Source organism: Streptomyces sp. Ru73 (genome assembly GCF_002920575.1).
Classification (GTDB): Bacteria; Actinomycetota; Actinomycetes; order Streptomycetales; family Streptomycetaceae; genus Streptomyces.
This window is the reverse complement of record NZ_PQSQ01000003.1, coordinates 1-114,598: the sequence shown is the minus strand read 5'-3', so window position 1 is coordinate 114,598 and position 114,598 is coordinate 1. Positions and strand designations below refer to the sequence as shown.

Genomic DNA, 114,598 nt, shown 5'->3' with positions numbered 1-114,598 from the left:
CGACGACCTCGGCGACCCGGTCGTGCTGCCCGACGATCCTGCCGTGCATCAGCAAACGGTCGCCTTCCTTGGCCTCCATCAGAGGTGACCTCCATCCGGATGGTCGGGGTGCGCCCGGACGTGCCGGCCGCAGTCGTCGTGGGCACGGTGCCGGTGCCGCCGGGAACCGCGCCCGTACGGCCAGTCTAGGCCCGGTGGCCGCTCCGGGCGCCGTTCGTGACCGGCCAACGGGCGGCCCCGGCGTCCTCAGCGCGGCGGCCGCACCCGCGACCGGTAGTGGTCGGCCACCACCCGGGCCATCGCCCCGGTCCGGTCCGTGGCCACCTCCTTCGCCGAGAAGTAGACGTTGCCGCGCACCTGCTTGTAGCGCTGGTCGAAGGTCAGGTGGCGGGAGAGCTCCGCCGGGTCCTGCCAGGCGGCCGGCTGGGCCGGGTCGCCGGCCTTGTAGAGCGCCTCGCCGATGTACAGGTGCACCCGGGTGCCGTCCACGGTCCTGGCCCACCACGGCACGAGCTTGGCGTAGTCGGCGGCCGCGAAGCCGATGTTCCAGTACACCTGCGGAAGGATGTAGTCGAGCCAGCCCTCGCGGACCCACTTGCGGGTGTCGGCGTACAGATCGTCGTAGGTCTGTACGCCCGCCCGGGTGTCGGAGCCGGCCGGGTCGGTGGCCTTGTTGCGCCAGACGGCGAACGGGCTGACGCCGAAGCGGGCGGTGCGCCGGGTCGCCCGGACCCGCTCCCCCAGCTCGCGCACCAGCTGGTCGACGTTGTCCCGCCGCCAGCTCGCCCGGTCCGGGAAGGCGCCGCCGTACCGCGCGTAGGCGGCGTCGTCGTCCAGCGTCCGGCCCGCCACCGGATAGGGGTAGAAGTAGTCGTCGAAGTGGACGCCGTCCACGGGGTAGCGGCGCACCGCGTCCATGATCGCGTCGAGGACGAAGGCGCGGACCTCGGGCAGGCCGGGGTTGTAGTAGAGCTTGCCGCCGTAGGCCAGGACCCAGTCGGGGTGCAGCCGGGCCGGGTGGGTGGGGACGAGCTTGCCCGGGTCGGCGTGGTTGGCGATGCGGTACGGGTTGAACCAGGCGTGCAGCTCCAGGCCGCGCGCGTGCGCCTCCCTGATGGCGAAGTCCAGCGGGTCCCAGCCGGGGTCGCGGCCCTGGACGCCGGTGAGGTACTGCGACCACGGTTCGTAGGGCGAGGGCCAGAGCGCGTCGGCCGTGGGGCGGACCTGGAAGAGCACCGCGTTCAGCCGGGCGGCAGCGGCCTTGTCGAGGTAGGCGGTCAGCTCGGCCTGCTGCTGCGCCGCGGTCAGGCCCGGCTTCGACGGCCAGTCGCGGTTGGCCACGGTCGCCAGCCACATCCCCCGGAACTCCGGCCGGCGCCCGTTCGCGTCCCCCGGCCCCCGCCCGCGTCCCGCGGTCCCGACGGCCTCGCCGGACCCGCCCGGGGTGCTCGCCGCCGCCCCCGGTGTCCACAGCGCCGAGGACGCCAGCCCCAGCGCGGTCACGGCGAAGCCTCTTCGGGTGATTCTTCCTATTCGTCGCATGCCATCACCCCAATCCGTCCGGTACGTCCGGCTCTCCACGCTCAGAATGCCCGCCCCGCCCGCCCCTGCGCACCAGCGCGCGGAGTAACGTCGGGGCCGAGGCGGGCGTCGGACCCTTACGGCCCCGCCGGTCCCGAAGATCAGCGAAAGGCACGATGTGACCGACATCGAACGCGTCGGAGTGGTCGGCTGCGGCCAAATGGGCGCTGGTATCGCGGAGGTATGTGCCCGGTCCGGCCTGGAGGTCAAGGTCGCCGAGACCACCGGCGAGGCCCTGGAGATCGGCCGCACCCGCCTCATCAACTCGCTCGACAAGGCCGCCGAACGCGGCAAGCTCACCCCCGCCGAGCGCGACGCGACACTCGACCGCCTGAGCTTCACGACCGACCTGGGCGAGTTCGCCGACCGCGATCTGGTCATCGAGGCGGTCGTGGAGAACGAGCAGGTCAAGACGGAGATCTTCCAGGTTCTCGACCAGGTCGTGACCCGGCCTGACGCGATCCTCGCCTCGAACACCTCCTCGATCCCGCTGGTGAAGCTGGCCGTCGCCACCTCCCGCCCCGAGCGGGTCCTCGGCATCCACTTCTTCAACCCGGCCCCGGTGCAGAAGCTCGTCGAGATCATCCCGGCGCTGACCACCGGCGAGGACACCATCAAGCGCGCCGAGGCGCTCGTCGAGAACCACCTCGGCAAGCACGCCATCCGCGCCCAGGACCGGTCCGGCTTCGTGGTGAACGCGCTGCTGATCCCGTACCTGCTGTCCGCCATCCGGATGTTCGAGTCGGGCATCGCCAGCCGCGAGGACATCGACAACGGCATGGAGCTCGGCTGCGCCCACCCGATGGGCCCGCTGAAGCTGTCGGACCTGATCGGCCTGGACACCGTCGCCTCGGTCGCCGACTCGATGTACGAGGAGTTCAAGGAGCCGCTGTACGCCGCTCCCCCGCTGCTGCAGCGGATGGTCGACGCGGGCCGGCTGGGCCGCAAGACCGGCTCCGGCTTCTACCCGTACTAGGGATGCGGCGGCGCCACCAAGTGGCGCCGTTCAGGGGCCACTTCACCCAGGTCAGTACCGACAGTGGCGCTGACCTGGGTGGTTCTCACTGTCCTCCACCGGGTCCTCATCCATGCAGCCGCGACCGGCCAACTCAATCCGCACCGGGACATGCCCCGGTGAGCGTCACCGCCCGACAGAAAACCGGCCTTGACCTGGGGCTTTGCGTCTTTCGGAGCTGTCAGGGCCTTTCCCGCTTACTCAGCGGAAAATCCCTGGAAAGTCCCTGGGACAGAGCTGAAAGTCCCTGAAAAATCCCTGGTGAGCACCGGTTCGGAGCGACCCGACCAGAGTCGTGGGGCCCCATCGGCAGTGCGGGCGAGCGGGAGCTGAACCGGTTGCATCCTGGGAAGTCGTGTACGGGTTCGACCCGATCCGGGGGTTGCTCCGACATTGGGTGCGCCCGCAAAGACGAACGGCCACCGGCTGATCTTTCAAGACGACCAAGTCTTCGCAGGACTTCCCCATCAGGTCCGGGGCGGCCTTGGAGTCGTGCACGTCGGTCGGGGTGACGCTCACTTCCAGCAGCAGGCCCAGGCTGTCGGTGAGCACGTGGCGCTTGCGCCCGTCGCGCAGCTTGCCTGACGCGGGGCGTTCTATCTGCTGAGGACTACCTAAACGTGATCCTGGTCAACGCCCGGCACGCGAAGGCGGTGGCCGGCCGCAAGACGGATTTCACCGACGCCGCGTGGCTGGTGCCAGCTGGCCGAGTGCGGGCTCCTGCGGACCTCATTCGTGCCGCCGGAGCCGATCCGCCACCTGCACGAACTCACCCGGCTGCGGACTCTGCTGTCGATGGAGCGGCCCCGGACCGTCCAGCGGCTGGAGAAGCTCTGGAGGACGCGAGCATCAAGCTGTCCCGCGTGGCTACCGACATCATGGGCGTCTCGGGCCGGGCGATGCTGGGGGCCCTGATCGAAGGGGACGCAACTCCGAGGTGCTGGCCGTGATGGCCAAGGCCCGGATGCGCCCTCGAATCCGGGACCTCATCGAGGCGCTGACCGGCCGGTTCAGCGAGCACCACGCCTTCGTCTGGCGGATGCACCTAGACCTCTACGACCACCTCACCGCGCAGAACGCGCAGGTCACCACCCGCATCGAGGAGGCCACCGAGCCCTTTCTGCCGCAGCTGACCTGGCTGGAGGCCATCCCCGGGGTCAGTCGCCGGGTCGCCGAGGCGATCGTTGCCGAGACCGGTGGGGACATGAGCCGCTTCCTCTCGGTCGGCCACCTCACCTCCTGGGCGGGAGTCTGTCCGGACAACAACTAGTCCGGCGGACGGCGCAAGTCCGGCAAAACCCGGCACGGCAACAAATGGCTCGGGGCCGCGCTGGGCACGGCGACCATGACCACCGCCCGCGCCAAGGACGCCACTTACCTTGGAGTCTCTACCGCCGCCTGGCCGGACGGCGCGGCAAGAAGCGGGCCCTGGTCGCCGTCGAGCACTCCATGCTCGTGTCGGTCCGGCACATGCTCAGCCACGACATGGACTACCACGACCTCGGCGGCGCGCGCTTCCTCCAGTTCGCCCCGCCCGCGCCGCCCGCCAGGCGGCACGCCGGCTCCATCAACTCGGCTTCCAAGTCGCCCTCACCCCCCGCCGACGCCGGCGTGACCCGGGACGCATCACAGTGGTAGCCATTGGGCTTCTCGTTGTTTTCGGGTCAGACTTACGCGCTTGCTACGCGCGGTAACTTCGATGTTCCGAGGAGGGATCCATAGCGGTGGGTGCATCCTGGCCTGGTGAGTGATGTCATCCCCTACGCGGTCGCGGTACGCAACGCGGCTGAGGTACTGCTGCGCGCGTTGGTCGTTCGCGACTTTCTCCCGGCTCGTATTGCTGCTCAGCGCGCCCACGTCTCTGGCGGGCATACTGTTGAGGAACTGGAAGCTCTGATCGTGGAGCGCCGTGAGGTCTCCATCGCCGCTCGAATGTGCATGGCGCGTGGCGACCACGGGTTCTTCGATGCCGACCCGGTACGTACCTCTGTCGCCAACGGGATCGATCGGGCTTCCGAGCAGATCATTCGTGAGCGGGCGCAAGATAACGCATCGCGCTCCGCTGTTCCTTCTCGTAGAGCTCGGTCCGTGCCGAACAGGGGGCCTCGGAAAAAAGTTGATCCAGTCGATGAGCCGCTACCTGAACTGGCGTTCATGACGATCCGCGAGGTTGCTCGAATGGCGTGGGGCGAGGACCTTGGGGTCGCCACCCCCGCAGAAGCGGAAGAGCTGATCCGTACAGAGCATGCCGCCCGCATGGCCTCATACCGCAGCAGGTGCCCGCAGGCTTGTCCATTAACTCAAGGCGAATGTCGTCCAGTCGCCAGAGACGAGACACCACCTGAGTGGTGATGACCGTAAAAGCGTCTCAATAACTCTTGCCAACCGCCAAGTCGCCGCTGGCGAGAACGGTCCTCTCCAGAGATGCCCCGCCTCCCTCCCCTGGCCAACTTCGTCATGCGGAGCAGGGCCACTGCGCTCGATACTGTTGCGAGCTTTTTTGTTTGCCCTGCTGACAACAAGGTACGCAACGCCAGCCTTACAAACGTCTACTTCTCAGACGATACCCACACCGTTCATATGCTCGTTCAACTCTCTGAGGCACTTCCTCGCGTCAGGGGCGATGCTGTCTCTCAGCGATGACCCAGCATGGGACGCGCTGCAGGCAGAGAGAGTGACGTGCGCGGCCGGTGCCGACTCGGCGACCGTGCAGCCGACGGCCCGTAGAAGCCCCGGGAGAAGGAAGCCTAAATCGCAAGCGCTTCACGGCAGGGCGGGGGCAGGTCCGCGCGGGCCGTTGTGCAGCCGCGACCGGCCCACTGCTGGCTCGCCGCCCGGCCGCCAGGCCCGCATTCGGCGATGCCTAGCCTCCGTCCCTGGTCTCACCTGCATATACGCCTACAGCGTTCCTCTTCTTGACGTCCCGTGTTCTATGGTGGAGGTGGGGCTCCGGGGGAAGCGCCGCTCCGGAGGGACATTCAGTGGATGCGGTGCAGTGTCGTAACGCGAGGGGCGGGCGCATGAGGTTCGACGCGAGCGGTATCGGCTCGACCACACCACTGGGAACAGCCCGAACAGATGGCAGTGAGCCGACCGCCGGTCACAGTCGCCTGACTCAGCGGACTGCACGCGAGCAGCGCAGCGTCGTCGGCCGCCGCGCCTCCTGGCCCGCACCGATTGCAAGTCACGGGGCCGCCTCATGACCAAGGACGTCATCGCTCTCACCAACCAGCTGCCGGACGCGCGGACCCTCGCGGCCGCCCTGCTGTCAGGCGGACCTGACCTGCGGTTGCAGACCCTGGGCAGGGGGCGGTGGTGCAGCTGACCGATGACGAGGGACATCCTCTGGTCTCCATCGAGACCCCGATGCTGCTTGCCGTGCCGCACGAGGCGCAGCGTCTTCTCGGTGTGCAGGCGGATCAGTTGGGCGAGTCGGTGTGGTGGACCGAGGTCCGGGCGACGGTCGCCACGGAGCAGGCCCAGCGCCTTGCCGGGGTCGCGGCCGGGCGCCTGGTCGCCGTTCTGGGTGGCGTGCTGTGGCCGTCGGAGGCCGCAGACGGGGGCATCGGTGTCGTCGACACCCGCGACGTGGCAGCTCCTCCCCCGCCGCATCCTGGGCAGCCGGCGGTGGATGTCCTGACCGACGCGGCGGCCGTGCTCTTTCAGGACCGTCCGGTGCTCGCGCTGTCCTCCTGGCTCGGCAATGCGCTGCTCTCTGCTGCGGCGGAGGGGCGTGAGGTACAGGTCGTCACCCCGCCGCAGACGCTGCTGACGCTCCCCGCTCGCCTCGCTCTGGCGGAGGCCCGGGGGCGCTGGGTGGTGCGGGAGGAGGCCAGGGGGTACTTCGACGGTCTGACCGGAGCGGTGCTGGGCTGGCAGGGCGACCGCTTCGCCCCCGCTCCCGAGGGCTCCGGTGAGAGCGGTGGTGCCGGTACGGCGGCGGGCTTCGCCCCGGTGCCCAATCCGGACGAGCGTCAGCTGCTGCTGTCCCTGCGTACCTGCCACCGGGCCGATGAGCAGCTGGTGCTCGGCGGCGCGCTGGAGGCCGCCTGGCAGCACCTGACCGGGTCCGCCCCGGCCGCCTGGGGCACGGCCGAGCCGGCTGGCCTGCCCTGGTCCCGGCGCAACCTCACCGCCTTCGCCCGCGAACGCGCACCCCGCCCGACCCGACTGGTGGTGGTCGGCGCGCCCGAGCACCCGGCCATCGCCACCGTGCACGTGCTGCGCACCGCGGACGGGGTGGAGGAGGACATCCACCTCGGCATCGGCTACGGCAAGGACGAGCCCCCACCCTTGGACGCGCTGGCCGGCCTCGCCGATGAGCTGGCCTCGCGCCACCATCTGCGCTCGGCCCTGTTCCAGGTGCGCACCGGGCGGCGGGATGTGAACGCGCCCGCGAGTTTCGAGCCGCCGCCCATCCCGCTCGCCCTGGCGCTCGGCGCGGAGGAAGAGGAATACGGGCGGACGGCCGGCGCCCGCGGCGATGCGGTGCCGCTGCCCGAGCCGCCGCGGGCCATCGGGGCGCGGCGCCGGCCAGGCCGGTACTTCTCCCTGGGGGAGGCCGACTCCCCCACCAACTGGGCAACGCTGCGTGCCCTGATGGCGCATCTGCGCAGCCAGAACACATGACGTAGAGGACTTCTCACCGCAGAGAGATCAGTGGCGGAAGGCGGAGCGCGTATGGACCCGGCGTGCTCCGGCTGGAAATCGGGGGATCATGACGAAATGGAACATCGACCCGGCGGGCGTGGGCCGCATCGTCGGGGAGGCCGGGCGCATCGCCGGGCATTTCCAGGGCGAGCTCAAATCCCTCGGTTCGCATCTGGAGAGTGCGATGAAGGCGGCCGGGACGCTGGACTTCGGGGGCGGGAGCGAGACGCCTGAGGTCGGCCTGGTGGGCATAACCCTCGGGCAGTACACCGCGACCCGGCAGAACGACATCGCCTTCATCGTGGCCCGCGCGGAGAGGTCGCTGCAGGGCGCGGTGGATGCCACCGAGGAATACAACAAGGGGGATCTGGACATGGCGGCCAACGCCCAGGACAAGGCGCTGCGGGCGCCCTCCATCGATCTGGGTGGCCCGGGGAAGAAGGGCGCCAAATGATCGACCCCCATGCCATCCCCCAGTTCAAGGGGGATCTGGAGCAGTTGGAGAAGGACGCCACCGCGCTGCGGAAGCAGGCGGGGAAGTTCCGCACCACCGGCGCGGATGTGCACTCCAAGTTCCAGAGCCTGTCGGGGGTCTACCACGCCCCCGAGGCCCAGCAGCTCTTCGATACCACCATCCCGGTCCGGGACATGTCCGACGACTTCGCCGATGACCTGGAGAAGATCGCCACCGCGCTGTCGGACTACGCCGGCGAAGTCCGCCCCATCAGGGACAAGCTGCGGCGGCTCAAGCACCAGGCGGCGGCCTTCGTGGAGAAGGTCAAGGGTGATGAGCACTGGAAGGACGACGAGAAGAAGATCGCCGAGCACGCCGACCTGCTGCACCAGGTGAACACGGCGGTCGCGGCGTTCCAGGCAGCCGAACGCCGCGCGGCCAACACCATCGGCGACCTCTTTGCCGGCTCCACCCACTACCGGGCCGAGGACGGCTCGGGCAAGAAGGGCATGTACGGCTACCGGGCCGGCGACCTGGACAAGGCCAAGAAGCTGCCCTGGGGCAGCCCGGAGGAGGAAACCCACCGCGCCTGGGAGCTGGATTACTGGGGCGCGAAGGCGGTCAAGGGCTTCGCCGTCGACGGCTTCGGCGGCGACGTCGACGGCATCCTCACCCTCTTCGGCAAGCACGGCGGCGACAAGGCCTCCCAGGCCTGGGGACAGCTGGGTGACACCCTCAGCGGCCTGGGCCAGTACACGGCCTGGCCGTATGACTGGGCGATGTCCAAAATCCTCGGCGGCGGCAACGGCGACAACGCACAGAAGAAGGCCTTCCGCGACGCCATGAAGGGCTTCGTGGCGTGGGATGAGTGGGACAAGGACCCGGTCCGCGCCGGCGGCCAGGTCCTGTACAACATCACCCCCTTCGGCCTGGCCGGCAAACTCGGCAAGGCTGCCAAAGGCACCCGCCTGGCAGAGGTCACCGGCGTCGCCAAAGCCGCCGACTCCCTCATCGACGGCACCAAGGCCGCCCGCGCCGCCCTGCCCAAAGCCTCCGACGTGCTCAAGGCCGTCAAACGCCTCCCCCACTGGGGCGAGACGCCCCACCTGGACCACACCCTCCACGCCGCCGACGACCTGGCCCACACGCCACACACGGGCGGAGGCGTACGCCTGCCCGACCAGGCCGGACGCCCGCCGATGAAGTTCGAGGAGGACGGCAGCCTCCGCCACGCGGAAACCGGCGAGCCGCTCCAGAGCATCGACCAGGTCAGAAGGGAAGGCGAACACCCTCAGCAGTCCCTGCCCGAGGACCACCCCGCCCACGAAAGGGCACCCGAGCGCGAGAAGGTCACGGTCGGCGCGGACCACGAACCACCACACGCGCACGCCGGCACGGGGGCATCTCCGCCCGCCACGAGCCTCCCACCGGCGGACACAGCGGCAGTCACGACATGGGCGGGCACAGCAGCCCCTCAGCCGGAGGGCACGGCGACAGTCCCTCCGGCAATCACGGCGGCAGTCCGGGTGCGGGCGGGCACCACGGTCCCTCGACCGGCGGACATGGCGATTCCCCCTCCAGCGGCCACAGTGACGGGCACGCGGGCGGGCACGGCGGTCTGCCGGCCGGCAACCATCACGGCGGCCCTGACGCGCCTGCACACGACGGGGCAGGCGGTGGTGACCACGGCGGCCCTGATGCGGAAGCTCCACATGGCGGCGGAACCGGCGGGACGGGGCATGTTGCTCCAGTGGGGGGCCTGGCGGACATCGATTCCTCCAGGTACAGCAGGGTTGCTGATGAGTTCTCACAGGCGAAGACCGGTCCCCTTAAAGCGGAGCAGGAAGCCCCGCTGCTCGCCGAACTCGACCGCGCAGAAATGCCTCGTCAGGATCAGGAGCTTGTGCTCCGTGCCCTGCGCAAGGATCCCTATGGAGCAGGTGTAGCCGATCTCATCAACCGAGGGCATCTGCGCGGGGCGGAGAACTACGACGGGATCCTGAGCTCGTGTAAGAAGGGGCCGTCCCGGAGCGATCCGCATGGCAGCATGGTGCCGGCTGCCTATATGGCACTGACCCATGCCACCGAGCTGCAGAGCCGAGGTATCACGCACCTGGGGTTTGAGTTCGGGAAGGAGACCGACCCCTGGGACCTCGATGTGTACACACGGGATGCTAGCGGAGACATCGACTACGGTTATCAGCTCAAGGACGTCAACTCGATCAATAAGATAAAAGACCGCGCGTCCTCGGCGGCGAAACAGTTGCAGTACGAGCCGATGCGTCACGGCGTGGCCATCCTGGATGTGCATCAGCCGATTTCTCGCCTCACCTCCAAGGTCTTCGCGGTGGCCGAGCGTGAGGCCAGGAAGTCTGGCGCAACTTTCCTGCTGCGCTTCGAGGACGGAGCCATCACCATTCCGCCCAACGGCTCGATCTTCCCGTAAGGAACAACTGTGTCTCAACTCAAGCGTGCGCCGAAACAATGCGGTTCCTGGTTCTGGGACCTTGAGGACGTCGCGCCCCCCGGGCTGGAATCGGCATTGGCCGTAGCGGCAAAAATGACAGCTGCCCTCCAGAAGTTCGACCTGCTCAGCCCTGTGAAGCTCGAGTACGGCTGGTATGTGCTCGACTCGGGTGCCACCGGAGTCATGAGCACGCTGTTCGTCTTCACGCCGTTGGACGACCCGGGTCTACCCGGCAAGGTCCTCGGCAGCCGCCCCAGTGCCTTCCCCGACGCGGAAGTCGACGATCTCCATGTCGTGGGCTCGGGGACATGGCTGGACGCGGAGGGGAAGGCCCACAGGGAACCGCGGTTGGTCGAGCTCGCCGTGTCCCCCGACCCCCTGGGGCCGACGGCCACGCTTGCCGTCCATCACGACATCTGGAACCAGTTCGACTTCTCCGGCCGCCCGCACCCCGAAGTGCACGACCACAACGCCCCCCGGCTCGCGGCCGCACTCCGAGAACTCAACTCCACACTTGGCGTGACGCCAGAATTGGGCGAACCCACATATTTCGGCAGTGCTACCGAGTTCGGCATCGCTGCGCCGGATCCGCACGACGACGGCACGGGGCCTGACCTGACAGACAAGCTCTGACACCAAGCCCTGCGACGACCAGGCCGAGCTCGGACAAAGCCGGACAGTCATCCGGGCTCGGCCTACCACTGTCGGCCAGCGCAGTTCCCTCCGAGCCCAGGCATCGCCTCCTTGAGGCATCACGGCCGACCTGCACTCACTGCGACAAACTCCGAGGCTCGGAGGGACTTTCCTGCTCCGCATCGAGGACGGCTGCGTCACTATTCGACCGGCGCCCGAGTCCACCCGTAAGGAATCCGCATGTCCTGCTTGATGCGCGCCCCCGAGGAATGCGCCTCGTGGGAATGGGAATTGAACAACGTCACGCCTCCCGGCCTGGCGTCCGCGCTGAGCACAGCAGCGCGCATGTCGTCACTACTGCGGGACCACGGCCTCCTGGAGCCGAACCAGGTGGAGTGGTTCTGGTTCGTCTACGGCATCGGCGGCATCGGCATCAAGACGACGCTCCCGGTGAGGGGGCGGCTCGACCCCGCCGACCTCACCCGGCGAATCGAGCGAAGTCGACCATCGGGGCACCCCGATGCCCAGGTCGGAAACCTCACCGTGTCCGGACGGGGAACGTGGCTCGACGCAGAGGGCGAGGAGCGGCGCGAGCAGGATCTTGTCGTGCTCAGCGTCGACCCCGATGAATACCATCTCTCGGCCGACGTTGCGGTCTTCCATGACATCTGGGGCTACTTCAACTTCCGAGGTACCCCGCACCCGGAAATCTACAAGCGCAACGCACCCAGGCTCGCATCGGCTCTTGCAGAACTCGAAACGCTCCTCGGGAGGACGGCATCGGCGGGCGACCCAACCTATTTCGGACGCGCTGATGGCCATGGCATCGAAATGCCCGATGTCATCGACGGGCGGGGCCCCGATCTCACCGACCGCCTGTAAACAGCGGCCGTTCCATCACGCGGCCAGTTCCGCACCGTGCTCGACCAGGTCCGGGCCCGCGACGCTTCGGCTGGGACTCCGGCAGAAGTTACACCGTTCGTTTTGACAGACCCGGTCCTGGAGGTGCTGAAGTCGGGCAGGCAGCTTCAGGTCCGTCTACGGACCATCATGTTCCCTCAAGGAGGTTGTGCTCTCTCGCCCAGGCTGTGAGGGCGCCTCGGTTGCGGTCGGTGAAGCCGTAGGGGCGGAGCTCTCCGTCAGTGGTAATCAACCCCGTCTCCGGGATGCCGTAGGCGTGAAGGAGTTCGTCAGCCAGTACGGCAGCGGCCTGGAGCAGGCCCCTGTCGTGGTCTGCTACGTCATCGAGCAGCACGGTGGCTTCGGAGTAGGCGTATTCGCATGGCTGAGTGCTAGTTTCCAGGCGTCGTCCAGCGCCGCTATGCAGGCGGTCAACGGTCAGGGGCAACGGATCGCGGTACTCCGCGACTGTTTGCATGGAGGCATCGGGATGGGAGCCGATGTCGTTCACCAGCACAGCCTTGACCACGGCCGTCCCGTTGGCCGCAGTCCGGTCGCGGGCATGGCCGGCCAGGAAAGGCAACGCACACAGCAGGCTGTAGACCACCTCTCCCGGTTCGACGAACTGCAGATCGACTTCATCGCCCCGGACCTTCGAATGGTGTGTGTAAAGCGGAAGAACGACAGCTGCGCTGCCGTCACGATGCAGTTCCGCCCGCACGCCCTGGTCCCCTCGACTCTCCTGCGTGATCAGCCGGCGCGCCCCAACGGTGGCATAGCCGAAGAACCGGTGGCCCTGCCCGAGGTACAACTCTGCGCCAAGGAGTTCGACCCGGTATCGCTCGAACGTGCTGGCATTGATGACCATCTCGCCTGGCACCTCCGGGACCAGGGCAACGATGAGGTGCGGAGTAGTGCGCTCCACGACTGACAGGACGATGTCACTCTCAACTTCGGCCATTCGCTCGTCACGAGCTGCTGCGGCTGTGTGGCGGGCCCGATAGGCGGTCGCCACCATCGTTTCCGTGAGCCACTCGGTTTGGCTTCCCCCTCGCCTGGGGTAGCGAAGGACATCCTTCGAATCCTTCGTCGGAGTGGCTGTAACGGCATGGGGGGCCTGTGGGCTGCGTGGAACAGCAAGGAGCAAGAATCCGCGCCCCTCATCATCTGGATCCGGAACGCGGATCGGCTCGTAGGGGACAGGCGGCGCCGTGTTGTTCGCGATCACCTGCCGAATCCGCCGCAGATGATGGTCGTCGAGGTCGACATCGAAGACCCGGCTGGGCACGCCCTTGGCTTCCGCCATGCCGAGGACGAGGACCCCGCCTCGGTGGTTAGCCATAGCGGCGACGTCCTTGGCTAGTTCCTCCTTGCCCTTGCCGTCAGATGAGTAGTGAGCGCGTTTGTAGTCGAGATCCTCTGCTTCGGCCGCGTCGGGGTTACCCACCAGGCCCTTGACGTCTTGGTAACTCAAGTTGTCCAGCCGCGCCCCGAACAGCTCTTCCAGGCGCCGTGATCGCATCACCATGTATGAGAACTATCCCCGGGGTCCTACTTGCCGCAATCCCATTTGCAGTGCTGACTGGCCGCCCGCCCTGGCGAGTTAGCTCTGCCCACGGACGCTGCCGGACCGCCAGGCGGATGAGTGCCCGCAATGCACCGTAGCGAACGGCTCGTCCGGTATTGAGTAGCGAATGCGTGGAAGCCCAGCACTGCCATGCGTTAAGAAGGTCACGCACAGTGATCGACTTCGATAGCTGTGATGTGGAGCTGATCGCAAACCGAGCGTACGCACAGGGGCGGGGAACAATCCACGATTTGGTCGCCGTCGTGACGTCGTTCAATAGTTCTCCCGCACGTACTCATACGTTCGATCAAACAGTTCGCCCTTGATGGGCAAGCTGTACTCCTTCAGGACGGAACGCAGCTCGCGACGGACGCGTTTGTCGCCCGCGTCGCTCGCGCTCCAACCGGCATAGGCGACCTCGACGACGATCGAGTCAATCCGCGAGACTATGTCGGGGACAATCTTGTGCAGCCCGGGCGGCGTGTTCTCCGCGACGATCTGAGTGAGCGCCCCGCGCTTGGGATCGGCCAGCCGGTCGAGCGCACTTTGGTCGCCCTGTTCCGCTGCCCGATCCGCGGCGACCACGTCCTGAGCGATCTTCAGCGCTTCCTCGAGGAACGCCAACGAGTCTTCGACGTTCTCGATCGCCTTGGCGCGGAGTCTCTCGATCCGCTCTGCCAGCGACCGGTACGCCGGGCTCTCGGTATCGGCGAGCCGACGCCTGAGACGCGCCTCGATGGAGTCGAGGACCTCCTGGTACACGTCATTGGCTTTCGACTCCGGCGTCTCCTGCTCGGAGAGCTTCAGCTGCTCGGCGATCTTCTTCACCAGCGCCAGGCCGGCAGCGTCGAGCGTGACTGTCTTCGACGGCATCGTCTTCACGCCCACATCGGTCATGTGACCGTGAATCAGGTCGGTGGTCTTCGCGCCGAGACGTGCCCAGAGGAACGTCTTGGAGACGTCCTTGGGCCGAATCGACTCGTACACCTTCGCGAGCCAGAAGTACTGCCCCTTGAATGGCCGGAGCATCGGGTGCGGGTCGAGGAACTCCCACACCGTCTGCAGCGCGACGTAGGTCTCGATGAACTCGGTGCGCTGCGCGCCGCCCTCAGGAATCCGCTCGTGGGCCTCGACGAGCGACTCGAACGACGAGTCACTGGTGTCGATGCCGTCGAACAGATGCAGCAGACGCGTGAGGTCGGCGACGAACTTCCCCGCCAGCTTGGAAGCGTCGGTGACGTTGAGCTCGTCCTCTTCGTCGTCCTTTACCTTCGGGCCGGCGACTGCCTTGCCAATGGCCTTCGCGAGCCCGATGTAGTCGACGACCCGCCCGAAGTCCTTGCGCTGACCGGTGACAGGGTTCTTCCACGGACGGTTGGGCCGCGTGATCGTCTGGAACAGGTTCGTGTCCTTGGCGGGCTTGTCGAGATACAGCACGCCCTCGATGGGCGCGTTGAAGCCGGTCATCCACTTCGCGGTGACGACGATGAACGACATCGGGTCATCGACCTTCTTGAAGCGGCGCTTGAGCGCCTCCTCTTGCTCCGGAGTGAGCAGGTACTTCTTGTACTCTTTGGGGGTCTCCTTGCTGTCGGCGACGTGCATCACCACACCGACCTCACGGAGTCGTCCGTCCGGCATGACTGCAGCACGGCGCTCCAGCTCGGCCTCAATGGCCTTGGTGTAGGCGATCACAAGGCGCTGGTTGTAGGCCACGACCTGAGCCTTCTGCCCCAGGGGCCCGACATAGGTGAGGAAGTGGTCGACGATGTCGGCACACACAGCAGCCACGCGCTCGGGGTTGGAGAGGATCGTCTCGATGTGAGAAGCCTTCCCCGACAAGAAGACCTTCTCCTCCTCGTCCAGGCCCTCCTCCGTGGCCAGCTCGTCGAAGGCCTCGTCCAAGGCTTCCTTGTCGAGGTTGAACCCGACAGACCGGCCCTCCACGATCACTGGCTTGGTGAACCCATCGGCGATGGATTGCTCCGGCGTGTACCGCGACATCACAAAGTCTGGGTCGTCAGGGTCGCCGAACAGCTTGAACGTCGAACGGTCCTTGTCCTTGATCGCGGTACCCGTAGCGCCGAAGAACTTCGCGTTCGGCACCGCCGCGCGCCATGCGTCGCCGAGCTTCCCCTCCTGCGAGCGGTGCGCCTCGTCGACGAGGACCACGATGTTCGACCGGTTGTTCAGGTGGCCGGCCTCAGCGAACTTGTGCACCGTCGTGATGATCACGCCCGGCTCACCGCTTCGCAGCAGGGCGTGCAGCTCGCGCCGGTTGCGGGGAACCGACATCCGCGGCATGCCGGCAGTCTCGAACATCTCCGCCGTCTGCCGGACCAGATCCTTACGGTCGGCGATCACGATGACCGTCGGCGCGCTCCCGAACTTCCCCGTCACCGCGTCATCGCGCAGCAAACGGGCGGCGGCGAACGCCATGAGTTCGGTCTTGCCCGAGCCCTGGTGATGCCAGATCAGTCCGCCAGGACGGCCAGCGAGCGCCTTGGCGTGGATCGCCAGAGCCGCCTCGAACTGCGGGTAACGAGGCAAGAACTTGATGTCGACCTCGGAAGCGTCCCGAGCATGACGGAACATCACCAGGTCCTTGAGGATCGGCAGGATCGTCTCCGGCCGCAGCAGCAAGCGCGCGGCCCGCTCGACACGAGCCGGGCCCGTGACGGTCTTCGGGTCGTCCTCAGTGGATCCCCACGGGGCCCAGATCTCGGAATCGGGGTCCGGTATCGCACGGATCGGGGCCATGCGGAACTCCAGGCCCTCGGTGGCGACGTTGAAGACGTTCGTCGCGAAGAAGTTCGGATACTCCTCCTCGTACACGTCGTGAAGGTCCTTCGCGGCGTTGACCCACGAGACCTGATGCTTCACAGGCGTCTTGGTCTCGGCAACGACCAGCGGGAACCCGTTGACGTAGTAGACGACGTCGAATCGGCGCGGTTTGGCGGCACCGTTGACGGTGACCTCGTCAGCGACGGTGAAGCGGTTGTTGTTGAGGTCTTTGAAGTCGATCAGCCGACGAGGCACATGCCTACCGTCGATCGTCGTGAACGAGTGGTCGCCACGAAGCATCACGGTCAGCCGCTCGTTGGCCGCAACGAGACCGTTGTGCGCATCGAGGACAGCCTGATTGAGCTCATGCAGAACGAGGTCCGCCGACTCGGCGTCGTCGACCAGCTCAGGGTTCAGCGCGAGCAACGCTTCGCGTGCCCAGTCCTCGACGATGACGTCGTGCTCATCGCGCGGTAACTCGTCCCCTTGGAGACGCTCCCAGCCAGCCTCCTCTGCCCACTCGAGCAGAGAGCGCTGGATCGTGCTCGCTTCCGTCCACCCCATGTCAGGACACCTCCTCGAGCAGAGCGTCGTACGCCTCCGGAATCTCGATTTCCTGGTTCAGGAGCGATGTCAAAACGGCGGAGCGGAAGGTGCGGAGGTGCGACAGTTCGGCTTTGACTACGCGGATAGCATTAGCCATCGCGTCACACTTTGCTACGTATGCTTCCTGCTCAGTAATCGTGTCCGGGACAGGGACCTTGATAGCCCCGAAGTTCTTCTTGTTGATCTTCTGCATCGACTTGCTCGTGCCAGATGCCGAGGCAGCGATACGCGCTCTGAACTCGGCAGCCGAGAGCACATGCGCCAGGTAAGTGGCGAGACACCGTGATTCATCCGGTCGGATCCGCCAGATGAGGTCAGGTAGGTAGGTTTCTGGCGGCACGTCGAATGCAACAGCGACGTAGCCAACCCGCTCGGGTGTATTCGACCGCGTGATTAGCAGGTCTCCATCGTTCACAAGGTGGGTCTGTGTGTACCCCGAGGGATCATCGAGCCTCTTGGCTTCGTTCGCGTCGAAGTGCCCGAGTTGCACGGCACTCAACTTCAAAACACGCGCCTTGCCTCGCACCGGTGCCTCGCCCTTTGTCTGGACGCTCTTACCACTGTCGATGCCGTCCACTACTGATGCGATAGGCACCTCGTCAGACTCAGGTACGTCTGCGCGGAGTACACCCAACGTGCGCGTCGCCGCATCAATCTCCTCTGTCAGCGCGACGATCTGCGCGTCCACCCCAGCCATGACGTCGACGATGCGGCGCTGCTCCGACAAGGGAGGGAGAGCGACTTCAATCGTCAAGAGGTCAGCGGGCTTGACCCGTTCACGCCTGCCGCCCATGCCGGTCGACAACGCCTGCAGTTGCTCCCACAGTCGTTTTGTGGTCGTAAGGAGTCGGAAGTATTCGGGAAGCATTCGCTCGCCACACGTAAACGTGGGAAACTCTTGCGACGCGTAGGCCTCGCCCAGATCGTTCGGAGCAACGGTAATCGCTCCTTCGAACGCCTTCAAGCGGCTGTAGACGATCTGATTCGGCCGGATGCGATTCAGCGTCTTATACGAGGTCTCATCGCCAGCGATCGGTTCCCGGAACAGCAGGCCCCGACCGCGGTTCAAGACACCGACGATGTCGTAGGAGGCCGTCGCCGTGATCGGGACCGCGTCGACGTCCAGCGCGATGACCTCGTCGAGCCGAACCCGCTCCCACTCACTCACTGGACACCCCGAACACGCTCAGGTCGACGCCTGCCGCTGCGAGCCGCTCGAACATGACAGTCTCGGTATCGATGCGGTGCTGCCGGGCGTCGGCATACGCCACGAGCGCGGTGCCCAGCTCGGCGGTCTCTTCCGCAGCGACTTTGATGTAGCGGCCGATGTTCAGGTCGAAGCCGTTCTGCTCGATCTCCTCGAACGGCACCAGCCGGACGTTCGCACCGCCCTCACCCGCTGAGTCGCTACCTGCCTGGTACGCCTCAATGACAGCTCTGACGTCATCCTCGGACATCAGGTTCTGCTTCTTGCCCTTGATGAACCGCGCCGAGCCGTCAATGAAGAGCACGTGCTCCTTGCGCTCAGCTGGCTTCCGGTCGCGGAAGATCAACAGGCATGCCGGGATCTCGGTCGAGTAAAACAGCTTGGGCGGCAGCCCGACGACGGCTTCCAGAACGTCCTTCTCGATGAGGCCCCGGCGGATCTTCGCCTCCGCGCCTCCGCGGAACAGCACGCCGTGCGGCATCACCACGCCGACACGACCGGATCCAGGCTTCATAGACGAGACCATGTGCTGGACGAAGGCGTAGTCGCCGTTCTTCGCCGGCGGCACGCCGCAGATGGCTCGCGGATCCGAGGACCAGCGGTCCGCTCCCCAGTTCGTCAGGGAGAAGGGCGGGTTGGCGATCACGGCGTCGAACTGGCGGACCGCACCGCTGGGGGCCTTGAACGCCGGAGCGCGGAGGGTGTCTCCGCGCTTGATGTCGAAGTCCTCGATCTCATGCAGGAACAGGTTCATTCGGGCGATCGAGGCCGTCGTCAGGTTGATCTCCTGGCCGTACACCCTGAGCGTTCGGTGGTCCTTGCCGGACTCGCGCAGCTGGTTGATCGTCGCGACAAGCATCCCGCCGGAGCCGCAGGACGGGTCGTAGACGGACTCGCCCGGCTCAGGTTGAAGGATCCCGACGAGCAGGTTCACGACCTCACGGGGCGTGAAGAACTCGCCAGCCTTCTTGCCCGACTCGTCGGCGAAGTTCTTCAGCAAGTACTCGTAGCCCGCGCCGAGCAGGTCATGCGAGACCGTCGACGGGTCGAGCCTGATCTTGTTGAACGCTTGAATGAGCCCCAGCAGAGCCGACTCCGGGATGCGCTCCTTGTTGCCCCACGAGGCGTCGCCGAAGACGCCGGCGAGCGAGCGGGGGTTGGCCTTTTCGATTCGCTGGAAGGTCTTCCCGATCTCCGCACCGAGGTTGGTGGCCTTCTCGGTGACCTCGCTCCACAGCGTGCCCTCGGGCAGCTCGAACCGGTGGAAGTCGGCCTCGATCTCGTCGTCGAGGTCGTCGCCGTACTCATCGAATGCCGCGTCGTGCTCGTGGACCCAGGTGTCGCTGAGCCACTTCCAGAACAGCATCGGGAAGACGTAGGTCTTGAAGTCAGCCGGGTCGACGGGGCCGCGGAGCGCGTTCGCGGCGTCCCACAGCCGGGATTCGAGCTCTTGCTGGGTGATCGTCACAGAGATGAGGTCCTTCGTTGAAGACGGTGCCCCGATTATGGAGGAGGGCACTGACATTGCGGGAATCCGGTACGGCAGGCAGCAGCGACCTGCAGGCGAGGACCAGCACCCACGGCTTCGAAGGAATCGTGATCGCGGACCCACTGAGACTGGAACTCTGTACCTCCGCGTCTGAGTCACAGCGTTTGAGACGGGCCTCCCCTCCATAGTTACCGACCACCCGGACGGGGCCGTGGCGTCCGGCCTAGCTCCCTTTTGTCCAAGAATCCGCCAGCGCGGTCAGTCGGCAGCTGGTCTGCACTCGCAACGACTGCAAGGCGTGGGTCGAGTCCGGCGCAAGGATCAGTCGGCAAGACGATGACGATGACGGACGGCGGCTATCCCAGTACTGGCTGCTGATGCCTCACCGCCGCGCGAACGAACTCCCGGCCTGGAAGCGTCAACACAACCCGAGCCACAACCAGATCGGAGGCCGTATCGAGCGCACCTTCGCCCTGGTGAAGGGCTGGAGATCCTCCGCGACTGCAGCCTGAAAGATGACGGCGTGCCCCACGCCATGCCTCGTCGCGTTCGCCACGGTCGTGACCCAGGAGGTTCGCTTGTATCCCTCTGGCTGCGGCTTCCCGCGAGGGACGCCTGATATGCATCCACGCCGCCGGAGCGGCTGTAGTCGTCCAGCGTCTCCAGCCGGAAGGCATTCCGTTCGAACTCTGCGAAGCAGTCCGCCAAGGTCTTAGATGAGGTTTTCACGGATCGCCTTCCGGATCAGCTCGATGGGGATCTCCACGATGGACTCGCGAGCCGGGATCTCCAGTCCGTGATCGGTGAGCCGGTCGCCCTGCACGGTGAGGGCCCCTCGGCCGGTGGTGTACAGCGTGGGACAGTCTCCGTCATGGCACTGGCCCACCAACTGCGTCAGCTGCACTGTCGCTGGCTCCCCCTCTGTCAGGTGTCGTGTCTGATCCTGACCGCGCACCCGATGCCGGGCAAGGGCCTCCAGTTTCCGTTACTGGGAACCTCCCAGGAGCCGGCGCGGCTACGCGTACGTCCCTGATGTTGTAGAGGTCCGCCGGCTCCGCCTGGCCGGATACGAGGTCTACCGCTTCGGCGGCTGGGAGCTCACCGCGTCGGGCGGCGAGCAGCTCCTCACGGACTTTTTTATCGACCTCCTCGCACGACAAGCGAAGCCAGCGCTGCACAGGGCACGTAACACGGCCCCTGCATGCTGATCTGCGTAACGGCAGCCCGTCGTCTGCCATGCTGCAGCGCACGTCGACCCTGCCCATGACCGATTGCGGCGCAGGTAGCGCCGGCAGGCGGCACGGCATCAACTGGCGATGTCGGGTGCGAACAAAGCGCACTGTCAGTGCCAGGTGCTACACCCTTAGTCATGAGTGATGTACCAGCATGCTCGGAGGGGCTGGCCAGCCCGCATCCCCGGCAAGGCGATCCGGCAGAGGAGGCGGTACCGCAGGAACGGTCGGCAGCGATCCGCTGGTTGCTAGACAGAGAGCGGGCTCTGGCCGACGCCTTCCTCCGGGAAGGTCAGCAGCAGCTTCCTGTGGACGGCGAATACTCCGTCTGGCGTCAGGCGCAGCAGCGACGACTAGGCCAAGAGCGGCAGCGCTGGTTGCAGCTGCTGACTGAGGCGGGCGTGCCCGCTTGGTGGCAGGGCAGTAGGTCGCTCGCCTATCTGCGCCCCGACCTCGCAGACGAGTACGACTGGGGACACATCGAAAATCCTGTGGGGCTGCCACTGACAGGATCAGTCGTGGCAGTGCAGAGTGTGTGGTGGCGGTGTCTGCGCGATGACAGCCATCGGTGGAAGACATCGGTCTACAACCGGCACGTTCAAGGAACCGGGTGCCCTCGGTGCGGCAAGAGGGGCGTCTCACGACGAGAACAGGAAATTTTCACGGCATTGCAGACACGTCTGCCCGGCCTTCAAAGCCCCGGGTCCGTTGCGCGCCACGCGTCATCTACGGTCGAGGGGAAGCGGCGGCTACGGTCGTGGCGAGTAGACATGCTGCTGCCCGGCAGCCCGCCCGTCGCCGTAGAGTACGACGGCGCCTACTGGCATAAAGATGCCTTAAAGCGCGATCAGGACAAGACCGCCGACATGATCGCCTCAGGCCATCTGGTCATCCGCATCCGCGAGGAACCGCTGCCCACCGTCACCCCACACGATGTTCTCTGTACGCCAGGCCAGTCGGCGCGGGAGATCGCCGAGCAGGTATTCCAGAGGATCCTCAGGCACACCGAACACGTTTCCCGCGGGCCGTGCACGCCTCCAGGCTCTCCTAGCGGGGAACAGCTGGACCTCTTCGACGACAGCATCGAGGCCACGGAGAGCAGGAGCGGCACTGACCTCACCACGCTTGGCGCGCTGATGATGCAGTGGCTGCTGGAGACGCACCGCGGCGACGTGGAGTTCGAACTGAAGTTTGCGGAATGTCTGGTGCGCGACCTCCCTCCCGATCTGCTGCTTGGGCAGGTCAACCAGAGGATAGGAGGAGCGCGTGCATTCGCTTCGATGACGCGCCAGCTGATCACCCCGATGCGGCCCGAGGCCCGGAATGAACCGGACGCAGCCCTTCACCCAGCTCTCCGGACGAGCATGGAACGTGACCAATAAATCGAACACGTGATTGCGTTTGTGTCATGTTGTCCGTGCGCTTCCCCCAGGACCTGATCGAACTGCAGCGTGCTCGGAACCACGCCTACGAGGAACTCGCCGACCGCCCCCACAACCCCACGGTTTTGCGTCGTCGATTGCTGCGGCTGTGCACCCGGCTTCACTGGCACCCGTACTTCCGTGCTTCCGCCGGAAGGGGCCCCAGGGCCCGAGCGGAGCTGCAAATGCGTGTCCGGGAGGACGCCGGCCGGGACAGGAGAACGTCGTGAAGGGCCTCTCCGGGCAACAGGAGCGGGTCGCTCGTGCGGCGCAGAGCTTCGTGGTCGAGCAGCAGAGCTTCGTGGTCGAGCACGAGGAGGCGCCCTATGTAAGGAGTTGGCGGGTGCTGTCGGGCTGAGTGCGTCGACGGTGGCGTATCACCTGCGGGCGGTGAGTGACACGATTCTCTGCAACCCACCTGTCGGTACAACACCCACCGGCCGGGAATAAACAGGTGGCTGCTTCAATTCTCGCCTGGCAGTGATCACGCCGGAGCAGGGAGGAGCATGGACGACCTGAAGGTCTTCCGGATCAGAGGCGGCTGCGCCACAGAGGTACCGGGTGTGTCGGTGGCCGTGGAGCGAGAGCTGCAGTCGCTGGTCGAGGCGAATATGGACACCATGCTCGGCATCCGCTTTCTGGCGACGGAGTACCCGACCGGCCAGCATGGGGGCCGGGTGGATTCGCTGGGGCTGGATGAGAACGGCAATCCGGTGATCGTGGAGTACAAGCGTTCGCGGGACCGGAATGTGACCAATCAGGCGCTGTCCTATCTGTACTGGCTGCAGGGACATCGGCACGAGTTTGAGAACCTGGTCAAGGAGAAGCTGGGCGCTGAGACGGCCAAGGCGGTGGACTGGAGCAACCCGCGTCTGGTGTGCGTGGCGGGCGAGTTCTCCCGGCACGACAAGCGGGCGGTGCAGATGATCGGGCACCGGATCGATCTGCTGACGTACCGGGTCTTCAATGACGTGCTCGCCTTGCAGATGGTCGCCTCTGTCCCCGGTCGTGCTTCCGGCGCGCGCAGCACCGTTGCAGCGCCCGTCCGGGCACGGGGGGTGACGCGCCCGGCGGGCGTGAAGTCGGTGCAGCAACACCTCGACGGAGCTCCGCAGTCCCTCCAGGGCCTGTACGCGGACCTGGACGAGATGCTCCTTGGGCATGAAGGGGTGCGCAAGGAGACACAGCTGCATTACGTGGCCTATCGACGGATCAAGAATCTCGCCACGGTGCGTGTCCAGAGTCGCCAGCACGCGTTGGTGGTGAACCTGCGGCTGGATCCGGACACGGTCAAGCTGGAGGAGGGCTTCACTCGCGACCTACGCGGAAAGGGCTGCGTGGGTGTACGCGACGGCGTCGAGCTGCGCCTCAACTCACCCGACGACCTGCGCAGGGCCGCCGAACTGCTACAGCGCAGCGTCGAGGCAGCCTGAGCTGCGCAACGTTCAAGGGCGGTGTCTTCCGGAGAGAAGGCACCGCCCTTTTCTGCTTCTACGTTCTGCCGTTGCGTGCGGCTCTCGCACTCACTCCTCGGGACCAACAAGGCCGAAGTCGCCCTGGCTACGCCCCTGTTGCACCTCATGCAATAGCCGCGTTTCCGTGATGTCGGCGTAATGGTCGTCCAGTTCGATGCCGATGAACTGCCGGCCTTCGCGCAGGGCGGCCACCCCGGTGGAGCCGGAGCCGGCGAAGGGGTCGAGGACGGTGCCGCCCTGGGGGCAGATCTTCACCAGTTCCTGCATCACCTCGATGGGCTTCTGGGTGATGTGCACCCGGTCCTTGCGGGGCTGGCTGGCGGTGTAGAGGCCGGGGAGGTAGACGGGGTTGCGGTGGGGGTCGACCTTGCCCTTGGTGCCCCAGACGATGTACTCGCAGGACTGCTTCAGGCGGCCGGGCTGGGGGCGGGAGACCGGCTTGTGCCAGGAGGCGATCCCGCGCCAGGTCCATCCTGCGGCCTGGAGTGCGTCAGTGGTGGTGGGCAGCTGGCGCCAGTCGGTGAAGACCAGGGCGGTGCCGGAATCGACGGTGGCACGGTAGGACTCGGTCAGCAGCAGGGTGAGCCAGTACCCGTAGCTGCGCTGGTCGCGATTCTCTCCGGGGAAGTTGGCGAGGTTGTGCTCGGCGTCCGCAGCGGTGTACTTCGCCCGCGCGGTGCGCCCGGTGCGCTCGCTGCTGGTGCGACCGCCGGAGTTGTACGGCGGGTCGGTGATCAGGGCATCGACGCTGTTGTCGGGGAGTTCCGACAGCTTGGTCAGCGCGTCGCCCCGGTGCAGGGTGTAGGGCATTGGAAGCAATCTCTCTCTCAGGAACGGCGCCTGCATTTCCCCTGTCACGAAGGGATACGCTCGCCAGGGGCACTCAGCTACGTGTCCCGTTGGATTCAGCGGGGCCGAGTCGGCCAATATGTGCTGGAGAGTAATCCGGAATTCCGGCCGCACCAAGCCGGGACAACGTCACTTGGGGCAGCCGGTTGGGCTCGTTTGGTGCGGCCGGGATTCGTCTTTACAGTCTCGGCATGTTCATCGGGAAGGACGCCGATCCGCCCCGTTGAGCTGTGCTGATGCGTGTTGCCCGTCCAAGTCGCGACGTCGTCAGCGCGTCGCGGACGTCCCCCGACAGGGAAGAGGGAAATTCTCGTATGTGGCGCGTGAGATTACCAGCGCGGCTTGCTGCCGCACTTCGCTGAGCGGTCCGGTGGCCGGGTAATAGCAGGCCCGGCCGCTGGCTCCGCCACCCCTTTCCGGGGTTTTTCGTCTCGCGCGGTGTGGTGCGGGTGGCCTTTTCGACGAGAGCGCCCGTGCTCACCACCTACGCATAAAGGAGCTGCGCTGCTGATGCGGCCTCCCCTGACATGCCCGGCGGCACGGCCAGGCATACGGTTCGTTGCCCACCCTGGTCCGCGCTCGTGAACAAGACCGTGCTGGTCATCGGCGCGGTGGTGACCGCGCCGATGTTGCTGATCGCCCCCATGGCGATGGCCGTGGCCGGTGCGCACAGGGCCGAGGCCGCCTGTAAAAGACGGCGCGGGTGGCGACGTTGATGCGGCGGCGGTCGCGAAGCAGGTCCACTCGCTCCTGATGAGCGGCAAGGCCGGTTCGGTCCACGTCACGGGACTCGGTGCGCCCAAGGAGCAGATCCCGAATGCGCAGAAGATCCAGGCCACCGGCGTCGCGCTGAAGATGCCGGCCCGCGGGCAGGTGGTCGCACTGGCCACGGCCCTGCAGGAGTCGGGCCTGCGCAACCTCAACTACGGTGACCGTGACTCGCTCGGCTTGTTCCAGCAACGGCCGAGCCAGGACTGGGGCACGCCTGCGCAGGTCCGTGATCCGGTGCACGCGTCGACGACGTTCTACGAGCACCTGAAGAAGGTCCCGGGCTGGCAGTCGATGACCGTCGCCCAAGCCGCTCAGGCCGTGCAGGCGAGCCGCTTCCCCGGCGCGTACGCGAAGTGGGAGCCGCTGGCCACCGCACTGCAGAAGGCACTGGCTCACTCCCTCCGCTACGACGGCACCGGTACGGAAATCCCGAAGGACGATAAGCCCCTCGCCTCCGATGTCGGGGAGTGCGGGAACGAGGACGGTTCGTCGTTCGGTCCGATCCCGAAGGGGGCCGTACCGAAGGGTTACACGATTCCCGCCGATGCGCCGAAGCCGGTTCGCCGTGCGATCCGCTGGGGCCTGGGGCAGTTGGGCACGCCGTACCAGTGGGGCGGGTCGTGCGCGCACGCGCACGGCAAGGATCCGATGGGCCGGTGCGACTGTTCCAGCCTCATGCAGGCGTCGTACAAATCCGGCGGCATCACGCTTTCGCGGACCACGTATACCCAGGTCAAGGAGGGCAAGGCGGTCAGCCCGGACCGGTTGAAGGCCGGGGACCTGCTGTTCACCGAGGGCTCGGCCGCCCGGCCGGAGCACGTTGGGATGTACCTCGGGCGCGGCCTGATCCTGCAGGCTCCGCACACCGGCGACGTCGTGAAGATCTCCCGGCTCGCGGAATGGCGCCCCTCCCTCCTGGCCGCCCGCCGCGTCGCCTGAATCGCCCCTCTCCTCCTCTGTCCATCACTTCCGGGCTCGTTGTGTGCCCGATTCCCACAGGAGTTCCTTTGAAGCTCGCGCAGCATTTGCAGTACCTGGCCTACGACCCAGGTGTGCACCCCAAGGAGGGCGGCCTGCCCGGCCTCGCCGTGTTGAAGAACGTCATGGGCTCGATCAACCTCTTCGGCATCATCGCCGTGGTCGGCGCTCTAGCGATCTCAGCGCTGATCTGGGCCTGGGGCCACCACTCCGGCGGTCATCAGGCCGAGCAGAACGGCAAGAAGGGCGTCACCGTCGCGGCCGGATGCGCCCTGCTGCTCGGCGCCGCCAACGGCATCGTCGCCTTCTTCTCGGCGATGGGAACGCAGGTCCACTAGTGCCCAAGCAACGATTCCCCACCCCCTCGGGCCGGCCGGTCGATTCCTCGTCGGTGGTGCGGCGGGCCGTGATGGTCGGCGTCATCCTCGCGGTGCTGGCGGGCGTCACCGGCCTGGTCGGCTACCTCACCCGCCCCGCGGCCCCGGAACCACCGCCCACCTCCGATTCCCACTCTTCTCCCCCAGCACCGCACGAGACGTCACGCCCTGCCCGGAGCATCGTGCTGAAGCCGCCACACACCAACGCCCCGGTCACCTTCGCCAAGGCGGCAACCAAGGCGCTGTGGTCGTACGACACCCGGCATGCCTCCCGCGCCGAGCACCTGTCCGGGCTGAAGGCGTGGATGACGGGCGAGCAGCGGTACCGCGACTGGAAGTCGGTGAGCGGGCAGGTGCCGGGCACGACGCTGTGGTCGCGGATGCACGACAACGCCCAGCGCGCCACCGCGTCGGTCGAGGAGGGGCATCTGCCGGAGGCGTTCAAGACCGCTATGACCCAGGACCCGGGTGCGCTCACGCAGGCGTACATCTACGCGGTCACCGTCACCGGCAAGCAGTCCCTCGCCTGGAAGCACGGCGGCTCCGGCGCCGAACCCCGCCAGATCACGCTCGCCGTCCGGTGCCGGCCCCACCACGACTGTGCCCTGTCCGGCGTGCTGCCGGAGGTCGCCCCATGACCACCGTGACCGCAATAAGGACGGGGGTGTGCGGTGGGTGCCTGTGACCTTCCCCTGATGAACCAGGTGTGCGGCGCCGTCGGCGGCGTGGTCGGCAAGACCGGTGAGGCCGTCACCAGCGGCATCGGCGCCTGGATCGCCAAGTCGATGGGCGAGGTCGCCCAGTCCGCCGCCGACCTGGCCTCCCGGGCCGTGAACAAGACCACCGCCGTCGATCTGAACGCCGAGTGGTTCCGCCACAACTACGAGCTGATCCTCCCCATCGGCCTGATACTCACCGTCGGCACCTTCTGCCTGCAGCTCACCCGCGCCGCCTGGCGCCGGGACGAACGCGCCCTGGCACAGGCGGCGTTCGGGACGATGACCGGCGTGTTCTTCGCCTTCGCCGCGATCGCCTGCACCACCGTCGCCCTGACCGTCACCGACGCCCTGTCCGCGGGGCTGTTCCAGGCGGCCAACAGCTCCATCGACGATGCGATCCGCCGCGTGGTGAAGGTGAACGAGCTGGGGGCGATGTACGGCTTGGGCTGGGGCGTGCCGGCCATCGTCGCACTGGGCTGCGCGGTGGGCGCGTTCTTGTACTGGGCGGTGATGGTGGCCCGCAAGGTCGGCATCCTGGTGCTGGTCACCCTGGCGGTGTTCGCCGGTGCCGGCGGGGGCTGGGAGATGGCCAAGCGGTGGCGCCGGGGCTGGATCGAGGCCACCGCCACGCTGGTCGTCTCCAAGCTGCTGATGACGATCGTGTTCCTGCTCGGCGTCTCGGCGATGGGCAAGGCCGACGCCCACGGCGGGCTCGGTGCGCTCTCGGATGCGATGGCCGGCATCGTCGTGATGGTCCTGGTGCTGCTGTGCCCGTACGCGACGTACAAGTTCGTGCACTGGGCCTCCGACGGCGGCGGCCACGATGACCTGCACCGCACCGGCGTCGCCGGCATGGGCACGGCAGCAGGCGCGGCGAGGACCGCGGGTCAACTGGCGCTGCAGGCCAAGACCGGCGGCATCGCCCCGCAGGGCCCGGCAACGGTGCCCGGCCAGGGCGCCGGCGGCGTGGCCTCCGGCATCGATCCGACCGGCGGCTCCAGCAGTGGCCCTGGTGGGAAGCCGAAGCAGACCCGGTTCCGGTACGGCGCGAACCCCCACGCCGCGGGGGACAAGGGCCGGGCCCTCGTCCGGCGCCCCCCGACCGGCGGCGATCGGGGCCAGCCCCTCATCCGCCGCCCCGGCCCGGCGTCCGCAGGCGGTACGGATGCGGCGCCCGTCTCCTCTGGAGCGGCGCCGGAAGGTGGCGCGGTCGGTGCCGCGTCGCAGGGTTACTCCCCTCGCCGCCACGCCTCGCCTCCGGCGAGCGGTCCTTCGCCGCAGGGCGGCGCAACGCCACAGCGGTGGATCTACCCAGGCTCGCCGCACAAGCCGGGGTCGTAACCGGCCTCTCCGGGGCGGGCACCGACCCGCACAGTGCCCGCCCCGGCCCCCTCTCCTTCTTTCGCTCTTGTTCTAGGACGGCTTCGCCATGACCTCCGACTCTTCCACTCCAGATGGCCCGGCCACCGTGAAGTTCCCCCACCGCACCCGCCGCGGCATGCTCATGGGCCTGACAGCACCACAGTTGCTCGGTGTCGCGATGACCGGGCTGCTGCTCCTGGCGGTGCTGCTGACCTCCGGCGTCGTCGGCGCCTTGAAGCTCATACCGGCGTGGGCGGTGCTGCTGGCTGTGGTCTTCGTCCGGCGCCGGGGCCGGTCGCTGGCCGACTGGATGCCCATTGCCCTGCGCTACGGGCTGCGCCGGATGCGCGGGCAGCTGTTGTGGCTGGCCCGGCCCTCCACTCGGCCGCGCCGCGAAGGCCTGTTGCATCTGCCGGGCACGGCCGCCTCGCTACGGGTGGTCTCCTCCCCCAACAGGCGACTCGGCGCCGTCCACGACCCCCACCAGGCGACACTCACCGCCGTGGTACGAGTCTCCGCTCGCGCGTTCGCGCTGCTGGACCCGGCGGCGCAGTCGGCGAACGTGGCCGGCTGGGGCCGGACCCTGGCCGCGCTCGCCCGCACCGGGCACATCTCCCGCATCCAGGTCCTGGAGCGCACCGTCCCCGACTCCGGGGACGCGCTGAACCGCTACTGGACCGAACACGGCGACGCCGACGCTCCGCTGGCCGGCGACGTCTACCGGGACTTGATCGAGGCCGCCGGGCCGGCCGCCGCGCCGCACGAGGCGTATGTCGCGCTGGCGCTGGATATGAAGGCGGCTCGGCGTCTGATCAACCAGGCCGGCGGTGGCCTGACCGGTGCCTTCGCCGTTCTGGCGCAGCTGACCTCCACCTTCGACCAGTCCGCTCGCAACGCCGGGCTCGCTCCGGGGCCGTGGTTGGCAGCCGAGGAGGTCGCGGCGGTGATCCGCACCGCCTACGACCCGGCCGCCTCTGCCGCGCTGGATCAGTGGTCGGACACCGGTGCCCCGCAGGCCGATCCGGCGGCTGCCGGGCCGGTGGTGATGGTGGAAAAGAGCGACCGCATCACCACCGACTCCGCCCACCACGCCACCTACTGGATCGAGAACTGGCCGCGCATCGAGACCAGCCCCGGCTTCCTGCACCAGCTGCTGTTCACCTCCGGCGTACGCCGCACCCTCTCCCTCAGCTACGAGCCCAAGGGCCTGGATGCCGCGCTCAAGGACGTCCAGCGCAAGAAGGCCTCCGTCATCGCCGATGCCGCCGAACGCGCCCGCAAGGGACAGGTCGACTCCGAGGAGGACTCGGTGGAGTACGCCGACATCAAGGACCGCGAACGCCAGCTGATCGCCGGCCACGCCGACGTCGCCCTCACCGGACTGCTCACCGTCTCCGCCGAGTCGGACGAGGAGCTGAACTCCGCGTGCGCGGCCATCGAGACCGCCGCCGTGGCGGCCATGACCGACCTGCGCCGGCTGACCTGGCAGCAGGCCGAAGCCTTCACCACCGCGGCCCTCCCCCTCGCCCGCCGCCCCTGAACCACCCTAGCGAGAGTTCCCCCATGCCTTCCGCCCCGCTGCCCGAACCAGTCGAGAACTTCGTGCCGTTCGCGACCGCCGCGCTGGACTTCCACCGCTCCCTCAACCTGCCCGCCGCCCAGGCACCCGCCAGCCGTGCCGACCTGGACGCGCTGCACGCCCACCTCACCGCCCTCTACCGGCTGCTCGGCTCCCACATCGCCCGCACCCGGCCGGTCGCCCTCATCGAGGGAGACCGCCTGCGGGCCACCCGGATCCGGCTGTGGCAGGCCGCCGACCATCTCCACGACGCCTTCCACGCAGCCCCGCACACCGCCGACGGCCGGCTTCCGAGCCGGGAGGCGTGCCGCGCCCGGTTCCCGGAGGGCGCCCCTGACCTCACCATCTGCCAGCGCCACCTCTCCACCAGCGCGCGGGTGCGCCGCGACCACACACCCACCGATCTCCATGGCCCCGTCACCGGCCTCACCCGCCACTGATCCGCCGCCCGCCCGAGAGGAAGACCACCGAGCATGCCCGCCACGCGAGCCCGCGCCGCTGCCAGCCCGCTGTACACGCCCCGCAAGGCCGACCGCCGCGCACGCCGGACGGCGCGCGAGCAGTTCACAACCGCCCGCAAACAGGCCCGGCACGCCTCCCGGCCACCGAACCGAACCTCCGCCCCCGGGACTGATCCACAGCTGCGGGCCAGCTACGCGCCGGCCGGGCGGCCCGGCCCTGCCTCCGCCCGCGGCGGCCACCTCAAGCTCCCGCCACACCGGATGACCACCGCCACCGCCTCCGGCGCCTACCCCTTCCTCGCCGAGGGCGGGCTCGGCTCCCAGGGCATCTACGTCGGCCACGACGTCCACGCCGAGGGCGCCTTCGCCTACGACCCCTTCACCCTCTACGGCAAGCTCGACGGCTTCACCAACCCCAACATCCTGCTCGCCGGCGTCATCGGCATGGGCAAGTCCGCCCTGGCCAAGTCCCTCGCCGTCCGGGCCGTCGCCTTCGGGTACAAGATCTACGTCCCCTGCGACCCCAAGGGTGAGTGGTCCGTCGTCGCGAGCGAACTGGGCGGGCAGACCATCGCCCTCGGCCCCGGCCTGCCCGGTCGCCTCAATCCACTGGATGCTCCCACCCGACCGCGAGGGGTGAGCGAGGAGGACTGGCGCACCGAGGTTCGCAAGCGCCGTCTGCTCCTGCTGGGCTCACTGGCCAAGACGGTGCTGCGCCGGGAGTTGCATCCCATGGAGCACACCGCTCTCGACGTCGCCCTCGATCATGTCGTCGCCCGCGCCGAAGCCAGCGGCGCCACGCCACTGCTCGGGCAAGTGGCCCACGTCCTCGGCTCCCCCGAGCAGCTCGACGCCGCCCGCGATGAGACGCCTGGGCGTCTCGGCCGCGCGGCGGAGGACCTTGCTCACGCCCTGCGCCGTCTGGTCCACGGCGACCTGGAGGGCCTCTTCGATGCCCCGTCCACGGTCGCCTTCGACCCGGCCGCGCCGATGCTGTCGATCGATCTGTCCCGCCTGGGCGGCAGCGGCGATGACACCGCCCTCGTCCTGGCCATGACCTGCGCCTCCGCCTGGATGGAAGCCGCCCTGGCCGACCCCGACGCCGGGCGACGATGGGTCATCTACGACGAAGCCTGGCGCGTCATGCGCCACGCCGCCCTGCTGGAGCGCATGCAGTCCCAGTGGAAGCTCAGCCGCGGCCTGGGCATCGCCAACATGATGGTCATCCACCGCCTCTCCGACCTCCTCGCGGCAGGCGACGCCGGCTCTCGCGGCCGAGCTCTGGCCGAGGGCCTGCTCACGGACTGCTCCACCCGCATCATCTACCGTCAGGAAGCCGACCAACTCCACTCCGCCGCCGCCTTGCTCGGGCTCACCGGTGTCGAGACGCAGGCGGTGTCTGCCCTGACAAAGGGCCGTGGGTTGTGGAAGGTCGCCGGCCGTTCCTTCGTCACGCAACATCTGCTTCATCCACGGGAGCGCGAGCTGTTCGATACGGATGCTCGAATGTGTGCCTGACCAGCGGTCACGCCGACCGGCGACACGGGAGGGCGGGCCCTGCGGTCGCACTAACACCGGATCGCCGGCACCACCAAGCCCCACTTCGCCGCGCACCCTCGTTCTTCGCACGCCCCTCTGATCCATCGAGGTAGCCGTGGCGGACGCCCGCCACATCACGATCGGCGCCCCCTGCCGTGGTCGCTTGCCCGCCCTGTTCACCGTTTGAAGGAAGCTCTTGTGCCTGGCCCCGATGAGTCCGCGCAGCCCAAGGTGGCGTTCGGCGTCATCCCCGACCTGGGGGTGGCTGCCGCCCTGTCCGAGGACCATTCCTGGGCCGCTGAAGTACTGCGTCAGTACGGCTTCGCCCACGACTCCCGGCGGGACATCTACCTGCTGCCACCCGGCACCGCACACCACACCGCTGTCCACGCAGTGGCCGCTACCGCTCGGAAGCTCCAGAGGACGGGGCTGTCGGTGGCAGCGGACCCCCGGGTCGTTGCCACCGGCCCTCCGCCGAAGCCATCCGCCCCGGTCACACCGCCACGCCAGTCGCTGGCCGATCTGTCCGCCGCGCTTTCCTCGCTGGAGAGGCCCTCGGATGTCGCCCACTGGTTGCGCTACCCCGTTGACGGTCAGGGCGGCGTCATTCCGCAGCTACGCCACTTCCTCGGCTCGGCAGCCGCCTGGTGCGATCGGCTCGACCACACCGACGGCCCCGAACTGGCACGTCACCTGCGCAGCCTCGCTGAACACGTTGAGGTTCTCGGCGACCGGCTCGCTCATGTATCGCACTATCTGGACGGCCTGCCCCCGGTCACGCAGGGAGACGGACAGGTGCTTGCCCGGCGGGCCAGCGCCGCGACGACCTCCTCCCCGCACCGCCCGGCCGCAGCGGCGAAGACGCCGCCAGAGGCCACCCAGCATCCGCCGCCCGTACCCCGTACCCGGCGCACTCGCTGACCGCCCCGCTCAACTACTCCCCGTTCTCTGGAAGGAAGCTTGTTGTGCCCGTGAAGAAGATCTGGACCGTGGACCACGCCTGCGGCCACCGCCAGGAGGCCGATCTGTCCGCCCGCCCGGCTGATCAGCGCGCCGGCTACGCCCGTTGGCTCGCCGCCCGGGACTGCACCGACTGCTGGCGCGCCTCCCGCGAAGCGGACTGCGAGTCGCAGGCGGAGTGGCTGGCCAAGAAGCGTGCCAAGGAGGTGGCCGAGGCGCAGGCGTGGGCCGAGCGGTACCGGATGCCGCCGCTGGAGGGCAGCGAGCGCGCCGCCGGCTGGGCCACCCGCTGCCGCCACCGGCTGGTGACCGCCGCCTACACCGCCCTGGTCAGCGAAGGCGTCATGGACTCATCCGCGTGGCAGGGCGTCGAAGGCGCCGTACGGGCCGTCACCCCGGCGGGATGGTGGATCGACAACAGGGAGGCCAACCCCGTGGACCTGCCAGAGCTGCTGGATGCCGCCGTAAGCGACCGGCTGCCGGAGCATCCGTATTCCTGAGAGACGTCCCGCGCTCGTCGACAGTCCTTTCCCCGGGCCTCGGCCGCTGGCCCTGCTGTCCCCCCTCCACCGCAACCGATCATTCCTGCCCGGAGAGCCTTCATGTCCCGTCTCACTCGCTTCAAGAACCACCTTCTCGCCTTCGTCCACGAGGTGTTCGCTGACGACGCCGACATCTACCGCCAGCCACGCAGCAGCGCAGTCCTCGCCGACTGCTACCACGAAGGTGCCGAGGCGATCCTCCTCGACTGCGGCTTCGAAAGGCCCCACGGGTGGCAGAAGTTCCACCTGCCGCAGCACTTCACCGAGGCAGAGAAGAAAACCCGTGCCACTCAAGCCGCGTTCCGGCTGCTGTCGGCTCGCTATGACGTGAACATCGACAATTCGCTCCTGTGCCCCGCTACACAGGAGGCCCACTTGGACGGCCGCTGCCAAGACGCCCGTCGCACGCCTTCGGCACGATGACCTCGAACAACCCGCGCGCCCATCCGTTCCCCCGCCAGGAGCTGCCGTGATCACCAACAGAGCCCGCCGCCTCCCCCGCGCGCACCGTTCCGCACTTCTTGGGATTGCACATTGCCTTCCACGCCATCTCGTACCAGGACGCCCTCGACCACCACCGGTACGGACGTTCTGCTCTACCTCCTGCTCGCCCTCGCCGCCCTCGGTATCGGCGGCGGTTCCCTTGCCTGGCTGTTCGGCAATCTCGCCAACGCCGCCTCCGGTTCCGGACCGTGGGGACCGTTTGACCCCACACAGGCCCTGTTCCATCCCGACCAGCTCTGGCCCCGCCTGCCCCACGCCGGCCTGCTGGTCAGCTGTTACGGCATCCCGGCCTTGCTGATGGCCACGGCCGTGTTCGTCTCGGCGAAGCTGTGGCTGCGCTTCCGTGCGAACCCACGCGGCCTAGCCGGTCCGCGCGACCTGGGCGACCTGCTGCCGAAGAAGGCCGCCGCGAAGGCCATCAGCCTGCGCGCCGGCTTCGCCGACACCAAGCCGAAGGACGTCGCCCCCGACGACCGCGGCGTGCTGCTGGGCACCCTCCAGCCCGGCGCAGCGGAGGTCCGTTCCTCCTGGGAGGACGTGCTGCTGGCCATCATGGCGCCCCGCTCGGGCAAGACCTCTTCCCTGGCGATCCCCGCGATCCTGCGCGCGCCGGGGCCGGTGCTGCTGACGTCCAACAAGGCCGCGAACGATGCCTTCACCGCGACGGTCGATGAACGCGCTCGCGTGGGGACGGTGTGGACGCTGGATCCGCAGCAGATCGCGCATGCCGAGCAGACGATGTGGTGGGACATCCTCGCCGACGCCCACGACCTGGCCGGAGCGCGACGGCTGGCCCAGCACTTCGTCACCGCCAGCGTGAACGAGTCCAGCGCCGGGGACTTCTGGTCCACCGCCGCCGCCAACACCCTCACCGCGCTCTTCCTCGCCGCCGCCCGCGGCGGGCGCCCCGTGACCGAGGTGACCGCGTGGCTGGCCTCCCCGGCCGACCGTACGCCCATCGACCTGCTCACCGATGCCGGCCTGGACGCCGTCGCCGCCCAGCTGCAGGGCACCGTCGCTGGGGCCGTGGAGACCCGGGATGGCATCTTCGAGACCGCGCGGCAGTACGCCAGCTGCCTGCTCGACCCGCGGATCGCCGCCTGGGTCACCCCGCCACACCCCGGCTCCAAGCTGCAGGAGTTCCGGCCAGAGGCGTTCTCCACCAGCCGGGACACGCTCTTCTTGCTGTCGAAGGACGGCGGCGGCTCCGCCTCGGCGATCATCGCCGCCGCGGCCGATGCGGTGATGCGCGCGGCCGTCGTCCAGGCCGAGCGCGCGGGCGGGCGCCTGGACCCGCCGATGCTGGCGATCCTGGATGAGGCGGCGAACGTCTGCCGCATCCAGGACCTGCCCGACCTGTACTCCCACCTCGGCTCGCGCGGCGTCATCCCGATCACGATCCTGCAGTCCTACCGGCAGGGCCAGCGGGTGTGGGGCGAGACCGGCATGGACGCCCTCTGGTCGGCTGCGACGATCAAGCTGATCGGCTCCGGCATCGACGACGCGGACTTCGCCGATAAGCTCTCCCGTCTGGCCGGCGACCACGAGGTTCAGACCGTGTCCGTGTCTACCAGCGAGTCCGGCAAGTCCTCCTCCATCTCCATGCGGCAGGAACGCGTCCTGCCTGCCGACGCGATCCGCGCGCTGCCCAAGGGCTCCGTGCTGCTGCTGGCCACCGGCATCCGCCCCGCCCTGCTCGACCTCAAGCCCTGGTACCGCGAACCGGACGCCGACCGGCTCGGCACCGCCTCGAAGCAGGCCACGGCCGCCATCACCGAACGCGCCCTGGCCAAGAACCGGCCCGACCGCGACCTGTATGGACCCGCCGCATGATGCGGCACGCCCCACACCGCACCCCGGCAAGACGGCCCACCAGCCCTGTATCTAGCCGCTGGCTTCCGTCTCCCATCGAGGTGTTCCATGTCCTCCTTCAACTCCCCGTCCCCGTACGCGTCCCACCGGCTTGCCGATACCGCCGCCGTGTACCGGGGAGGTCGCTGGTGGCTCGATGCCCGCAGCGGCGCCGTCCCCGCAGACGCTGAACTCACGCAGGCGCTCCACCGCCACGCCGCTGATCTGGCCGCAGCGAACCGGGCCGTGGCCGTCATGGAGCAGGCGTGACGGTGACGCCGCTGTTCCAGGCCGAGCAGGCCGTCCTGGGCGCAGTGCTGCTGGAGCCGGGCCAGCTCGGCCGCCTGTCTGAATGGCTGCGGCCGGAGCACTTCTACCGGCCCGCGCACTCTGCCCTGTATGCCGCCATGCTGGATCTGCGTGCCGAAGCGCACCCGGCGACGACGGCGCCGCCGGACGCACCGGTTCCGCTGGCGTGGGTCAACGACACGCTCGCACGGGCCAGTGTCCATACGCGCGGGATCACCGCCTCCCACATGCACTCCCTGGCCTCGGCCTGCCCGCGTCCGGCACACGCGCCGATCTACGGGCGGATGGTGCTGGAGGGCGCTATCCAGCGCAGCGTCGCCGAGCACGCCGTCCGCCTGCACCAGGCCGCCCGCACCGATACTGAGCGTGGCATGGGTGTCGCCGAGACTCTGCGCCATGCCCAGGTCCTGGCCGACGTCCTCGATGACCTCGGCCGCCGCTGGGGAAGCGAAGCCCACGCCGCTCGACCGGCAACGCCACCTGCGGCCCCCGCCGCTCCTGCTCGGGTGGACGAGCGGGTTCTGGCTGATGAGGAGAGCATCCTGGGCACGCTGTCCGCCTACCCCCGGCAACTGGGCGAGGTGGTGGGCTGGCTGCGCCCGGAGGACTTCGCCGACCCAGGCCACGGGCAGATCTACCGTGCGCTGGGGGCGCTGCATCACCGGGGCGAGCCGGTGGACCAGCTCACCGTGCTGTGGGAATGCCAACGCCGCGGCGCCCTCGCCGACGGCACCCTGGAGGCCGACCGCGTCCGCCACCTATGCGGCACCGCCGCCGGGGGTTCGGCCGGCTACTTCGGCGCCCACATCCTCGATGCCTCCCTGCTGCGCACCGCTGCCGCCTCCGCGCAGCACATCCGCGGCCTGGCCGGCAATGAGGCGCTGGCACCGGGCCAGCTCATCAGCCAGGCCCGCACCGCCCTCGCCCCCCTCGATCAGGCGCGCCACCGCCGAGCTGCCGCCGACGCCGGCCCCGGTACCGCCCCAGCCCAGACGGAGACGTCCACCGAGCCGCCTCCGGCGCAAGTCGCCGCTGCCCGCGCCCGCAGCCGCCCGCCGCAACCAGGCAACGTTGTGCCTCACGCCTCAGCAGCGACCGCACCGGCGCCCTCCCCCTCCACCAAGCCCGGGGCCGCACGTGCACGGTGATCCAACAGTGCCCGACTCCCGGTGGCCGATCGGCAGTCTGTGCTCCGGCTACGGCGGCCTGGACCTGGGCGTCCAGGCTGCCCTCGGTGGCTCTCTCGCCTGGCACGCCGAGACCGATCCCGGAGCCGCCCGTATTTTGGCCCGCCACTGGCCCGGCGTGCCCAATCTCGGTGACATCACCACGATCCGGTGGGCCGACGTGCCGCGGGTGTGCGTCCTGACCGCGGGGTTCCCCTGTCAAAGACGTCTCGGTCGCCGGCCGCCGGACCGGCCTGCTGGAAGGAAATCGTTCCGGGCTGTGGCACCACGTGGTGCGTGCCATCGAGGCCCTTGATCCCTGCCTGGTGGTGATCGAAAACGTACGAGGACTCCTCACCTCCCCCGCCACTGCCCCTGGCGAGGTGGAACCCTGCCCGTGGTGTCTGGGAGACGGCGCAGGCCGGCCTGCTGTGCGGGCATTGGGTGCCGTACTCGGCTCCCTGGCCGACCTCGGGCGTGATGCACGCTGGTGCGTGCTACGCGCCAGCGACGTCGGAGCCCCACACCGGCGTGAACGCCTCTTCCTCACCGCCTGGCGACACGGGGCCGTTGCTGAAGACGCCGACCAGCAACCTCGCCACCAACGGCGGCAGCCAACACCCATCGAAACGCAAGGAAGGCGGACACGGCCCGAACCTGGCCGACGAGATCGAGTGGCTCCTGCCCACTCCGGTGGCGTCCGACGGGGCCAAGGGCTCGCCGCGCCAACGCCACCGCAGCAGCAACCTGCCCCTCCCCTCTGCGGCGGCTCAACGGCACCAGCGCTCCACGGCCGGGCCCGTGGCTCTGGAACAGCCGATGGCGACGCTCTTCGACGCCTCGCTGCTGACCGAGAACCCGCCGGAGCCTGGGGACGGTACGCAGGCGCCATCGCCCGATGGGAGAAGATCTTCCGCCCGGCACCGACGCCGACCGATGCGGCAGGCCTTCTCGCACCCCGGTTCGTGGAGTGGATGCAGGGCCTTGAGGACGGCTGGGTAACCGCCACCCCAGGGCTCGGGCGACCGGCTCAACTCGCGGCGCTGGGCAACGGGGTCCTCCCGCACCAAGCCGCCCAGGCCCTGCGTCTCCTGGCCCCGCCCATACCAGCCTGCCACCACCGCGCGCACGGCTGAGACGGCCCCTTCTACACCCTGCTTCCCGGCCGGACCAAACCGCGTTCTCTGCGGATCCTCGACACCCAACCACCCGAGTCAGAAAGGGGCATCGATGTCGGGGACCGCCGAGAACGACGGCCCGGTGCGGATACCGGACCACGACGTGGACGACCTCGTGGCCACCGTCAGCGCGCTGGTGGCAAAGAGCCAGCAGCAGGCCGAGACCCTCGCCCGTCTCACCGATGAACAACTCGCGCCGGAGGACGAGCCGAGGGAAGCCACCTCAACATCAGCGAAGGAGGACGGCTTCCAGGGGCCGTCCTCCTCCTTCATCCTCACCCTCGAAGGCCGCGCCTACGCCACGGAGCTGGCGGCGCTCGCGACCTGGGTGGACGACCTGCTGCTGCCGGTCTACGGGCGCGAGATCACCGCCAGCCGCCCCTGGTGCCACCGGTGGACCGAGCACCCGGAAGCCGTTGCGCGGCTGCATGCGCTGTGGCTGGCCTGGCAGCAGTACACCGACACCGAGGCCGGCCTCGCCGGGCCCTCCACCTGGCACCGCGACCACCTCGACCCGGCCCTCCTCCAGCTCCGAGCGCCGGACGGGCCGTTCGGTGCCTGCACCACCAGCCGCACACGGCCGAACCACCGCCTGCTGCCCGGCCCCGAGACGGCTGCGAACAGGAGCTGACATGGCCGCGCCCGACTACCGCCTCGACGGCTTCCAACCCGCCTCCGGCCGCGTCGAGGACGACTTCCACTGGGTCACCCTCGGCGACGACACCTACGCGGGACTGGCCGCCCACCACACCCCCGACGGGCGGCACAGTTACCTGCTGCTCTACGACGGCGCCGCCATCTGGGACATCCCCGGCACCGCCGAATACCTCGCCATACACATCGAACGCGACCTGAACACCGGCACGTTCACCTTCGATGCCGCCCGCCGACCCACCGTCCCCCTCACCCAGCACTGGCTCATCCACCGGGGCTGCCCGGCCGAGGCGATCGAGCCGGACGGCTCGGTGGGCCCGCGCCCGGCCGACGCCCTCACCGCCCGCCTGGAGGATCAGCTGCGCCACCACCCCGAGGGCCGGTACACGCTCCTGTCCCACTACACCGACAACCCTGGCAACAACGCCGAGGGCATCCAGGTCAGCACCCTGCTCTACGACCACCACCCCGACGCGGCCGACACCCCCTACCGGATCTTCCTCGAAGAGACCGTGCCCTCCTTCGCCACCTACACCGTGCGCGAAGGCGCCTTCCCCACCGCCGAAGCCGCCGACACCTGGATGCGCACCCGCAACACTTCACTCCCTCTCACCCGCGAGCCGCAGGCTGGCCTCGGGCGTCGGGCGGCAGCCGCCCGCGCCCGGTCCACCACAGCCGCACCGCCCGGCCCCAGCCCGACCACACCGCCCGGTGGCACTGCCTCGCCACCCGCCCCCAGCACGATCCGTACCAGGGGCGGTCGCTGATGAGCGCCCGGTACGCCTTCGCCGCCCACCCCGACGCACTCGCCGACCTCCGCGACGCACCGGAGAACATCCGCGACCTGGCGCTGCTGGAACTGCAACACCTGGTGCACGGCAACGAACGCGGCGCCGCCCTGAAACGGGAATTGGCGGGCTGCCACAAGGTCTACGTCGACCCCCAGACCCGCTGGCGCATGGTCATCCAGTACCGCGACGCCCCCACCTCCTCTCAGCACCAACGGGAGATCTATCTGCTGGCCATGGGTGAGCGACAGGACCACGCCGCCTACCGCGCGGCGGCATGGCGGCTGCAACGGGAGCGCCGGCACACGGAGGCCGCCCCGCACGCCCATCGAGCCCGAGCCGCCCGGTCCCGCACCACCCAGGTCGACTTCGCTCCCAGCCAGGGGGCGGCAACGGCTGCCGAGACCGCCCCGCCCCAGCAACTTCCCCGCCGCCAGCGCTGACAGCGCAACGGCGTACCCGAGAGAAACCTTCCCTATGCCCACCGAGTACGACATCGAGCACTGGAGCGAGTACCGCGTCACGCCCCGCTACCTCGCCAGCTCCGGCTACGCGGGGGATCCTGGCTTCGAGCCGGTCGCCCACTGGCCTCACCACACCTTCGACGACGGCCCCTGCCAGCTCCTCGTCACCTCCCCCGACCACCGCATCAAGATCGGCTGGTTCGGCGACGACTACGACCTGTGGAAGATCACCGCAGCCCAGGACGCCGTCTCGCCACCCCGCTGGCAGGCGACCTTCAACCACGCCTTCCCGCCCGAGATCGTCGCCGGCCTCACCGCAGCCCTCGCCAACGACTGGGCACCCGAGAGCGACCGGTTCCTCACGCCGTCATCGGTGGACTGGGCCGACAGCATTCAGCCCCTGCTCGACGCCGGGTGGACACACGGCCCGGCCGAGCGCGGCACGGTGGAGATCCTCGCCCCCGACCACCAGGCCGGGGCGTCCATCGACCGCCACAGCTACGGCCGCCTGGACGAGCGAGTGCTCCTGTGGGCCGGACCGCGCGGATGGGACACCCGCGCGGAGGCGTCCTTCACCGTCGGCACCCCGCACCACCTCATCGCCGCCACCGCAGCCGCCATGAGCGACCCCACCCCCGTCGTACGGGAACGGCACATGCTCCACCGCGACATCGAGCACCTGGTGCGCCTCGAACCGGTGAAGGCCGAGGCCCCCTCGCCCCCGCGGGCTCCCACTCCGCTGGAGGCCAAGCAGGCGGCGGTCACCGCCGCCGTACAGCGTGCACAGCGCAGCCGACCCGGCGCCAAGCGGGCTCATGCCGCCCGCCTGCGCACCGCACACGCCCGTCCGCAGCCGCGTGCCACGCCCGCCGCGGCGAACCGTACCGACACATCTGCACGAACGCCTTCCCGATCGCGTCGTTGACCATCTTCCCGAGGAACCCCATGCAGCACCCCACTTCCGTGCCCGTCCGCCTGGAGCCGATTCACCACGCCGTCGGCGTGCTCGCTCCCCTGTGGACCTCCTGGACGCTGGAGACGCTGTGCGAACGCGGTCACCTGCGATCGCAGCAGCTGGCCTCCGCCCTGCCGTGGCTGAACATGCCAACCCTCCATCAGGTCCTGGTGCGCATGCAGTCCAGCGGCCTGCTGATCAAGCCCGAGCGCGGCTGCTACGCGGTCTCCCGCCTGGGCCAGGATGCCCGGCCCGTCCACCGCGCCCTCGCCTCCTGGCACGCGCGGCACTACGAGGCGCGCGCCACCTCCTGGAAGGGGCCGGACCGGGTCGAGGATGCACTGGCGCGGCTGCGCGGCAGGGGCGCCGTCGAGGTACTCACCGCGCTGGAACAACATGGACCGTTGCGGCCCGGCGCGCTGCGTGAGGCCGCCGGCATGGCAACCGGGTCCTTCCACTACCGCACCCGACAACTCCTCGACGACGGCCTCGTGACCCGCCTTGGCCCCGAGGAGCACTTCGCCTATGACCTCACCCCCGCCGCACGAGGTCTGGGGGCGGTGTACGCCGAGCTGCACGTCTGGGGCCGCCGCAGCCAGACAAATGACACAACAACGCAGTCCCACCAGCACTCTGCTGAGGCGAACCTGGCACGCGCCGCCCGCCAGTCCTCCCTCACTGCTGCGGCCACCACGCGATCCTTCTCACACCCGCCCGAGCCACTCCAGGCGCGGTCACACGCCCGTAGTACGCGTCCGCCGGCGGTCCCACTGCCGCGTCTCCATCGCCACGCTGGCCTGCTACGAGCCAGGCGAACGCTCCCGCCTGATCTGCCGGCCCAAGTTCCACAAGGGCCACCAGACAAAAGAGCGCCGCAACATCCCCCGGGCCGACTTCCGTGACCTGCTGATCCAGGCTTACCGCCAGCTCGGTCCTCACTCGTTCTCGTCTGAGGAATTCTCAACGCCCACCGCGCCGCCGGCATACGCGACTTCATCGCCGAGCAGGACTGGACCACCGTCTTCTACCTGCCGCCCTACGCACCCGATCTGAATCCCGTCGAGGGCCTCTGGTACCTGCTACGGCGCAGTTCTCAGGACAACACCGCCTTCACCGACCCCGACGGGTTCGTCCGGCACCCTCGCCATGGTCTTCGCAAGATCCAGTACCGCAGCGACCTCATCGACGGGTGCCTCACAGCCACCGGGCTTCCAGCACCTACAACCCACTGACGACATCTCGCCAACAAAGTCAGTAGTTGTGAGGGACGCAACGACTTGGGTCCGCACCGCTCAACGGCCTAAACGAATCCGACTCCGACGAGCAGATCGGCTGGGCTGGGCGAGGGGGGGCAGTCAGCTCTTCGACCGTCAGCTCCATTCCGACCTCCGCCTGCTACGCGTGGCCGTCCCGCAGAGACCGCCTCGGCATTGTCGACGCTCTTGCGGAATCCGCACTGCTCGTCCGTGTCACCACTGCCCCTTCGTCTCGTTCGCCCCGGGCTCAGTCCCAGGACACCCGCTTCATTCCCGAACGAGGTTTCTGTCCGCCCGTCCGCACGTCGAGTTCGCCTGTGGCAGACGCACACCCCGCCAGCGGACTGGAATGACGCTCCCAATCCAAGTCAACGTACGGACAGCTCAAAAAATGCAGTGCAGGTCAACGAAGGGAATGCTCGTGACGTCCAACGCGCAGGTCACCGGGGTCAGACAGGCCGCACTGCCCGCCGTTCTCCTCTGAGCCGAACGCCCCAACCCATCGTCTTCTCCAGGAGGTTTCCGTGTCGAACGCCCTCACGGTCGGGCAGCTGATCCGCCAGCTCCAAGCCGCCGATCCCCAACTTCCCGTCTACCTCGCAGTCAACCCGGACTGGCCCTACGCCCACCACATCGCTCGGATCGTAGCCCTCACCGAGATGGAGAAGGGTGCGGTATACATCATCGAGGACGGCCAGGCAGGTGTCCTCCCACCCGTCGTGCGCGCGGAATTGGCCTGGTCCTAAAGCACGGACTTCACGGGCCCGACGTCCCGACAGAGACGTCTGCGCTGGCCAACACGACGCCGGTGGTGCTTGCCCCGCTTATCTGTATGCGCCTCCGCACGCCGCACAGGAGAGGGAGGGTTAGGCACCGGCGCCCATACGGCAGCCTTGCAGATTTACATGTGATGTATAAATCCACGGCATTCCTGAGGCCGATCTTCCAGGATCACCTCATCTCGCGAAGTCCATTCAGGTGAAGTACAGCTCGCCAGCCATCTGCGTTGAGATGAGACTTGCGTGCAACGAAACCTCACTCCGTTCACGGCGCAGCAAGAAGGCTCAAGCTGCCGATGACACAGATGCTCGAAACCACATAACTACGGATCGGCGGCTATAACTGTGCTGCTACAACGACCTCTCTGATGAACTTGTGGCTGAATCCCGGAAGTTCGTCCAATCGGATTCGAAGCACGGCAGTAGAATTCTGTAGGTACTGCGGCGAAGCGATCGAATGGTTCGACCGCTTCGACAGAAAACGCATTCCTTTGACCCCCGAGGTGCCCAGCAAGCGGATCCCTGACCGCTTCAGATGGCACATCGATGGAGGAATTGCGTATCCGGGTTCTTATGCGCAGCACATGGGCGGGTATTGCCGAATCCCTCATCCAGCGGTTTGCCCAGCTCTGGACCATCAAGACCTCCCACGCATCTTGCAGACTTACGCAACAGCACTGGGCATGCGCATACAGAAGCGCATCGCGTGCGGAAAGTTCACGCCAGCTGCAGTACCGGACTGCGAGGAGGAAGTTTCCGAGCCCGACCCTGAGTCGACCGGAGCACCGGAACGCCACATCCTGTCATTCGGAGGGGCCCTCCGTCTGGCGCCGGGACCGATCGAAGACGTGCAGTGCGTCGCAGCCGACGTCAGCTCCACCGACCGATGCCCCGAGATGATTTTCGACGCGGACGAGGGCGGGTGGGCTCCCGTGGACATTCCACATGCCGCAGGGCGTGAAGGGCAGATGATTCTCTCGCAGACAGGCGGACAGATGTGGGTGTGGTCGCTCAGCAGCTTGAGCTTCTCCTCAGCCCGCCGCTGGCTGGACCAGCACTGCCCTAATCACACTGAGCATTCGACTGCCCCTGATGCAGTAGAACGCGAATGGGTCACCTTCCACCCTTTGCGCCATGCAGACTATATCCTCGCCAAGCGCCCTTCTGGATACGCACTACCCTTCAATCAAGGGGAAGAAAACGCCATCCATTCCAGCCCCGGAAAACGGAGCATCTGCGCTTCCCAGGGTTGCAATAACGGATCTTTGGCGCCGGTTGGCAAGGATTGGCTTTGCTGGCAATGCACCAAGGTTGCCAAGCGTCGCGTTCAGACGCACCGGCGCTGGCAGGCCGAGGGCTCTGCGTCTCCCGCCCGCCTCCCAGGCGAAACATCAAGCCCGTCTGCTGCTGATTCGACAGGCGACATGTAACACTGTCCTAGTTATCACCCGTCCGGGAGGGCACGCTTGGGGCGATTTGGGCGGGAGTGGAATTTAGTGCCATCGTAGGTGCGTGGATTCTGATCGACATTCCGTCTACCGCGTTCCGACGAAGCGACCGATCCTCCTACGGGAGCTGCGCAACAAGCTGCCCGGCGTCGATGATCGTATTCGCCATATGGATGGACTCGGCGATCCGACCGAATATGATCGGATCGCCGATGGCCTTTATTCCACCTTCAGCACCGCCAGAAATTTGGCGCCGACCCGCAATGTAACGGGGTGTCCTCACCATCCCAATGGGCCGGTCGACCCTTTGGCTCCGGCTGGCTGGGGAAATTGCCTCCTGTGCAACCGGAACCGGCGCATCGGTAACCAATCAGCGCGCTCCCAAGAGAGCGCTGGTTCCGGGTATCCCGTTCCCCAGGGCCCCTACGACCATCAGGCACTCCTGGCAATCATGTGCTCCGTCAACGAGTGTGTCTTCGAGCTTGATTACCGGTCTTCTGACCAAGAGTTCACACACGTCGCTGAGCTGCTCCATTCCGCCTTCATCATCGCCCGCGAGCTATCGCATCCGCGTAGCAACTCCGGGTGTCCCAAGCATCCGGGAGCACCTCTCGATGTCGACGTTCCAGGCGGTCCACGGTGTTTGTTCTGCCGAGCGCAGGAACTGCGTGAGGCGAGTGGTGATGTGCCCGTGATGGTGCCGCGTTCTAAGGAGATCAGAGCCCGAGGCATCCGTCGCAAGGGTCTACGTCCCTACGGGGCAGTGAATGAGACGTAATGCCTCAATCGACTTAGCTATTCGGAGCACATCATGCCTTCCTTCTACGATCACCTCCTGAGAGCCGAGGAACTGCTCGCGCAAGCTTCGGAAGAGATCCTCCATGGCAGTTACCGAGCCGCTAACACACTGACTAGCCTTTCGGTGGCGTACCTCGAGGCAGCGCACGCCCGGCGAGAGGTCATCGATGAACCGCCGAGTTTCAACGAACAGAACATCCGGCGACAACTGCCGGACTGGTGTGGGGAGTGCGACGGCCCTGATTTGGCGCTGCGCTGGATCTCGGTTGAGCGTCCCAATGGCAGCGGGATGAGCTTGGCGCGGTGCCCTGACTGCAATCCCCATTCGGATCGCTATCAAGCCACAACGAGCCAGCCGCAGCAGGTATCCGGATAGCGGCTGCACACACGAACACCTATGCCACTGTGCAACAAAACAACATTATAGGTAGCACCCCTCACTCGCTGCGTTCATTTCACGAAGACACCCATGCCACCCGGCACTCGTGTCCTGCTCAGACCTCAACGTGCGGCGATTCCTGTTGCGCCGCGGCCAGCACCCATATCGACGACCAGCTAGCCGACCACTCAGACCTCGTGAGGAGAACATGATGGGCAAACGCGATCAACGTCGGAAGCGGCAACAACGCCGGAAGAGAGACCGGGAGAAGAAGCGCTTGCGGGTGCCGCAACCCATCCTCCTTCACTTCCCACAGTCAGACCATCGCATTCGCGTCGTCATCAAGCCGGGAACTCCCCGAGAGGTGCAATACCTCTGTCAGCTGTACTGGGAAATCACCGATGACGGCGCGTGGGCCAGGCGTGTGAGCGAAATCGGCGCTATGCACGAGGTCACTGCCTCCGTCTACTCAGCCTCGCACGCACTCTTGCTTAAATCAGCGTGCGTAAATTGCGCTGAACCGATCGAGGTTGAGAATCGATCCTGGGCGGCACGGATCGCTGGGGCATTTCTCGATCGGGTCAACGGTACATACCGTTGCTGGTCCTGCTCGGCGATGCAAGAAACCGACAGACATCAGGAGCAGGAGCGGAAGACCGCCGAGGCTCAGGCGAAGGAGGAACGCACGGCGCGGGAGCGTGCCGAAAAGATCACGCGCATGTGGGAGCGTGAAGACGCCAAATGTCCGTCCGATTCACCATCGCACCTGCCAGCGTCCGCGGCTTCCCTACTTGTGCTACTCGCCATGTGTCGTTATTCCGGAGCCGCTCCGAACATGTCCATTCCCTCTCTGGCGGCCTTGGGCCCCGTCGGGTGGACCGGGGACACGGAACAGGACCTTCAAGCGGTCCAAGACCTGTACACCGATTTCCTGATCGCCCTTCACCCGGAAACGTCCGCCGATGCGCTGTCGATCGGCGACGACGGGCGTGTTCGTTATCTTGCCGTCTATGCCCAATGGCGGCTCATCGGCGGCCTGTCTCATGCGCAGCAAACCGCTGCACGATGCCGCCATTATGTACTCGCCGGCACCGGCCAGCGCGCTGCCGACTTGCGGACAGCACTCAAGGACCTAGTCGTCAACATGCAGGTGGCAGATGTCGTCACGTACCTCAATGGCCTGCTGACCAACAAATACGGGTACCCCAGCATTCCCGACACCCGCCGGCCCGAGCTGGTGGATAGCATCCGCCTGGGCCTCGAACACGGCTATACCACCGGTCAGATGATCTGCTTCGCGTGGCGCGCCGCCGACACTGCCGCGGGCTGGAAAGAGCGCAATGCCCGGATGGGACCGCCAGAGGCGTCCTCTGCCACCGTCACCATCCTCGACAACAAGGTGCGGGACACCATCGAACGCCGCTGGCCCGTGCCCGAGTATGAACCACCGAAGTGGCAAGAACGGCCGCTCGCCCTAGTCCCCGGGCAGGAATTGCTGTCCGCTGTGCGAAGTGTGCGCAGTCCGCAGGCGATCTCGGCCTGCGAAGAATGCGATCATCAGGGATTCGTCGAAGAGAACAAGGATGGGCACTCGGTGCTGCGCCGCTGCCTGCACACCACTCCCCTTCCGAGCCAAAGTGTCCGCAACACTTCTTCGAATGATTCGGACGATGTTCCGCCCATCGAGGACCCGGTGACGAAATGAGCATCGGAGTTGGGCGCACTCACGCTCAGGTCATGGGATGCCATGGCTGCGCCGGAGCGACTGGCCTGTTGCAGCGGCCAGTCGGGCCTTATGCCTTGAGGGCCGTGGACCGCACCGAGGGTGAGCCCGAGAGGGTATGTGGCGACTCCGGCGCTTTTATGTGGTTGATCATGATTGGCTACGCATGCCGCCGTTGACGTGTTGCAGCCGCCGAGGAACCGAGCCGCCACACTCCGGATACGGCACCCCGGCGATCAGCGCTACGCGAGGCTACCGTGGCCGCGCCGGCGCCACAGGCAGCGGCTTGAGTGGGGGCGGCGACTCTGGCCCAGCGATGTGCATCGGTCGAGGCCGCCTCAGTAGGAGAGCCCAGGCACTGGGGGAACCCGCTGGACACGTATCTTGATGACGCGTACGACCCACTGGCTCGACAGCTGACATAGCCGGTGCTGCCATCCCGTCAGCGTCGACGGTCCAGCGCAACCGAGGTGGCACAAGGTGGGTGGGGAACTCCAGAGCGTCAAGGACAACCCAGCGGACTCGGCTGGGTGTTCCACAGACCACCGGGTACTGCTGCACGCTCGCTGCGCAGTGGCCACAGACTCCGGCACACCCTACCTTCGCTGGCCAGTGCGAGGCCCGTGGCACCGCTCTGTCGACAACCGGGGCGGGCGAGGCTTCGCCAGCGTCGAATGTCGCCTCCAGCCACAGCTGCGGGCCGGCGATATTGCCCTGCCTGGGAGCTGGGGCCTGAACCGAGTCGGGCGTCAGTCGTTCTGGCTCTCGCAGCCTCGCGGGGCGGCGCCGGCGATGCTCGTCGAGGGCTGCACGCCAGTCGTAGTTCGTGTCGGCCGTCAGTCGCTTGCGCAGCCACGTCACGGCGTCCTGCCGCTCCACTTGGACATCGGACGGGATGAGGCGTCGAGCACGAGCATTGATCGCGCCAATGCTGCGATGATGGGCCTGCGCTATATCTTCCAATTGATAGCCTGCCCGGATTCCCTCGATCAGTTGGGCGCATTCCTTCACTGTCCAAGGTCGACCTCGCCGGAGGCTGGTCCGCTCGCTGTCGTTCCCCACCGCACCTCCTCGTGGATTCCTGCTCGAGTTCTTTCCGGGCCTAGCCAAATCCGTCCGCGACTACTCACCAAAACCAGTAGGTAACGGTACATGCTATCTTCGCTCAGCGCACCACGTTTAGCCTTGAGCATCTATACGGGATCCCCCCACGCCAACTGCCCTGAGGAGTTCGCACGTGGGCGAGGAAGAGGCGAGGTGTTATGGATGATCCGGTGGGACAGTGCGGTGTTGCGGCGCACGGACCACGCAATTTCCACTGCCCGCTTGATCGCATTTTCCTGACCCAACAACATCACCCCGCGCCGCGCCCGGGTCACGGCGGTGTACAGCAGGTTGCGCTGCAGGAGCTGACCAGCTGCGTTGATCATGGGGATGACGACATAGGGGTATTCACTGCCCTGAGACCGGTGGACGGTCAGGGCGTAGGCGTGCAGAAGTTCGTCAAGGTCGACGAAAGGGTAAACAGCCACATCCCCGTCGGAGAACGTCACGGTAAGTTCTTGCTCTTCCCCATTGACGGTGGTCACGGTTCCAGTGGAACCGTTGAACACGCCGTTGGTGCCGCGCTGTGGCCTATTCTTGGTCTGGAGCACCCGGTCGCCTTCCCGGAAAATGATGTCGTCGTGATAGTGCTCATGTTTGTGGGGAGCTGAGGGATTCAAGCACTTTTGAAGGCGACGGTTGAGGGCGAGAACACCAGCTTCTTGCTTCCGCCCCGGACACAGGACTTGGATGTCGTGGGGAGCTACGCCGAAGTGCCTCGGAATCTCCTTGGTAACGAGGTCGACGACTCGTTGGGCAATCCCCTCCGGCTCATTCATGTACTTGAAGCCGAAGACGCCGGGCGCCGGCTCAGGCGGCTCGCCGGCAAGGATGCGGTGGGCATTCAGAACGATCGCAGCGCTGTCATCATGTTGGCGGAAGACCTTCGTCAGTCGGGTCCGCGGAATGCTCTCGACGGCCAGGAGATCGTGCAGGACGCGTCCGGGGCCGATACTCGGCAGCTGGTCGGTGTCCCCGACCAGTAGCAGGTGGCAGCCAGTCGGGATCGCCGCTGCCATCCGGCACGCCAGCTCCACGTCCAGCATGGACGCTTCGTCAATGACCACCAGGTCAGCGCCGACGAGCGCGTTAGTGTGATGGGGGACCTCGTCGCCGCTGTCCTCGTGGATCAACCGGTGAACAGTCATTGCCGCATGCCCGGTGGCCTCCTCCAGCCTCTTGGCGGCCTTGCCGGTCGGCGCGGCCAGGGCGACCACACCGCCTGCCTGCTCACAGAGTTCGACCAGCACCCGCAGCGTGTGCGTCTTTCCGCAACCAGGCCCACCGGTCAGGATGGAGAGGGTGCGGGTGAGGGCCGTGCGAACCCCTTCATGCTGTTCCGTCGACAATTCAGTGACGTCTGTGGCCATCCGCCCGGCGATCCGCTCCTCCCACGAGGCCACCTGCGCCAGCCGGCCCGGAGCATTGATAAGGCGTCGCACATGCTGGGCCAGTCCCACCTCGGCCGAGTACCAGCGCCGCGGCGCGGCGATCTCATCGTCGCGAATGGTGCCGTCGCCGGTCGGGCGGGAGAGTACCTCCGTGACAACTTCCCGTGCCGCACACAGCGCGGCCAATGCCTCGCGTAGAACGGCCTCTTCCAAGATCTCGGCGGTCGCCGGATCATCATCGTCCAGCAGCTTCGCAGTCGACCGCAGCAGCCCGCTGACGAGCACGTAACAGTGCCCTTTCTTCGCGCATGCCTCTCCCAGGACATGCAGCATCGCAGCCTGAACGCGCTCGTCGCTGTTCTTGGGCACTCCGGCGGCAAGAGCGATCCTATCCGCATTGACGAAACCCACACCGTGCACGTCGCGACTCAGTCGGTAGGGATGCTCTCGCACAACCTCTAGTGGATCTTCATCATTGTCCGTGTACGTCGCATAGATTTTGGCAGCGAGGGAGGGGGAGATGCCGAGCCCCTGGAGAAACATCATAACCTCGGCGATCTTCCGATGCTTTTCCCAGGCTTCCAGGAGTCGCCCCAACCGCCCCTCACCGATTCCCGGAACTTCCTTCATCCGCTGAGGACTGGAGTCCAGAATATCGAGCGTCCGTTCTCCGAACTGATCCACGATCGCAGTCGCGAGCTTGGGGCCGATTCCGCGAACAAATCCCGAGGAGAGGTATGTCCGAATCCCTTTCTCCGTAGCCGGCCGGGCCCGTTGGCACTCCTCTGTCCGCAACTGACGGCCATGCTTCTGATGGCGCGTCCACGCGCCCCCTAGCCGGAGACACTCACCCGGCCGAACCCCAAACAATGCCTTTCCGGCTGCGGTTACTTGCTGCTCTCCCTCGTCAGTGTTCACCGTCAAGCTCAGAATCGTGTACTGGTCATGACTGACGTACACCAAATGATGCACGACACCCTCGATGTAATCGCGGTGCCCATTCCGGCCTACGTCACCCATGCGACTTTCCCATCAGAAGCCAGGACCCAGCCATCACCTCGCGAGATGGACATGAATCACTATAGAGAACGGAGAATAGAGCAGATTGAATATGCCCCACGCCCTACCCCGTAGGCAACAAGCCACCTCGGACGAGTCAGCAGCAGGACTGAACTGGGGTTACCCAGGCCAGCAATAGACCCAACTGGGCGAACTTCCATCGCCGCCTACTGCGTCACACCCATGAATGAATCGGCAGATAATATTCCTAAGACGGAAGAACTCTGTCGGCATCGAAGCGCACGCAGCGACATTCATCAGTACGAGGTGCGGGCTACACGGCACCGAAGAAAAGACACCTCGCCCTGAACAGGTCCCGTTACCCGCCGCGCTCTGCGCCTACGCGACAGTTCCGGCATCTGGGCCGTGCTCCGCGCGTGGATGAGTCACGACGCACGGCGGGCCCACGGTGACCGTGGTTTATGAACAGACCTGCGGCGCGCAAGATGCGGGCATATGAGTCCCTGCGTCGGGCGCACACAGGCCATGGACACTGCCATGGCTCGGCATCGACGCTGCCTGCCCCGGCCCGACGCCTCCCCGACTGCAGCACACCTCCGCATGCCGTGGCGAAACCTTCTGCATGAATGGGGCGCGCACACTGCCGGCGGCAGCCGTACCGCAAGGCGGAATGCGACCGACCGGATGGTGCAAACCCCCGCGCGGACGGAGGGCAGGCCGTCATGCTGAGAACGTGGCCCATACGCGCAGACTCCCCAGACCGACGCCCCCGCACTGTTCTCCCCCAATGTGGCCGGCTCCTCCGACGGTAACTGGAAAGCCGCCCATGCCCTCCTCGTACTTATGAGGCTCGGCCATGATTCTTACCGCCGAGCACGCCGAATGGGGACCCATCGACATCACCCGCCGCGACCTCGGCTGCGGCCAGCCGTGGGATGCCATTTACCGTGTCAGCCCACCTGCGCCTCTGACTTGCAAGGTCTGCGGCTGGGGCATCGTGGCCAAGCAACTCCTCCGCCACGGCACGCGTTTCCTCGCCCACAAACCAGGGGGACCCGACTGTGCGCTCAAAGCCCACGAGACTCGTACACACATAGCGCTCAAGACCGCCTTGGCCGAAGCGGTCCGCACCGCTGGCTGGACAGCTCGCCTGGAGGAACCCTCCGCCCGCGCTGGCGGCTCCCCCGGCGCCTGGGTCGCCGACGTCTTAGCTGTCGCCCCCGACAACTCACGCAGAGTCGCGCTTGAGGCCCAGCACTCCACCAAAACCGCCGAGGAGATCCAAGACCGTACTCGGGCCTGCTGGGCTGATGGCATACCCCGGGTCTGGTTCGGCACCTCCGGGGGACACGGGTGGATCGGCCACGTCCCCTCGTTCTTGGTCCAACCGCCAACCACCAGTAGCGAGACATGGACTGTGACCGCTGGGCCTGCTGTCCCCGTCACCGACACAGAAACCGGTGACACCGAGCTCCACCCCGGAGAACCCCTTTCTCTCGCCACCGTGTTGCAGTGGGTCCTGAATGCCGATCTTCTGCCCCACCGCGCGACTGCCCTCCCGGGACACGACTGGTGCGGCTGGTGGCCCCTCGCGTGGCTTTCCCCCGACGAAATCAGGAACCTCGGTGGCGAGCCCACCGACTTCCCCGAACTCATACCTCCGCGTGCAGCTGCCGCACGGATTGTCGACGACGAGACGGACCCTGACAGCCGCCCCAGCATCGGCAATAGCCAGGAGCACACCCTCCGTGACCAAGACCGGTACGAAGAATGGGACGAAGAGGAGCACCTCAAGCACCGTCCACGCCGCCAGGGCAAGTACCAGTCAGACCCGAAGGACCACTACAACTGGGTGGCTGCCATGGTCGCGTGGGGTGAGCAAGCAGGAAGAATCGCCGCCCGCAGGAGTCTGCGCGATAAAATCCTGCTGGCGGAACGGCATGCGGCCTGCCGCGAACCGTGCGGCGAAGAGTGCATGGACCACCGCACTGGGTAGACGACAACGCTCGCGCGGAGGTGTGAGACTGACGCCGACCAGCGGCGCGTCAATCACCGAACGCCCTCGCAGCCATGCCGCGCCGGCTCTTAGCCAGCGAAGGCCGCACCTACGGTCCCGTCCTGGTCGATAACGAAGCCGGACACGTCGTGGGCGTACGCCCCGACCGTACCGCGGCGCCAGGGCCCGGTCGATACGTCCTGTCGCGCCTTAGTAACGCATTCCTGCATCGAGGTCACCGGGGAGGTAGGTACCGGCCAGTGTGCCGTCGTGTCCGGTGTGCCGGGCGGCGGCTTCGAGGCTGGGGTACTTCCGGTCAGGTGCGTCGATCATGGCGTCGAAGTCCGCGCGGGTGAGTTCGGGTTCGTGCCATTGGTGGGCGCAGCGGCAGCGGAGGAAGACGCGGCCGGGGACGTCGCAGATGACCATCCAGTCGCGGCGGACGGCGCAGGCCGGGCACATCACGGTGATGCCGGTGATGGTGATGGGGTCGGTGTGCGTGGTGAAGCGGATGCGGGGATGGTCCGGTTCGCTCTCGTGCTGCAGTCGCAGCAGCGGATCATCGCCGGTTGAGTTCTTGGGCGCAGTGGTTCTGAGCTGCTGGTCGTTGGTGAACACGCGCATGGTCTCCTTGTGCTCCTTCAATCAGCCGTAACAGGTGGTGCCGGTGGCGTCCAGGGATTTGGTCTGCCGGTTCAGCGCCGAGGCTGACGCTCGGGATGGGCAGGAGCCCGCGGTGGTGCGGCGGTGGCGGTGTGCACCGATGCAGTTCGAGGCTGCTGCTTCGTGATCTTGGCGGTGGTACGGGGACGAGGCTCGTGCGCGGGCAGGTTGCCGAGGCGGCGCATTCGCCAGACCAGCACGTCGGTGACGCTCTCGGCCGTGTCCAGTTCGCGGTGGGCGACCGCGCGATGCAGGAGCGCCTCCGGGTTGTGTCCGGCGCGCTGGGCATGGTCGAGGGTGGCCAGGAGGGCATCAAAGCCGCGTTCACGACGCAGATCATCGGTCTGGCCGGGGAGGACCGTTTCGACAGTATCGCTGTGGCGGTGCCGGTCCGGGGTGGAGAGGCGGCGGCCGTGCTCGCGCATCGCACGCATCGGCGTGGTCGCGGCCGTCTGGTAAGCAGCGCGCAGGTGCTGGGCGGCCTGGTGGGCGGCGGCCGCTTGCTGGGCGTGCTGCCGGGCGGCGTGCCAGCGGGCGACGGCCATGGTGGCCAAGACCAGGGTGGACAGGAGCATGGCGGTGGCCCCGCCGTCTTCACCGCGGCCCAGAGCCGTGCCGGCGCGGACGATGCCGCGGGCAGCCGAGCGCACGGCGCGATGGTCCACGCGCTCGGCGCGGCTGTGCCAGCGGGTGGCCCGTTCGAAGGCGCGAGCCGCCTCGATGGTCTGCTGCCGGGGCGAGGCGGGGGAGGTCTGGGCGAGGGCGTCGAGCACTTCGCCCATGCCCGACAGGTGTGTACCCGCCTCGGCTTCGTTCGCCTCGTCGAGAACGGAGGGCACTGTATCGACGAGGTCGGCAGCAGCGCGACGTGCGCGTGCCGGTGCCGCACCGCTTGGCCGCGGGCGGAGTTCGGCTGCCTGCTCGTCAGGTTCACCGTCCCGGACGAAACGGCGGCGGATCTTAGGCAGGGACAGGTCGGGGGCAAGCCTGGAGCCGGGGAACCAGATCGGTTCGCCGTGGCGATTGCGGTCGCCCGGGAGGGCGACCTTGTACCCGAGAACGTCACCGGAGGGCGCGAGGCGTTGGTCGATGCGTACTCCGGCCTCGGTCAGGCGGCGGAAAAACTCGGTTTCGTCCGCGGCGCCGGCCACGGCCTGGCGGACGTGGTCGCGCAGCAGTTCCCGGGAGGTGGCGGTGCGGCCGGTGCGTTCGGCTTTGGCGCGCTCGGCGCTGGTGGGCCGCTTGGCAGCGGTGCCATCACCGGGGTTGAGCTGACGGAGGCCGAAGTCGGCTTCGATGGCTCGGCATTCGGCCTGAGCGCGGTTGAAGTCATCGTGTCGGCGTGGGGAGCGGCCGTCCTGGCGCTTGAGGGTGGCAACGATATGGATGTGGTCCTCCGCATGGCGTACGGCGATCCAGCGGCAGGCTTGCTCGTCGCCTTCTTCGGCGATGCCGGTGGCGTGCACGACCCGGCGGGCCACCTCCGCCCACTCAGCATCGGACAGGCGCCGGTCGCCGGGGGCGGTGCGGACCGGGCAGTGCCACACGTGCCGCTTCGGGCGACGGTGCTCCGGTACCGCCTGTACCGGCAGGTCGAGCCGTTCCTGCAGCTGCTTGAGCGTGGCCTCCGGGTCGCGGCCCGGGTCGGGGGCCAGCTCCGGTTGCCAGGAGGCGACCAGATGCGGGTCGAGGTGTTCGTCGCGGCGGCCGGGACCGTAGAGGTAAGCGAGCAGGCCGTAGGTACGACCGCCGAGGGAGATGTCGGGCACCACAGTGTCAGCGTTTCGCGATCTCGGTGGCGGCGGCCTCAACGCGGGCTGCTGCCCGCCGCACACGAGCGAGGGCGTCCTGGGCGTACGGCGCCTCGCCGCCGCTGTTGAGCACGCGGGCGACCTGGTTGAGGTTGTTGCCGACGCGAGCCAGGTGGGCGGAGGCGCGCATCAGCTCCTCGACAAGGGCGCGCTGGTCCATCAGCCAGCTGGCCGGGCCCTCCTCAGAGCGGGCGACAGCCACAGCGGCGTCGGCGAGGAAGCCGGAGAGCGTCAGCCCGGTGGTGTCGGCGGCGCGTTCGACGAGGTGCAGTTCGTCGCTTGTGAAGCGGGTAGCGCGCAGTTGGTCGCGTCGGACGGCTTGGCGCAGGCGCGGTCGCGTGCGCGTCGCGGCTGCTGCGCTCGGCTCATCCCCCTCCCCCGGCTGCGATCCGCCCTCGGTCGCAGCCCGGTCCGGCGCCCCCTGGTGCCGGGCCGCCCCCGCCCCTTCCGGGGCGGGGGCATGCCCTTCCGTAGTACTGACGTGGCCTGTGGTCGCGTCAGTACTACGGAAGGTATAGCTTGCTCGGCCTCGTGCCGGGAGGGTCTCGTGCTGCTGGTGAGACGTGCTGCCGGTCGAAACGGAATACATCATCGGCCCGGCTCCCGCCCGTCGCCGTGGGCGTCGTGTGCGTACCAGCGTTCGACGGCCGCGTAAACCGGTGCCAGCGCTCGTCCGGCCGCGGTCAGGCGGTAGTGGGCGCCGCGGTGGGCTTCTCGTGTCACCAAGCCGTCCTTGTGCAGCGTCGCCAGGCGCCTATGCAGGTACCCCGCCCGCATGCCGACCAGTGCCGCCAAATCGACCATGGGCCTGGATCCGTAGGCGTCGAGGACCTGAATCACGGCGGTCGACCGGCGCGGGTGCAGGCGGCGCGCCGCGTCCTCGATGCGCTCAGCCGGCGTCATGGGACCGAGCGGAAAGTGCCGCTGGGACCACTCGCTCAGGGCTCGGTGTACCGGAGGCAGGGCCCGCCCTCGGTCGGTGAGAGCGAATGAGACGGCAGTGTGGTCGCCGCTGCGGGCGACCACGCCCGCGGAGCGCAACTCTTCCAGCAGGTCGTAGGCGTTGTTACCGACCGACGGCAGCTGTGCAGCGACATTGCAGACCCGCGTGGGAGCCTGCTGCTGCAAAAGGACCTGGGCGATGGACGTCGCGCCCTTTCGCGCGATGACGCGCAGCCCCTCATCGACCGTCTGCGCATCGACGGCGCTGATGCAGGGGGAGGTGGGCCGGACAGTGATGGACATGGGGGGGGATCTCCGTTGGCTTGGGGAAGCGGTGGTGGGGCTAGCCGGTTCTGCCGAGGACTTGCCGGATGTCCCGGAGAGTCTGGGCGATGTAGTCGAGGGCGAGGACGGGGTGGTGCAGCGTGTGGGGCGTACTCGTTGGTGTCCGGCGAACGGTCCAGGTCCCTTCTGGGCCGAGCACGGCGGCGTGCAGGTGACCGTGCGCGTGCAGCACGGTGATCCATGCGTCGATCTCGTCGGTGGTGGGTGGCGTCGTGCGCACGAGGGCCTCCTCTGCGGAGAGCACGGACTCGAAGAAATGGAGTGACCGGGGTGGGCGGACACCCCGCTGCCGATGACCGGGAGCCGGGTAACCGGTGTCCGGAGTGGCCGCGCGGGGTGACCGCGAGGGGCGCGTGCGGTCAGGCGGTGGAGCGGAGTGTCCGGTTGTCCGCCTCTTCGCGGAGCTGTTGCATCAGTTCGGTCAGCCGGTCATTGGACAGCGGGAGGCCCTGTCCTCGGATGGCCTCGGCGACCACCTTGCGGGTCAGCTTCCCGCCCTCGGACACCGCGCGGCGGGCGATCGGCAGCAAGTCGTCCCTCGCGTGGTCAACAGCAGCGGCTGGTGCGTCCGCGCCCGCATCGTCGTTGTCCGCCGACGTACCGGAGGCGGGGGTCTTGAACGGGGCGGGGTGGCCAGATCTGGCGGCCGGTTCTTCGCCGAGCTCCGCGCCCCGGCCCTCCTGCTCCGCTGCATCCTCGGACGTGACGACCGGTCCGGCTTGGGAGGCGATGACCGGCTCGCCGCTCCCCGTGTCCGGGACAGTGACCGGCAGGCGGACGGAGGCTCCGGCGGACACCGCGGGGGTCCGGTGACCGGTGACCGACCGGACAGTGTCCTGGCCGTTCTGGGCACTCCGGTCAAGGCGGCAGCCCGGGGCGGTGGGGAGACGCTCGGTGCGGACAGTCGGGGCGCCCGAGGGGAGCTCGGTGTCCGGGTGTCCGGGCTGGGCGGCGCGGCGGGCGATGAGGATGTAGAGGTGCACGGCTCCGGCCAGGGCCAGCGGCGCGAGCGTGGACAGCACACCGACCGTGACGTCCCCGAGCCGGAGACCGGCTCCGCTGGGCTCGTCGTTGAGGCGGACAGCGTGAAGGGCGTTGGCCCAGATACTGGCCGCCGTGGCGGTGCCGAAGAGCGCCCAGACGTAGCAGCGTGCACCGAGGGAGGCGCTGCGCATGACCAAGACCGCGCGTACTCCGTAGCCGATGAACCCGTCGATGACGAAGGGGAAGAGGTAGGTCAGCAGTCCGCGGATGTGGATGGCGACGGCCATCTGCTGCAGCGCGTCGTACGAAAGCGCGCACCCCGCGGCGCCGAGGGTGACGATGGCCGCACGGTCCCAGCCAGTGATCCGCACCGGCATTGCGTCAGAGTTTTTCACGCGGCCGTCCCGAGGTCGTCACGGTGGGTCTGGGCAGTAGCACGGTTCCGATCGTTCGTGCCGCCGACTGAGCGATTGCGGATTTCGCGACGGACCTGCCGATAGCGCTTCTCCGCGTGCTCCTCGGTGATCTTCAGCAGTCGGGCGAGGCGCTCTGCGGGGGTGCCGGCCTGGTAGGCGGCGCGGGTGACCGCGCGGCGCTCGGCGTCAGTGAGGTGGATGTCGCGCCCGGCCAGGGTGGCGTTGACGCGGGCGTAGTCAAGGCGGCGGTGGAGCCTGCGGTGCAGCGGCTCGCGCTCCTCCTCGGTCATCCCGCCCCGGATGCCCTCGCGGTCACCGTCTTCCAAGGCGGCGTCCAGGCAGGTCTGGCGGACCGGGCACTGCCCGCACAGGGCCTTGGCGGCACGGATGCGGTCCATCTCGTCCGGCTCCGGGAAGAAGATCTCCGGGTCGACCGGGTTGGCCGGGGTGGACAGGCAGGCGGCGTGGTCGTGCCAGGTGTAGTCGCCGAGGGTGCGCGGCTCGGCGATCTGGTGGTGGTGCATCGGTGGTCTCCGATCGGCCTCGGGGCGCGTTCGGGCAGGCGCGGGCCCCGGGGGTGGTGCGTGAAAGGCGGTGCGGGTGCCGGTCAGGCGGCGGCGAGGCGGCGCTCGGCCGCGATGAGCCTTCTGCGGTCCGGACCGTCGAGGATGACCTTGTCGGTCATCTCGGTCAGCCGGGAGGCGACACGGTCGCCGATGTGCGCGCGCAGGTCGGCCATACCGAGGTTGGTGGTCACCAGGGTCGGGAGCATCTGCGTGTAGCGGCGGTCGATCAGCCGCATCGTGATCTCCTCAGTCCACTCACTCGCCTTCGCCGCACCGAGATCGTCGATGATCAGCAGCGGGCAGCGCGCCAAGTCCTGCAGTTCGCGTTCGCCGTCGTGGCCGGCCCGCGGCCGCAGCTCGGCGTACAGGTCGGCGGCGGTGGTCGCCTTCCACCGCAGCCGGACCCCGGCGGCCAACAGCGACCGGACGGCGCCGTACGCCTGGTGGGTCTTGCCGGTGCCGGTGGTGCCGACGATCAGCAGCGACCGCCCCTGGGCGATCCCCGGGTTACCGTCCGGGCCCCGACGCCCGGCGGCGGCAACCTCGCGGACCCAGGCATCGACGGCGGGATGGTCGGCCACGGCGTCCTGGTAGCGGACGGGGATCCGGGCCTGGGCCGCCTCCAGCGCGGGGCTGGGCTCGGCCGCATCGGACACCGGGGCATTCGGGTCGATGCCCCGGGCCTTGAGGATGCCGGTGAGCCGCCGGGCGATGCCGCCGACGGGCTGAGCGCCATGATCGCGCATTACAGCTCCTCGGCGTAGGCGGCGGCAGGGTCGGCGGGGTTGGCCCAGGCCCGGTGACCGCGCACGGTATCCGCGGATTCCGGCCGCACCAAGCCACCCGTGGGAACGGAGGCGTTCATCACCTCGTGGACCAGGCTCGGAAGCGTGCTCGGGTGCAGGCCCTTCGCCCGGTGGCGGGCCAGCCCGGCGCGAATGTGCTCAAGTTCGATCCCCTCCTTCAGCAGCTTGGCCACCTCGCGCCCGAGATGCCCGAGTACCCCGTTCGGTGGCCGGTGTGCGCAGGAGGCGGCGTACTCGCCGATGAGCTGCTGGGTGGAGACGGGCTCCGGTGCGGGGGCGCTTGCGCCCCCCGAAGGGGAAGATCCTAGATCCACGTTCCTAGGTCCTAGATCCGGACAGTGAGGGCTCACTGAACCCTCACTGCCTCCTCCATGAGGACTCACTGAGGACTCAGTGAATGCGAGTTGACCTGCGGTTTCGTTGTTCACGGAGTCCTCACGCCCTCCTCCGTGAGACCTCACTGAGCCCTCAGTGAGGTCTCCGTGATCCTTCGGTGAGGACTCAGGGAGGGCTCCCGATGCCGGCGCCACCTCGTCCGTGGAGGGCCGCTCGGCGTCATGGACCGGGCAGTCGGGATGCCGGATGCCGCTGGGACGGTTGATCCTCTGGTGCTGCTTGAAGGTGATGATGTGCAGGTACCTCTTGCCGTTGACCTCGTAGCGGCAGATCAGCCCTGCCATCGCCAGCTGGTTCAGGTCGTCCTCGACGCCGACCGGGCCGTGTTCCGGGCGCAGGGACCACAGCAGCCCGGCGATGACCGCGGGCTGGTCCCGGAAGCGGCCATGATCGTCGCACTGGGTCAGCAGGCCGAAGAACGTCCGCTCGGCGTGGACGCTCACCTCGGCGAGCGACTCCGAGGCGAAAGCCTCCGGCTTGAGCGTGCGGATCCGAGCCATGCTCAACACCCCCCAGCGACAGAGGCGTACTCCTCGACCGTGGGCCGCAGAGCGCCGGAGGCCAGGTCAAGGTCGTGCGGCTCGTCCCAGTCCAGCTCCGGGCTGGCGCGGATGACCCAGCGGGCGGCGGTCAGGCGCTGGGCACGGTTGAGGGACAAGGGTCGGCCCCGCTCGTCGTAGGCGCGGGCGTAGAGGCTGGGCCAGCTTCGGTCCGGCTCACATTGCGAGACGCGGATGGTCCGGGCGCCGGGCACCATGTCGGCAAGCAGCTCGGCGAGCCGCTCATGGCGGCTGCCGGCGCGGGCAGGACTGGCGGACAGGGCGGTGGACGCCCTTCCGCAGGCGTAGGCAGGCATGCGATAATCCCTCGCTTGTAGGTGGGGAGGGGCGGCCGCTCTCGTCGAAAAGGTCAGCCGACCCGCCCCAGTTATGAATCCGTGCCCCTTTGGGGTGGCGGTCCCGGCGCTCGGAAGCTGCTACTTCCGGGCGCCGGACTCTTTTTCCCTCCGGTGCACTCGATGTGATCGCCTTCCTCGTGGGCGTTACCCCGGCGGTTCTCGCCGAGGGACCAGCAACATATGCCCAGGTCGGTCAACACTCCAGCCGTGGCAGGGCGCTCGTCCACACCGACATCACATCGACACATCCCCCGCTCGATCGAGGCGGGCGTTCGAGACGACGCGGCGACAGACCGCCCACGCAAATCCGCCAGGGCAGCAACCGTCGGAACCAGAGCATTTACGCCCTCCGAGGACTCCATCACAATGCGCAGCGCTTTTGCGTGTCAGCTGAAAGTAATTCGATCTTCTTGAGGTGCCGGTCACGGCACATCCTCTGCGATCGATCTCCGGCGCATTAGGAGTCCACAAAAAGCCGAGTTCATCACCGTTGTCCGAAATCGTGCGACTGGCGACCGGCCGGGCCGAGGGTGACACAGTGTCCCCAGACGGGTTTTCACCCTCCAGGGACACCCCTAACCCCAAGGGGAGCCGCCGAAAGTTGATCAACATCTCCACTCGCATGCAGCCATCTTCTTGCCGTGCATTCACTTCAGTGAAAAGCACCGATGGGAGCGTATACCGAGACAGCTACTCACTCAACTGTTGTGAAGGGATCTGCCAGCGCACCCTCCACTCGTGTACACTTGCGGACTGACTCTCAGCGAGAGGGGAAGCAGTGAGCGAGAGCGAGGCGACGGGCCGCTCTTTGGCAGAGAAGATCAACCACCTGTTCGATGCGATCAGGGGCGACGACGGCCGCGAGTACACCAACGAGTACGTGGCAAATGCCATCAGCCAGTCGGGGATCAACATCTCCATGAGCTACGTGTGGCAGCTACGGAAGGGGAAGAAGGACAACCCCACCATGCGCCACCTGACGGGTTTGGCGAACTTTTTTGGCGTTCCCGTCGCATACTTCTTTGATGACTCCGTGACGGGCCAAGTGGACGGCCGACTGGAAAGAATGGCAGCCGAGCAGGCGAGCTTCGAGGACGCACTTGGAAACGGTGACGTCAAGCTCATGGCTATGCGTGCCGGCGAGCTGTCGGATGAACGGCGAAAGCAGGTAATGGACCTGCTGGACGTCGTTTACAGATTGGAGCAGGCAGAGCATCGCGAATGATGGCCTTTGATCGCCGTCATACCGCGGGCGGGGGTGCTGCTGCAGCGCGTGTCGTGTGCAGGAGAACTACCTTGAAAGAGCGCGAGCTTCGCAGGCGCTGCAAAAGAGAACTGCGGGCCCTGGACATTCACCCTCCCCTGCGTGTGGGCGAGCTCTGCCAGCAACTGGGTGAACGCCGCGGCCGCCCTATCCGGCTGGTGCCGCACCGGATGCCGGTTCCCGGCCCGTTCGGTGCCTGGATCGCGACCCCGGCCGCCGATTACATCCTGTACCAGCAGGAGACCACCGCGAGTCATCAGCGGCACATCATCCTGCACGAGGTAGGGCATATCCTCGCGGATCACCAGAGTGAAGCGGTCGACGACGACGAGCTCTGTGCAGGAGTCCCGAATCTTGCGCCGGGATCGGTGAGGCGGCTTCTTCGTCGGACTTCGTACGATGAGGAGCACGAACGCGAGGCTGAATTGGTCGCGACGATCGTGCTGGAGTGGGCATCGGTGCTGGACCGAGTTGCCCCCCGGCCTGCTTCGGACCCGTCTCTGCGTCGCGTGCAGACGGCACTCGGTGACCGGCAGGGGTGGCTGTGACCGTCTTGATCCTTACGGCCGCGATTCTCCATCTCTCCGTCGTCTGGAAGCTGGTTCAGGTCGCCCGGGCTCCTCGTGACCTTTCTCTTCGTGTTGTGACGCTGTGCCTCATCTGCACGGCAGCGTCGTTCTTGCTCGGTCTGGATGCCGCGGCACGCATCGTCGATCATGTATTGGGGATCGGTGTCTCGCGGTTGGTCCAGAACGCTCTGCTGCTCGGAGTGGTCTACCTCTTGATGTGCGTGTTCCTCGTCTCCGCAGAGGAACGACCGCGCGCCAGCCGCCGCGCCCGGTGGGAAGCTCTTCCCCTGGCAGTGGCGGTACTGATCCTCATCCTGTCGACGGTAGCCACACCGGCTGATGTTCGAGGCCGAGACTTCGCCACCGCGGACATGTCGCAAACTCCAGTGGCCCTGTTCTTCATCGTGGCTGCGCTCTATCTGGTCTATGCGCTCGCCTCAGCGCTGTGGTGGACGGTGCGCTACGCCCGAATGTCGCTCCGCCCACTGGCGACAGGGCTGTGGCTGACGACGGGAGCGTTGGCAGGCATGGTGGCGGCGAATGCCGGACGCCTCGGCATCGACGTGATGCGGTGGCGTGGTGAGCAGGCCCCGGCCTGGCTCAACCAGGGCACACAGGGCCTTCTCGGGCTAGCGGTCCCGGTGTTCATCGTCGGGGTGACCTACTCCGGCGCCGCGATGCGGTTGGCCAGCGGCCGGGTGTGGCTGCAGCACCGCCGTGCGTATCGACGGTTGCGCCCACTGTGGGATGCCTTGCACGATGCGTTTCCCCAGGACGCCCTGGGCCGCGTGCCCACCAACGGCTGGCGCGACTTCCTTTCCCTGCGCGGCACTCACTACCGCTACTACCGCCGGGTCATCGAATGCCGCGACGGCCTGGTGCGTATCAGCCCCACGCTCGCCCAGCTCGGCGTGCAAGAAGACGCATCGCCTTCGGACCTGGCCCGGCATCTGGGGAAAGCCCTAGATGCCCAAGCGGACCAAGCAGCGACACCCGGGCACGCGTTGGCTGTCGCTCTCCCCGGCGACGACGAAAACGACCTCGATGCCGATGTCCGGCAACTCGTGCTGCTCTCCGATGCACTCAGCAGACAGCCAGGGCGACTGAAGGCCGGCAGCACTTCACGTTGAACAGCCCGCGGACCAGCACCCGGGCAAACAGGATGAGGAGCAACTCCGTGACAGAAACACTGATCACAGCAAGCCAGGTCATCACCGGCCCCCACGGCGCCCACATCGAAGACGGGGCCGTACTGGTCCGCGGAGACAGAATCGCCGCAGTCGGACCGCGCGAGCACATCGAGCGGCTCGCGCCCGAAGGCATTCCCACCACGGATGTCCCGCAGGGAACGCTCCTGCCAGGGCTGATCGACTCCCACGTGCACCTGACCCTCGACGGCGGCAACAACCCCATCGAAACCGCTCAGCAAACCGGGGATGAGGACCTGCTGGCGGGGATGGCCGAACGCGCACAGCAGCTCCTGTACAGCGGCGTGACGACCGTACGCGACCTCGCCGACCGCAACGGCCTTGCCATTCGCCTGCGCGACGCCATCACGAACGAAACGCTGCGCGGCCCCCGCATCCTGTCCTCGGCAACCGCCCTTACCTCACCAGGCGGCCACCTGCACTTCTTCGGCGGCGAGGTCGCCGGTGAAGACGCCATCCGCACCATGGTCCGCCGCAACGCGGGCCTCGGTGCCGACGTCATCAAGGTCATGGGCACCGGCGGAGGCATGACCAAGGGCGGGCCCGCCATCTGGCAGAACCAGTTCACCGAGGACGAGCTGAGCATCGTGGTGGACGAAGCCGGTCGTCACGGACTGCCCGTAGCCGTCCACGCCCACGGCACCGACGGCATCGCAGCCGCAGTCCGCGCCGGCGTGAGCACCATCGAACACTGCACATGGATGACCGAGGGCGGGGACTTCGACCTTCGCGAAGACCTGGCCGCACAGATCAAGGCCCAAGGCATCTACGTCTGCACCGCCACCAGCCCCAACTGGCGAGGTTTCGCCGAACGTGTCGGGGCAGAACGAGCCGAGTACCTCTTCAGCTCCATGCGTTGGATGGCTGACCTTGGCGTTCCCATGATCGCAGGCACCGACGCCGGCGTGACCCGCGCAACCTTCGACAAGCTCGTGAACACTCTGGAGTTCTACGAGTACCTCGGCATCGCCAACGCCAAGATTCTCGACATGGCCACCGCGGACGCCGCACAAGCCCTGGGCCTCACCGACACCGGGCAGCTTGCCGAAGGGCAGCGTGCCGACCTCATCGCTGTGGACGGGGACCCGCTTTCCAGCCTCGGCGCCCTGCGCAACATCCGCCTTGTTGTCGCAGGAGGCAAAACGGTCCTGTCATGAGTCCCCTACCGCTGTGCCGCACTCGCCGCGACCAAGCGCCCCATGACCAGGCCGAAACGATCATGGTTGCTGCGGTCACTGGACAGACTTGGTACTGAGACCGGCCCGGCGCTAGTCGGGCTACGCGGCCACGCGACGTCCGTCCGCGGGATGACGCAGCGGCGCCGGTACACGCGCCAGCAGCTCCCACAGTGGACGGCCGGAGGCCCACTGGCCGAGCAGCTCCCGGTCGACCAAGTGGACGCCGAGCCTCTGGGCGGAAGGGACGGCCTTGCTGGTGAACTTCCCGTTGGTCACGATTAGGGCGAACGTGGCCTTGTGCACCTCACTGGCCGTGCCTTTCAGCTCCCGGACCACGCGGACATCGACCGCGTCGCCGTGCCTTCCAGCGCGCCGATGCTTGCACTGCACGGCCCAGACCCGACGGTCCAGGTCGATGGCGCGGACGTCGCAGGCATCGTCATTGGCACCGCCGACGCGCTCGGCCGTGAAGCCGTCGCGCCGCAGCAGGTCCCGCACGGCGAACTCGAACTCCGCATGGTCAAGAGCGTCGAGGTGGTCGAGTGTCATCTCCAGCCGCGGCCGGCCCACGTGGGCGTCCCACTTGTCGCGATCGACGCGCCGCTGGGCCCATAGGGCGTACGTAAGGAGAACGGGCAGGCCGACGATGTCGACTACCAGCGGGTACGGTGAGGGCCACCAGTCCGTCCACCGACCGACGTGCAGGACGAGCACGCACACGGTCAACGCCACGAGGCACCACCCCGAGCCTCGGTACAGTGCCCGCCAAGCCACCATCCGTACGTGGCGCACGCGATCAACAGTTCCGCGTTGCCTGGCCGGGCCATGACCAACCGAGCGTCGCCAGCGGACGGAGGGGGTGCGGAGAATGTTGGGCCAGGTGGCCGGACGACGAAGCCAGGGCCGCCGACCTCCAAGGCGACTCATGCCCCCTGTATCCCTGCACGGTGTGATGCCCGCACCTGGGCCCCGGTTGCTGGCGCGTTGGTCCATGTGTAATCCCTCTCGTCGCGGACAACGGCATCTGCACGGGTATGACAGCACCCGGCACTGACAGGCCATCATGAGAAAGTGACAGTCAGTGATCTGATTCGGCCAGCCGCTGACGCCCAGGATGGCTGTGGTCTGCGCGTTTCCCTGTGACCGATCAGGTTGAGCCAATTGCCGGCCCGCTCTGCCACGCCCGTTTTGTCGACTGCGACGACCTGGTCGTCAGCCTCGCGAGCCGTGTGGCTGCTGGAGGGCCTGACGTATCCACGGTGCTGCGCCGGCCAGCCCCGACGGGCAGCGCGTCAGCCCGCCGGTCAGGTCGATCGGAACGTCCACCGTGGTGGCGAACGACTCCCGGCGGATCAGGCTCAGCCTGAGTCTCTGCAGCGGATCGTTGTCACCGGTGTGGCCAGCAGCGGGCAGCTCGTTGACGAGCAGGGTCTTGAGCCCGGAAGGTTCGTGTTCAACATCGACCTCGTCCATCGCGTCCAGCACGGTGTCGGCCGACACCTCCGACGGTCGGACGCCGCGGGCGTGGGCGAGTGCGTACACGGTCAGGGCGACGGCGCCGAGCGCGGTGCTCGCGCCCGCGGAGGGCTCTTGCGGCCAGGCCGGGGCCAGGAGCCGGCCCGCCTGCACGACCGCCTCTTCCCAGGCGAGGGGCGTTTGCGGGTACCGGTAGCCGGTCATCGCCTCCGCGAGGCCCTCAGGGGCTGTGGTGTTCACACGTACTCCCACACGTCGTCGGTTGCCGCCCAGGACAGGTCCAGCCGAGTCCACAGGCCAGGGTGATCGGATGCACCGTGGTCCAGCACTCCGTAATCGATGATGCACGGCGCCAGCGCGCCGGATACCCAGATCTGATCGATGCGCAGGCCGCCGGCCGTCGGCGCGATCAGGGCCTCCTCCCCCGTCGCCTGGTGCAGGTGCCGGGCGACGTCCACGAACCCGTTGTCGGCCAGGACCTGGGCCACGGACCGGTCCGCCCGGGGCGGCTCGCCGTCGATGGAAGGCAGCAGCCGGGAGCCGCGGTTGTAGGGCCGCAGCATGGTCAGGTCGGGCTCGGGACCATCTTGCGGGGCAAAGTTCACGTCCCGCCGAGGATGGCGTAGCCGCCGCCCGCGCGGTGTACGCGCGAGGCCACGAAGTTGGCCTCCTGCTTGGCCTTCGTCGCGTCGTACGGCGTGAAGTGCACGCTGCCGGCGCACAGCAGGGCTGGCAGAGCGGGCGGCAGGGACCAGCCGACCGTCGTGTAGCCGTGGTGCGTCTCGTCGATGCTGGAGTCGCTGTTGACGTACTGGCGGCGGCCCAGCGTCTCCCGCCGGTACAGCAATGCCGGCCCAAGGCCCGTGCGGCTCGGGCTGAGGATGCCGTCCATGTCCAGGTCGTTCTCGGCCCGGACCAGTTGCCGGGCCGCGTCGGCACCCCAGCCTTCTGCCTCCTGTATCAGGACGATGTCCGGCGAGACGGAGGCCAGCGCCTCCGCAATGACGGGCCACCGGTCCTGCGGGTCGCCGCTTCCGCTCCGTATCCCGCCTCGGGAAACGTTCTGTGAGGCAACCACGATCTCCATCGCGCGCCCCCTTCCACACGTGGTCTTCCCTGGAGCTCCGGGGCACCGTCAGCATCGCAGACGGTGCCCCGGAATGATCAGTAGCTGAGCCTACGGTTTCAAGGCAGCAGCGCGGGCTTTGGTGGTCATCCGGACCGGCCAGGAGGACCGCGCGTGCGAACTGAGCCGGTTCGGCCGCCTGCCGCTCCCGCTCACCGTGGGCGCCGTAGGCGAGGCCCAGCGTGCCGGCGACCACGCGGGGGAACGCCGCACCGTCACTCACGTGCGCTGCCTGCCGCGGTCAGGGCCGCCGGCCGGGCATCCGCCGAGCCGCCTGGCCACTGGAAGACCAAGCGGGAGGCCGCCTTGTCCAGCACATACCCGGCGGGAAGGTCGTGGTCGGGCGTACCCGCTGGATGGACGGTCATCGGCGGGTAGCCGGTGTGACGCACATGCCGGTCCCACTGCTGTGCGCAGCCGATCAGCCGGTCCGCCAGAGCGGGTCCGGCCGGGCCGTAGGCGTGCGCATAGAACTCCCAGCGGCTTTCGGGCGGCGTCGCGCCCTTGTGGAGCTGGACGGGCGTCAGGTAGGCCAGGGACCCGTCGGCGACGAGGGTGGGCAGGTGTTCGCCTCCGGCGGCCACGAGGGGGTTTTCGGAGGAGCGGTCGGTGGTGAGGCGGCAGTGGTCCGCCAGGGTGGTGGCCGCGTACACCTGCAGCGTGGCGAAGGAGGTCATACCCGGCATGACCACCCCAGTGGGTACCTCGTAGCGTTCACCGTGCAGCGCTTCGTCGAGTCCGGTGGTCTTCAGTTCCGGGCCGTCATGGAAGTGCAGTGTCAGTCGCCCGTCGGCGAGCGTGACCGACTGCTTGGTGCGGGCGGCGGCGCCCTGGTCCCTCACGAATCCGCACACGGTCCAGTCGCGTGCGTGCAGTATGTCTCCCTGCCGCTGAAAGGCGATTGCCCGCGTGTAGCCGTGTATTTCCAGCGGGAGGACGAGGTATCGGCCCTCGGCCAGCTGCTCCCGCCAGGCGGGCGCGATGTCCCACACGTTGTGGGTGATGACCATGCCGTGGAACCCCTCGGCCGGGACGTGGTCGGGAGCGCCGAGGCTGCCGTCGCCGAGCACGGCGGTGACCCGGCCGCTGCCGGCCTCGGCGCACAGCCGCCGGGTGCGGCGGATGACGTAAGGGTCGAGGTCCACGGTGATCACCCGCCCTGTCGGGCCGGTGACGTGGGCCATCAGCTCGGCGTTGTAGCCGCCCGAGCCGGCCTCGAAGACGGTCATGCCCGGCTCCAGGTGCAAGTGCTCGATCATGTCGGCTTGGAGCCAGGCGGCCGAGACCGAGCTGAGTGCCGTACCGGACTTATCGCGGCGGGTGACGACGGCCAGGTCGTCGTCGTAGGCGGTGCTCAGCGGGGCTTCGGGGGTGAAGCGGTGCCGGGGCACGGTGCGCAGTGCCTGCTGAACGGGCGCCGAGGGGGCCCAGCCCTTGGCGATCACGGCGTCGGCCATCTTCTGACGCAGCCGGACAGCCTCGGCCGGCTCGCCGCCGACGGCGGGGGAACCATCGGCGTGAGGGTAGGAGTGGACGGGCGGTAGGCCAGGCAGCACGCCCGGCCACACCGCCTCCAGCGCCTGCGCGGAGGGCGTAAAGACAGCCCCGAGACCGGAGAGGATGTGCAGGTCGTGCCACTCCCAGCGGGTGAAGCGGTGCGGCTCGGACACCTGCGGGGCGCCGGTCCAGGCGGTGACGCGGACCACCGCCGATACGCGACGGACATCGGCGCGATCATCGTGGAGGAGCGTCAGCAGGTGCGCATCCTCAACACGTGCGCTCAGCCCTGCCTCCTCGGCCAACTCCCGGACGGCCGCCGCCTGGGCAGATTCGCCGTTCTCGATGCGACCGCCGGGGAGTTCCCACATGCCGCGGGTGGAGCGCCCGAGCAGGACCCGGCCGCAGTCGTCGGTGACCACGACGCACGCGCCGAGGACCGCCTGCGGCTCCGGACGGCCCTTCTCCACCGCCTTGAAGGAGCCGCCCGGATCGCGCAGAACCAGGAATGCGAGCCCGTCTGCGTCACATCGCTCCACCTGTGCCCAGCCTTCGGTAAGCAGGTCGATCTCGTTCTCCTCCAGGGCGATGCGCCGCCGCTCCTCGGGGGTGTTCGCCGCTACCGGAGTGATGACCACCAGGGCACCACCGGGCCGCAGCCGGGCCGCTAAGCTGTGCAGCACTCGGGTGCGGTCGCCCACGAAGGCGAGCATCAGGCGCATCGTGATCAGGTCGTAGCCGTCTTCGCTCAGCCCGGCCGGATCGTCGTGCTCGATGTCCAGGCACAACCACCGCACCCCCTCGGCACCGTCCCGCTCTTTGCGGGCGCGGGCCAAGGCGCCTTCAGCGAAGTCGATGGCGTCGACGGTGTAGCCAAGGTCGGTGAGGCAAACCGCGAGCTCGCCAGTGCCGCAGCCCACCTCCAGGGCCCTTCCGCCATCGGGCGCGGGTGTGTGCTTGGCGAACAAGGCTCGCTCTGCATCGCCGAGTGGCCGGAAGGCACGCCCTCCCTCATAGTGCTGGTTCCAGTTGGTACGGGTGTATGTCACAGGTGCACCTTTCGATGGCCGTGGTTGTGTGGTTTAGCGACTGCCAGTGGCACGAAGACGCGCCTGGCTGCGACGCCTGCGGTCCAAGACCTCGAGGCGCTCTGGGACGCGCGTTCTCAGGACACCAACCTCGTTTAGGAGGCGATAGATCATCCCGTAGGAACGGCCGGTTTCCTCACAGATCTCTCGGATTGTGGCGTGCTGGTCTCGGTACGCCTTCACGATGTCTTGTTGGAATTTCCGTCGGTCCGGGGCGGATAGGCGCTGGTGCTTCTTGTGCTGGGGCAGGCCGAGGCGGGCGGGCCGCTGGGGTCGGGGCATGGCAGGCCCTCCTGAGACGCTAGGTGGTAGAGGAGTGCGGGCGAGGCCAGAGAAGGCGTCAGGCAGAGATGCGGTGATGGTGCAGCTCGCGGCCTGTCGTTCCGCGAAGGCTCGTGACGGCGGCCAGGCGCACTGACCATTGGCTGCGGTAGGTGCCCAGCGAGATTTCGGAGAGACGGTGCTGCTGGATCTCCCCGGTGCCGGCGGGGGCGTAGAGATGCTCGACGTCCCGGAAGAACCGTTCGAGCGGGTGGGTGGTGAACAGGCCGGCCGCGGCGTGGATGTCCATGGCGAGGCGGGCGGAGTCGCGTGCGGCCCGGACATTGACATGCTTGGCATTAATCAGTTCCGCGTCGCACGGCTGGCCGTGGTCGAGCAGGTGGGCTGCGTGGTAGGCGGTGAGCCGTGCGGTCATGAGATGCGACTGCATCTCGCCCAGCTTTTGCTGGATGGCGGGGAGCTTGGCGAGCGGGCCGCCGTAGCGCTGGCGTTCTGTGACGAACTTCCGGGTCTGCTCCATGATTGCCTGATGGATGCCGAGGGCGACCGCGCCCAGGTTGGGGCGGCCGTAGAGGATGCTGGAGGAGTAGGCGACGTCGAGCCCTTGCCCTTCCTGACCAAGGCGGTTGGCGGCGGGTATCCGGCAGTTGTCGAAGACGATCTCGCCGAAGCTGAAGCCGTGCAGCCCCATGCTCTGAGGGTGGTCGGGGAGGATGACGCCCGAGCGGTCGGCCTCGACGAGGAAGGCCGACAAGCCCTTTGTGCCGTGGCCAGTGCGGGCGACGACGCCGTGGAGGTGGCCGATATGGCTGTTGCCTACGTAGGTCTTGCGGCCGTTGAGGATGTAGTTGTCGCCGTCGCGGCGGGCGGTAGCGCGCATCGCCAGGACGTGTCCGCCGCACCCCTCCTCGGTGACGGCGATGGTCGGCAGGCAGGTCCCTGCGGCGATCTGCGGCAGCCAGGTTTTGCGCTGCTCCTCGCTGCCGAAGTGAATGATCTTCGCGGTGCCGAGCTGGGATGCCTGGACCATGGCCCCCATGGCGCCACTGACGCGCGAAATCTCCTCGATGATGATCGTTTTTGCCATGTGGCCCGCGCCCATCCCGCCGAAGGCGGGATGGATGGTCGCGCCCAGCCAGCCCTGCTGCGCGATACGGGTGGCCAGGTCCTCTTCGACGCTCCTGGAGGATTCCATTCTTGCGACGTGGGCGGTGATTTCCGTCTCGGCGAAGTCCCGTACGTGCTGGCGCAGATCTTCGTGGTCGCCGGTCAGATAGGGAGCGGACATCGCTGTTCTCCTCTCTCTGGCAGCTGGCAATCGTGGGCGGTTACTGCGAGGGGAGTCCGGCGCGGCGCACGAGGAGGTCCATGAGCGCGTCGCGGCGGCTGTTGATCAGGGCGTGCTGGGCCCGGCCGGTCTCCCGGGGGCGGTCGGTGGGGCCCAGAAAGCAGACGGTCCCCAGCACGGTGTCCTGGTAGATCAGCGGGGCGCCGGCGTAGGTCCGGATCCCGATCTGATCAACCACTGGGTTGCTGGCGAAGCGGGCGTGTGCGAATACATCGGGCAGGGGTAGGGCGCGGCGGCGCGCCACGACCTCGGGGCAGAAGCCGTGGTCACGTGGCATGGTCCGGCCCACCGCCGGCAGGTCGTCACCGTCAGGGGCGTGGAGTCCGACGAAGAACTGCAGGTCAGGCGTGAACACGTTGACCATGGCGTACGGCTCGCCGGCGTCGCGGGCCAGTGCGGCGGCGAACTCGTCGAGCTCGCCGTCGGGGGCGGTCAAGCCCAGTTTGGTAAGCGCTGCGTCACGCAGTCGCCGGTCAAGATCGTCTTCGGGGGTAGGGAGGTGGAATCCGGTATCGGCGTCATAGGTCATACGAGGGCTCCGAGGTGGAGGGGCGAGGGGTCCGTGTGACGTGGAGGGCGTGCTCGACGAGGGTGATCAGCGCGGTGGCGGCGTCTCGGGTGTTACGGGCATCGCCCAGCACGATCGGCACCGTCTCCGGCAGGTCGAGGGCCTCGCGCACTTCGTGCGGCGTGTACTGGTGGGGGGCGCCGTCGAATTCGTTGACGGCGATGACGAAGGGGATCGCCCGCTGTTCAAAGAAGCTGACCGCGGTGAAGCTGTCGGCCATGCGGCGGGTGTCGACGAGGACGACGGCGCCCAAGGCGCCGTGGGAGAGGTCGTCCCAGGTAAGCAGGAAGCGATCCTGACCGGGGGTGCCGAACAGGTAGAGGATCATCGGCTGCGGTACGTCGAGGGTCAGGCGGCCGAAGTCGAAGGCCACGGTGGTGGTGCTCTTGGCCTCCACGCCCTCCAGGCGATCGGTGCCGCAGCCAGCGGCGGTGAGGTTCTCCTCGGTGTTCAGTGGCGGAATTTCACTGACAGCGCCGACGAGGGTGGTCTTGCCTACCCCGAACCCCCCGGCAACCACGATCTTTAGCAGGATCGGGTCCATGCCCAGGTACCTCCTTTCGGCTTTCAGCTGGCTTCGGCGGCAGAGAACTTCCGACGGAGTCCGGCCAGGCACGCCTCCAGCACGTCGGCGTTGCGTGGGTCGGTGATGGCGGAGTCGGGGACCGCCATGCGCAGCGCCCCCTGATCGAGCAGGTCGGAGAGAATGATCTTGGTGACAGTGGCGGGCTGGCGCAGGAGCGCAGCGATCTCGGCGACCGACCGCGGCTCAGCACAGCACAGCGCATGGGCCTGCTCGGCCTCCGGACCGAGCGCCCCAGTGGGGGACTCGCGTGCCGGGGCGAGGCGGGAGGCCAGTCGCAAGGTGTGTCGGGGACGGGTGCGGCCACCGGTGACCGCGTAGGGGCGGACCTCTTCTGCATCCACCTCGACCCAGGGGTCGTTGTCAGTGGGCATCTCACTGCCCATCGCCGGAGGCAGCCCGGCGGACGGCGGTGACCAGATGCTCATCCACGCTGGTGACCAGCGCGCCCATCTCGTAGCCCACGAGGCTTGGGTCGGCGTCGTGTCCGGCCATGACGCCCAGGACGGTACCGACTTCCCTGATATCCGGGCTGAGTTGTACTGCGGTTCCTTCGGGAAGGTTGCCGGCGCTCATGACGAACAGGTTCGCCCCGTCGTGCTCGATGTTGATCTGGCGGACGCCGCCATCGCTCACCCCCGCGAGGACTCCGAGATTCTTGGAGAGGGAGTGCATGCCGGACACCAGGGCGGCCATGGTGTCCGCCATGTCCGTCGTCAGCCCCGCGCTGGCGAGCTTCAATCCGTCGCAGGTGGCCCATAGGACGCCGGTGGCTCCCGGCACTCGCGCGAGGAAACCTTCCAGCAGCCAATCCCGTCCGTTCTGCGGCATCACGTCGTTCGTCATCGGTATCAGTACCTAGCTCCATGGTCGTTGCCAGAGCGCCTCGTGCTCTGGCCTTGGCGGTATAGGGGACGGCGTTAGTCCGCAGGCGAGGCAGGTATGGCATCGCCTGCGGCCCGCTGTGCGCCAGCCTTGAAACTGCCCATCAGCCCCGGGGTGGGCGGAACGGTCGGGCCGCCGCGTTGTGGCGGCGCGGCGGGAGCAGGTGCCTGCGGGTTCCTGCTGCGGCGTGGCAGGGCAGGCTTGCCCTCCGGTGCCCCGGTGGAGACGGCCGATGAGGCCATCGGTGGTGCGGCGGTGCGGCGCTGGCGCCGCGGGAGAGGTGCGCGTGCACTGCCGGGTTTCGCCTCCCCGCTTTGCGGCTTTACAGGGGGTGCGGGTTCGGCCGGCAGAGCCACGACCTTGGCCCGGTGTTCCTCGGCAGCCTGCGGCAAACGCGTGGGGTGCAACTGCTGCGGGGGGTCCGGGGCGACGAGGAGGGCGTTGGGCAGCATGACCAGCGCCTGCATGCCACCGAGGACGCTGGGGCGGAGCTCCACGGGGATCCCGTGTCGCTGCGCGAGCCGGGCGGCGACGAGCAGCCCGGTGTGCCCGCCTTGCAGGTGGGCGTGGACATCGACCGTCTCCGGTGCCGCAAGCAGCCGGTTCAACCGCGTCCGCCGGTACGCCGACATGGCCAGACCCCGATCCTCGACCTCGATGGCTATTCCGGCGTTCACGCGCTCGGCACGGAGCACCACCTGTGTGTCGGGCGGGGAGAACTTCGTTGCGTTTTCGACCAGCTCAGCCAGCAGATGGATCACGTCCGGGCCGACGTGGCCGGGCAGGGCCGTCCGGGTTGCCTCCTCCCGCGGTACCGACAGCCGGACCCGCGGGTAGTGCTCGATCTCCGCGACCGCCTGGCGCAGCACCCCCATCACCGACACCGCCCTGCGGACCCGGCGTGCCGACTGGCCGCCCAGCACTGCCAGACTCTCGACCGCGCGACGAATCCGGGTCAGCAGGTGATCGGTATCGAACAGCCCGTGCAGGAGATCGGGGTCCTCGACCATGTTCTCCAGGCCGGATAGGGCCACCAGGGCGCGGCTGACCAGGGCGTGCAGGCGCGGAGCAACGTACACGAACACCTCGGCCTGTTCTGACCCCGGCAGACGCTGCTGCTGGCGCGATGCCTCCTGCGCCATTTCTTCCCGAACCTGCCGAAGAGCGGCGGCGTGCCGCTCAGTCAGAGCCCGGTGTGTCTCGTCCTGGACATGTCGAAGTGTGGCGGCGTGCCGCTCGACGAGGGCTTGAAGGTTTGCGCCGAACGCCGAACCCTGCAGCGATGCGGTCACCACCACGGCAGCGGGCCGGCCCTCCGGCCCGAACAGCGACTGCGCCGCGGAGGGCAAGCCGCTGGTGACAAGCTGCTCCAGCGCGGCGTCCCGGGCACCGCACCTTGCTGTCACGACGGCCAGGCGCTCCCGCAGCTTCGCCATGATCGGTGCCCAGACCGCGGACGCCAGCGCCGCGCCCAGCAGGGCAGACAGCATCGCAAGCAGCGGGCCAAAGGTCATTTTCCAGGTCCTTGACGATCGAATATCAACAAAGGGTGTTCGCCGGGGCACGACTGCGTCCCAGGCGCGGTATTCCGTGCCCCGACGACGGACCGGACCGCTGGCTCTGGGAAGCGCCGACAGCCGCCGCCCTGGCCACGGAGACATCGAGTGGGAAGGGCGGGCCGGTGGGGGCCTCACCGGATGCAACGAATCAGGCGGCAGCGATGGGCAGTTTCGTCAGCCGCGTTGTCAACGCTGACTGCAACAGCCCGGCGTAGGCGAACTCGTGGTCCGAACTGCGTTTCGCGTTGACGTAGAGCCACCGCCAGGTGACTGCTTCCCCGGTGAACGGCTTGCCGGTGTCGTGCGCCATGAGCTCGTTCATGCCGTCGTCGCCTTCACGGTTGAGGCAGGTCGATGCGGGCTGATGATTCGTCCATCCGGCAGGAGCTTGCCGGTGTCCTCGAAGAGCAGGACGCCGTTGCACAGCAGGCTCCAGCCCTGCTCCGGGTGGTAGGCCACGGGGGAGGCGGCTTCCCGGTCGGGCGACTCCGCTGATGGGCACGGGGGGTGATGGTTGCACATGTGTACCTCGGTTAGGCCCCTTCGCCGGGCGGAGACTCGCGGATGGGTACGTCCCCGGAGAAGGGAGCTGAGACCGCTCCTGCGCGGGCCGGCCGCGGATGCCGGGGCGGGGCGAAGACTCGGTCGGTTGTCGAAGTTCTTCTTCGGCCGTCGTGCGGAAGGGCCGGGCGGGGCAGGTCAGGAGTGGGTCAGTCCGCGGGTGAGTTCGATGTCGGTGACGGCGGTGCGGTGGGCGTCCAGCTCGGTGCGGGCCAGGAGCGCGTAGTGCTCGACTGCTTCCGATCCGAAAGCCTTGTGAGCGGGAGGGCTTTCGCTGAATCGGATCGTTGCCGCCTCCAGAGAGGGGGGAAGTGGCGGCTGGCGGGTCGCGGCGTAGGCATCACCGGTACAAGGCGCGGGGGGATGCAGGTTGTGTTCAATACCGTTGAGCATCGCTGCGACGGCGGCTGCGAGCGCGAGGTAAGGGTTGGCGTCCGCGCCGGGTACCCGGACTTCCAGGTGGAGGTTCGGACCGGCGTCGACCAGCCGTACTGCGCACGTCCGGTTGTCGACGCCCCAGCCCATCCGGGTGGGTGCGTAGGAGTAGGGGCTGAAGCGCTTGTAGGAGTTGACGGTGGGAGCGTACAGCGGGGCCAGGTCGGGCAGGACGTCGACCAGTCCGGCGATGGCCTGTTTGCCCAGCAGGGACAGGCCGGTGGGGCCGGCCAAGGCCGCGTCGTCATCGCGCCAGAGGGACAGGTGGATGTGCAGGCCGCTGGCCACTTTCGGGGTGGGGGCGGCCATGAACGTCGCTGTGAGTCCGCAGCGTTCGGCGAGCACGCGGGCGCCGTGCTTGAGGACAGTGTGCGTGTCGGCTGCGGTCATGGCATCGCCGTGCCGGAAGGTGACCTCGACTTGTCCGGGTGCGCCTTCGGTCTTGATGGCCTCCAGGGGGAGGCCGGCGGCGGTCAGCGCGGCGGGCAGCTCCTGGACGAACTGGTCCAGGCCAGGGGCATGGGGGGCGTCCAGGGCGTAGTCGAGGTTGTTCTCGGTCACGGGTCGGAAGGCGGGACGGCCGCCCTCGGGCGGGTGGCAGAGGATGAACTCCGCCTCCAAGCCGGCCGAGGCCCACAGGCCGTGGGCGGCGAGCCGGTCGAGCTGGTGCTGCAGCACCTGCCGGGGCGCGATGGCCACCGGAGTGCCGTCGGGGTGGTGGGCGTCGGCGTGGACGAGAGCGGTGCCCGGCAGCCACGGCACCCGGCGCAGCGTGCTCAGATCTGGGCGGACGGCAAGATCCGGGTAACCGCCCTGCCAGGAGGCCAACGGTCCGCCGATGGGGCGCATGGCGAGGTCGGTGGCCAGCACGTAGCCGCACATCTCCGCGCGCCCATCGGCCACGTGATCGAGGAAGTGAGGTATGGCGTAGCGCTTGCCCTTCAAGCGGCCGTTCAAGTCGGGCACGGCGAGCATCACCGTCTGGAGGCGCCCAGCCGCGGCCTCGGTACGCAACTCATCAAGCGTCAGGGCGACATCACCGAGCCGCGACGCTGCGCCCATGGAACGGCTGTCAGGAATGGTGGACTGAGAGGAGGGGGTGAGCATTACACGATCTCCTGGGCAAGGGCGGTCGAGGTCTGGTCGCCGCGGACGGGGATGTCGTACGAGCGGCGGCCGGCGATGCGCCACCACAGCCAGGCCAGGGCCAGGGCCACCGCGAGGGCAACCGGGGCGTAGTTGAACGTCGTGGGCGCGATCGGTCGGGACTGCGGCAGGCAGAACAGCACCGTGACCAGGGCGACCCACCCGACAGCGATCCAACCCACGACCCGCCCCCAGCGCCCCAGATGCCACGGCCCCGGCCGGAACCGGCGGTGGTGGCGCAGCCGCAGGTAGACGGGGATGGCATAGGCCGGCGTGATTCCGATGACGTTGATTGCGGTGACCGCCCCGTAGGCGGTCGCCGAGTACAGCGAGGGCAGTGCCAGGACTGCGGCCACACCGACGGACAGCCACACAGCCCGGCTCGGCGTGCCAGTGCGGGGCGAGACCCGTCGCCACAGCGCCGATCCGGGCAGTGCGCCATCTCGCGAGAACGCGAACGCCATCCGGCTGGCCGCCGCGACCTCGGCATTGCCGCAGAACAGCTGGGCGAGGATCACGACCAACAAAAGGATCTTGGCGCCTCCGGTGCCGAGGGCGTCGAGGAAGATTTGGGCGGGTGGCACCCCGGTGGGCGTCTCTTGGGTGCTGACGTAATCCTGGATCGCGAACGTCAAGCCGGTCAGCAGCACAAACCCGGCGATCCAGGAGACCCATATGGAGCGCACGATGCCGCGAGCGGCACTGACCGCGGCGCCGGTGGTCTCCTCCGACAGGTGCGCCGAGGCGTCGTAGCCGGAAAACGTGTACTGGGCCAGCAGCAGCCCGATTGCGGTCACGTACAACGGGCTCGCCCATCCGGTGGAGTTGGCGAAGTGCCCGAAGACAAAGCTCGCGTCCTGGTGGTGGGCGGGAATGAGGGCCAGGACGCCGACGATTGCCGCCACGCCGAACAGGTGCCACCACACACTGACCGAATTGAGCAGGCTGACCACCCGCACCCCAAGCAAGTTGAGCGCGGCGTGCAGGATCAAAATGCACAGGTAGATCACCATGACCGTGCCCGCCGTCGGCTCGATCCCCCACTGCAGGCGGAGGAACGCCCCAAGGAACGTGGCGGCCCCGTAGTCGATCCCGGCGATCGCCCCCAGCAGTCCCAAGAGATTCAGCCAGCCCGTGTACCAGCCCCAGCGCCGACCGCCCAGCTGGTCCGCCATGTAGTACAGGGCCCCCGAGGTCGGATAGGCGCTGGTGACCTCCGCCAGCGCCAGGCCGACGAGCAGCACCATCAGTCCCACCCCGAGCCAGCCCCACAGCATCACTGCCGGCCCGCCCGTCGAGAGCCCGAACCCGTACAAGGTCATGCAGCCGGACAGGACCGAGATCACCGAGAAACTGATCGCAAAGGACCCGAACGAGCCCATGCGCCGTACCAGCACCGGCTCATAGCCCAGGTCGCGCAGCAGCGCGTCATCGTCCGAGCCACGAGCAGCATGTCGTCTACGAGACACGAAAACCCCAGAGAATCGTCCATGGTCGAAAAGGAACGGGCGACGCGGCCGCTACTGCGGCCGGTACGCCGGAGTGGCACGCCATCGCGGCCCCGCACGCGGCTTGTCCCCGTAGCTGGCCGCCTCGCACTGCAGGCGGGCGCGCCTGAGCTCGGTCTCAGCCAGTTCGGGTGTCTCGGCTACGTACGCCCACGGCAGCTTGTCCGCGTGCTGTCCGAGCGCCGCGAACACGCGACCGGCCTGGTCGTACTGGCAACCCGCCCACAGCGCATGGGCCAGGTAGCTCAGGTCCCGCACCGACCGCGCCCCTCGAATGGCCGCGTGGTCGAACCAACCGGTCAGGGCCCGCAGGGTGTCCCGCAGCACCGGGTCGGCCACCCACTGCCGCCGCAGCAGCGGATCCCGCGACCCCTGGGCCACCTGGGCCCGGTACCGCTCGACATGTGCGTACGCGGGCAGCACCAGCAGCGGTGATCCGTCTGGCGCCCACGACGTCACCCATCGCACAAAATCGATCGCCGGCGCACACGCGCTCCCCGCCTGCGCCTGGAAGAACCGCAGCACATGGTGGTATGCCTCGCGGTTCCCTGGATCGCGCTCGTTGACCCGGTCCAGCAGCCCCCATGGCCCGATCGGTAGCAGAGGCTCCCGGGGCACGATCCGGTGCTCCGGCCGCCGCCGCTCTACATCTACCGCGGTATCCAGCGAGGCCAGGGCCAGCAGACACACCCAGGGCACCGGGTCCAGCGGCACCCGCTGCGCCGCGGCCCGGCACACCCGCCGAGCTTCCTCTTCCCACCAGCCCGCGTCGCGGTGACCACGACGGTGCGCCCGCACCGCCCACTGCACCGCCACCCGCGCCTGCATCACCACCGCATCGACGCTCTCGGGCTCCTCCCGCAGCCACAGCCGCACGACATCCGACCGGGCCGCCGCCGCACCCAGCACCTGGCTCCGTGACGTCCGCAAAGCCCAGTCCCGCCCCGTACGGCGCAGCAGATCGCGCATGCCAATCCAACGGCCCACGGCCACTTCCTCCACCGCCACACGCAGCTCGGCGTCGAAGCCGGCCGGGTCATACACCGGCTGAAAATCCCCCGATGACGACAACCCCCTACGCATCGGCACTCCCGGCTCTGATGGCGCAACACGAACGGTGGCCTGCAAACAACGCACGAAGGGATGCGTACGGCACGTGTCGGTTCCCGCGGTGAGAGGTGAGCATCGTCAAGGGCCCTTCACAACAGTGACGTTGGGGCCGCCGAAAGGCGGGGTAAGTCCGGATGCGACAGCCGACTGCCCACCTTCCCGCTCCGGCGGCCGGCTTAAGGGGCGAAGCTGCCGATCATGTCGACAGCGCTTCGGGTGACCTCACGGATCGTGGGCGCGGCAGATGTTTCCGCAAGGTAGAAGCCGAAAAGGAAGCACACGAGGGCGTGTCCTATTTTCAGCCCGGCCTGCTTGATCAGCACAATTACCACGACGGCCAGCGCAATAATCAGTTCGACGGAGACGAACACCAAACACCCTGAAGCTATTTATCGCGTGGGTGTGTGGTCGCGGTTGAGTTGGCGCACGACCCCGCTCTCGAGTACCGCTGCCCTGCGACGGGCGCCGGCACTGCTACGCCTTGCCCCTCCCTTAACGCCTTGCGCAGCGCTCTCCGCAGGTGATCAGGGTCGGAGAAAACCCGCGGCCGCGATGGCAAATAGAGCCAGTGCAGCCCAGGCGGAGCGGTCCTGCTATAGGGAGGGACAACGACATGACATCCTCGACCGAGCGCCACGGTGTCGGGTTCGTCCCATCCAGCGCTGTGACCAGCAGGGATGAGGAAGTACAACCGTGGTTCGAGACCGTACTGGTCGTGGATTATCGGCCCGACGGGGCGGCTCGACTCCTTGAGCAGGTCGATGACCCGGAACCCGGCGGCTTCAGGGACCCGAATGGCATCCCACCACTGACCGGCAGCGCACAGGTCGGCGTCGTCACCCACGGGCATCCACCGAGGCGGTTGCGCTGCGGTGCTCCCCCTGGCATCGGACATGAAAACGGCCTCCTCACAACGACGTATGAGGAGACCATTCCACTGTGCAAGCTTCGTGAGCGGACAGCCTGTCCGCAGGAAGTTCGGTGAACTCCCTTGACTCAAAGTCTAGTTCGCGCTAATGCCAGCCCAGTTGCCGAAGCTGGCAAGTTCGTTAGACGGGTGAGTTTCGAGGCGTAGGAGCGTCGAAACAGTCTCGCGGACGGATGGATGGAACCTCGTGTGGTTGGGAGCGATCTTCCGCGCTCGCTGAAGTTCACCGAACGCGCCAGATCGGTCGCCCACCGCCAGCTTGGCGCCAGCGACATCGATGTGGTGATGGCTGGATCGTTCACCAACAGTTGCCGCCGGCGGTTCCCACTCCCGCACTCCGGCCGGGGCCCACTCACGCAACCGAGCCAGGGCCTGCTCGGTGTCCCCCACATCGATCAGCGCATGTACATTGTGGATGCGAATGTTGGTGGGGCCGAACGACATCTCGTACGCAAGGGAGTCGCGGCCGCCTGCCATGCGGGCAACTTCTTCAGCTTCCCGCAGGTACTCGCTCGCGGTATCGGGATCATTTGCCCGCGACTCCGTGACAGCCAGCTTGAGCAGCAAGGCGCCGTCGACGGCGAGCGCGTCAGCCGTGTACGAGCGCTCCGGTTGCAGGCGTTCCAGCTCGGCCCGCAAGCCCACAAGCTTGCGGCGGGCCGATGCATAGGCACCCTGCCTCAGCATGGCGCCTGCAACCAGGTAGCCAGCGGTAACCTGTAGCAAGGGGTCGCCGGAGCGGTCTGCGGCCCACCGCACGCGCTCCAGCGCTGTGTTGGACAAGTCGTGGTGACCCAACTTGTGGGCCAGCGAGTTCACGGCACGGTACGCGCGAGCCAGGTGCCAGAACGCCTTGGCTTTTTCCTCGCCTGTAGCAGAAAGCGCGACATGAGTGAGCTCGGCGATGATCCCGGGCAGCAGCGGCCCCATGGGGGCGTACCGAGCATCACGTCGCAAAGCCGAGACTTGATCGATCTCCGAAGCGAGCACCGGGAGCGAACGCGGCGGCACGTCCAGGTCATCAGGCGAGTCGTAGCAAAGCAGAACCCTACGCAGTTCCGGGACAACGGCATGCACTCCGTCCTCCGCCTCGGGTTCCCCGTAGTACGGCTGGCCAGTCAGCACCTCCGGTCCAAAGTGCAGCGCATTCGCAAGCGCCAAAATCAGCGACGGAGTCGCCTTCCGGGCTCCGGACTCCAGTTTCTGGACGTAGCTGGGTGAGATTGCCACCTTGGTTGCGAGCTGGGCGGCCGACAGCTTCCGCGTCTTGCGTGCGACACGGAGCCGATCTCCCAGCGTGAGGCTTTCTGTCATCGGCGGTCGTTTCCCTTCACGATGGAGCACTCACGATCAGAGTACGGGTGGCGGCAGGCCGAACAACCTCGCGGCCAGTGCGACAGGGACGCGGCAATCGGGGTCACTTCCGGGGGAAGGGGAACCTCATCGCTCTCGGCGATGGCCGCGGACGAAGCCCGTACAGCCGCCATGAGACCACACCCGCACCTAACGGAGACAGTGCTCTCACTACCGCAAGGGTGCTTGTGATGACCCTCACCAGCGCAGGTAGCAAAGTTCCTTGAGTTGTCAAGAGACTGTCCGCAAGTACCTACGGACAGTTTGTCCTCTCGCGCCCACCTCACCGCTGCCAAAGTGCGCCATGACAGCCAGTTACGTAGTGCGGCCACGCAGGCAACCTAGTGTCCCCGGTGATTACGCCGATGCCGACGTCCGTCTGGCGTGCTGTCCCGTAGACGACTTCACCTCGACGGAAGAGAGGACTGGCTCCATAGACGTTGACAAAAGCTGTTAACAAAATACCGAAGGGGGGACCACCACTGACGACCGAGACGCCCGCCAGGCTGGGGTTAGATGCGCGAGGGTTGCGGAACCTTCCGTCTAGCACGGCAATTGCGTCCGCATCCTTCAGCGCCTCACGGCGCGATTCGAAGCAGAGCCAAGCACCCAGGTCGCCCGCCGTCCTTTTAATCACCGGCCAGTCTTCTTCGCGCCAGGCGGCGATGCGCCCCGCGTCGCGTTCCGTGGCCCGGGAGGTGGCCATCTGCACGCTCCACCCCAGCCGGTGCAGCAGCAAGTCCGCTCCGGCCAGCGTGTACTGGACTCGGAGCCGGCCGCGGATCACCGCCACGATCCGGGCGAGAGTCCAGCCCTGATCCACCCAGCCGTGTGCCGCCGGACCATCCTTCAACACCCGCTTCAACTTGACCAGCTGCGCGCCGAGAGCTTGCTTCGGGCACCGCCCGAACCCCTGCACGCCAACGCCACACGCCTACCGGCCGCCAGAGCACGCCGCCACCGGATCACCCACATCCGCGTGGCTCGAAACTGCCGGGCCACCTCGCGGTCACCGGCTCCCGCCTCCATCATCTCCGCAGCCGCCAGCCCCACTCGCTCACGGCGGGGCCGCTCTTTCGCGATCAAGCCGCCGCCATCCGGACACCTCATACCCACTCGCACGGCAAAGACCACTACGGCCGTCACGACCCCAGTACCCGCAGCATCGAAGATCTTAAGACGAGGAGTCTCCCGTGAAAATGAGATCGGTGGACATCGCAAGCGAGGAAGGGCGCGACGCGGGGTGGACACCCGTCCATGTCGACCGTTCGGGACGTTCGCTGTGGCACGTACCAAGGGCGGGAACAACAGGAGCGAATACCGGAAGGTTCATCAAGCAGTACTCATTCCTGGGCCCGTTTGAGCGCGAGTTGCGCGCGTTGAAACAGATGCCGGACGGTCTCGCTCCGCACGTGTTGGAGCACCGCCGGTATCCACCGACGCTGATTCTGGAGGAGGTCCCTGGTGTGCCGCTCGACGATCCAGCAGCTGGCCATCCTTCCAAGTGGATGCACCAAGTACTGGAGACGGTGGTTGCGTCCGTAGGGCTTCCAGGACCGTGGCCCGACGACCCGCCGACTCAAATCAGCGACCTCCAAGCCGAGGTAGCCGCCGTTCTTTCTTCCCGAGCGCCGGCGAGCACCCAAGCACTCCACAGGGCGATACAGGAGCCGTTACGAGTTCCCTGCCACGGGGACGCCACCCCGCCCAACGTGCTTGTCGATCCTGAGCGGCCTCGAGCGTGGTTGTTGGACTACGAGTTCTACGGCCCCGGGAACCCACTGCACGATATTGCCGCCATCTGCCTGACTCCGTCCCTGGACCTGCCGGTGGGCAAGCGCCTGGCACTTCTCCGACAGGGTCGTCTAATGGTTGAGGAGAAGACAGAAATGTCTCTGTCCAGCCGGATAGCTGGGTCTATCGCTATTTGGGCGGTTCAGTGCGCGGCATGGCATCGCCGTCATCGTCCGGCAACGGACGGGTTCGAGGAAGCCGTGATCAGTAACGCCGCCCTTGCCATCGAAGAATCCGAAAGGGGACTGATATGACCAAGACGGTGGGGGATCGTTGCCGATTCCGACCTCCTGCAGAGGGTGCCACGGTTGTATGGGAGGTCACCAACTATTGCAATCTGGCGTGCAAGCACTGCCTGTCAGACTCTTCACCGCAGATCCCTCGTTCGGACGATCTCAGCACTTCCCGTTTCCTCGACGCCGTTCGGGAAATGGTCTCTTCTGGGGTGACCGAATTCTACTTAACCGGAGGTGAGCCGTTCGCCCGAGAGGACCTCGTTGACATCATCACCGCCATTGATCCGACAGTGGCCGAGGTATACGCCAACTCGAATGGCTACTTCATCACGCAGGGAACCGCCGACGCTCTGCGCGGGACCGCTCTGCGTCGAATAACAGTGAGCGTGGACGGGCACAATCGGGAGTCGCAGGCACTTGTGCGCAACAAGCCGGCATCGTTCGATCGAGCGATAGTTGCCGTTGAACATCTCCTGGCTGCTGGAGTTCCGGTCCGGGTATCCCATGTCGTCCACCCCGGGAACGTGGAGCACGTGGCCGCGTTCTGCGCTGAGATGGCGCTTCTGGGTGTCGAGGCGCTGGTTATTAACTCCGTGTTCCCTGCGGGGCGGGCTGCCCGTCACCCGGAGCTCGGCCTGTCGCCCGGGCGCAAGCAGCAACTGTTCGATGAGCTCACCGAGCTCCAGGTGAAGTACGAGCGACTTGGCCTGCAGATCGACCACAGCCTCGGGAAGCCCCAGCCCAGCGATGTCGAAGGGTGCCCAGCGGGACAGTCGGTGTTCTTCGTGGCGCCGAACGGGGACCTGGCCACGTGCTCGTGGCTCTACAAGTTGGACCAGGACCGGTTCCGTCTGGGAAACCTAGAAGAAGCATCCTTCACCGAGTTGCGCGCGGGCGTGAAGCCGATGATGCGACCGGTCCGAGAATTGGCCACAGCATGCCCGCTTCCGCTGCTCTCTCCGGTGGTCCAGTCGTGACCGCGCAAACACAGCCGACATCCATCCAGGTACAGGTGCCGGACGAACGGTGGCGACGGCGAGCATGTATGACGCTGCTTGGCTGTGATTGGCGCGGTCGCGCGGTAGTCCTGACCCCGATTCGCAGCATCCACGCAGCGTTGGCTCGCGGCGGAACGGAATGCGACGGCTGGTGGCGCACTTCCCTGATCGGGGACGCTGCCGTCGTACACGTTCCTCAAGGCACAGCCGCCAAGGACATCGTCTTCGCACTTCCCCAACCGACGCGGATCACGTTCGTCGGCCTGGCCGGTGGCCTGCGGAACCAACCGATCGGCACCATCGTGGACCCGGAGTCTGCCTTCATCGCAGAACCCCCTGCGGGAAAACCCAGCCAATCGTCCTTTCCTGCCCGCCTGCCGTTCCACGCTCGTAGCCATCCGACCAAGTCGCCGCTGCTTGGTGGCGTTGCCGCGACGGTCGGCTGCTTAGCCGACTCCACGCTTCTTCACCACCTGCTCGCGAGTACAGCTGACTGCGTCGACATGGAGAGCGCCCATCTGTTCTCCGCGGCCACTCTCGCCGGCCACCAGCTGCGGTGCCTGCTCGTCATCTCGGATCACAACCGCGACGGTGATGTGTTCACGAGCACTCCGGAGCGGATCGCTGCAGCGATAGACGACCTACGCCAGTCCATCCAAGAGGACCTGAACGGAGGCCAGTGATGAACCAGACCACCGACCGCGTCGCGGTTATCACCGGAGGGAGCCTCGGCATCGGCGAGGCAATCAGCACCCAGCTGCTCAACCTCGGCTGGAAGGTCCACATCCTTGCCCGGCGAGCCAGCAGCTACAGCCACGCCAATCACGAAGGCTGCCGTACGCACGATGTCGATGTTCGTGACCTCGACGCCGTCAACAACTGCTCTGCCGCTGTGGCAAGCTCATGTAGACGCGTAGATGCCCTGGTCCTGTGCGCGGGAGTCGGCTACCCGACGCCGCTCCCCTCCGCCAGCCGCGCCCAGTACGACGAACTCTTCGACACGAACGTGGCCGGGGCGATCTTTTCCACCAAGGCGTTCACGCCTCTTCTTCGTGACGGTAGGGCGGTGGTCACGTTCGTCTCCTCCATTGCAGGCCGCAGGGGCTTTGCCGACTGGTCCCTGTACTGCGCCTCCAAGCACGCGCTTGAGGGCTTCGCCGCGAGTATGCGAGACGAGTTCCGGCCACGCCGCATCAGGGTGACAAGCGTCCAGCCCGGCTCAGTCGATACGCCTTCCTACGACCATCTGCGGCCCGAAGAGAAGACGGAATTCATGGATCCAAAATCCATCGCCGAGCTTACTGTCGCGGCAATTCAGCTCCCTCCGCAGGCTTGTGTGGAAACGCTCTTCGTCAACAATGCGGTGGGAGACCTGTGATGCCCGGCGATATCATCGGCCTGGAAGAGGCTGACCGCATCCACCAACAGCTCGGCAAGCTCGTCGAATTTCACATCCCCGAAGCGGTCGTGGCATTTACCAGCGGAAGCCTTCCCTTTGGCGCCGCCGTCCGCGGAAACAGCGACATCGACGTCAATGTCGTCCTCCCCGTCGGCACTAAGCCGGACGACGCTCTCTTTGACCGTCTGAGCGGCTTCATCGACGATTACCGCGCCCTGCATCAGCAGCATGGGATGCGCCTCGACTTCCGCTACCCCGGCGAATACTTCACCATCGATCAGGCACACGACGCCGCTGCAGGCCGAGGTATCCCCATGGCCAACGGCAAGCCCGCGCTGCCGCGGGAGTTAGGTGACTCCTACTGGAACAGCAGCGAGGACACCTGGTACCTGGCCTGGATGGGCGCCTTGGCCTTCAGCCGACACGTAGCCGGCAACAGAGACATCCTCGCGACACTGCGTAGGCGGGCGTGGACCACCATCGTGGCCCTATGCCTCCCCGATCTCAGGAGCAGGAATTTTGGTACCGAAGACGTTATGGCCCGCATCCTGAACAAGGACCACCCCAACGGTGGCTTCGGCGTCCATCCCGGATACCGCAGATTTGCAGAACTGGAAGCCCCTCATTGCCGGCAGGCTTTAGCAGACCTGTCCACCTGCGGAATCCTTGCCCGCCAAGAGGAAGACAGCTTTTCCGTCGAGGACAACCAGCTCCTTCGCTGGGCCGCGGACCTCGCTTCGTATCACCAAAGCGGCTTCCACGCCGCGTCCCTGCTCACCGTGGCCTCCAGCCTGAGGCTCGCCATATGAACACACCAATGCTGTTCTCCGACCTTCACGCAGCCCACGACTGGCTGGCCGGCCGTGGACTCCTCCCGCCAGAGCGCCGGAGCGAGACACTACCCACCCCACACGTACGCCTCCACGATGGCAGCACAGTGGTCTCCTTCTGCTCGAACAACTACCTGGGCCTTAACCACCGGACCGAGGTGAAGGCCGCAGCCACCCAAGCCTTGCACGAACACACCCACGCCACCAGCGAGTCTCGTCGCCTTGGCGGCAACCTCGGACTACTCGAACAACTCGAGTACGAGCTAGCCGAGTTCAAGAAGCAGCCCTCGGCCCTCGTTACAGCCACCGGGTTGCTGGCGAACATCGCAGCCATCCACGGCATCCTCGACGCTGGCGAACTGGCCCGCCGTTGGTACGGAGGCCCGGCGCCCAGCAGCCAGCCAGTGGTCATCTACGACGAGCTGTGCCACCGCAGCATCCAGATGGGCGCCCGAGAATCCTCTGCTGAACGGGTTCGCTTCCGACACAACGATGCCGAACACCTGGCCGACGTCCTCGCCGCGTACAAGGGGCGCGCCGCCCTCGTCGTCACGGAGGGAGTGTTCAGTATGGACGGGGACCTAGCGGATCTCCCCCGCCTCGTCGAAGTATGCGATACGTATGGAGCAGTCCTCATGGTGGACGACGCTCACGGCACAGGCGTGTACGGCGCCGACGGATCCGGCACCGCCAATCACTTCGGCCTCAGCGGACGCATCCCCCTCCAGGTCGCCACCCTCAGCAAAGCCTTCGGAGGCATGGGAGGGGCCGTTCTGGGCGATGAACGAACGATCGCAATGCTCCGTACCTTCAGCTCGGGCTACCGCTTCACTTCGAGCCTGCCGGCAGAACAGGCAGCAGCGACCATCGCAGCCCTGCGGATCCTCCGGAGCGAGCCGGGGATACGCCAAATACTGTGGACCAACGTACGTCGGCTCCGCACCGGCCTGGTCCGCATGGGCATCAATCCGCCAGGTGACGGGCCCATCATCCCCCTTCACATGGGGACACCACACGCGGCAGCTAGGTTCGAGGAGTTGATGCTCGACAAGGGGTACTGGTGTGTCGCCGTCACCCCACCAGCGGTCGCTCCGGACGCATGCCGTGTCCGTCTCACCGTGTCAGCCATGCATAGCAGTGAGCAGATTGACGGCCTTCTCGAACGAATCAGCGACGTATCGTCGCGGGCCCTTGAGCTCATGGGATCGGCGCGTAGCTACGCAAGAAGTGCCATGTGACCTGCTTATATCCAACCTTGACCCTCGTGACGGTTCGCTCGACCCACGGGCGAACCGTTGCGGCTTGCTCCAGACGCCGCCGCAGTAATGGCTGTGACGAATCGCGCACTGGCGTTGCGTGCCCCGAGTGATGCTCAACACACTAGCCGAATGGCGGACTTGGCGGCCCAGGGCATCATTAACCATGGCGAAGACGCAGGACGTTTCCGCCTATCCTTGTGCCATGAGTGACGAGATCTACGAGGGTGCACCGGAGCAGATGCGCGTCCGTCTGGAGAAGGTGGCGCGGCTCCGTGAGAACGGCGTCGAGCCGTACCCGGTGACCTACCCGCGCACGCACACCATCGGCGAGGTCCGGGCAAAATACCCGGAGCTGGAGGCCGATGCCGTGACCGGCGACAAGGTCGGGATCACCGGGCGGGTCATGCTGTCACGGATCGGCGGCAAACTCTGCTTCGCCACTCTTCGGGACGGAACCGCTGACATCCAGGTGATGATCTCGCTCGGGAGCGTCGGCGAAGAGGCACTCAAGGCGTGGAAGCGCGACGTAGACCTCGGCGACCACATCGGCGTAACCGGAGAGGTCATCTCATCCAAGCGCGGCGAACTTTCGATCATGGCGGAGAGCTGGGCGATCACGTCGAAGTGCCTGCGACCGCTGCCAGAGAAGCACGCCGGCCTCTCCGACCCCGAAGCTCGCGTCCGCTATCGGTATCTCGACCTCATCGTCAACGACGAGTCCCGCAAGATGGCTCACCTGCGCAGCGACACTGTGCGGGCGATCCGAGACTTCTGGCACTCTGAGGGCTACCTGGAGGTCGAGACGCCGATGCTCCAGCGGATCCACGGCGGCGCGGCGGCCCGGCCGTTCAAGACTCACATCAACGCCTACAACATGGAGATGTACCTCCGTATCGCGATCGAGCTGTACTTGAAGCGGCTCGTTGTCGGCGGCATCGAAAAGGTATTCGAGATCAACCGGAACTTCCGGAACGAAGGCGCGGACTCCACGCACAACCCCGAGTTCACGATGCTTGAGACCTACGGCACCTATCTCGACTACAACGACATGGCCGACCTCACCCAGCGGTCGATCCAGCAGGCCGTCGTGGCGGCGCTGGGGACGACTGTGGTCGTCCACAACGACGTCGAGTACGACCTCGGCGCTGCTGAGTGGCCGCGCAAGACCGTCTACGGCTCGGTCTCAGACGCCCTCGGTGAGGAGATCACGCCGCACACCCCCATCGAAGACGTCCGCAAACTCGCTGACGCTCGTGGGATCGCCTGGGACCCCAAGTGGGGTCAGGGCAAATTGGTCCAGGAAGTGTTCGAGGAACTTGTTGAGCACACGATCATGCAACCCACGTTCGTCATGGACTACCCGGTCGAGACCTCACCGCTGACCCGCCAGCATCGTTCCGAGCCCCTTCTTGCTGAGAAGTGGGATCTGATTGGGTTTGGTGCTGAACTTGGCACTGCCTTCTCGGAGCTGGTCGATCCCATCGAGCAGCGCCGGCGCCTCACAAAGCAGTCCCTGCTAGCTGCGGGCGGCGACCCTGAAGCCATGCAACTCGACGAGGACTTCCTCCGTGCGCTCGAATACGGAATGCCCCCCACGGGTGGGATGGGTATGGGCATCGATCGTCTGATCATGGCCTTCACCGGCAAGAACATCCGCGAGACCATCCTGTTCCCCCTAGTGAAGCCCAGCTGACGCCCCACCGGCGCTCAGCCTGTGTGGCCTTTGCGGGAAGTCACCGCAGAGGCCACACTGAAGCATCCTGCCGGGGGATCTGGCAGCCCCCGGCGAGCACTTGAATTCCGGAGGTGCCGTCCATGGCCTGTAGGACGGGCGCGAGTGGGAATGTCGAGAGGCTCGGCTCCCAACATCAAGGGCGGCCCGCTGCCCACGGGAGACAGTCGAAAGCCGCCCGCCTCATAGGGGCGAGCGGCTTTGCCTGCCAGGAGACCTGGTGAAGGTGCGCCGCCGGGGACTCGAACGCCGGACCCGCTATCTCGCTATCTCCAGAAGAACCGATTCGTACAGGTCCTCGACGAGGGCAGCCTGGCAGGCCCCGAGCGAGGCGAAGCCGTCCAACTCCGGGGCACTGTTGACCTCCAAGACAACGCACCGCCCGTTGCTAGGGCCTTTGCGCAGCACTTCGCGCTGGGATTGGGAGTGAACGAAGCCGGAAGGCTCCGGCAGGGGGTCGACCAGGAGATCCACCCCAGCCAAACGCAATCCCGCGGCGCGGGCCGCATCGACAGCCACGGACAGAACATCCGCCGGGAGCAACCCGGACAGGTCGACTACGTCTGCCCCTGTCGCGACATTGGCAGCATCCGCCAAAGGAACGTGCTCACCGCTGCAAGGTACACGCCGCAGCCCGCCTTCTCGTCTCGCCAGCCGGGCAGCGGCTTCACCGTATTCTGGAAGCCGTCTCGTCGGCAGGGGAGACGCACCATCGGCATACGCGCCTTCGAGAAGCGCCTGGATCGAGCGGCTACCGTCACCAATGAGCATCGGCGGGGTACGGCTGTATGCGGCGACTGGTGTCCCGTCGAGCACTACGACTCTAACGTCTTGGCCGTGTATGAAGGGCTGAAGCAGGGCGATCTTGTCTATGCGCAATGCCTCCTTCACGGCAAAAAACAAGGCAGGCACGTTATCGACCTTCTCGACTCCCTGACCGCCATAGCGGCTATTGGGCTTCACAACAAGCGGCCAAGAGTGTTGCGAAACAAAGCCGTCGATCTGTTCACCCATTCCGTCGCCAATTCTCCGGATTGGCAAGCTCGACGGAACCGGTATTCCGGCATTTTCCAGAAAATGCGCGCACGCACACTTGTCCCGCGCAAGGTCTGCGCTACCAGATGGATTTATATCAAGATTGCCATGACGGAAGTAGGCGATCCGGCCATTAGGGAATTCGAGTCGGGCCGCTTCGAGCCCCCACGGTTCGAGTTCCAGCGAAATGCCTAACTTGGGCGCTACACGGGAAATCACCTGGTACGCAAATGGAGTGTCGGTGATCGAATGCCGGGATGTTCCCGACTCCTCAGGGTTGCTGATCACGATTCCGCACCTCCCAAATGGTCGCAGTCATGAACATGCACCGCTGATCGCCGAGGGGCGCGTCCCGTTTCGCGACGAGCCTCCGGGATACCCCGATTGCCTTCTGCATGATCCCACCCTCGTGACGACGAGGGAACACCGCAGAAGTGTCGCTGATCGGATGCCAAGCGTGACTGGTGGGGGCGAACCGGGCACATCCCCGTGGTGATACACCCACGCCTTGTTCGTTGCGCTCGTCGCAGGACCGAGTAGGGCTGTAGGCATCCTCTCCTGCCCCGATGCCCCGTTCGTCCCGTAGAGTCTGCGTCATGCAGCGCCTGGTGATGGGACTGCTGCACTCGTGCGCACCCGCCTCAAACGCATGCAATACCGCCATGGCCTCCTCGAAGGCCACCTCGCCGACACCGGCCTTACCTGTCGGCACCGCTTCGCAGGCTGAACCGCGTTTGTGCGCGCCCGGAAGGTCGGGTTGGAGTCCTCGCACCATCGTTAGCCGAAGACTTCCGTGTAATGCTGCCGGTGCCACGTCACATGACGGAAGTGCTCGCTATACAGGACGTTTTACGTCCTCCGCGAGTCCTTCAACTTGCTCCTGGCCTGTCACGCAAGAAGTCGTACAGCGCGAAGTCAGCCACCGGGCGGTACCCGATCCGTTGGTAAAGACGGTTGCTGGTGGAGTTGGCCAGGTCCGCGAACAGTACGACCTCCTTCGCGCCCGCGGCCAGCGCAGCCTGGCTCACTTCGACCATCGCGGCCGCCGCGTAGCCATGGCCGCGTAGGTGCGCCGGCGTGTAGACAGGGGCCACCCTAATTTGGCCGGCGACCAGCGACGTCGCACCCGCCATGGAGACGGGAGTGCCGTCCGGGGTCTGCCAGAGCCTGACCCTCCCGTTGGCGATGCGAGCGTCGGCCCATGAGCTCGCGTCGGAGGAAGGAACTTCACCGATGGCGTCAACGAACTCGTGATACCAGCGCATGAGCTGCTCGCGGTCCCGCTTCCCTGCGACGCGCCCCCGGCCCTCCGGGAGTGGCTCCGGTGGAGTAAGAGCATCGAGTCTGTAGAGACGCTGGTGCTCGTGGAGCGACGGTGTCACACCCATGTGCCGCCGCCAACCCTCAGCGAAGGAAGTGGCGGTGCCGCTGTCGCCACTGACCCCGGGAAGAGAGCGCCCAAGACCGGCCAGATGAGCGGCGAGGGCGTCGGCCTCCTCGGGGGTGAGGGAGGTGAGGACGAGTCGGTGGGGTGGGGTGCGGAAGAGAGCCGCGCGGACCTCGCCTCCCCTCTCCAGCCAGCCGAAGAGAGGGGCCTCGGCGCCATACGCGCCCGCCCCACGCTTTCGTACGGACTCGGTTGCCGTCAGCAGGAGTGTGTGTAGCGCGGGGCGTGACTGCAGAAAGACTCCGGCTCGGTCGAGGAAGCCGTCGACATCTTCAGTGAGGTGCCACTGCCCCGGGCGCATACCTCACGGTCACTCGCGCTGTCGCTGTGCGCTCGCTTGATTCCGCTGGTCAGGTGACAGAGCCCGGAGCCATCCCGAGAACACTGAATGGCTCCGCGTCGGGAACCAGGGCAGAACCGGCGAATGGAACCCCACCGTTCAGGGCCATACAGCCGCTGCGGTTCTTCCTCCCCGAATCGCACAGGGAGCACGAGCTAGCCAGCACCCGACGTCTGGAGCAGATGCTGGCCGATCACCTGCCTGCGCGGGCTGCTGACGCACTCATCCGGAGGAGGTCTCACCACTCGCTGGAACGGGAGCCTTTCAGTCCGACCTGTCGCGTCACACTGAGAAGGCGAGGCGACAGCGCTGTTCAAAGCGCCTGTTCAGAGCCCCAGCCAAGGCTCGCCCTCTGGGACTTTTCAGGGATTTTCAGCGCTGTCGGAGGGACTTCAGCGGGACTTTCGGCCGCGTAAGGCGGCAAGCCCGCGAAAGGTCGGAAAGGGCCTCCGGCGCAGGTCAGAGGCCCTTTCCATGGTGAAGCTGCAGGTGGCGGCGGACGAGTCGGCCTGTACGCCGGGTTCTGGCTCCGTTCGCCTACGGCAGACGTCCACGACTGGAGACCCGCGCGGACACCATGTCAACGTACGGGTGTCGATAAATCCCCAGGTCAACGAGTGGGTGATCCAGCGTCATGGTCTGCTGTGCCGAAGATGAACAGCTGCTCTTCAATGCCACGAGGCAGCCAGCACACGCGCTACCAGATTTTCCCGGCCTCACCAAGCCGGGGCTTATCCGGATCATGGTGTGTATCGACGCTTCGCACCTTGGAGGCCGGATATGCACGACCAGAGCACGCCCACTCATGATGCCGCGTTCTTGAACCTGACCAAGGCAGCAAAATACCTCGGGATTTCACCGAACACCCTGTACGTCTGGCGTCACCGGCGGCAGGGACCGCCGAGCTTCCGTATGGGAGGTCGCGTTATGTACAGGATTTCATCCCTCGACGAGTGGATCACAGTGCAGGAACAGGCAGATTCACGTTCCAACGCTGCACTCAATCCCCTCAGTCAGAAGCCAATGAAGCGCGCAGTACGCACTCTTTGAAAACTGTGCGCGAGCCCGATACCGTGCCGCGATCTTTCAGGATGCCGACACGCACGAACCTCTCGATGCGACATAAGCATTCGCATTTGAGTCCCTAGGAGTATTTTCCCTTGGCGGGGTACATAGAAGACCGCTGGCTCAAGAAGAAACCCAATAAGGACACCGGTAAGCGGGAGCGAACAGCCCTGTGGGGCAAGGGCAAGCGCTACCGGGTGAAGGGCATTCCTGGCGTTCGGGACCGGTCGTTCGACACGAGCGAGGACGCAAAGCGTTGGCTCACAAACGCACAGACCGACACCACGCGCGGCGAGTTCATCGATCCCCGCGACGGGGCGATCCCCCTCGCTCAATACATCGAGAAACACTGGTGGCCGAGCAGGTCAGACGAACCGTCGACCGCAGCCTCCATGCGCAGCAAGATCTGGAATCATATTCTGCCATTTCTAGGAGAAACGGCGCTCCGGGACATCGACGCTGCCGTGCTGCGCACGTGGACGGCCCAACTGCTGACACGGGTCGAGGCGTCCACGGCCCAGGTGATCTGGATCCACCTCTCCACGATCCTCGAAGCCGCCGTCGACGACGGCCGCCTGGCCAAGAACCCCTGCAAGGCCCGTCGGACGGTCAAAGCGCCCAAACCTACGAAGACGAAGGCCAAGGCATGGCCCAGGTCGACCGTGGATGCCGTCCGGGCGGGTCTCCAGGATCGGTACCACATCGCGGTGGACCTCGGCGTCGGCCTCGGCCTGCGTCAAGGCGAGGCGTTCGGCCTCGGCGAGGACGACTTCGACTTCGATGCCGGCGTCGTACACATCCGCCGACAGCTACGGTGGGACTCGAAGGGAAGGCCGTACTTCTGCCTGCCGAAGGGCGGCAAAACGCGCGAGGTTCCCCTCTCCCCCAACCTCGCCAAGCGCGTCCAATTCCACCTCTGTCGCTTCCCCCCGGTCGCCTGCACACTCCCGTGGCGCAACCCCGAGCCACCGACGACGCAGCTGGAAGCGCGACAGCGCAAACCGATCACCGTCCTGCTGGTCCTGAGCACTGCGCACGGCAACCGAATCAACCCCTCGATGTGGAACAAGCAGAACTGGCGGCCCGCGCTCGCAGCGGCCGGGCTTCTGAAGGCGATCGGCGAGAAGGTCGCGACGCACGGAGGCCGCGTCCGGCGGTACCCCGTCTACGAGCTTTCGCGCACAGACATGTTTCACGTCCTCCGGCACACGTACGCGAGTACCCAGCTTGAGGCAGGCGAGTCGATCGTGAGCGTGTCGGAGTGGCTAGGGCACGCCTCGCCGCAGACCACTCTGAAGCACTACGCTCATTTCATGCCCGGGGCGGGCAAGCGAGGTCTCGCCGCCATGGACGAGTGGTTCGATCAAGATCCACAACCGAATGTCCCTGAAAAGTCCCTGGGCTCCCGGAAGGCTCCGAACGGTCCGTGAAACCGCAGGTCAGAGCGGTGGTCTCGGGTGCTGACTGCATGTACGAGGAGTTCAAGGAGCCGCTGTACGCCGCTCCCCCGCTGCTGCAGCGGATGGTCGACGCGGGCCGGCTGGGCCGCAAGACCGGCTCCGGCTTCTACCCGTACTGAGCACCCCACGGGGCCCCGCCCGTGCCGGGGCCCCGTAAGCGCACACCGGCCCGTGCCGCTCCCCCGCTGGAGGAGCGCACGGGCCGTGGCCGTTCCACGGGGGCGCCGGACGGCGTCTGAAGGCGTGGGCCGTCCGGCCGTCCGCCGCCGCTCGGGGGAAGACGGCGGTCGGACACCGCCGGCGGGGCGCCCGGTCCGCCGGCTGTGCCCCCGTGGCGCTCCCGAGTCAACTCCACGGCGGCGTCGGCCGGGACCGTGTGAAGCGGCTCGCTTCGGGTGCGCGCTTCACACCCCGTGTGAGGCGCGCGGCACCCTCCCCTTCCGGCGCGCGACGCCCCTCCACACCGCCGGCCACGCCCGGTTCACACGGGGTGTGCGACGTTGACACGCATATTCCCCCCGCACACTCTCCCGCCGTGCCCCACAAAGCAGTTCACTGTCCGTAGTAGGAAAAACGCCGAGTTTCCGAGAGGAATGAGGAGCGGACCGTGACCGCCCACCCAGAAACCGACCCAGTGGCCACCGACGTGGCGGAGCTCAGACGCTGCTGTGACGTGCGCACCGCGCGCGTCGACGGCCAGCTCGCGCTGCTCGCCCAGCGCACCGAGCAGTACGAGCGCGAGGCGGACGAGCTGCACAGCCGGCTGACCCGCATCGAACACGGACGGTGGCCGCTGCCGTCCGTCGCCGCGCTCACCGGGATCGCGGCCCTGGCGGTCGCCGTGTGGCAGGTCCTGATGACCTGATCCGCGGCCGGGTCACCGACCTGACCGGCGCCGGGCGGCGTCCGCAACGGCCCTGACGGGCGTCGCCGGGCCGGGCGCCGGTCAGCCCAGGGTCATGCGCCCCGGGTTCAGCCCAGCCGGAGATGGTGCAGCATCAGCAGCGCCGCCGCCATGTTGGCCGCCGGCACCTCACCCCGCGCCACCATGTCCGGCACCAGCTTGAGCGGGATCCACTCGCGCCGGTCGGACTCGAAGTCGTCCTCGGGGTGGCCGACGTACTCCGCCTCGTCGGACCAGTAGATGTGGTGCCGGGCGTCCGTGAGGCCGTTGGACGGCTCCACGGTCATCAGGTGCTGGAGGGGGCCGGGCCGCCAGCCGGTCTCCTCCTCCATCTCACGGGCGGCCGCGACGGCCACGTCCTCGCCGTCCTCGACCACCCCGGCGGCCAGCTCCCAGCCCCAGGTGTCGGTGATGAAGCGGTGCCGCCAGAGCAGGAGCACCTCGTTGGCCTCGTTGACCACCGTGGCCACCGCGACCGCCCGCATGCGGATCAGGTAGTGGTCCAGATGCCGCCCGTCCGGGAGTTCCACATCGGCGAGATTGACCCGGAACCAGCGGTTCTCGTACACGGTCTGCTCCTTGAGGTTCTTCCATCGCACGTGTCTGCCACCTTCCGCCGTAGAGATGGCACGTGGACACGAGCCATCCGTCAGAGCGGAACGCGCAGCGCCTCGTCGATCAAGTCGGCCGCGGCGTCGGTGGCGCTGCTTCCGGTTTCGGCAAGGAGCTCGCGTACCGCCCGCAGGCGGTCCCGTAACCGCTGCGACTCCATGCCCCGTGCCTGTTCGGCCATCTGTGTCGCACTGGCCACGGCACGCTCGGTCTCCCCCTGTCTCAGTTCGATGTGCGCGAGCATGGCCAGCCGGTGCACCCGTCCGCGGTCGTGCGCGGGGGTGTCGACGGCGGCGGTCGCCTGCTCGCGGGCGGCCCGCAGGTCGCCCAGGCTGAGCAGCGCCTCCGCCACCTGTACGTTGACCAGGCCCGGCTGGACGTACCCCGTCTCGGCCGGCTCCTGGCCGGGACGGATCCGCTCGGCGGCGGCCTCGGCCCGGCGGATGCAGGACAGCGCGCCGGCGCCGTCGCCCAGCCGTGCGTACGCCTTGGCCTGCATCGCGTACAGGTCGGCCGCCAGCGCCGGGGTGATGTGCGGGCCCGCCGCGCGCAGTGCCGCCTCGGCGAAGGCGACGGCCTGCCGGTACTCCCGGGTGAACAGGGACTGGTTCACCAGCAGGGCGATGACGTACGCGCCGAGCCCCCGGTCGCCGCTGGCCTTGGCCAGCCGGAGGGCCTGGTGGAAGTAACGCTGCGCGAGCCCGAAGGCGTCCGAGTCGTACGCGCAGATGCCGGCCACCGCCACCAGCCCGCCGGTGGCGCGGTGCAGCTGGCGTCCGGTGGCGTCGGTGTAGCTGCCCCGCAGCAGCGGTGCCGCCTCGGTGTTGAGGAAGCCGACGACGCGTGCCCTGGTCGCGACCCCGCCGGCCTTGCGGTACATCTGCTCGTAGTGCGTGCGCGCGGAGCGCAGCATCTCGATGTCGGCCATGGACACGCGGGTCAGGCCGGAGCGCGAGACGTCGGAGTCCTCCGGCGGGTTCTCCCACTCCCACACGGGCATGACGGCGGAGGTGCCGGTGAGCGCGGGGGCGCTGAGGACGTGCGGGCGCTGCTGCTCGTCGGAGCGCCACAGCGCTGTGGCCCGCTCGACGAAGCCGGAGAGCGGGGTGTCGGGGGCGCGGCGGGTGCCGGGCCGGCTCAGCCCGATGTCGTCCAGGCCGACCGGGCGGTGCAGCCGCTCGCTGAGGATCTCGCAGATCAGGTCGGGTACTTGGCCGCGCGGCCGCTGGCCCTTGAGCCAGCGGGCCACGGCGGTGTGTTCGTACCGCAGGGACAGGCCGCGCCGGCGGCCGAGCTGGTTGATGTGCGCGGCGAGCCCGGCGTGCGAGATGCCCGCCTCGTCCAGGATCGCGTCGAGCAGCGTGTTGGGCTCCATGGCCTTCTCCCCGTCCGCGCCCGTCGTCCGCAGCGGGCGCGCTTCGCCTCGTCGTCCAGCGTAATCAGGGGGAGTTCACACGGGGTGTGAAGCGACGTGCGCTGCCGTGGAGGTGACGGGCCCTCAGGCGGGGACGGGGGGCCGGTCGTCGGCGAGTGCCAGCAGTGCCACGTCGTCGGTGAGCCGGCCGCCCGCGTGCCGCGCGATCCGCTCGCGTACGGCGGTGACGAGCGCGCAGGGGGCGGGCACGGTGGAGGTGGCGTGCGCGGCGAGGCAGGCGAGGAGTTCGGCGTGGAGCGGGAAGAACGCGCCGTGCGCGTCCCGTGCGTCCTCCGCTCCGTCGGTGTACAGCAGCAGCCCCTCGCCGCGCTCCAGGCGGCGGCCCGGGAGGGCGGCGAGCCGGTCGGGAAGCGGGAACAGGCCCAGCGGGGGCAGCGGTTCGGCGTCGGCGACCGGCTCGGCGGTACGGCTGCTGAACCGATACGGCCAGGGGTGGCCGCAGTTGAGCGCGGTGACCTCGCCGGCCTGGGTGACCTGGAGCAGCAGGACCGTCACGAACTCCTCGGCCGTCGGTTCATCGGCCGCCGGCTGCGCGGCCCCGGTGCCGGCTTCCCCTGCCGGGTGCCCGGCACGGTCCCGGTCGGCCAGGTGCCGGGCCAGCGTGCGGTCCAGGCGGCGCAGCACCCCCGGCAGTCCGGGCTCGTCGTGCGCCGCCTCGCGGAAGCAGCCGAGCATGGCGGAGACCGTGCCGATCGCCGCGAGACCGTGGCCGCGTACGTCGCCGATGACGACGCGCAGCCCGTACCGGGTGGGCACCGCGTCGTACAGGTCGCCGCCGATCAACGCGCCCTCGCAGGCGGAGAGATGGCCGGCCGCGACCCGGATGCCGCCGATCCGCGCCGGCAGCGGGCGGAGCACGAGGCGCTGGGCCGCCTCGGCCACATCGCGGGTGAGGGCCAGCTCGCGGAGGAGCCGGGCCCGCCGGCCCGCCGTCAGATAGCTGGCCGCGACGACCGCCAGGGTCGCGGCGCAGGTCCCGAGCCGGGTGACCGAGGCAGGGGCCTGGCCGGCCGGGCCGAGCGGCACCAGGGCGAGCAGCGCGCACAGCCCGCCGAGGACGACGCACTCCCGGCGGCCGGTGCCGGCGCAGGCGATGGCCGGGGCTGCGGCGAGGAGCTGGAGCGGTACGCCGTGGCCGCGGCCGGTCCACTCCCAGAGCAGTATCCCGGCCACCCAGAGGCCGGGGAGGACGAGGACGAAGAGCCGCCGGGCGAAGCCGCCACGGGACTCGCCCGGCACGTGCGGGAGCGGCCGCCACGCCCGGGTGCGGATCATGCGGGTGTCCCCTCAGCCGTGTCGTCGCCGCGTGCTCACGTGCCGTGGCGCGCCCCTGGCGTGACTCGGTGCGCGGCGCACGCGGCCGTACGATGTGATCGATTCTGTCGACGCTGCGTGGTCTTCTGGCCACTCACCGCCCGCACCTCACCCGATCGAGTGATCGACGCGGTTGACGTTCGCCCGTCCTCTGCCCACCTCTCGAACGGCTCCTGACGGCACCGGCTCCGCAGCGGACAGCACTCCCTCGCCGGTCCGCCGCCCGGCCACAAGCAGGGGCAGCAGGGGCAGTCGGCACGAAAGCAGCCGGCACGAAAAAAGCCGGTGGCGGGCCCCGACCCGAGTCGGGACCCGCCACCGGCACCACGGCGGACGTACCGCAGCGGCCGGACCCTGTCCTTACGCGCGCAGGCTCGCGCCCGTCCGCTCCACGGCCGCCGCCACCGCCGCGTCACGGGCCGCGCTGGCCTCGTCGGCGGTCAGCGTGCGGTCGGCGGCGCGGAAGCGCAGCGCGTACGCCAGCGACTTCTTGCCCTCGCCGATCTGCTCACCGGTGAAGACGTCGAACAGCCGCAGGTCCTCCAGCAGCTCACCGGCGCCCGACCGCAGCGCGGCCTCGACGTCGGCGGCCGGGACCGAGGAGTCGACGATCAGCGCGACGTCCTGGGTGGCGACCGGGAAGGTGGAGATCCGCGGCGCGGCGACCGTGCCGCCGCCCGCCTGCTCCAGCCGGTCCAGGTCGATCTCCATCGCGCAGGTGCGCTCCGGCAGGCCGAGCGCCTTGATGACGCGCGGGTGCAGCTCGCCGGCGTTGCCCACGAGCACCTCCTCGCCGTCCACGACGGCGAGCAGCGCGGCGCACCGGCCCGGGTGCCACGGCGCGTGCTGGTCCTGGCGGACGACCAGCTCAACGCCCGCCTCACGGGCCACCAGACGGCCCGCCTCGACGGCGTCGGCCCAGGTCGCCGGGCGGCCCTTGCCCCACCAGCCGGCCTGCTCGCGGGCGCCCGCGAGGACCACGGCGGCGCGCCGCGGCTGGTGCGGCAGCGCGGCGTTCAGCGCGGCGATCTCGGCGTCGGTCGGACGGCGGTCGACGGGCAGCCGGGCGGCCGGCTTCTCGTCACCGGTCGGCCGGAAGACCAGCCCCGTCTCGAACAGCGCCAGGTCGTGCGAGCCGCGGCCGTCGTTGCGGCGCAGCGCGGACAGCAGGCCCGGGAGCAGCGTCGTACGGAGCGAGGGCTCCTCGTCCGAGAGCGGGTTGACCAGCTTGACCGTGCGGCGGCGGGGGTCGTCCGCCTCGATGCCGAGCTGGTCGAGCACGGCCTCGCCGATGAACGGGTAGTTCAGCGCCTCGACGTACCCGGCGCCCGCCAGCGCGCGGCCGGCCCGGCGGTGCAGCCGCTGCCGCTCGGTCAGGCCGGTGCCCGCGGGCGGCGTCGGCAGCGTGGAGGGCAGGTTCTCGTAGCCCTCCAGCCGGATGACCTCTTCGGCGAGGTCGTTCGGGTCGGTCAGGTCCGGGCGCCAGGACGGCACCGTGACGACCAGCTCGTCCTGGCCGTACACGTCGCAGCCCACCTGCTGGAGGCGGCGCACGACGGTCTCCCGGCCGTACGCCACGCCCGCGACCTTGTCCGGGTGGTCCGCCGGGATGGTGATCGTGCGGGGCGCGCTGGGCGCCACGATCTCCGTCACGCCGGCCTCGGCGGTGCCGCCCGCGAGCAGCACGAGCAGGTCGACGGTCCGCTGGGCAGCGGCGGACGCGGCCTCGGGGTCGACGCCCCGCTCGAAGCGCCGGGACGCCTCGGAGGACAGCTTGTGGCGGCGGGCCGTGCGCGCGATCGCCAGCGGGTTGAAGTGCGCGGCCTCGATGACGACCTCGGTCGTGCCCCGCACCGCACCGGTCTCGGGGTCCGGCGCGTGGTCGGCGATCTCGGTGTTGGCCCCGCCCATGACGCCCGCCAGGCCGATCGGCCCGCGGTTGTCGGTGATGACCAGGTCCTCGGCGTCCAGGACGCGCTTGGTGCCGTCGAGGGTGACGATCTCCTCGCCGGGCTCGGCGCGGCGCACCCCGATGGTGCCCTCGATGAGGGACCGGTCGTAGGCGTGCAGCGGCTGGCCCAGCTCCAGCATCACGTAGTTGGTGACGTCCACGGCCAGCGAGATCGGCCGCATGCCGGCCTTCTGCAGGCGGCGCTGGAGCCAGATCGGCGAGCGCGCCTCCGGCTGCAGGCCGACGACCGTACGGGCCGTGAAGCGGTCGCAGCCGATCGGGTCGGTGACCTTGACCGGGTAGCCGTAGGAGTTCGGCGGCGGCACGTCCAGCAGCGCCGGGTCGCGCAGCGGCAGGCCGTACGCGGTGCCGGTCTCGCGGGCGACGCCGCGCATGGAGAGGCAGTACCCGCGGTCGGGCGTGACCGCGATGTCCAGCACCTCGTCGACCAGTTCCAGCAGCTCGATGGCGTCGGTGCCGACCTCGTACTCCGGCGGCAGCACGATGATGCCGCCGGAACCGTCGTCGCCCATGCCCAGCTCGTCGCCGGAGCAGATCATGCCGTGCGAGACCTTGCCGTAGGTCTTGCGCGCGGAGATCTTGAAGCCGCCCGGCAGCGTGGCGCCGGGGAGGACCACGACGACCTTGTCGCCGACGGCGAAGTTGCGGGCGCCGCAGACGATCTCCTGGGGCTCGCCGGTGCCGTTGGCCTGGCCGACGTCGACCGTGCAGAAGCGGATCGGCTTCTTGAAGCCCTCCAGCTCCTCGATCGTGAGCACCTGGCCGACGACCAGCGGGCCCTCGATGCCGGCGCCCAGCTGCTCGACGGTCTCCACCTCCAGACCGGAGGCAATCAGCTTGGCCTGCACGTCACGGCCGGTCTCACCGGCCGGCAGGTCGACGTACTCCCGCAGCCAAGAAAGCGGGACCCGCATCAGATCTCCATCCCGAAAGGCCGGGTGAAGCGCACGTCACCCTCGACCATGTCTCGCATGTCCTCGACGTTGTGGCGGAACATCAGCATCCGCTCGATGCCGAACCCGAAGGCGAATCCGCTGTACTTCTCCGCATCGACGCCGCAGGCGGCCAGCACCCGCGGGTTGACCATGCCGCAGCCGCCCAGCTCGATCCAGCCCTCGCTGGAGCAGGTGCGGCAGGGCGCGTCCGGATTGCCCACGGAGGCGCCGCGGCAGACGTAGCACACCATGTCCATCTCGGCGGACGGCTCGGTGAACGGGAAGTAGTTCGGGCGCAGCCGGGTCTCCATGCCCTCGCCGAACAGCGCCTGGACCATGTGGTCCAGGGTGCCCTTGAGGTCGGCCATGGTCAGGCCCTCGTCCACGGCCAGCAGCTCGACCTGGGTGAAGACGGGGGTGTGGGTGGCGTCCAGCTCGTCGGTGCGGTAGACGCGGCCCGGGCAGATCACGTAGAGCGGGGGCTCACGGTCCAGCATCGAGCGGATCTGCACCGGCGAGGTGTGCGTGCGCAGCACCACACCGGTCTGCTTCTCGTCACCGTCGGCGGCCGACTCGACGAAGAAGGTGTCCTGCATCGTGCGGGCCGGGTGGTCCGGTGCGATGTTCAGCGCGTCGAAGTTCAGCCACTCGGACTCGACCTCGGGGCCCTCGGCGACGGAGTAGCCCATCGCCACGAAGACGTCCTCGATGCGCTCCGAGAGGGTGGTGAGCGGGTGCCGGGCGCCGGCCTGGACGCGGTCGTACGGCAGCGTGACGTCCACCGCCTCCTCGACCAGCACCCGGGCGTCCCGCTCGGCCTCCAGCTCCTCCTGGCGGGCCTTGAGCGCCTGGTTCACCCGGCCGCGGGCCTGGCCGACGCGCTTGCCGGCCTCTGCCTTGGCGTGCGGGGGCAGGGCGCCGATCTCCCGGTTGGCGAGCGCGAGCGGCGAGGTCCCGCCGGTGTGCGCGGTCTTCGCCTGGGCGAGCTCGTCGAGGTCCTGGGCGGCGGCGAACGCGGCGAGGGCCTCGGCCTGCATCCGCTCGATCTCTTCCGGTTTCAGGGCCTCGACCTCAACTGGGTCGTACGACTTGTTCGGTGCCGACATCTCTTCCCGTGCTTCCGATGGTCTTGGCGCGCGGCTTGCCCCCGACGCTTGAATGCCAAAGGTGCCAAAGGTCAAGTCTAAGGGGCACCGCGGCCACGCCTCACCGGCGCCCCGATCGCGAAGGCGCCCGTCGGTCCCGGTCAGGCCATGAAGGCCGGGGTACCGACGGGCAGGGTAAATCGGAACTGCGCACCGCCGGCCGGGGCGCGGCCGACCGTGATCGAGCCGCCGTGCGCCTCGACGATGCCCTTGACGATGTACAGGCCGAGCCCGGTGCCGCCGCGTTTGCTGCCCCGCCAGAAGCGGGTGAAGACGCGGTTCATGGATTCCTCCGGGATGCCGGGGCCCTCGTCGCTGACGGTGACGGTCGTACCGGTGCACTTCCGCTCGGGCGGAGCGGAGAACGCGGGCGCCACCTCGATTGTGACCGTCCCCTCACCGTGCCGCACGGCATTTTCCAGCAGGTTGCCGAGCACCTGGTCGACCTTGTCCGGATCGGCCCACATGTCGGGCAGCGGCTCCAGCATCCGGATCAGGAAGCGGTCGGGCCGCTGGCCCGCCGTGGTCTGCGCCTGGACGTGCCGCCGTACCGCCGAGATCATGTCGACCCGCTGGCGGCGGACCTCCAGGCGCCCGGAGTCGATCCGCGAGATGTCCAGCAGCTCGGCGATCAGCCGGGTGACACGGTTGGCGTCCGCGTCGACGGTCTCCAGCATCAGCCGCTTCTGGTCGTCGGTGAACCGCTCCCACTTCTGCAGCAGGGTCGCCGTGAAGCCCTTCACGGACGTCAGCGGCGACCGCAGTTCGTGCGCGACGGTGGCGATCAGCTCGGCGTGGCTCAGCTCCGTACGCCGGCGGGCCTCCGTGCCGCGCAGCGTGATCACCAGCCGGCGGACCGGGCCCGTGGGGCGCTCGCGCACGTACCGCGCGGAGACCAGCAGCTCCTGGCCGCCGAGGAGGAGGTTGCGCTCCGGCTGGCCGGTGCGGATGGCCAGCCCGCCGTACGGGTCGGTCAGCTGCCACCAGCGGCGGCCCTCCATGTCCTGCAGCGGCAGGGCGCGCTCCAGCGGCAGCCCGAGCGCGTCGGCGGGGTCCACGGCGGTCAGCCGCGCCGCAGCGGCGTTGAAGCACACCACCCGGCCCGTCTCGTCGGCCACCACGAGGCCGTCGGGCAGGTCGTCCGGATCCAGGCCGGGGGCCGTGACGGCCGGGTCGTACGGGAGCGGAGGGTTCTCGCCGGGATCACCGGAGAGACAGATGTCCACCACGGCCGCGCGTGCGCCGGAAGTCCTCGCATTCATCCCGCTACCCCCTCCCGGGAACTGGCAGGCAACCCTACTAGTCCTCGCCGCCGGAGCGGCACCCTCCGGCCGTGCGCTGGGCGCGCGCCGAGGCGTACAGGCACACCGCGGCCGCCGTCGCCAGGTTCAGGCTCTCGGCCTTGCCGTGGATCGGCACCCGCACCACCGCGTCGGCCAGTGCCCGGGTCTCCTCCGGCAGGCCCCAGGCCTCGTTGCCGAAGATCCAGGCCGTCGGCCCGCCCATGGTGCCCGCGTCCAGCTCGGCGTCCAGGTCGTCGGCGCCCGCGCCGTCGGCGGCGAGGATGCGGACGCCCGCGCTCTTGAGCCCCGAGACGACCCGCTCGACCGGCACGCCGACCGCGACCGGCAGGTGGAAGAGGGAGCCGACCGAGGCCCGTACGGACTTGGGGTTGTACAGGTCGACGGAGGCGTCGGTGAGCACCACCGCGTCGGCGCCCGCGGCGTCGGCGCAGCGCAGCACCGTCCCGGCGTTGCCGGGGTCGCGGACGTTGGCCAGCACCGCGACCAGCTGGGGCCGGGCGGCCAGGATCTCCTCGAAGGGCGAGTCGAGGAAGCGGCAGACGCCGACCAGGCCCTGCGGGGTGACGGTCTGCGAGAGGTCCGCGATGGTGTCGTCGTCGGCGAGCAGGACGCGTACGCCGGCGTCGCGGGCCGCGGCCACGATGCCTTCGTGGCGCTCGGCGGCCTCGGGCGTGGCGAAGACCTCGATCAGGGTCGGCTCGCCGCCGCTGCTGTGCCGTACCGCTTCTCTGACCGCCTGCGGGCCCTCGGCGAGGAACCGGCGCTCCTTGCCGCGGAAGTTGCGGCGGGCCAGCCGCCGCGCTGCGGCGACGCGTGCGGAACGCGGGGAGATCAGCTCGGGGGTGCCCATGGGCGGCGGCTCACTTCTGCGGTACGTGCGTACGCCGGGGACGCGTACGGGGGTGGAAACGGCGGCGGACCCGCAGGCCGGGGCCTGCGGGTCCGCGCGACAACTGCCTCAGGACGGCGGTCAGGCAGCCTTGGGAGCGTTCACGTCGCTCGGCAGGGCCTTCTGCGCCACCTCGACCAGCGCGGCGAACGCGTTCTGGTCGTTGACCGCGAGGTCGGCCAGGATCTTGCGGTCCACCTCGATGTTGGCGGCCTTCAGACCCTGGATGAAGCGGTTGTACGTCATGCCGTTGGCGCGGGCAGCGGCGTTGATGCGCTGGATCCACAGCTGACGGAAGTCGCCCTTGCGCTTCTTGCGGTCGTTGTAGTTGTAGACGAGGGAGTGGGTGACCTGCTCCTTCGCCTTGCGGTACAGACGCGACCGCTGGCCGCGGTAACCGCTGGCCTGCTCGAGGATCGCCCGGCGCTTCTTGTGGGCGTTCACTGCCCGCTTGACGCGTGCCACTTGTCAACTCCTTGTAGCGGGGCCGCGGTGGTCTTCACACGGCCCGAATTCGAAATAGGTCCCGGTCGAGGTCGCGCGCCGCCTTCTTGAGGGGCGCGGCGACTCACTTGCCGAGAAGCTTCTTGATCTTCTTGGCGTCGCCCGGGGCCATCTCGGCGTTGCCGGTGAGGCGACGCGTCAGCTTGGACGACTTGTGCTCAAGCAGGTGGCGCTTGCCGGCGCGCTCGCGCAGCACCTTGCCGGAGCCGGTGACCTTGAAGCGCTTGCTGGAGCCGCTGTGCGTCTTGTTCTTCGGCATGCGCCGTTCTCTCCTCGTCAGTGGCGCTCCCGCCGGCCGGTGGGCCGGCATACGGGAGCGTCATATCTATCGGTTGGTGTCCGGGGCGGTGTCCCCGACGCTGATCCGGGGCAGCACCCTGGAATCACGCCTCGGCGGGCTCCTCGGCGGCCTGCTCGGAAGCAGCACCCTGGCGCTCCGCCTTGCGGGCGGCCTGCGCCTCACGGGCCTCGGCCATCGCCTCGGTCTTCTTCTTGTGCGGACCGAGGACCATGATCATGTTCCGGCCGTCCTGCTTCGGGTTCGACTCGACGAAACCGAGGTCCTGGACATCCTCCGCGAGCCGCTGCAGCAGCCGGAAGCCGAGCTCCGGGCGGGACTGCTCGCGACCACGGAACATGATCGTGATCTTGACCTTGTCACCCTGCTTGAGGAACCGGACGACGTGACCCTTCTTGGTGTCGTAGTCGTGCGGGTCGATCTTCGGCCGGAGCTTCATCTCCTTGATGACCGTGTGCGCCTGGTTCTTGCGCGCTTCACGGGCCTTCATGGCCGACTCGTACTTGAACTTTCCGTAGTCCATGAGCTTGCAGACCGGCGGACGGGCGTTCGCCGCCACCTCGACCAGGTCGAGGTCGTACTCCTGCGCAAGCTCCAGGGCCTTGGCAAGCGGCACAATGCCGACCTGCTCGCCACTGGGACCGACGAGTCGCACCTCGGGGACGCGAATCCGGTCGTTGATGCGGGGCTCGGCGCTGATGGATCCTCCTCGGTAAGCACCACGCGACCGCCTGGCGGACAGCCGCGTAACGTCTGTTCGGTGTGACCATCCTGCCGAAAGCACGAAAAACGCCCCGGACGGGACACAGGCGGGGCTCCTCAAAAGATCGGGGAGCACCGCCGCGAATCACCGCGGGGCGCAGCCTGACCGTGACCCGCCTGCCCTGGGGGCTGGAATCGGGTGGGAGATCGGAGCCTCCACTTGTGGGCCGGACACGTAGGTGACCGGCCGGTCGTAGTCAATGGTACATGACCCGGGCGGGGCCTGTACCCGTCGTACGCGTGTACGGCCCCTCCGTGTACGCGGGACGGCCCGGCGCCGCTCCACCAGGGGCCGTGGCGGCGCCCCACGCGCGGGGAGAGCCGCGGCTGGGCCTACGCTGAGGGCAGCGCACCGGCCGCACGGAGCGGGCGCACCGATCGTACGGACAGATAGAGAGCCATGAGCGACGCCACCCCTCCCCCCTCCGACCCCGCGGCAGCGCAGGGCGCGCAGCCCGCGGACTTCGACGCGATGACCCGCGACATCGCCGACGTGCCGGCCGTCGAGGTGATCACCACCGTCGCGGTGCACCTGATGAGCTCGGCCGCCGTCAACCTCGGCCTCGCCGAGGACGGCGAGCAGCACAAGGACCTGGACGAGGCGCGCAAGCTGATCCAGGCGCTGGCCGGGCTGGTGACCGCCAGCGCCACCGAGATCGGCTCGTACCACGCCGCGCCGCTCCGGGACGGGCTGAAGTCGCTCCAGCTGGCGTTCCGCGAGGCGTCGGTGGTGCCGGACGAGCCGGGCCAGGGGCCCGGGGAGAAGTACACCGGTCCGGTGTTCGGCTGAGCGGTTCCCGCATGTCATGACGGTGGCCCCCTGATCCGGGTGGATCAGGGGGCCACTGCTGTGCGGGGCGCGCCGCCGGTCAGCGCGCCGCGCGCTCGTCCGCCGGGGGCTCCTGGTCGGCCGGGGGCCGCAGGGGGCTGTACGGAGTGTGCGTGAGCCGGTGGGCCAGGGCCGCCAGCGCACCGCCGATCAGCGGCGCGACGATGAACAGCCACAGCTGCGAGAGCGCTCCGCCGCCCGCGAAGAGCGCCGGGCCGAAGCTGCGCGCCGGGTTCACGGACGTGCCGGTGAGCGGGATGCCGATGAGGTGGATGGTGGCCAGCGCGATACCGATGGCCAGGCCGTCGAAGCCGACCAGGGCCACCTTGTGGGTGACCGCGAGGACCACGAAGACCAGCAGGAACGTGAGCACGATCTCGGCGACGAACGCGCCGCCGAGGTTGATGTGCACCGCCGAGCGGTCGCCGAAGCCGTTGCTGCCGAAGGCGCCGTCGGTCTTCAGGCCCGGCACCTGCTTGGCCACCAGGAAGAGGATCGCGGAACCGACGATGCCGCCCAGCAGCTGGGCGATCCAGTACTCGACGGCCGTACGGACGGTGATGCGGTGGGCGAGCAGCATGCCGAGCGTCACCGCGGGGTTGACGTGGCAGCCCGAGATGGGGCCGAGCGCGTAGGCCAGGGCCAGCAGGGTGAAGCCGAAGGACAGGGCGATGCCGAAGGTCCCGATGTACTCCCCGGCCAGCACGGCAGCGCCGACCGCGAAGAACACCAGGAGCAGCGTGCCGAGGAACTCGGATACGACCGAGCGGGTCTCCGGGGTGTCCATGTAGGGGCCTTCCTCGAAGGGATCTTGCACCTGCTGCGATTGTGCGGTGCCCGCGAGAGGCTCGCCTCTCGGCGGGGGCCGGCGGGGTGCGGGGCCCTTTGCGGCCGGGCTGTGCCTGCCGGGGTACGCGGTGAGCGTCGCGGGGGCCTGCGGGGTGCGGGCAGGTGGGTGCTGATCGGGAAGGCGTGGGTCCTGCGTGGGCCGTGTGCGGCCCGGTGGGGGTCAGCGGGTGTACAGCGGTTCGCCCCGGGGGGTCGTGTCCGGCCGGAGGAGGGCCAGGTCCAGGCCCTTGACCAGGCGCTCACGGAGGACGGTGTCCGAGGCCAGCGCGGTGGCCAGGCGCTGCGCGACCTCACCGGCCGGGGCGTCCGGGACGAGGCCCAGGGCCAGCGTGGCATCGGTGTCGGCGGACGGCGCCAGATGGGCGACCCGCACGCCGGGCTCGGCCGCGAGCACGGCCCGCAGCGCCTCGGTGACGGCGGGGTCGGCGAGCGGGTCGGCGCTCTCCCGGCCCTCGGCGAGCGCGCGCAGGGCTCCGCCGGTCAGCGGGTACGTCACGGGACCCGCGAGGTCGATCACGACCGTGTCGGCCTTCTCGTGGGCCGCGGCGAGCAGCGCCTGCTCCAGCGGTACGGCGACCGGGCGGGCGTCCGGGCGCCAGCGGTGCAGGGTGTCCATGGACGTGAAGGCGGGCAGCGCGCGGCGGCCGTCCGGGGCCTGCAGCGTCGGCACGGCCATGTCGCTGGTCTTCTCGCGCTGGAGCCCGTCCGGGCCGGTCTCCACCTCGCCCAGCAGGGCCACCACCGGTACGAGCAGGCGGGCGCCGCGGAGGGCCGCGAGCAGCCGGGGCTCGGTGGTGTGGTCCGCGGACCAGGCGGCGAGGGCGGCCGCCAGTTCGGGGTCGGCGGAGCCGTCGTCGTTGGAGAAGCCGGGGTCGGGGATGTTTTTCGCGTCCACGGTTTGAGCCTATCGGCCGGGGTGGGGTGGGTTGCGGGCGGTGCCCGGCGGTGCGGTTTCGTCGGGGTGCGCCCCGGTGACGTTGTCCTCAAGCGCCGGACGGGCTGGGTGGTTGCCGGGTGCGGTGCCGGGCCTCCGCGGGTGGGGTACCGGACTGCTTCGCTTGACGTCCGGTACTCCACCCGCTGCGGCCCGTCCCCTCCCGTCGGTGGAGGGATGACGGGTGGGTGGGGGTTGGTGTGAGTGGTCAGGTGCGGCGGCGCCAGAGGAGGGCTGCTGTGGCTATGAGGGCTGCGCCTGCTGCCGTTGCGGTCCAGGGGAGCCAGGAGGCGTGGGTGCCGCCGGTGGCGGCGGTGGGGCCCGGGCCGAAGTACTGCTTGGTGTAGGTGGTGGGGGTGCCGGATGTCTGTGTGGTGGGGGCGCCCTTTTTTATGGCCGCTGCGGGGTTGACCAGGCCGGCGCCCCGGTCGTCGTTGCGGCCGTGGGGCGGGGAGTCGCTCGCCGTCTCGGTGAGGAGCTGTTTGATCTGGGCCGGCTTGAGGTCGGGGTGGGCCGCGCGGACCAGGGCGACCGCGCCGGAGACGTACGCGGCGGCGGCGCTCGTGCCCCAGCCCTCGTAGTACTTGCGGTCGGGGTTGGCGATGACGACGTTCACGCCGGGGGCGCTGACCGTGGCGTACCAGCGGCGGGTGGAGAAGGGGGCGCGGGTGCCGTACTTGTCCACGGCGGTCGCCGCGATCACGCCGGGGTAGGCGGCCGGGTAGGAGACGTGGTCGCCGTGCTCGCCGCCGTTGCCCGCCGAGGCGACGACCGGGATGCCCTTGGCGAGGGCGTACTGGACGGCGGCGTCCTCGCGCGGTTCGGGGTGGGCCGAGTCGCTGTCGTCGCCGAGGGAGAGGTTGATGACGTCGGCGCCGTGGTCGGCGGCCCAGCGGATGCCGTCGGCGAGGGCGTTGGCGCGCTCGGTGCGGGCCCTCTTCCGTTGCGGGTCGGCGTCTTCGAGGATCACCCGGACGGGGAGGATCTTCGCCTCGGGGGCGATGCCGAGGACGCCGTCGGCGTTGTCCTTGCCGTGGCCGTGCCCGGCGATGATGCCGGACATGGCGGTGCCGTGGCCCGCCCAGGTCTTGTCGCCGCGCTGCGCGCCGAAGCCGATGAGGTCCTTGCCGGCCAGTACCTGGCCCTTGAGGTCGGGGTGGTCGGCGTCCACGCCGGTGTCGAGGACGGCGACGGTGATGCCGTCGCCCTTGGTGGTCTTCCAGGCGTCGTCGACGTGCAGCGCGTCCAGGGCCCATTCCTGGGTGCGTATGCCGTCGGCGTGCGCGGGCGGGGCGGTGAGCGCCGCCAGGGCCGTGGCGGTGAGGGCTGCCGTGAGGGCGCGGCGGGCGCGGGTCATTCGTCTTCCTCCGCGGCCTTCGCCGCCTGGGTGCGGAAGGTGTGCTCGATGCGGTCGGCGACGCCTGCGGCGTCGTGGCCGAGGCCGGACTGGGCGGGTGCCGAGGTGGCGTCGGTGCGGGTGGCCGTGGTCGCCGGCTCCGGGGCCGGCACCTCCCGGCCGTCGGCGAAGCCGGAGACCGCGTAGACGACGAGCGGCGCGTCGGGCAGTACCTGGATGCTCCAGCTGGCGCGCTGCTCGGGCCCGAAGCCGGCGGCGAGGGTGCCGGGTGCCGCGTACGGGCGTGGCATCAGGTCGCGGCGGCTGTCCAGTCCTTCGGTGCTGAACCGCTTGTCCAGCGCTCGCATGCCGGCCGGGTCGGTTCTGGTGGTGACCACGCCGACGGTGATCACGCTGCTGCGGGTGGCGTCCACGTAGTCGGCGCGCAGCAGCCGCTTGCAGCCGGCCGGTGCCAGTGCCTTGGCCAGCAGCGGGTCGAACGCCTTGGCGCAGTTGCTGTCGGGGGCGACGGCGATGCGGTGCCAGGTACGGTCGGCGCCGCCGGGGCCGGCCGCCGTGCCGTGCAGGGTGCGCGGGAAGAGGGTGTTGACGGGGACGCTGTGCCACAGGCCGCGGACGTCGGCGAAGGCGGCGGCGGTCGCCTCGCCGGTGCCCGGTTCGCCGGCGAGCCAGCTGCCGGCCGCCGCCCCGCCGATGAGGCCGAGGCCGAGGACGAGGCAGCCGGCGATGACGGCCTTGCGCAGGGCCGGGCGGCGCGGCGGCGTGGCACCGGGCGCTGCGGGCTGTGCGGCGGGCGCTGCGGTGCCCCGCTCGGGAGGCAGCGGCGTACGGGCGGCGGGGCCTTCCTGGGGGGACGTTTCGGCGGCCGCCGGCTTCGGGACGGCCTTGCCCGCCGGTGCCTTCGTGCCCTTGCCGCGGTGCCAGGCGGCCGCAGCGCGGGCGAGGTGGAAGGACGCGGTGTCCCGGTAGCCGGGCGGCGCGGGGCGGTTCGGCTTCGGCGGGACGGCGGGCCGGGGCGGCACCGGCTGCGCGGGGCGGTCGTGCGCGGACGGGCCGGGGCCGGTCTCGTTCCGGGCCGCGGCCTGTGCGGTGGTTCCGGCCGCGGGGCGGTACGGCGGTGGCGGGGGTATCCGGGGCAGGCGGCGCGGGTCGGCGTACTCGGCTTCGGCGCTCACCCGCGCTCCCCCTCGCGCAGTTCGGTCCCGTGCCCGGGCGGCGGCGTGCCGGGTGGAACGTATGGATCAGACCTGGTGCCGCGGGTCTGCGGGCCGCGGCTCGCGCCACTTTACGGGCTGTCGCGCCCCCGGCCGCAACTCGTGTCCGGTACCGGTCCCCCGGTGTGTCCGGTCTGTAGCGATCTCTCCCCTACCCTGCGGTAATGCGGTCTGGCAGGCTGCCGTCATGCACCGGTTCACGACCGACACCCATGCTCTCGGCGCCCGGTACGACCGGGCCACCGCTCACCTCGACGCGCCGCTGGCCATCGTCGACCTCGCGGCGTTCGACGCCAACGCGGCGGATCTGGTGCGCCGCGCCCACGGCAAGCCCATCCGTGTGGCGAGCAAGTCCGTACGCTGCCGGGCCCTGCTGGAACGCGTGCTGGCGCGGGACGGGTTCGCCGGGATCATGAGCTTCACGCTGGCCGAGTCGCTGTGGCTGGCCCGCTCCGGCTTCCCCGACGTGCTGCTGGCCTATCCGTCCGCCGACCGGGCCGCCTTCGCCGAGCTGACGGACGATCCGAAGCTCGCCGCCGCGGTGACGGTGCTGGTCGACGACGTGGCGCAGCTGGACCTGATCGACGCGGCGCGGGCCGGCGGCCGGGCCGAGGTCCGGGTGTGCCTGGAGCTGGACACGTCGTTCCGCGCCGCGGGCGGGCGGATGCGGGTGGGAGCGCGCCGCTCGCCGCTGCACGAGCCGGCACAACTGGCCGAATTCGCGCGGCTGGTGGCGCGCCGGCCGGGCTTCAAGGTCGTCGGCCTGATGGCGTACGAGGGTCATGTGGCGGGCGTGGGGGACGCGGTGGCGGGGCGGCCGCTGTTCTCGCGGTCGGTGCGGGTCATGCAGGCCGCGGCGCGCAAGG

The 114,598-nt window shown here is 68.1% G+C and carries 112 protein-coding genes and 4 pseudogenes (1 of these 116 cut by a window edge); 58 read left to right on the top strand and 58 right to left on the bottom strand.

What is annotated here, in order from left to right:
* Together C3486_RS02395 and C3486_RS02390 are read right to left on the bottom strand one after the other, a co-directional pair.
* Positions 1-79 carry the 5' portion of a DUF1918 domain-containing protein gene (locus C3486_RS02395; protein WP_103830833.1) on the bottom strand. Its footprint begins 119 nt before the window's first position, so 79 of the gene's 198 nt are visible here — the first part of the coding sequence; its start codon is at positions 77-79; the stop codon falls past the left edge of the window.
* Positions 80-246: 167 nt separating this feature from the next.
* Positions 247-1,542: a glycoside hydrolase family 10 protein gene (locus C3486_RS02390; protein ID WP_103830832.1), complete on the bottom strand. Its 1,296-nt coding sequence runs from the start codon at positions 1,540-1,542 to the stop codon at positions 247-249.
* A 157-nt stretch (positions 1,543-1,699) separates the two neighbouring features.
* On the opposite strand from C3486_RS02390, the gene C3486_RS02385 reads away from it, so the two are divergent.
* Positions 1,700-2,557, top strand: coding sequence for a 3-hydroxybutyryl-CoA dehydrogenase (locus C3486_RS02385; RefSeq protein WP_103830831.1), 858 nt, complete (start codon positions 1,700-1,702; stop codon positions 2,555-2,557).
* 240 nt (positions 2,558-2,797) lie between these two features.
* Here C3486_RS02385 and C3486_RS37830 read toward each other — a convergent pair whose 3' ends face one another.
* The gene (locus C3486_RS37830) at positions 2,798-3,172 is read right to left on the bottom strand and encodes a hypothetical protein (RefSeq protein ID WP_258052552.1); all 375 of its coding nucleotides are present in this window, start codon (positions 3,170-3,172) and stop codon (positions 2,798-2,800) included.
* 373 nt (positions 3,173-3,545) lie between these two features.
* Here C3486_RS37830 and C3486_RS02375 point away from each other — a divergent pair, with 373 nt between their 5' ends.
* From C3486_RS02375 to C3486_RS02340, 10 genes are all read left to right on the top strand, one after another.
* Positions 3,546-3,866, top strand: a complete 321-nt coding sequence (locus tag C3486_RS02375; RefSeq protein WP_258052551.1) for a transposase — start codon at positions 3,546-3,548, stop codon at positions 3,864-3,866.
* 179 nt (positions 3,867-4,045) lie between these two features.
* Positions 4,046-4,234 carry a hypothetical protein gene (locus C3486_RS02370; RefSeq protein WP_103830829.1) on the top strand — a complete coding sequence of 63 codons (189 nt, stop codon included), beginning with the start codon at positions 4,046-4,048 and terminating at the stop codon, positions 4,232-4,234.
* 105 nt (positions 4,235-4,339) lie between these two features.
* Positions 4,340-4,948 (top strand): hypothetical protein, encoded by a 609-nt coding sequence (locus C3486_RS36885; protein WP_146074940.1) that lies wholly within the window; start codon positions 4,340-4,342, stop codon positions 4,946-4,948.
* A gap of 847 nt (positions 4,949-5,795) precedes the next feature.
* On the top strand, positions 5,796-5,921 hold the full coding sequence (locus C3486_RS37825; RefSeq protein WP_258052545.1) for a hypothetical protein: 126 nt from the start codon (positions 5,796-5,798) through the stop codon (positions 5,919-5,921).
* Positions 5,912-7,225 carry a DUF6177 family protein gene (locus C3486_RS02365; RefSeq protein ID WP_258052544.1) on the top strand — a complete coding sequence of 438 codons (1,314 nt, stop codon included), beginning with the start codon at positions 5,912-5,914 and terminating at the stop codon, positions 7,223-7,225. The genes C3486_RS37825 and C3486_RS02365 overlap by 10 nt, the downstream gene beginning before the upstream one ends.
* Before the next feature lie 88 nt (positions 7,226-7,313).
* Positions 7,314-7,700, top strand: coding sequence for a DUF6507 family protein (locus C3486_RS02360; protein WP_219822170.1), 387 nt, complete (start codon positions 7,314-7,316; stop codon positions 7,698-7,700).
* Positions 7,697-9,646 carry a hypothetical protein gene (locus C3486_RS02355; protein ID WP_103830828.1) on the top strand — a complete coding sequence of 650 codons (1,950 nt, stop codon included), beginning with the start codon at positions 7,697-7,699 and terminating at the stop codon, positions 9,644-9,646. Before C3486_RS02360 ends, C3486_RS02355 begins: the two co-directional genes overlap by 4 nt.
* Positions 9,604-10,146 (top strand): hypothetical protein, encoded by a 543-nt coding sequence (locus tag C3486_RS02350; RefSeq protein ID WP_146074939.1) that lies wholly within the window; start codon positions 9,604-9,606, stop codon positions 10,144-10,146. The genes C3486_RS02355 and C3486_RS02350 overlap by 43 nt, the downstream gene beginning before the upstream one ends.
* Positions 10,147-10,155: 9 nt before the next feature.
* Positions 10,156-10,800, top strand: coding sequence for a hypothetical protein (locus C3486_RS02345; RefSeq protein ID WP_103830826.1), 645 nt, complete (start codon positions 10,156-10,158; stop codon positions 10,798-10,800).
* Between the two features lie 240 nt (positions 10,801-11,040).
* On the top strand, positions 11,041-11,682 hold the full coding sequence (locus tag C3486_RS02340) for a hypothetical protein (RefSeq protein ID WP_181138413.1): 642 nt from the start codon (positions 11,041-11,043) through the stop codon (positions 11,680-11,682).
* Positions 11,683-11,848: 166 nt separating this feature from the next.
* On the opposite strand, the gene C3486_RS02335 is transcribed toward C3486_RS02340, so the two are convergent.
* The 4 genes from C3486_RS02335 to C3486_RS02320 form a co-directional block, all read right to left on the bottom strand.
* The gene (locus C3486_RS02335) at positions 11,849-13,228 is read right to left on the bottom strand and encodes a helix-turn-helix domain-containing protein (protein WP_103830825.1); all 1,380 of its coding nucleotides are present in this window, start codon (positions 13,226-13,228) and stop codon (positions 11,849-11,851) included.
* Between the two features lie 312 nt (positions 13,229-13,540).
* Positions 13,541-16,615, bottom strand: a complete 3,075-nt coding sequence (locus C3486_RS02330; protein WP_103830824.1) for a type I restriction endonuclease subunit R — start codon at positions 16,613-16,615, stop codon at positions 13,541-13,543.
* Position 16,616: 1 nt separating this feature from the next.
* Positions 16,617-17,825, bottom strand: coding sequence for a restriction endonuclease subunit S (locus C3486_RS02325; protein ID WP_103830823.1), 1,209 nt, complete (start codon positions 17,823-17,825; stop codon positions 16,617-16,619).
* A complete protein-coding gene (locus C3486_RS02320) occupies positions 17,818-19,332 on the bottom strand; it encodes a class I SAM-dependent DNA methyltransferase (protein ID WP_219822169.1) in 1,515 nt (504 codons plus the stop codon). Before C3486_RS02320 ends, C3486_RS02325 begins: the two co-directional genes overlap by 8 nt.
* Positions 19,333-19,610: 278 nt before the next feature.
* Here C3486_RS02320 and C3486_RS37820 point away from each other — a divergent pair.
* Positions 19,611-19,891, top strand: a pseudogene (locus C3486_RS37820) (IS5/IS1182 family transposase); the annotation flags it as partial.
* Here C3486_RS37820 and C3486_RS38710 read toward each other — a convergent pair.
* Positions 19,886-20,082, bottom strand: a pseudogene (locus C3486_RS38710) (DUF6879 family protein); the annotation flags it as partial. The pseudogenes C3486_RS37820 and C3486_RS38710 overlap by 6 nt on opposite strands.
* Complete coding sequence (locus C3486_RS02310) at positions 20,066-20,257, bottom strand: hypothetical protein (protein ID WP_103830821.1); 192 nt, start codon at positions 20,255-20,257, stop codon at positions 20,066-20,068. The gene C3486_RS02310 and the pseudogene C3486_RS38710, both read right to left, overlap by 17 nt.
* Before the next feature lie 465 nt (positions 20,258-20,722).
* Between C3486_RS02310 and C3486_RS02305 the strand changes: the two genes are divergently transcribed.
* The 3 genes from C3486_RS02305 (at position 20,723) to C3486_RS02295 (ending at position 23,439) form a co-directional block, all read left to right on the top strand.
* A complete protein-coding gene (locus C3486_RS02305) occupies positions 20,723-21,967 on the top strand; it encodes a zinc-ribbon domain-containing protein (protein ID WP_103830820.1) in 1,245 nt (414 codons plus the stop codon).
* Between the two features lie 265 nt (positions 21,968-22,232).
* Complete coding sequence (locus tag C3486_RS37815) at positions 22,233-22,364, top strand: hypothetical protein (RefSeq protein WP_258052543.1); 132 nt, start codon at positions 22,233-22,235, stop codon at positions 22,362-22,364.
* 148 nt (positions 22,365-22,512) lie between these two features.
* Positions 22,513-23,439: a DUF5655 domain-containing protein gene (locus C3486_RS02295; RefSeq protein WP_103830818.1), complete on the top strand. Its 927-nt coding sequence runs from the start codon at positions 22,513-22,515 to the stop codon at positions 23,437-23,439.
* A 90-nt stretch (positions 23,440-23,529) separates the two neighbouring features.
* On the opposite strand, the gene C3486_RS02290 is transcribed toward C3486_RS02295, so the two are convergent.
* On the bottom strand, positions 23,530-24,291 hold the full coding sequence (locus tag C3486_RS02290; protein ID WP_103830817.1) for a site-specific DNA-methyltransferase: 762 nt from the start codon (positions 24,289-24,291) through the stop codon (positions 23,530-23,532).
* A gap of 665 nt (positions 24,292-24,956) precedes the next feature.
* On the opposite strand from C3486_RS02290, the pseudogene C3486_RS02285 reads away from it, so the two are divergent.
* From C3486_RS02285 to C3486_RS36870, 24 genes and pseudogenes are all read left to right on the top strand, one after another.
* Positions 24,957-26,040 (top strand): annotated as a pseudogene (locus C3486_RS02285) (C40 family peptidase).
* Between the two features lie 68 nt (positions 26,041-26,108).
* Entirely contained in the window at positions 26,109-26,417 is a 309-nt protein-coding gene (locus C3486_RS02280; protein ID WP_103830816.1) for a DUF6112 family protein, read from the top strand.
* Complete coding sequence (locus C3486_RS02275) at positions 26,417-27,094, top strand: hypothetical protein (protein WP_103830815.1); 678 nt, start codon at positions 26,417-26,419, stop codon at positions 27,092-27,094. The genes C3486_RS02280 and C3486_RS02275 overlap by 1 nt, the downstream gene beginning before the upstream one ends.
* A gap of 57 nt (positions 27,095-27,151) precedes the next feature.
* Positions 27,152-28,516, top strand: a complete 1,365-nt coding sequence (locus C3486_RS02270) for an ATP-binding protein (RefSeq protein ID WP_103830885.1) — start codon at positions 27,152-27,154, stop codon at positions 28,514-28,516.
* An 88-nt stretch (positions 28,517-28,604) separates the two neighbouring features.
* The gene (locus C3486_RS02265) at positions 28,605-30,077 is read left to right on the top strand and encodes an SCO6880 family protein (protein WP_103830814.1); all 1,473 of its coding nucleotides are present in this window, start codon (positions 28,605-28,607) and stop codon (positions 30,075-30,077) included.
* A 23-nt stretch (positions 30,078-30,100) separates the two neighbouring features.
* Positions 30,101-30,556, top strand: coding sequence for a DUF6238 family protein (locus C3486_RS02260; RefSeq protein ID WP_103830813.1), 456 nt, complete (start codon positions 30,101-30,103; stop codon positions 30,554-30,556).
* A gap of 33 nt (positions 30,557-30,589) precedes the next feature.
* A complete protein-coding gene (locus C3486_RS02255) occupies positions 30,590-32,095 on the top strand; it encodes an ATP-binding protein (protein ID WP_103830812.1) in 1,506 nt (501 codons plus the stop codon).
* A 219-nt stretch (positions 32,096-32,314) separates the two neighbouring features.
* The gene (locus C3486_RS02250; protein WP_103830811.1) at positions 32,315-33,037 is read left to right on the top strand and encodes a hypothetical protein; all 723 of its coding nucleotides are present in this window, start codon (positions 32,315-32,317) and stop codon (positions 33,035-33,037) included.
* Between the two features lie 44 nt (positions 33,038-33,081).
* Positions 33,082-33,576 (top strand): hypothetical protein, encoded by a 495-nt coding sequence (locus tag C3486_RS02245; RefSeq protein WP_103830810.1) that lies wholly within the window; start codon positions 33,082-33,084, stop codon positions 33,574-33,576.
* A 102-nt stretch (positions 33,577-33,678) separates the two neighbouring features.
* A complete protein-coding gene (locus C3486_RS02240; protein WP_103830809.1) occupies positions 33,679-34,041 on the top strand; it encodes a hypothetical protein in 363 nt (120 codons plus the stop codon).
* A 111-nt stretch (positions 34,042-34,152) separates the two neighbouring features.
* Positions 34,153-35,955, top strand: coding sequence for a type IV secretory system conjugative DNA transfer family protein (locus tag C3486_RS02235; RefSeq protein ID WP_103830808.1), 1,803 nt, complete (start codon positions 34,153-34,155; stop codon positions 35,953-35,955).
* A gap of 284 nt (positions 35,956-36,239) precedes the next feature.
* Complete coding sequence (locus C3486_RS02225; RefSeq protein ID WP_258052542.1) at positions 36,240-37,430, top strand: DnaB-like helicase N-terminal domain-containing protein; 1,191 nt, start codon at positions 36,240-36,242, stop codon at positions 37,428-37,430.
* Entirely contained in the window at positions 37,420-37,764 is a 345-nt protein-coding gene (locus tag C3486_RS37650; protein WP_258052541.1) for a DNA cytosine methyltransferase, read from the top strand. Before C3486_RS02225 ends, C3486_RS37650 begins: the two co-directional genes overlap by 11 nt.
* A complete protein-coding gene (locus C3486_RS37810; protein WP_308461213.1) occupies positions 37,703-38,584 on the top strand; it encodes a DNA cytosine methyltransferase in 882 nt (293 codons plus the stop codon). The genes C3486_RS37650 and C3486_RS37810 overlap by 62 nt, the downstream gene beginning before the upstream one ends.
* A 94-nt stretch (positions 38,585-38,678) precedes the next feature.
* The gene (locus C3486_RS02215; RefSeq protein ID WP_103830806.1) at positions 38,679-39,257 is read left to right on the top strand and encodes a DUF4913 domain-containing protein; all 579 of its coding nucleotides are present in this window, start codon (positions 38,679-38,681) and stop codon (positions 39,255-39,257) included.
* 1 nt (position 39,258) lies between these two features.
* Positions 39,259-40,047: a hypothetical protein gene (locus C3486_RS02210; protein WP_103830805.1), complete on the top strand. Its 789-nt coding sequence runs from the start codon at positions 39,259-39,261 to the stop codon at positions 40,045-40,047.
* On the top strand, positions 40,047-40,511 hold the full coding sequence (locus C3486_RS02205) for a hypothetical protein (RefSeq protein ID WP_374936832.1): 465 nt from the start codon (positions 40,047-40,049) through the stop codon (positions 40,509-40,511). Before C3486_RS02210 ends, C3486_RS02205 begins: the two co-directional genes overlap by 1 nt.
* A gap of 34 nt (positions 40,512-40,545) precedes the next feature.
* Positions 40,546-41,457: a DUF317 domain-containing protein gene (locus C3486_RS02200; RefSeq protein ID WP_103830803.1), complete on the top strand. Its 912-nt coding sequence runs from the start codon at positions 40,546-40,548 to the stop codon at positions 41,455-41,457.
* 20 nt (positions 41,458-41,477) lie between these two features.
* Complete coding sequence (locus tag C3486_RS38490; protein WP_308461211.1) at positions 41,478-42,389, top strand: hypothetical protein; 912 nt, start codon at positions 41,478-41,480, stop codon at positions 42,387-42,389.
* 54 nt (positions 42,390-42,443) lie between these two features.
* Positions 42,444-42,719, top strand: coding sequence for a transposase (locus C3486_RS38485; RefSeq protein WP_308461212.1), 276 nt, complete (start codon positions 42,444-42,446; stop codon positions 42,717-42,719).
* Between the two features lie 548 nt (positions 42,720-43,267).
* Positions 43,268-43,489, top strand: a complete 222-nt coding sequence (locus C3486_RS02190) for a hypothetical protein (protein ID WP_103830802.1) — start codon at positions 43,268-43,270, stop codon at positions 43,487-43,489.
* Positions 43,490-43,890: 401 nt separating this feature from the next.
* Entirely contained in the window at positions 43,891-44,952 is a 1,062-nt protein-coding gene (locus C3486_RS36880) for a DUF6083 domain-containing protein (RefSeq protein ID WP_146074938.1), read from the top strand.
* 829 nt (positions 44,953-45,781) lie between these two features.
* Positions 45,782-46,144 (top strand): hypothetical protein, encoded by a 363-nt coding sequence (locus C3486_RS36875; RefSeq protein WP_146074936.1) that lies wholly within the window; start codon positions 45,782-45,784, stop codon positions 46,142-46,144.
* Positions 46,145-46,355: 211 nt separating this feature from the next.
* A complete protein-coding gene (locus tag C3486_RS36870) occupies positions 46,356-47,852 on the top strand; it encodes a hypothetical protein (protein ID WP_146074935.1) in 1,497 nt (498 codons plus the stop codon).
* A 270-nt stretch (positions 47,853-48,122) separates the two neighbouring features.
* Here C3486_RS36870 and C3486_RS38705 read toward each other — a convergent pair whose 3' ends face one another.
* Positions 48,123-48,500, bottom strand: coding sequence for a DUF6083 domain-containing protein (locus C3486_RS38705; protein ID WP_374936833.1), 378 nt, complete (start codon positions 48,498-48,500; stop codon positions 48,123-48,125).
* Positions 48,501-49,063: 563 nt separating this feature from the next.
* Entirely contained in the window at positions 49,064-51,385 is a 2,322-nt protein-coding gene (locus C3486_RS02175) for an ATP-dependent RecD-like DNA helicase (protein ID WP_103830799.1), read from the bottom strand.
* An 856-nt stretch (positions 51,386-52,241) separates the two neighbouring features.
* Here C3486_RS02175 and C3486_RS02170 point away from each other — a divergent pair.
* The gene (locus tag C3486_RS02170) at positions 52,242-53,381 is read left to right on the top strand and encodes a hypothetical protein (protein WP_103830798.1); all 1,140 of its coding nucleotides are present in this window, start codon (positions 52,242-52,244) and stop codon (positions 53,379-53,381) included.
* Positions 53,382-53,591: 210 nt separating this feature from the next.
* On the opposite strand, the gene C3486_RS02165 is transcribed toward C3486_RS02170, so the two are convergent.
* The 10 genes from C3486_RS02165 to C3486_RS02120 form a co-directional block, all read right to left on the bottom strand.
* Positions 53,592-54,005 carry a hypothetical protein gene (locus C3486_RS02165; protein ID WP_103830797.1) on the bottom strand — a complete coding sequence of 138 codons (414 nt, stop codon included), beginning with the start codon at positions 54,003-54,005 and terminating at the stop codon, positions 53,592-53,594.
* Between the two features lie 71 nt (positions 54,006-54,076).
* On the bottom strand, positions 54,077-55,816 hold the full coding sequence (locus C3486_RS02160; protein ID WP_103830796.1) for a relaxase/mobilization nuclease domain-containing protein: 1,740 nt from the start codon (positions 55,814-55,816) through the stop codon (positions 54,077-54,079).
* 4 nt (positions 55,817-55,820) lie between these two features.
* On the bottom strand, positions 55,821-56,447 hold the full coding sequence (gene mobC, locus C3486_RS02155; RefSeq protein WP_103830795.1) for a plasmid mobilization relaxosome protein MobC: 627 nt from the start codon (positions 56,445-56,447) through the stop codon (positions 55,821-55,823).
* Positions 56,444-57,100 carry a winged helix-turn-helix transcriptional regulator gene (locus tag C3486_RS02150; RefSeq protein ID WP_103830794.1) on the bottom strand — a complete coding sequence of 219 codons (657 nt, stop codon included), beginning with the start codon at positions 57,098-57,100 and terminating at the stop codon, positions 56,444-56,446. The genes mobC and C3486_RS02150 overlap by 4 nt, the downstream gene beginning before the upstream one ends.
* Before the next feature lie 40 nt (positions 57,101-57,140).
* A complete protein-coding gene (locus tag C3486_RS02145; RefSeq protein WP_103830793.1) occupies positions 57,141-57,362 on the bottom strand; it encodes a hypothetical protein in 222 nt (73 codons plus the stop codon).
* Between the two features lie 139 nt (positions 57,363-57,501).
* A complete protein-coding gene (locus tag C3486_RS02140; protein WP_103830792.1) occupies positions 57,502-58,503 on the bottom strand; it encodes a DUF2637 domain-containing protein in 1,002 nt (333 codons plus the stop codon).
* A gap of 14 nt (positions 58,504-58,517) precedes the next feature.
* Positions 58,518-59,066, bottom strand: coding sequence for a WhiB family transcriptional regulator (locus C3486_RS02135; protein WP_103830791.1), 549 nt, complete (start codon positions 59,064-59,066; stop codon positions 58,518-58,520).
* A gap of 83 nt (positions 59,067-59,149) precedes the next feature.
* Entirely contained in the window at positions 59,150-59,854 is a 705-nt protein-coding gene (locus C3486_RS02130; RefSeq protein WP_103830790.1) for an ATP-binding protein, read from the bottom strand.
* Positions 59,854-60,810, bottom strand: a complete 957-nt coding sequence (locus tag C3486_RS02125; protein ID WP_103830789.1) for a hypothetical protein — start codon at positions 60,808-60,810, stop codon at positions 59,854-59,856. Before C3486_RS02125 ends, C3486_RS02130 begins: the two co-directional genes overlap by 1 nt.
* Positions 60,811-60,812: 2 nt before the next feature.
* The gene (locus C3486_RS02120; protein ID WP_181138412.1) at positions 60,813-61,166 is read right to left on the bottom strand and encodes an ABC transporter ATP-binding protein; all 354 of its coding nucleotides are present in this window, start codon (positions 61,164-61,166) and stop codon (positions 60,813-60,815) included.
* Positions 61,167-61,986: 820 nt separating this feature from the next.
* Here C3486_RS02120 and C3486_RS02115 point away from each other — a divergent pair.
* The 4 genes from C3486_RS02115 (at position 61,987) to C3486_RS02100 (ending at position 65,406) form a co-directional block, all read left to right on the top strand.
* The gene (locus C3486_RS02115) at positions 61,987-62,433 is read left to right on the top strand and encodes a helix-turn-helix domain-containing protein (protein WP_103830787.1); all 447 of its coding nucleotides are present in this window, start codon (positions 61,987-61,989) and stop codon (positions 62,431-62,433) included.
* Between the two features lie 71 nt (positions 62,434-62,504).
* A complete protein-coding gene (locus C3486_RS02110; protein ID WP_103830786.1) occupies positions 62,505-63,020 on the top strand; it encodes a hypothetical protein in 516 nt (171 codons plus the stop codon).
* Positions 63,017-64,171 carry an MAB_1171c family putative transporter gene (locus C3486_RS02105; RefSeq protein WP_146074934.1) on the top strand — a complete coding sequence of 385 codons (1,155 nt, stop codon included), beginning with the start codon at positions 63,017-63,019 and terminating at the stop codon, positions 64,169-64,171. The genes C3486_RS02110 and C3486_RS02105 overlap by 4 nt, the downstream gene beginning before the upstream one ends.
* A gap of 47 nt (positions 64,172-64,218) precedes the next feature.
* Positions 64,219-65,406 carry an amidohydrolase family protein gene (locus C3486_RS02100; protein ID WP_258052540.1) on the top strand — a complete coding sequence of 396 codons (1,188 nt, stop codon included), beginning with the start codon at positions 64,219-64,221 and terminating at the stop codon, positions 65,404-65,406.
* 120 nt (positions 65,407-65,526) lie between these two features.
* Here C3486_RS02100 and C3486_RS02095 read toward each other — a convergent pair whose 3' ends face one another.
* The 18 genes from C3486_RS02095 to C3486_RS02015 all read right to left on the bottom strand — a co-directional run bounded on the left by C3486_RS02095 (position 65,527) and on the right by C3486_RS02015 (position 80,970).
* Positions 65,527-66,159 (bottom strand): restriction endonuclease, encoded by a 633-nt coding sequence (locus tag C3486_RS02095; protein ID WP_258052539.1) that lies wholly within the window; start codon positions 66,157-66,159, stop codon positions 65,527-65,529.
* Between the two features lie 480 nt (positions 66,160-66,639).
* Positions 66,640-67,143, bottom strand: a complete 504-nt coding sequence (locus tag C3486_RS02090) for a hypothetical protein (RefSeq protein WP_146074933.1) — start codon at positions 67,141-67,143, stop codon at positions 66,640-66,642.
* Positions 67,140-67,508, bottom strand: a complete 369-nt coding sequence (locus C3486_RS02085; RefSeq protein ID WP_146074932.1) for a hypothetical protein — start codon at positions 67,506-67,508, stop codon at positions 67,140-67,142. Before C3486_RS02085 ends, C3486_RS02090 begins: the two co-directional genes overlap by 4 nt.
* Positions 67,505-67,990, bottom strand: coding sequence for an endonuclease/exonuclease/phosphatase family protein (locus tag C3486_RS02080; RefSeq protein ID WP_103830780.1), 486 nt, complete (start codon positions 67,988-67,990; stop codon positions 67,505-67,507). The genes C3486_RS02085 and C3486_RS02080 overlap by 4 nt, the downstream gene beginning before the upstream one ends.
* Positions 67,991-68,244: 254 nt before the next feature.
* The gene (fxlM, locus tag C3486_RS02075) at positions 68,245-70,575 is read right to left on the bottom strand and encodes a methyltransferase, FxLD system (RefSeq protein WP_103830779.1); all 2,331 of its coding nucleotides are present in this window, start codon (positions 70,573-70,575) and stop codon (positions 68,245-68,247) included.
* A 33-nt stretch (positions 70,576-70,608) separates the two neighbouring features.
* Entirely contained in the window at positions 70,609-70,896 is a 288-nt protein-coding gene (locus C3486_RS38700; protein ID WP_103830778.1) for a helix-turn-helix domain-containing protein, read from the bottom strand.
* Between the two features lie 58 nt (positions 70,897-70,954).
* Positions 70,955-72,184, bottom strand: a complete 1,230-nt coding sequence (locus tag C3486_RS02065; RefSeq protein WP_103830777.1) for an acyl-CoA dehydrogenase family protein — start codon at positions 72,182-72,184, stop codon at positions 70,955-70,957.
* Between the two features lie 40 nt (positions 72,185-72,224).
* The gene (locus C3486_RS02060) at positions 72,225-72,680 is read right to left on the bottom strand and encodes a GAF domain-containing protein (RefSeq protein WP_258052538.1); all 456 of its coding nucleotides are present in this window, start codon (positions 72,678-72,680) and stop codon (positions 72,225-72,227) included.
* A gap of 82 nt (positions 72,681-72,762) precedes the next feature.
* Positions 72,763-73,356 carry an ATP/GTP-binding protein gene (locus tag C3486_RS02055; protein WP_103830775.1) on the bottom strand — a complete coding sequence of 198 codons (594 nt, stop codon included), beginning with the start codon at positions 73,354-73,356 and terminating at the stop codon, positions 72,763-72,765.
* Between the two features lie 23 nt (positions 73,357-73,379).
* Positions 73,380-73,769, bottom strand: coding sequence for a DUF742 domain-containing protein (locus C3486_RS02050; protein ID WP_258052537.1), 390 nt, complete (start codon positions 73,767-73,769; stop codon positions 73,380-73,382).
* Position 73,770: 1 nt separating this feature from the next.
* Positions 73,771-74,241 carry a roadblock/LC7 domain-containing protein gene (locus C3486_RS02045; protein ID WP_103830773.1) on the bottom strand — a complete coding sequence of 157 codons (471 nt, stop codon included), beginning with the start codon at positions 74,239-74,241 and terminating at the stop codon, positions 73,771-73,773.
* 74 nt (positions 74,242-74,315) lie between these two features.
* Positions 74,316-75,794 (bottom strand): ATP-binding protein, encoded by a 1,479-nt coding sequence (locus tag C3486_RS02040; protein ID WP_103830772.1) that lies wholly within the window; start codon positions 75,792-75,794, stop codon positions 74,316-74,318.
* Positions 75,795-75,987: 193 nt separating this feature from the next.
* Positions 75,988-76,161 (bottom strand): hypothetical protein, encoded by a 174-nt coding sequence (locus C3486_RS37120; RefSeq protein ID WP_181138411.1) that lies wholly within the window; start codon positions 76,159-76,161, stop codon positions 75,988-75,990.
* Positions 76,158-76,361 carry a DUF5999 family protein gene (locus tag C3486_RS02035; protein ID WP_103830771.1) on the bottom strand — a complete coding sequence of 68 codons (204 nt, stop codon included), beginning with the start codon at positions 76,359-76,361 and terminating at the stop codon, positions 76,158-76,160. The genes C3486_RS37120 and C3486_RS02035 overlap by 4 nt, the downstream gene beginning before the upstream one ends.
* Before the next feature lie 177 nt (positions 76,362-76,538).
* Positions 76,539-77,942: a glutamine synthetase family protein gene (locus C3486_RS02030; RefSeq protein WP_103830770.1), complete on the bottom strand. Its 1,404-nt coding sequence runs from the start codon at positions 77,940-77,942 to the stop codon at positions 76,539-76,541.
* A complete protein-coding gene (locus C3486_RS02025) occupies positions 77,942-79,450 on the bottom strand; it encodes an amino acid permease (RefSeq protein WP_258052536.1) in 1,509 nt (502 codons plus the stop codon). Before C3486_RS02025 ends, C3486_RS02030 begins: the two co-directional genes overlap by 1 nt.
* A 51-nt stretch (positions 79,451-79,501) precedes the next feature.
* Positions 79,502-80,533 (bottom strand): hypothetical protein, encoded by a 1,032-nt coding sequence (locus C3486_RS02020; protein WP_258052535.1) that lies wholly within the window; start codon positions 80,531-80,533, stop codon positions 79,502-79,504.
* A gap of 242 nt (positions 80,534-80,775) precedes the next feature.
* Positions 80,776-80,970 (bottom strand): hypothetical protein, encoded by a 195-nt coding sequence (locus C3486_RS02015; protein WP_103830767.1) that lies wholly within the window; start codon positions 80,968-80,970, stop codon positions 80,776-80,778.
* 242 nt (positions 80,971-81,212) lie between these two features.
* Here C3486_RS02015 and C3486_RS37115 point away from each other — a divergent pair, with 242 nt between their 5' ends.
* Complete coding sequence (locus tag C3486_RS37115) at positions 81,213-81,584, top strand: hypothetical protein (protein WP_181138410.1); 372 nt, start codon at positions 81,213-81,215, stop codon at positions 81,582-81,584.
* 18 nt (positions 81,585-81,602) lie between these two features.
* Here C3486_RS37115 and C3486_RS02005 read toward each other — a convergent pair whose 3' ends face one another.
* Complete coding sequence (locus C3486_RS02005; RefSeq protein ID WP_103830766.1) at positions 81,603-82,841, bottom strand: helix-turn-helix domain-containing protein; 1,239 nt, start codon at positions 82,839-82,841, stop codon at positions 81,603-81,605.
* Positions 82,842-83,163: 322 nt separating this feature from the next.
* A complete protein-coding gene (locus C3486_RS37805) occupies positions 83,164-83,799 on the bottom strand; it encodes a winged helix-turn-helix domain-containing protein (RefSeq protein ID WP_258052534.1) in 636 nt (211 codons plus the stop codon).
* Positions 83,800-84,088: 289 nt separating this feature from the next.
* Between C3486_RS37805 and C3486_RS01995 the strand changes: the two genes are divergently transcribed.
* The 7 genes from C3486_RS01995 (at position 84,089) to lysX (ending at position 91,089) form a co-directional block, all read left to right on the top strand.
* Positions 84,089-84,928: a phosphotransferase family protein gene (locus tag C3486_RS01995; protein WP_181138409.1), complete on the top strand. Its 840-nt coding sequence runs from the start codon at positions 84,089-84,091 to the stop codon at positions 84,926-84,928.
* Positions 84,925-85,887, top strand: coding sequence for a radical SAM/SPASM domain-containing protein (locus C3486_RS01990; protein ID WP_103830764.1), 963 nt, complete (start codon positions 84,925-84,927; stop codon positions 85,885-85,887). Before C3486_RS01995 ends, C3486_RS01990 begins: the two co-directional genes overlap by 4 nt.
* 68 nt (positions 85,888-85,955) lie before the next feature.
* Positions 85,956-86,591, top strand: a complete 636-nt coding sequence (locus C3486_RS01985; RefSeq protein ID WP_103830763.1) for a hypothetical protein — start codon at positions 85,956-85,958, stop codon at positions 86,589-86,591.
* On the top strand, positions 86,591-87,286 hold the full coding sequence (locus C3486_RS01980) for an SDR family oxidoreductase (RefSeq protein WP_103830762.1): 696 nt from the start codon (positions 86,591-86,593) through the stop codon (positions 87,284-87,286). The genes C3486_RS01985 and C3486_RS01980 overlap by 1 nt, the downstream gene beginning before the upstream one ends.
* Complete coding sequence (locus C3486_RS37110) at positions 87,286-88,116, top strand: hypothetical protein (RefSeq protein ID WP_181138408.1); 831 nt, start codon at positions 87,286-87,288, stop codon at positions 88,114-88,116. Before C3486_RS01980 ends, C3486_RS37110 begins: the two co-directional genes overlap by 1 nt.
* 8 nt (positions 88,117-88,124) lie before the next feature.
* The gene (locus C3486_RS01975; protein ID WP_181138407.1) at positions 88,125-89,375 is read left to right on the top strand and encodes an aminotransferase class I/II-fold pyridoxal phosphate-dependent enzyme; all 1,251 of its coding nucleotides are present in this window, start codon (positions 88,125-88,127) and stop codon (positions 89,373-89,375) included.
* Between the two features lie 223 nt (positions 89,376-89,598).
* The gene (gene lysX, locus C3486_RS01970) at positions 89,599-91,089 is read left to right on the top strand and encodes a bifunctional lysylphosphatidylglycerol synthetase/lysine--tRNA ligase LysX (protein WP_103830760.1); all 1,491 of its coding nucleotides are present in this window, start codon (positions 89,599-89,601) and stop codon (positions 91,087-91,089) included.
* A gap of 297 nt (positions 91,090-91,386) precedes the next feature.
* Here lysX and C3486_RS01965 read toward each other — a convergent pair whose 3' ends face one another.
* Both C3486_RS01965 and C3486_RS38480 read right to left on the bottom strand, forming a co-directional pair.
* Positions 91,387-92,451, bottom strand: a complete 1,065-nt coding sequence (locus C3486_RS01965) for a RimK family alpha-L-glutamate ligase (protein ID WP_181138406.1) — start codon at positions 92,449-92,451, stop codon at positions 91,387-91,389.
* A 581-nt stretch (positions 92,452-93,032) separates the two neighbouring features.
* Entirely contained in the window at positions 93,033-93,428 is a 396-nt protein-coding gene (locus tag C3486_RS38480; RefSeq protein ID WP_308461210.1) for a GNAT family N-acetyltransferase, read from the bottom strand.
* A gap of 1,302 nt (positions 93,429-94,730) precedes the next feature.
* On the opposite strand from C3486_RS38480, the gene C3486_RS01955 reads away from it, so the two are divergent.
* The 4 genes and pseudogenes from C3486_RS01955 (at position 94,731) to C3486_RS01940 (ending at position 97,340) form a co-directional block, all read left to right on the top strand.
* The gene (locus tag C3486_RS01955; RefSeq protein WP_103830757.1) at positions 94,731-95,000 is read left to right on the top strand and encodes a helix-turn-helix domain-containing protein; all 270 of its coding nucleotides are present in this window, start codon (positions 94,731-94,733) and stop codon (positions 94,998-95,000) included.
* Between the two features lie 110 nt (positions 95,001-95,110).
* On the top strand, positions 95,111-96,445 hold the full coding sequence (locus C3486_RS01950) for a site-specific integrase (protein ID WP_103830756.1): 1,335 nt from the start codon (positions 95,111-95,113) through the stop codon (positions 96,443-96,445).
* 17 nt (positions 96,446-96,462) lie between these two features.
* A pseudogene (locus C3486_RS01945) lies at positions 96,463-96,594 on the top strand (3-hydroxyacyl-CoA dehydrogenase family protein); the annotation flags it as partial.
* 488 nt (positions 96,595-97,082) lie between these two features.
* A complete protein-coding gene (locus C3486_RS01940; RefSeq protein WP_103830755.1) occupies positions 97,083-97,340 on the top strand; it encodes a hypothetical protein in 258 nt (85 codons plus the stop codon).
* A 107-nt stretch (positions 97,341-97,447) separates the two neighbouring features.
* Here the strand turns inward: C3486_RS01940 and C3486_RS01935 are convergent, their stop codons facing one another.
* From C3486_RS01935 to infC, 10 genes are all read right to left on the bottom strand, one after another.
* Positions 97,448-97,978, bottom strand: coding sequence for an NUDIX hydrolase (locus tag C3486_RS01935; RefSeq protein ID WP_103830754.1), 531 nt, complete (start codon positions 97,976-97,978; stop codon positions 97,448-97,450).
* A 50-nt stretch (positions 97,979-98,028) separates the two neighbouring features.
* Positions 98,029-99,366, bottom strand: a complete 1,338-nt coding sequence (locus C3486_RS01930; protein WP_103830753.1) for a transcriptional regulator — start codon at positions 99,364-99,366, stop codon at positions 98,029-98,031.
* Positions 99,367-99,489: 123 nt separating this feature from the next.
* Entirely contained in the window at positions 99,490-100,701 is a 1,212-nt protein-coding gene (locus C3486_RS01925; protein WP_103830752.1) for a PP2C family protein-serine/threonine phosphatase, read from the bottom strand.
* 399 nt (positions 100,702-101,100) lie between these two features.
* Entirely contained in the window at positions 101,101-103,626 is a 2,526-nt protein-coding gene (gene pheT / locus C3486_RS01920) for a phenylalanine--tRNA ligase subunit beta (protein ID WP_103830751.1), read from the bottom strand.
* Positions 103,626-104,753: a phenylalanine--tRNA ligase subunit alpha gene (gene pheS, locus C3486_RS01915; RefSeq protein ID WP_103830750.1), complete on the bottom strand. Its 1,128-nt coding sequence runs from the start codon at positions 104,751-104,753 to the stop codon at positions 103,626-103,628. Before pheS ends, pheT begins: the two co-directional genes overlap by 1 nt.
* Before the next feature lie 140 nt (positions 104,754-104,893).
* Positions 104,894-106,054 carry a PAS domain-containing sensor histidine kinase gene (locus C3486_RS01910; protein WP_103830749.1) on the bottom strand — a complete coding sequence of 387 codons (1,161 nt, stop codon included), beginning with the start codon at positions 106,052-106,054 and terminating at the stop codon, positions 104,894-104,896.
* A gap of 37 nt (positions 106,055-106,091) precedes the next feature.
* Positions 106,092-106,946: an RNA methyltransferase gene (locus tag C3486_RS01905; protein ID WP_103830748.1), complete on the bottom strand. Its 855-nt coding sequence runs from the start codon at positions 106,944-106,946 to the stop codon at positions 106,092-106,094.
* 120 nt (positions 106,947-107,066) lie between these two features.
* The gene (gene rplT, locus C3486_RS01900) at positions 107,067-107,450 is read right to left on the bottom strand and encodes a 50S ribosomal protein L20 (protein ID WP_030616318.1); all 384 of its coding nucleotides are present in this window, start codon (positions 107,448-107,450) and stop codon (positions 107,067-107,069) included.
* A 103-nt stretch (positions 107,451-107,553) separates the two neighbouring features.
* Positions 107,554-107,748: a 50S ribosomal protein L35 gene (gene rpmI, locus C3486_RS01895; RefSeq protein WP_030616321.1), complete on the bottom strand. Its 195-nt coding sequence runs from the start codon at positions 107,746-107,748 to the stop codon at positions 107,554-107,556.
* A 124-nt stretch (positions 107,749-107,872) separates the two neighbouring features.
* Positions 107,873-108,442 (bottom strand): translation initiation factor IF-3, encoded by a 570-nt coding sequence (gene infC, locus C3486_RS01890; protein ID WP_258052533.1) that lies wholly within the window; start codon positions 108,440-108,442, stop codon positions 107,873-107,875.
* Between the two features lie 507 nt (positions 108,443-108,949).
* Here infC and C3486_RS01885 point away from each other — a divergent pair.
* Entirely contained in the window at positions 108,950-109,339 is a 390-nt protein-coding gene (locus tag C3486_RS01885) for a DUF1844 domain-containing protein (RefSeq protein WP_052868223.1), read from the top strand.
* A 79-nt stretch (positions 109,340-109,418) separates the two neighbouring features.
* Here C3486_RS01885 and C3486_RS01880 read toward each other — a convergent pair whose 3' ends face one another.
* The 4 genes from C3486_RS01880 to C3486_RS01865 all read right to left on the bottom strand — a co-directional run bounded on the left by C3486_RS01880 (position 109,419) and on the right by C3486_RS01865 (position 113,693).
* A complete protein-coding gene (locus tag C3486_RS01880) occupies positions 109,419-110,165 on the bottom strand; it encodes an MIP family channel protein (protein WP_103830747.1) in 747 nt (248 codons plus the stop codon).
* A 222-nt stretch (positions 110,166-110,387) separates the two neighbouring features.
* A complete protein-coding gene (locus C3486_RS01875; RefSeq protein ID WP_103830746.1) occupies positions 110,388-111,122 on the bottom strand; it encodes an SseB family protein in 735 nt (244 codons plus the stop codon).
* Positions 111,123-111,369: 247 nt separating this feature from the next.
* Positions 111,370-112,518 carry a type VII secretion-associated serine protease mycosin gene (gene mycP / locus C3486_RS01870; RefSeq protein WP_103830745.1) on the bottom strand — a complete coding sequence of 383 codons (1,149 nt, stop codon included), beginning with the start codon at positions 112,516-112,518 and terminating at the stop codon, positions 111,370-111,372.
* Positions 112,515-113,693 carry a hypothetical protein gene (locus C3486_RS01865; RefSeq protein WP_258052532.1) on the bottom strand — a complete coding sequence of 393 codons (1,179 nt, stop codon included), beginning with the start codon at positions 113,691-113,693 and terminating at the stop codon, positions 112,515-112,517. Before C3486_RS01865 ends, mycP begins: the two co-directional genes overlap by 4 nt.
* 226 nt (positions 113,694-113,919) lie before the next feature.
* Here C3486_RS01865 and C3486_RS01860 point away from each other — a divergent pair.
* The coding region (locus tag C3486_RS01860) for an alanine racemase (protein WP_181138405.1) at positions 113,920-114,598 on the top strand (679 nt) is incomplete at its 3' end.

What these genes read in the sequence shown, in the direction of transcription:
- C3486_RS02390 (WP_103830832.1), bottom strand. Translation starts at nt 1,542, where the DNA reads ATGCGACGAATAGGAAGAATCACCCGAAGAGGCTTCGCCGTGACCGCG.
- C3486_RS02375 (WP_258052551.1), top strand. Translation starts at nt 3,546, where the DNA reads ATGGCCAAGGCCCGGATGCGCCCTCGAATCCGGGACCTCATCGAGGCG.
- C3486_RS02370 (WP_103830829.1), top strand. Translation starts at nt 4,046, where the DNA reads ATGCTCGTGTCGGTCCGGCACATGCTCAGCCACGACATGGACTACCAC.
- C3486_RS37825 (WP_258052545.1), top strand. Translation starts at nt 5,796, where the DNA reads ATGACCAAGGACGTCATCGCTCTCACCAACCAGCTGCCGGACGCGCGG.
- C3486_RS02360 (WP_219822170.1), top strand. Translation starts at nt 7,314, where the DNA reads ATGACGAAATGGAACATCGACCCGGCGGGCGTGGGCCGCATCGTCGGG.
- C3486_RS02355 (WP_103830828.1), top strand. Translation starts at nt 7,697, where the DNA reads ATGATCGACCCCCATGCCATCCCCCAGTTCAAGGGGGATCTGGAGCAG.
- C3486_RS02340 (WP_181138413.1), top strand. Translation starts at nt 11,041, where the DNA reads ATGTCCTGCTTGATGCGCGCCCCCGAGGAATGCGCCTCGTGGGAATGG.
- C3486_RS02335 (WP_103830825.1), bottom strand. Translation starts at nt 13,228, where the DNA reads ATGGTGATGCGATCACGGCGCCTGGAAGAGCTGTTCGGGGCGCGGCTG.
- C3486_RS02330 (WP_103830824.1), bottom strand. Translation starts at nt 16,615, where the DNA reads ATGGGGTGGACGGAAGCGAGCACGATCCAGCGCTCTCTGCTCGAGTGG.
- C3486_RS02305 (WP_103830820.1), top strand. Translation starts at nt 20,723, where the DNA reads ATGAGTGATGTACCAGCATGCTCGGAGGGGCTGGCCAGCCCGCATCCC.
- C3486_RS02295 (WP_103830818.1), top strand. Translation starts at nt 22,513, where the DNA reads ATGGACGACCTGAAGGTCTTCCGGATCAGAGGCGGCTGCGCCACAGAG.
- C3486_RS02290 (WP_103830817.1), bottom strand. Translation starts at nt 24,291, where the DNA reads ATGCCCTACACCCTGCACCGGGGCGACGCGCTGACCAAGCTGTCGGAA.
- C3486_RS02270 (WP_103830885.1), top strand. Translation starts at nt 27,152, where the DNA reads ATGAACCAGGTGTGCGGCGCCGTCGGCGGCGTGGTCGGCAAGACCGGT.
- C3486_RS02265 (WP_103830814.1), top strand. Translation starts at nt 28,605, where the DNA reads ATGACCTCCGACTCTTCCACTCCAGATGGCCCGGCCACCGTGAAGTTC.
- C3486_RS02260 (WP_103830813.1), top strand. Translation starts at nt 30,101, where the DNA reads ATGCCTTCCGCCCCGCTGCCCGAACCAGTCGAGAACTTCGTGCCGTTC.
- C3486_RS02255 (WP_103830812.1), top strand. Translation starts at nt 30,590, where the DNA reads ATGCCCGCCACGCGAGCCCGCGCCGCTGCCAGCCCGCTGTACACGCCC.
- C3486_RS02240 (WP_103830809.1), top strand. Translation starts at nt 33,679, where the DNA reads ATGTCCCGTCTCACTCGCTTCAAGAACCACCTTCTCGCCTTCGTCCAC.
- C3486_RS02215 (WP_103830806.1), top strand. Translation starts at nt 38,679, where the DNA reads ATGTCGGGGACCGCCGAGAACGACGGCCCGGTGCGGATACCGGACCAC.
- C3486_RS02210 (WP_103830805.1), top strand. Translation starts at nt 39,259, where the DNA reads ATGGCCGCGCCCGACTACCGCCTCGACGGCTTCCAACCCGCCTCCGGC.
- C3486_RS02205 (WP_374936832.1), top strand. Translation starts at nt 40,047, where the DNA reads ATGAGCGCCCGGTACGCCTTCGCCGCCCACCCCGACGCACTCGCCGAC.
- C3486_RS02200 (WP_103830803.1), top strand. Translation starts at nt 40,546, where the DNA reads ATGCCCACCGAGTACGACATCGAGCACTGGAGCGAGTACCGCGTCACG.
- C3486_RS38490 (WP_308461211.1), top strand. Translation starts at nt 41,478, where the DNA reads ATGCAGCACCCCACTTCCGTGCCCGTCCGCCTGGAGCCGATTCACCAC.
- C3486_RS36880 (WP_146074938.1), top strand. Translation starts at nt 43,891, where the DNA reads ATGAACTTGTGGCTGAATCCCGGAAGTTCGTCCAATCGGATTCGAAGC.
- C3486_RS36875 (WP_146074936.1), top strand. Translation starts at nt 45,782, where the DNA reads ATGCCTTCCTTCTACGATCACCTCCTGAGAGCCGAGGAACTGCTCGCG.
- C3486_RS36870 (WP_146074935.1), top strand. Translation starts at nt 46,356, where the DNA reads ATGATGGGCAAACGCGATCAACGTCGGAAGCGGCAACAACGCCGGAAG.
- C3486_RS02175 (WP_103830799.1), bottom strand. Translation starts at nt 51,385, where the DNA reads ATGGGTGACGTAGGCCGGAATGGGCACCGCGATTACATCGAGGGTGTC.
- C3486_RS02170 (WP_103830798.1), top strand. Translation starts at nt 52,242, where the DNA reads ATGATTCTTACCGCCGAGCACGCCGAATGGGGACCCATCGACATCACC.
- C3486_RS02165 (WP_103830797.1), bottom strand. Translation starts at nt 54,005, where the DNA reads ATGCGCGTGTTCACCAACGACCAGCAGCTCAGAACCACTGCGCCCAAG.
- mobC (WP_103830795.1), bottom strand. Translation starts at nt 56,447, where the DNA reads ATGATGTATTCCGTTTCGACCGGCAGCACGTCTCACCAGCAGCACGAG.
- C3486_RS02150 (WP_103830794.1), bottom strand. Translation starts at nt 57,100, where the DNA reads ATGTCCATCACTGTCCGGCCCACCTCCCCCTGCATCAGCGCCGTCGAT.
- C3486_RS02140 (WP_103830792.1), bottom strand. Translation starts at nt 58,503, where the DNA reads ATGCCGGTGCGGATCACTGGCTGGGACCGTGCGGCCATCGTCACCCTC.
- C3486_RS02135 (WP_103830791.1), bottom strand. Translation starts at nt 59,066, where the DNA reads ATGCACCACCACCAGATCGCCGAGCCGCGCACCCTCGGCGACTACACC.
- C3486_RS02130 (WP_103830790.1), bottom strand. Translation starts at nt 59,854, where the DNA reads ATGCGCGATCATGGCGCTCAGCCCGTCGGCGGCATCGCCCGGCGGCTC.
- C3486_RS02125 (WP_103830789.1), bottom strand. Translation starts at nt 60,810, where the DNA reads ATGGCTCGGATCCGCACGCTCAAGCCGGAGGCTTTCGCCTCGGAGTCG.
- C3486_RS02120 (WP_181138412.1), bottom strand. Translation starts at nt 61,166, where the DNA reads ATGCCTGCCTACGCCTGCGGAAGGGCGTCCACCGCCCTGTCCGCCAGT.
- C3486_RS02080 (WP_103830780.1), bottom strand. Translation starts at nt 67,990, where the DNA reads ATGGAGATCGTGGTTGCCTCACAGAACGTTTCCCGAGGCGGGATACGG.
- C3486_RS38700 (WP_103830778.1), bottom strand. Translation starts at nt 70,896, where the DNA reads ATGCCCCGACCCCAGCGGCCCGCCCGCCTCGGCCTGCCCCAGCACAAG.
- C3486_RS02065 (WP_103830777.1), bottom strand. Translation starts at nt 72,184, where the DNA reads ATGTCCGCTCCCTATCTGACCGGCGACCACGAAGATCTGCGCCAGCAC.
- C3486_RS02055 (WP_103830775.1), bottom strand. Translation starts at nt 73,356, where the DNA reads ATGGACCCGATCCTGCTAAAGATCGTGGTTGCCGGGGGGTTCGGGGTA.
- C3486_RS02050 (WP_258052537.1), bottom strand. Translation starts at nt 73,769, where the DNA reads ATGCCCACTGACAACGACCCCTGGGTCGAGGTGGATGCAGAAGAGGTC.
- C3486_RS02045 (WP_103830773.1), bottom strand. Translation starts at nt 74,241, where the DNA reads ATGACGAACGACGTGATGCCGCAGAACGGACGGGATTGGCTGCTGGAA.
- C3486_RS02040 (WP_103830772.1), bottom strand. Translation starts at nt 75,794, where the DNA reads ATGACCTTTGGCCCGCTGCTTGCGATGCTGTCTGCCCTGCTGGGCGCG.
- C3486_RS37120 (WP_181138411.1), bottom strand. Translation starts at nt 76,161, where the DNA reads ATGAACGAGCTCATGGCGCACGACACCGGCAAGCCGTTCACCGGGGAA.
- C3486_RS02035 (WP_103830771.1), bottom strand. Translation starts at nt 76,361, where the DNA reads ATGTGCAACCATCACCCCCCGTGCCCATCAGCGGAGTCGCCCGACCGG.
- C3486_RS02030 (WP_103830770.1), bottom strand. Translation starts at nt 77,942, where the DNA reads ATGCTCACCCCCTCCTCTCAGTCCACCATTCCTGACAGCCGTTCCATG.
- C3486_RS37115 (WP_181138410.1), top strand. Translation starts at nt 81,213, where the DNA reads ATGACATCCTCGACCGAGCGCCACGGTGTCGGGTTCGTCCCATCCAGC.
- C3486_RS02005 (WP_103830766.1), bottom strand. Translation starts at nt 82,841, where the DNA reads ATGACAGAAAGCCTCACGCTGGGAGATCGGCTCCGTGTCGCACGCAAG.
- C3486_RS01990 (WP_103830764.1), top strand. Translation starts at nt 84,925, where the DNA reads ATGACCAAGACGGTGGGGGATCGTTGCCGATTCCGACCTCCTGCAGAG.
- C3486_RS01985 (WP_103830763.1), top strand. Translation starts at nt 85,956, where the DNA reads ATGACGCTGCTTGGCTGTGATTGGCGCGGTCGCGCGGTAGTCCTGACC.
- C3486_RS01980 (WP_103830762.1), top strand. Translation starts at nt 86,591, where the DNA reads ATGAACCAGACCACCGACCGCGTCGCGGTTATCACCGGAGGGAGCCTC.
- C3486_RS37110 (WP_181138408.1), top strand. Translation starts at nt 87,286, where the DNA reads ATGCCCGGCGATATCATCGGCCTGGAAGAGGCTGACCGCATCCACCAA.
- C3486_RS01975 (WP_181138407.1), top strand. Translation starts at nt 88,125, where the DNA reads ATGCTGTTCTCCGACCTTCACGCAGCCCACGACTGGCTGGCCGGCCGT.
- lysX (WP_103830760.1), top strand. Translation starts at nt 89,599, where the DNA reads ATGAGTGACGAGATCTACGAGGGTGCACCGGAGCAGATGCGCGTCCGT.
- C3486_RS38480 (WP_308461210.1), bottom strand. Translation starts at nt 93,428, where the DNA reads ATGCGCTGGTATCACGAGTTCGTTGACGCCATCGGTGAAGTTCCTTCC.
- C3486_RS01955 (WP_103830757.1), top strand. Translation starts at nt 94,731, where the DNA reads ATGCACGACCAGAGCACGCCCACTCATGATGCCGCGTTCTTGAACCTG.
- C3486_RS01930 (WP_103830753.1), bottom strand. Translation starts at nt 99,366, where the DNA reads ATGGAGCCCAACACGCTGCTCGACGCGATCCTGGACGAGGCGGGCATC.
- C3486_RS01925 (WP_103830752.1), bottom strand. Translation starts at nt 100,701, where the DNA reads ATGATCCGCACCCGGGCGTGGCGGCCGCTCCCGCACGTGCCGGGCGAG.
- pheT (WP_103830751.1), bottom strand. Translation starts at nt 103,626, where the DNA reads ATGCGGGTCCCGCTTTCTTGGCTGCGGGAGTACGTCGACCTGCCGGCC.
- pheS (WP_103830750.1), bottom strand. Translation starts at nt 104,753, where the DNA reads ATGTCGGCACCGAACAAGTCGTACGACCCAGTTGAGGTCGAGGCCCTG.
- C3486_RS01910 (WP_103830749.1), bottom strand. Translation starts at nt 106,054, where the DNA reads ATGAATGCGAGGACTTCCGGCGCACGCGCGGCCGTGGTGGACATCTGT.
- C3486_RS01905 (WP_103830748.1), bottom strand. Translation starts at nt 106,946, where the DNA reads ATGGGCACCCCCGAGCTGATCTCCCCGCGTTCCGCACGCGTCGCCGCA.
- rpmI (WP_030616321.1), bottom strand. Translation starts at nt 107,748, where the DNA reads ATGCCGAAGAACAAGACGCACAGCGGCTCCAGCAAGCGCTTCAAGGTC.
- C3486_RS01885 (WP_052868223.1), top strand. Translation starts at nt 108,950, where the DNA reads ATGAGCGACGCCACCCCTCCCCCCTCCGACCCCGCGGCAGCGCAGGGC.
- C3486_RS01880 (WP_103830747.1), bottom strand. Translation starts at nt 110,165, where the DNA reads ATGGACACCCCGGAGACCCGCTCGGTCGTATCCGAGTTCCTCGGCACG.
- mycP (WP_103830745.1), bottom strand. Translation starts at nt 112,518, where the DNA reads ATGACCCGCGCCCGCCGCGCCCTCACGGCAGCCCTCACCGCCACGGCC.